This window comes from Sporosarcina sp. USHLN248 (genome assembly GCF_037144575.1).
GTDB lineage: Bacteria > Bacillota > Bacilli > Bacillales_A > Planococcaceae > Sporosarcina > Sporosarcina contaminans.
In genome coordinates, this window is sequence record NZ_JBBCZC010000002.1 from 1 (window position 1) to 115,343 (window position 115,343).

Annotated in this window: 103 protein-coding genes, 2 rRNA genes, 2 pseudogenes and 3 riboswitches (1 of these 110 running past the window's edge); of the genes and pseudogenes, 84 read left to right on the top strand and 23 right to left on the bottom strand. The window is 40.8% G+C overall.

The annotated features are described in order from the left end of the window. The 14 genes and pseudogenes from WFH04_RS01000 to purD all read left to right on the top strand — a co-directional run. Nucleotides 1–87 (top strand): 23S ribosomal RNA (locus WFH04_RS01000); the annotation flags it as partial. A gap of 118 nt (nt 88–205) precedes the next feature. Continuing rightward, nucleotides 206–321 (top strand): 5S ribosomal RNA (rrf, locus tag WFH04_RS01005). A gap of 776 nt (nt 322–1,097) precedes the next feature. Then, a pseudogene (locus WFH04_RS01010) lies at nt 1,098–1,620 on the top strand (DUF2179 domain-containing protein). After that, nucleotides 1,617–1,811, top strand: a complete 195-nt coding sequence (locus WFH04_RS01015; protein WP_336822186.1) for an NETI motif-containing protein — start codon at nt 1,617–1,619, stop codon at nt 1,809–1,811. The pseudogene WFH04_RS01010 and the gene WFH04_RS01015 overlap by 4 nt, the downstream one beginning before the upstream one ends. Nucleotides 1,812–1,887: 76 nt before the next feature. Next, nucleotides 1,888–1,988: riboswitch (purine riboswitch) on the top strand. A gap of 127 nt (nt 1,989–2,115) precedes the next feature. Then, nucleotides 2,116–2,604 (top strand): 5-(carboxyamino)imidazole ribonucleotide mutase, encoded by a 489-nt coding sequence (gene purE / locus WFH04_RS01020; protein ID WP_336822187.1) that lies wholly within the window; start codon nt 2,116–2,118, stop codon nt 2,602–2,604. After that, nucleotides 2,601–3,722, top strand: coding sequence for a 5-(carboxyamino)imidazole ribonucleotide synthase (gene purK, locus WFH04_RS01025; RefSeq protein ID WP_336822188.1), 1,122 nt, complete (start codon nt 2,601–2,603; stop codon nt 3,720–3,722). The genes purE and purK overlap by 4 nt, the downstream gene beginning before the upstream one ends. Nucleotides 3,723–3,777: 55 nt before the next feature. Then, on the top strand, nt 3,778–4,032 hold the full coding sequence (gene purS / locus WFH04_RS01030) for a phosphoribosylformylglycinamidine synthase subunit PurS (RefSeq protein WP_336822189.1): 255 nt from the start codon (nt 3,778–3,780) through the stop codon (nt 4,030–4,032). After that, nucleotides 4,029–4,715, top strand: coding sequence for a phosphoribosylformylglycinamidine synthase subunit PurQ (purQ, locus tag WFH04_RS01035; RefSeq protein ID WP_336822190.1), 687 nt, complete (start codon nt 4,029–4,031; stop codon nt 4,713–4,715). Before purS ends, purQ begins: the two co-directional genes overlap by 4 nt. Further along, nucleotides 4,699–6,930 carry a phosphoribosylformylglycinamidine synthase subunit PurL gene (gene purL / locus WFH04_RS01040; RefSeq protein ID WP_336822191.1) on the top strand — a complete coding sequence of 744 codons (2,232 nt, stop codon included), beginning with the start codon at nt 4,699–4,701 and terminating at the stop codon, nt 6,928–6,930. The genes purQ and purL overlap by 17 nt, the downstream gene beginning before the upstream one ends. Next, a complete protein-coding gene (purF, locus tag WFH04_RS01045) occupies nt 6,906–8,333 on the top strand; it encodes an amidophosphoribosyltransferase (RefSeq protein ID WP_336822192.1) in 1,428 nt (475 codons plus the stop codon). Before purL ends, purF begins: the two co-directional genes overlap by 25 nt. 11 nt (nt 8,334–8,344) lie before the next feature. Continuing rightward, nucleotides 8,345–9,403, top strand: coding sequence for a phosphoribosylformylglycinamidine cyclo-ligase (gene purM, locus WFH04_RS01050; RefSeq protein ID WP_336822193.1), 1,059 nt, complete (start codon nt 8,345–8,347; stop codon nt 9,401–9,403). After that, on the top strand, nt 9,403–9,999 hold the full coding sequence (gene purN, locus WFH04_RS01055; RefSeq protein ID WP_336822194.1) for a phosphoribosylglycinamide formyltransferase: 597 nt from the start codon (nt 9,403–9,405) through the stop codon (nt 9,997–9,999). Before purM ends, purN begins: the two co-directional genes overlap by 1 nt. Before the next feature lie 23 nt (nt 10,000–10,022). Beyond that, entirely contained in the window at nt 10,023–11,558 is a 1,536-nt protein-coding gene (gene purH / locus WFH04_RS01060; RefSeq protein ID WP_336822195.1) for a bifunctional phosphoribosylaminoimidazolecarboxamide formyltransferase/IMP cyclohydrolase, read from the top strand. A 24-nt stretch (nt 11,559–11,582) separates the two neighbouring features. Beyond that, nucleotides 11,583–12,842, top strand: a complete 1,260-nt coding sequence (purD, locus tag WFH04_RS01065) for a phosphoribosylamine--glycine ligase (protein ID WP_336822196.1) — start codon at nt 11,583–11,585, stop codon at nt 12,840–12,842. Between the two features lie 274 nt (nt 12,843–13,116). Here the strand turns inward: purD and WFH04_RS01070 are convergent, their stop codons facing one another. The 5 genes from WFH04_RS01070 to WFH04_RS01090 all read right to left on the bottom strand — a co-directional run bounded on the left by WFH04_RS01070 (nt 13,117) and on the right by WFH04_RS01090 (nt 19,449). Further along, the gene (locus WFH04_RS01070) at nt 13,117–14,238 is read right to left on the bottom strand and encodes a Ger(x)C family spore germination protein (RefSeq protein WP_336822197.1); all 1,122 of its coding nucleotides are present in this window, start codon (nt 14,236–14,238) and stop codon (nt 13,117–13,119) included. After that, nucleotides 14,217–15,338, bottom strand: a complete 1,122-nt coding sequence (locus WFH04_RS01075) for a GerAB/ArcD/ProY family transporter (RefSeq protein WP_336822198.1) — start codon at nt 15,336–15,338, stop codon at nt 14,217–14,219. Before WFH04_RS01075 ends, WFH04_RS01070 begins: the two co-directional genes overlap by 22 nt. Further along, nucleotides 15,335–16,687, bottom strand: a complete 1,353-nt coding sequence (locus tag WFH04_RS01080; RefSeq protein WP_336822199.1) for a spore germination protein — start codon at nt 16,685–16,687, stop codon at nt 15,335–15,337. The genes WFH04_RS01075 and WFH04_RS01080 overlap by 4 nt, the downstream gene beginning before the upstream one ends. 596 nt (nt 16,688–17,283) lie before the next feature. Continuing rightward, the gene (locus WFH04_RS01085; protein WP_336822200.1) at nt 17,284–17,976 is read right to left on the bottom strand and encodes a class I SAM-dependent methyltransferase; all 693 of its coding nucleotides are present in this window, start codon (nt 17,974–17,976) and stop codon (nt 17,284–17,286) included. A gap of 300 nt (nt 17,977–18,276) precedes the next feature. After that, nucleotides 18,277–19,449, bottom strand: a complete 1,173-nt coding sequence (locus WFH04_RS01090) for an MDR family MFS transporter (RefSeq protein WP_336822201.1) — start codon at nt 19,447–19,449, stop codon at nt 18,277–18,279. A 376-nt stretch (nt 19,450–19,825) separates the two neighbouring features. Here WFH04_RS01090 and WFH04_RS01095 point away from each other — a divergent pair, with 376 nt between their 5' ends. The 12 genes from WFH04_RS01095 to WFH04_RS01150 all read left to right on the top strand — a co-directional run bounded on the left by WFH04_RS01095 (nt 19,826) and on the right by WFH04_RS01150 (nt 34,446). Next, nucleotides 19,826–21,544 (top strand): adenine deaminase C-terminal domain-containing protein, encoded by a 1,719-nt coding sequence (locus tag WFH04_RS01095; protein WP_336822202.1) that lies wholly within the window; start codon nt 19,826–19,828, stop codon nt 21,542–21,544. 13 nt (nt 21,545–21,557) lie between these two features. Continuing rightward, on the top strand, nt 21,558–22,634 hold the full coding sequence (locus WFH04_RS01100; protein WP_336822203.1) for a DUF3048 domain-containing protein: 1,077 nt from the start codon (nt 21,558–21,560) through the stop codon (nt 22,632–22,634). Nucleotides 22,635–22,663: 29 nt separating this feature from the next. Continuing rightward, complete coding sequence (locus WFH04_RS01105) at nt 22,664–22,984, top strand: YerC/YecD family TrpR-related protein (RefSeq protein ID WP_336822204.1); 321 nt, start codon at nt 22,664–22,666, stop codon at nt 22,982–22,984. A 239-nt stretch (nt 22,985–23,223) separates the two neighbouring features. Continuing rightward, nucleotides 23,224–23,922: a heptaprenylglyceryl phosphate synthase gene (pcrB, locus tag WFH04_RS01110; protein WP_336822205.1), complete on the top strand. Its 699-nt coding sequence runs from the start codon at nt 23,224–23,226 to the stop codon at nt 23,920–23,922. 54 nt (nt 23,923–23,976) lie between these two features. After that, nucleotides 23,977–26,211: a DNA helicase PcrA gene (pcrA, locus tag WFH04_RS01115; protein ID WP_336822206.1), complete on the top strand. Its 2,235-nt coding sequence runs from the start codon at nt 23,977–23,979 to the stop codon at nt 26,209–26,211. A 12-nt stretch (nt 26,212–26,223) separates the two neighbouring features. Continuing rightward, on the top strand, nt 26,224–28,236 hold the full coding sequence (ligA, locus tag WFH04_RS01120; RefSeq protein WP_336822207.1) for an NAD-dependent DNA ligase LigA: 2,013 nt from the start codon (nt 26,224–26,226) through the stop codon (nt 28,234–28,236). 6 nt (nt 28,237–28,242) lie between these two features. Continuing rightward, complete coding sequence (locus WFH04_RS01125) at nt 28,243–29,355, top strand: CamS family sex pheromone protein (RefSeq protein ID WP_336822208.1); 1,113 nt, start codon at nt 28,243–28,245, stop codon at nt 29,353–29,355. 165 nt (nt 29,356–29,520) lie between these two features. Beyond that, nucleotides 29,521–29,814: an Asp-tRNA(Asn)/Glu-tRNA(Gln) amidotransferase subunit GatC gene (gene gatC, locus WFH04_RS01130; protein WP_336822209.1), complete on the top strand. Its 294-nt coding sequence runs from the start codon at nt 29,521–29,523 to the stop codon at nt 29,812–29,814. A 23-nt stretch (nt 29,815–29,837) separates the two neighbouring features. Next, a complete protein-coding gene (gene gatA, locus WFH04_RS01135; protein ID WP_336822210.1) occupies nt 29,838–31,304 on the top strand; it encodes an Asp-tRNA(Asn)/Glu-tRNA(Gln) amidotransferase subunit GatA in 1,467 nt (488 codons plus the stop codon). Further along, nucleotides 31,304–32,734, top strand: a complete 1,431-nt coding sequence (gene gatB / locus WFH04_RS01140) for an Asp-tRNA(Asn)/Glu-tRNA(Gln) amidotransferase subunit GatB (protein WP_336822211.1) — start codon at nt 31,304–31,306, stop codon at nt 32,732–32,734. Before gatA ends, gatB begins: the two co-directional genes overlap by 1 nt. Nucleotides 32,735–32,863: 129 nt before the next feature. After that, complete coding sequence (locus WFH04_RS01145; RefSeq protein ID WP_336822212.1) at nt 32,864–33,433, top strand: thioredoxin family protein; 570 nt, start codon at nt 32,864–32,866, stop codon at nt 33,431–33,433. Between the two features lie 98 nt (nt 33,434–33,531). Then, a complete protein-coding gene (locus tag WFH04_RS01150; RefSeq protein ID WP_336822213.1) occupies nt 33,532–34,446 on the top strand; it encodes a diacylglycerol kinase in 915 nt (304 codons plus the stop codon). A gap of 115 nt (nt 34,447–34,561) precedes the next feature. On the opposite strand, the gene WFH04_RS01155 is transcribed toward WFH04_RS01150, so the two are convergent. Beyond that, nucleotides 34,562–34,924, bottom strand: coding sequence for an NUDIX hydrolase (locus tag WFH04_RS01155; RefSeq protein ID WP_336822214.1), 363 nt, complete (start codon nt 34,922–34,924; stop codon nt 34,562–34,564). A gap of 270 nt (nt 34,925–35,194) precedes the next feature. Between WFH04_RS01155 and WFH04_RS01160 the strand changes: the two genes are divergently transcribed. The 5 genes from WFH04_RS01160 (at nt 35,195) to WFH04_RS01180 (ending at nt 39,807) form a co-directional block, all read left to right on the top strand. Beyond that, nucleotides 35,195–36,541, top strand: a complete 1,347-nt coding sequence (locus WFH04_RS01160) for a cytochrome ubiquinol oxidase subunit I (RefSeq protein WP_336822215.1) — start codon at nt 35,195–35,197, stop codon at nt 36,539–36,541. Next, nucleotides 36,538–37,563, top strand: coding sequence for a cytochrome d ubiquinol oxidase subunit II (locus WFH04_RS01165; protein WP_336822216.1), 1,026 nt, complete (start codon nt 36,538–36,540; stop codon nt 37,561–37,563). The genes WFH04_RS01160 and WFH04_RS01165 overlap by 4 nt, the downstream gene beginning before the upstream one ends. Before the next feature lie 16 nt (nt 37,564–37,579). Then, nucleotides 37,580–37,705 carry a cytochrome bd oxidase small subunit CydS family protein gene (cydS, locus tag WFH04_RS01170; RefSeq protein WP_336822217.1) on the top strand — a complete coding sequence of 42 codons (126 nt, stop codon included), beginning with the start codon at nt 37,580–37,582 and terminating at the stop codon, nt 37,703–37,705. A 74-nt stretch (nt 37,706–37,779) separates the two neighbouring features. Continuing rightward, nucleotides 37,780–39,144, top strand: a complete 1,365-nt coding sequence (rlmD, locus tag WFH04_RS01175; protein ID WP_336822218.1) for a 23S rRNA (uracil(1939)-C(5))-methyltransferase RlmD — start codon at nt 37,780–37,782, stop codon at nt 39,142–39,144. Between the two features lie 426 nt (nt 39,145–39,570). Then, nucleotides 39,571–39,807 (top strand): glutaredoxin family protein, encoded by a 237-nt coding sequence (locus WFH04_RS01180; RefSeq protein WP_336822219.1) that lies wholly within the window; start codon nt 39,571–39,573, stop codon nt 39,805–39,807. Between the two features lie 137 nt (nt 39,808–39,944). On the opposite strand, the gene WFH04_RS01185 is transcribed toward WFH04_RS01180, so the two are convergent. Next, nucleotides 39,945–40,841, bottom strand: a complete 897-nt coding sequence (locus tag WFH04_RS01185) for a LysR family transcriptional regulator (protein ID WP_336822220.1) — start codon at nt 40,839–40,841, stop codon at nt 39,945–39,947. A 242-nt stretch (nt 40,842–41,083) separates the two neighbouring features. Here WFH04_RS01185 and WFH04_RS01190 point away from each other — a divergent pair, with 242 nt between their 5' ends. Beyond that, nucleotides 41,084–41,479 carry a VOC family protein gene (locus WFH04_RS01190; RefSeq protein WP_336822221.1) on the top strand — a complete coding sequence of 132 codons (396 nt, stop codon included), beginning with the start codon at nt 41,084–41,086 and terminating at the stop codon, nt 41,477–41,479. A gap of 280 nt (nt 41,480–41,759) precedes the next feature. After that, complete coding sequence (locus tag WFH04_RS01195; protein WP_336822222.1) at nt 41,760–42,809, top strand: DUF418 domain-containing protein; 1,050 nt, start codon at nt 41,760–41,762, stop codon at nt 42,807–42,809. Between the two features lie 69 nt (nt 42,810–42,878). On the opposite strand, the pseudogene WFH04_RS01200 reads toward WFH04_RS01195, so the two are convergent. Continuing rightward, a pseudogene (locus tag WFH04_RS01200) lies at nt 42,879–43,915 on the bottom strand (YdcF family protein). Between the two features lie 438 nt (nt 43,916–44,353). Here WFH04_RS01200 and WFH04_RS01205 point away from each other — a divergent pair. Together WFH04_RS01205 and WFH04_RS01210 are read left to right on the top strand one after the other, a co-directional pair. After that, entirely contained in the window at nt 44,354–44,791 is a 438-nt protein-coding gene (locus WFH04_RS01205; protein WP_336822223.1) for a MarR family winged helix-turn-helix transcriptional regulator, read from the top strand. Between the two features lie 234 nt (nt 44,792–45,025). Next, a complete protein-coding gene (locus WFH04_RS01210; protein WP_336822224.1) occupies nt 45,026–45,784 on the top strand; it encodes an SDR family NAD(P)-dependent oxidoreductase in 759 nt (252 codons plus the stop codon). Nucleotides 45,785–46,361: 577 nt separating this feature from the next. Here the strand turns inward: WFH04_RS01210 and WFH04_RS01215 are convergent. Further along, nucleotides 46,362–47,321, bottom strand: coding sequence for an arsenic resistance protein (locus WFH04_RS01215; protein WP_336822225.1), 960 nt, complete (start codon nt 47,319–47,321; stop codon nt 46,362–46,364). Between the two features lie 225 nt (nt 47,322–47,546). Further along, a complete protein-coding gene (locus WFH04_RS01220) occupies nt 47,547–49,616 on the bottom strand; it encodes a S9 family peptidase (protein ID WP_336822226.1) in 2,070 nt (689 codons plus the stop codon). Nucleotides 49,617–50,000: 384 nt separating this feature from the next. Between WFH04_RS01220 and WFH04_RS01225 the strand changes: the two genes are divergently transcribed. Together WFH04_RS01225 and WFH04_RS01230 are read left to right on the top strand one after the other, a co-directional pair. Further along, nucleotides 50,001–51,824, top strand: coding sequence for a S9 family peptidase (locus WFH04_RS01225; RefSeq protein WP_336822227.1), 1,824 nt, complete (start codon nt 50,001–50,003; stop codon nt 51,822–51,824). 518 nt (nt 51,825–52,342) lie between these two features. Further along, nucleotides 52,343–54,607 (top strand): 5'-nucleotidase C-terminal domain-containing protein, encoded by a 2,265-nt coding sequence (locus WFH04_RS01230; protein WP_336822228.1) that lies wholly within the window; start codon nt 52,343–52,345, stop codon nt 54,605–54,607. Nucleotides 54,608–54,696: 89 nt separating this feature from the next. Here the strand turns inward: WFH04_RS01230 and WFH04_RS01235 are convergent, their stop codons facing one another. Beyond that, a complete protein-coding gene (locus WFH04_RS01235; RefSeq protein ID WP_336822229.1) occupies nt 54,697–54,969 on the bottom strand; it encodes a phospholipase in 273 nt (90 codons plus the stop codon). A 311-nt stretch (nt 54,970–55,280) separates the two neighbouring features. Between WFH04_RS01235 and WFH04_RS01240 the strand changes: the two genes are divergently transcribed. The 6 genes from WFH04_RS01240 to WFH04_RS01265 all read left to right on the top strand — a co-directional run bounded on the left by WFH04_RS01240 (nt 55,281) and on the right by WFH04_RS01265 (nt 61,094). Further along, on the top strand, nt 55,281–55,724 hold the full coding sequence (locus WFH04_RS01240; protein WP_336822230.1) for an NUDIX hydrolase: 444 nt from the start codon (nt 55,281–55,283) through the stop codon (nt 55,722–55,724). A 224-nt stretch (nt 55,725–55,948) separates the two neighbouring features. Then, nucleotides 55,949–56,710 (top strand): DeoR/GlpR family DNA-binding transcription regulator, encoded by a 762-nt coding sequence (locus WFH04_RS01245; RefSeq protein ID WP_336822231.1) that lies wholly within the window; start codon nt 55,949–55,951, stop codon nt 56,708–56,710. Between the two features lie 355 nt (nt 56,711–57,065). Next, complete coding sequence (locus WFH04_RS01250) at nt 57,066–58,070, top strand: iron-siderophore ABC transporter substrate-binding protein (RefSeq protein ID WP_336822232.1); 1,005 nt, start codon at nt 57,066–57,068, stop codon at nt 58,068–58,070. 11 nt (nt 58,071–58,081) lie between these two features. Then, on the top strand, nt 58,082–59,128 hold the full coding sequence (locus WFH04_RS01255) for a FecCD family ABC transporter permease (protein WP_336822323.1): 1,047 nt from the start codon (nt 58,082–58,084) through the stop codon (nt 59,126–59,128). Nucleotides 59,129–59,175: 47 nt separating this feature from the next. Next, entirely contained in the window at nt 59,176–60,222 is a 1,047-nt protein-coding gene (locus WFH04_RS01260) for a FecCD family ABC transporter permease (RefSeq protein WP_336822233.1), read from the top strand. 32 nt (nt 60,223–60,254) lie between these two features. Then, a complete protein-coding gene (locus WFH04_RS01265; RefSeq protein WP_336822234.1) occupies nt 60,255–61,094 on the top strand; it encodes an ABC transporter ATP-binding protein in 840 nt (279 codons plus the stop codon). Between the two features lie 110 nt (nt 61,095–61,204). Here the strand turns inward: WFH04_RS01265 and WFH04_RS01270 are convergent, their stop codons facing one another. Further along, nucleotides 61,205–61,384 carry an H-type small acid-soluble spore protein gene (locus tag WFH04_RS01270; protein ID WP_336822235.1) on the bottom strand — a complete coding sequence of 60 codons (180 nt, stop codon included), beginning with the start codon at nt 61,382–61,384 and terminating at the stop codon, nt 61,205–61,207. A gap of 125 nt (nt 61,385–61,509) precedes the next feature. Between WFH04_RS01270 and corA the strand changes: the two genes are divergently transcribed. Next, nucleotides 61,510–62,472 carry a magnesium/cobalt transporter CorA gene (gene corA, locus WFH04_RS01275; RefSeq protein ID WP_336822236.1) on the top strand — a complete coding sequence of 321 codons (963 nt, stop codon included), beginning with the start codon at nt 61,510–61,512 and terminating at the stop codon, nt 62,470–62,472. Nucleotides 62,473–62,718: 246 nt separating this feature from the next. Here the strand turns inward: corA and WFH04_RS01280 are convergent, their stop codons facing one another. Beyond that, nucleotides 62,719–63,912, bottom strand: coding sequence for a DHH family phosphoesterase (locus WFH04_RS01280; protein ID WP_336822237.1), 1,194 nt, complete (start codon nt 63,910–63,912; stop codon nt 62,719–62,721). 232 nt (nt 63,913–64,144) lie between these two features. On the opposite strand from WFH04_RS01280, the gene WFH04_RS01285 reads away from it, so the two are divergent. Together WFH04_RS01285 and WFH04_RS01290 are read left to right on the top strand one after the other, a co-directional pair. Continuing rightward, nucleotides 64,145–65,116: a quinone oxidoreductase family protein gene (locus WFH04_RS01285; protein WP_336822238.1), complete on the top strand. Its 972-nt coding sequence runs from the start codon at nt 64,145–64,147 to the stop codon at nt 65,114–65,116. Between the two features lie 408 nt (nt 65,117–65,524). After that, nucleotides 65,525–65,950: a VOC family protein gene (locus tag WFH04_RS01290; protein WP_336822239.1), complete on the top strand. Its 426-nt coding sequence runs from the start codon at nt 65,525–65,527 to the stop codon at nt 65,948–65,950. A gap of 156 nt (nt 65,951–66,106) precedes the next feature. Here WFH04_RS01290 and WFH04_RS01295 read toward each other — a convergent pair whose 3' ends face one another. Then, entirely contained in the window at nt 66,107–67,285 is a 1,179-nt protein-coding gene (locus WFH04_RS01295) for a chromate transporter (RefSeq protein WP_336822324.1), read from the bottom strand. Nucleotides 67,286–67,634: 349 nt separating this feature from the next. On the opposite strand from WFH04_RS01295, the gene WFH04_RS01300 reads away from it, so the two are divergent. Then, the gene (locus WFH04_RS01300; protein WP_336822240.1) at nt 67,635–68,114 is read left to right on the top strand and encodes a DUF6530 family protein; all 480 of its coding nucleotides are present in this window, start codon (nt 67,635–67,637) and stop codon (nt 68,112–68,114) included. An 85-nt stretch (nt 68,115–68,199) separates the two neighbouring features. Here the strand turns inward: WFH04_RS01300 and WFH04_RS01305 are convergent, their stop codons facing one another. Both WFH04_RS01305 and WFH04_RS01310 read right to left on the bottom strand, forming a co-directional pair. After that, complete coding sequence (locus WFH04_RS01305) at nt 68,200–68,589, bottom strand: group-specific protein (RefSeq protein WP_336822241.1); 390 nt, start codon at nt 68,587–68,589, stop codon at nt 68,200–68,202. Then, the gene (locus WFH04_RS01310; protein WP_336822242.1) at nt 68,586–69,257 is read right to left on the bottom strand and encodes an HAD family hydrolase; all 672 of its coding nucleotides are present in this window, start codon (nt 69,255–69,257) and stop codon (nt 68,586–68,588) included. Before WFH04_RS01310 ends, WFH04_RS01305 begins: the two co-directional genes overlap by 4 nt. Before the next feature lie 144 nt (nt 69,258–69,401). Here WFH04_RS01310 and WFH04_RS01315 point away from each other — a divergent pair, with 144 nt between their 5' ends. Continuing rightward, nucleotides 69,402–70,058: a reverse transcriptase-like protein gene (locus WFH04_RS01315; RefSeq protein ID WP_336822243.1), complete on the top strand. Its 657-nt coding sequence runs from the start codon at nt 69,402–69,404 to the stop codon at nt 70,056–70,058. A 188-nt stretch (nt 70,059–70,246) separates the two neighbouring features. Here the strand turns inward: WFH04_RS01315 and WFH04_RS01320 are convergent, their stop codons facing one another. Beyond that, nucleotides 70,247–70,801, bottom strand: coding sequence for an NADPH-dependent FMN reductase (locus tag WFH04_RS01320; protein WP_336822244.1), 555 nt, complete (start codon nt 70,799–70,801; stop codon nt 70,247–70,249). A 177-nt stretch (nt 70,802–70,978) separates the two neighbouring features. Here WFH04_RS01320 and WFH04_RS01325 point away from each other — a divergent pair, with 177 nt between their 5' ends. Continuing rightward, a complete protein-coding gene (locus WFH04_RS01325; RefSeq protein ID WP_336822245.1) occupies nt 70,979–72,034 on the top strand; it encodes an LLM class flavin-dependent oxidoreductase in 1,056 nt (351 codons plus the stop codon). Nucleotides 72,035–72,832: 798 nt separating this feature from the next. Here the strand turns inward: WFH04_RS01325 and WFH04_RS01330 are convergent. Both WFH04_RS01330 and WFH04_RS01335 read right to left on the bottom strand, forming a co-directional pair. After that, entirely contained in the window at nt 72,833–73,570 is a 738-nt protein-coding gene (locus WFH04_RS01330; protein WP_336822246.1) for a LytR/AlgR family response regulator transcription factor, read from the bottom strand. 1 nt (nt 73,571) lies between these two features. Beyond that, complete coding sequence (locus tag WFH04_RS01335; RefSeq protein WP_336822247.1) at nt 73,572–74,867, bottom strand: GHKL domain-containing protein; 1,296 nt, start codon at nt 74,865–74,867, stop codon at nt 73,572–73,574. 166 nt (nt 74,868–75,033) lie between these two features. On the opposite strand from WFH04_RS01335, the gene ccsB reads away from it, so the two are divergent. Then, a complete protein-coding gene (gene ccsB, locus WFH04_RS01340) occupies nt 75,034–76,206 on the top strand; it encodes a c-type cytochrome biogenesis protein CcsB (protein ID WP_336822248.1) in 1,173 nt (390 codons plus the stop codon). Between the two features lie 411 nt (nt 76,207–76,617). Then, the gene (locus tag WFH04_RS01345) at nt 76,618–77,610 is read left to right on the top strand and encodes a YecA family protein (RefSeq protein ID WP_336822249.1); all 993 of its coding nucleotides are present in this window, start codon (nt 76,618–76,620) and stop codon (nt 77,608–77,610) included. 47 nt (nt 77,611–77,657) lie between these two features. Here WFH04_RS01345 and WFH04_RS01350 read toward each other — a convergent pair whose 3' ends face one another. After that, on the bottom strand, nt 77,658–78,326 hold the full coding sequence (locus tag WFH04_RS01350; RefSeq protein WP_336822250.1) for a DUF3885 domain-containing protein: 669 nt from the start codon (nt 78,324–78,326) through the stop codon (nt 77,658–77,660). Nucleotides 78,327–78,481: 155 nt separating this feature from the next. Further along, nucleotides 78,482–78,590, top strand: a riboswitch (TPP riboswitch). 76 nt (nt 78,591–78,666) lie between these two features. Between WFH04_RS01350 and WFH04_RS01355 the strand changes: the two genes are divergently transcribed. From WFH04_RS01355 to WFH04_RS01370, 4 genes are read left to right on the top strand one after another with little or no spacing between them, the layout of a single operon-like run. Further along, nucleotides 78,667–79,266 (top strand): thiamine phosphate synthase, encoded by a 600-nt coding sequence (locus tag WFH04_RS01355; protein WP_336822251.1) that lies wholly within the window; start codon nt 78,667–78,669, stop codon nt 79,264–79,266. Between the two features lie 29 nt (nt 79,267–79,295). Further along, nucleotides 79,296–79,502, top strand: coding sequence for a sulfur carrier protein ThiS (gene thiS, locus WFH04_RS01360; protein WP_336822252.1), 207 nt, complete (start codon nt 79,296–79,298; stop codon nt 79,500–79,502). A 2-nt stretch (nt 79,503–79,504) separates the two neighbouring features. Beyond that, the gene (locus tag WFH04_RS01365; RefSeq protein ID WP_336822253.1) at nt 79,505–80,275 is read left to right on the top strand and encodes a thiazole synthase; all 771 of its coding nucleotides are present in this window, start codon (nt 79,505–79,507) and stop codon (nt 80,273–80,275) included. Next, nucleotides 80,268–81,284 carry a ThiF family adenylyltransferase gene (locus WFH04_RS01370; RefSeq protein ID WP_336822254.1) on the top strand — a complete coding sequence of 339 codons (1,017 nt, stop codon included), beginning with the start codon at nt 80,268–80,270 and terminating at the stop codon, nt 81,282–81,284. The genes WFH04_RS01365 and WFH04_RS01370 overlap by 8 nt, the downstream gene beginning before the upstream one ends. A gap of 530 nt (nt 81,285–81,814) precedes the next feature. Here WFH04_RS01370 and WFH04_RS01375 read toward each other — a convergent pair. Beyond that, nucleotides 81,815–81,979, bottom strand: a complete 165-nt coding sequence (locus tag WFH04_RS01375) for a hypothetical protein (RefSeq protein WP_336822255.1) — start codon at nt 81,977–81,979, stop codon at nt 81,815–81,817. 132 nt (nt 81,980–82,111) lie between these two features. On the opposite strand from WFH04_RS01375, the gene WFH04_RS01380 reads away from it, so the two are divergent. From WFH04_RS01380 to WFH04_RS01455, 16 genes are all read left to right on the top strand, one after another. Beyond that, a complete protein-coding gene (locus WFH04_RS01380) occupies nt 82,112–83,029 on the top strand; it encodes an SDR family oxidoreductase (RefSeq protein ID WP_336822256.1) in 918 nt (305 codons plus the stop codon). 321 nt (nt 83,030–83,350) lie between these two features. Next, a complete protein-coding gene (locus WFH04_RS01385) occupies nt 83,351–83,584 on the top strand; it encodes an NUDIX domain-containing protein (protein ID WP_336822257.1) in 234 nt (77 codons plus the stop codon). Nucleotides 83,585–83,590: 6 nt separating this feature from the next. Then, entirely contained in the window at nt 83,591–83,779 is a 189-nt protein-coding gene (locus WFH04_RS01390) for an NUDIX hydrolase (RefSeq protein ID WP_336822258.1), read from the top strand. A 313-nt stretch (nt 83,780–84,092) separates the two neighbouring features. Further along, nucleotides 84,093–85,031 (top strand): vWA domain-containing protein, encoded by a 939-nt coding sequence (locus WFH04_RS01395; RefSeq protein ID WP_336822259.1) that lies wholly within the window; start codon nt 84,093–84,095, stop codon nt 85,029–85,031. Beyond that, nucleotides 85,028–85,483 carry a hypothetical protein gene (locus tag WFH04_RS01400; RefSeq protein WP_336822260.1) on the top strand — a complete coding sequence of 152 codons (456 nt, stop codon included), beginning with the start codon at nt 85,028–85,030 and terminating at the stop codon, nt 85,481–85,483. Before WFH04_RS01395 ends, WFH04_RS01400 begins: the two co-directional genes overlap by 4 nt. 280 nt (nt 85,484–85,763) lie before the next feature. Then, nucleotides 85,764–85,868: riboswitch (TPP riboswitch) on the top strand. A gap of 153 nt (nt 85,869–86,021) precedes the next feature. Beyond that, entirely contained in the window at nt 86,022–86,603 is a 582-nt protein-coding gene (locus WFH04_RS01405; RefSeq protein WP_336822261.1) for a YkoF family thiamine/hydroxymethylpyrimidine-binding protein, read from the top strand. 1 nt (nt 86,604) lies between these two features. After that, nucleotides 86,605–87,186, top strand: coding sequence for an ECF transporter S component (locus WFH04_RS01410; protein ID WP_336822262.1), 582 nt, complete (start codon nt 86,605–86,607; stop codon nt 87,184–87,186). Beyond that, nucleotides 87,173–88,549 (top strand): ABC transporter ATP-binding protein, encoded by a 1,377-nt coding sequence (locus tag WFH04_RS01415; RefSeq protein WP_408020153.1) that lies wholly within the window; start codon nt 87,173–87,175, stop codon nt 88,547–88,549. Before WFH04_RS01410 ends, WFH04_RS01415 begins: the two co-directional genes overlap by 14 nt. Then, nucleotides 88,530–89,285, top strand: a complete 756-nt coding sequence (locus tag WFH04_RS01420) for an energy-coupling factor transporter transmembrane component T family protein (RefSeq protein ID WP_336822264.1) — start codon at nt 88,530–88,532, stop codon at nt 89,283–89,285. Before WFH04_RS01415 ends, WFH04_RS01420 begins: the two co-directional genes overlap by 20 nt. A gap of 504 nt (nt 89,286–89,789) precedes the next feature. Continuing rightward, a complete protein-coding gene (locus tag WFH04_RS01425) occupies nt 89,790–90,731 on the top strand; it encodes a diguanylate cyclase domain-containing protein (protein ID WP_336822265.1) in 942 nt (313 codons plus the stop codon). After that, nucleotides 90,728–91,819, top strand: coding sequence for a hypothetical protein (locus WFH04_RS01430; protein ID WP_336822266.1), 1,092 nt, complete (start codon nt 90,728–90,730; stop codon nt 91,817–91,819). The genes WFH04_RS01425 and WFH04_RS01430 overlap by 4 nt, the downstream gene beginning before the upstream one ends. Then, the gene (locus WFH04_RS01435) at nt 91,803–92,666 is read left to right on the top strand and encodes a GGDEF domain-containing protein (RefSeq protein WP_336822267.1); all 864 of its coding nucleotides are present in this window, start codon (nt 91,803–91,805) and stop codon (nt 92,664–92,666) included. Before WFH04_RS01430 ends, WFH04_RS01435 begins: the two co-directional genes overlap by 17 nt. Then, the gene (locus tag WFH04_RS01440) at nt 92,656–94,365 is read left to right on the top strand and encodes a DUF2334 domain-containing protein (RefSeq protein ID WP_336822268.1); all 1,710 of its coding nucleotides are present in this window, start codon (nt 92,656–92,658) and stop codon (nt 94,363–94,365) included. The genes WFH04_RS01435 and WFH04_RS01440 overlap by 11 nt, the downstream gene beginning before the upstream one ends. Continuing rightward, nucleotides 94,358–95,626, top strand: a complete 1,269-nt coding sequence (locus tag WFH04_RS01445; protein ID WP_336822269.1) for a glycosyltransferase family 2 protein — start codon at nt 94,358–94,360, stop codon at nt 95,624–95,626. The genes WFH04_RS01440 and WFH04_RS01445 overlap by 8 nt, the downstream gene beginning before the upstream one ends. Continuing rightward, the gene (locus WFH04_RS01450) at nt 95,623–97,743 is read left to right on the top strand and encodes a cellulose biosynthesis cyclic di-GMP-binding regulatory protein BcsB (protein ID WP_336822270.1); all 2,121 of its coding nucleotides are present in this window, start codon (nt 95,623–95,625) and stop codon (nt 97,741–97,743) included. Before WFH04_RS01445 ends, WFH04_RS01450 begins: the two co-directional genes overlap by 4 nt. Before the next feature lie 119 nt (nt 97,744–97,862). Next, nucleotides 97,863–100,892 carry an ATP-binding protein gene (locus WFH04_RS01455; protein ID WP_336822271.1) on the top strand — a complete coding sequence of 1,010 codons (3,030 nt, stop codon included), beginning with the start codon at nt 97,863–97,865 and terminating at the stop codon, nt 100,890–100,892. Between the two features lie 25 nt (nt 100,893–100,917). On the opposite strand, the gene WFH04_RS01460 is transcribed toward WFH04_RS01455, so the two are convergent. Beyond that, nucleotides 100,918–102,054, bottom strand: coding sequence for a response regulator (locus WFH04_RS01460; protein WP_336822272.1), 1,137 nt, complete (start codon nt 102,052–102,054; stop codon nt 100,918–100,920). Between the two features lie 460 nt (nt 102,055–102,514). Here WFH04_RS01460 and WFH04_RS01465 point away from each other — a divergent pair, with 460 nt between their 5' ends. The 8 genes from WFH04_RS01465 to rsgA all read left to right on the top strand — a co-directional run bounded on the left by WFH04_RS01465 (nt 102,515) and on the right by rsgA (nt 110,198). Next, a complete protein-coding gene (locus WFH04_RS01465; RefSeq protein WP_336822273.1) occupies nt 102,515–102,664 on the top strand; it encodes a hypothetical protein in 150 nt (49 codons plus the stop codon). Between the two features lie 254 nt (nt 102,665–102,918). Beyond that, on the top strand, nt 102,919–103,593 hold the full coding sequence (locus WFH04_RS01470) for an HAD family hydrolase (RefSeq protein ID WP_336822274.1): 675 nt from the start codon (nt 102,919–102,921) through the stop codon (nt 103,591–103,593). Nucleotide 103,594: 1 nt separating this feature from the next. Beyond that, nucleotides 103,595–105,178, top strand: a complete 1,584-nt coding sequence (locus tag WFH04_RS01475; RefSeq protein WP_336822275.1) for a GNAT family N-acetyltransferase — start codon at nt 103,595–103,597, stop codon at nt 105,176–105,178. 139 nt (nt 105,179–105,317) lie between these two features. After that, nucleotides 105,318–106,217: an ABC transporter ATP-binding protein gene (locus WFH04_RS01480; protein WP_336822276.1), complete on the top strand. Its 900-nt coding sequence runs from the start codon at nt 105,318–105,320 to the stop codon at nt 106,215–106,217. Further along, a complete protein-coding gene (locus WFH04_RS01485; protein WP_336822277.1) occupies nt 106,218–106,955 on the top strand; it encodes an ABC transporter permease in 738 nt (245 codons plus the stop codon). Further along, complete coding sequence (locus WFH04_RS01490; RefSeq protein WP_336822278.1) at nt 106,955–108,076, top strand: sensor histidine kinase; 1,122 nt, start codon at nt 106,955–106,957, stop codon at nt 108,074–108,076. The genes WFH04_RS01485 and WFH04_RS01490 overlap by 1 nt, the downstream gene beginning before the upstream one ends. Continuing rightward, nucleotides 108,073–108,675 (top strand): response regulator, encoded by a 603-nt coding sequence (locus tag WFH04_RS01495; RefSeq protein WP_336822279.1) that lies wholly within the window; start codon nt 108,073–108,075, stop codon nt 108,673–108,675. The genes WFH04_RS01490 and WFH04_RS01495 overlap by 4 nt, the downstream gene beginning before the upstream one ends. A 440-nt stretch (nt 108,676–109,115) precedes the next feature. Then, nucleotides 109,116–110,198 (top strand): ribosome small subunit-dependent GTPase A, encoded by a 1,083-nt coding sequence (gene rsgA / locus WFH04_RS01500; protein WP_336822280.1) that lies wholly within the window; start codon nt 109,116–109,118, stop codon nt 110,196–110,198. A 386-nt stretch (nt 110,199–110,584) separates the two neighbouring features. Here the strand turns inward: rsgA and WFH04_RS01505 are convergent, their stop codons facing one another. Then, entirely contained in the window at nt 110,585–110,713 is a 129-nt protein-coding gene (locus WFH04_RS01505; RefSeq protein ID WP_336822281.1) for a hypothetical protein, read from the bottom strand. A gap of 182 nt (nt 110,714–110,895) precedes the next feature. Here WFH04_RS01505 and WFH04_RS01510 point away from each other — a divergent pair, with 182 nt between their 5' ends. The 5 genes from WFH04_RS01510 to WFH04_RS01530 all read left to right on the top strand — a co-directional run. After that, a complete protein-coding gene (locus WFH04_RS01510; RefSeq protein ID WP_336822282.1) occupies nt 110,896–111,729 on the top strand; it encodes a 3D domain-containing protein in 834 nt (277 codons plus the stop codon). Nucleotides 111,730–111,827: 98 nt separating this feature from the next. After that, entirely contained in the window at nt 111,828–112,697 is an 870-nt protein-coding gene (locus WFH04_RS01515) for an STAS domain-containing protein (RefSeq protein ID WP_336822283.1), read from the top strand. Between the two features lie 273 nt (nt 112,698–112,970). Continuing rightward, nucleotides 112,971–113,816: a glycerophosphodiester phosphodiesterase gene (locus WFH04_RS01520; RefSeq protein WP_336822284.1), complete on the top strand. Its 846-nt coding sequence runs from the start codon at nt 112,971–112,973 to the stop codon at nt 113,814–113,816. 356 nt (nt 113,817–114,172) lie between these two features. Further along, on the top strand, nt 114,173–114,865 hold the full coding sequence (locus tag WFH04_RS01525) for an RluA family pseudouridine synthase (RefSeq protein ID WP_336822285.1): 693 nt from the start codon (nt 114,173–114,175) through the stop codon (nt 114,863–114,865). Nucleotides 114,866–114,943: 78 nt separating this feature from the next. Next, nucleotides 114,944–115,343 carry the beginning of a carboxylate--amine ligase gene (locus WFH04_RS01530; protein ID WP_336822286.1) on the top strand. The gene runs 815 nt beyond the window's last position, so the window shows 400 of its 1,215 coding nt (coding positions 1–400); the start codon lies at nt 114,944–114,946; its stop codon lies off the right edge, out of view.

Here is a 115,343-nt window from a genome sequence, read left to right on the forward strand (position 1 = left end):
TCAAAGATGATGAGGTTGATAGGTCCGGGGTGGAAGCGTGGCGACACGTGCAGCTGACGGATACTAATCGATCGAGGACTTAACCTATAAGAAAAGCGGAGACGACCGTTTAACCGCTGAGGCTGGACAAAGAAAAAATTGCACGGTTGATTGATGTACAATGTCTGTTTTATCCGGTTTTGAATGAACAAAATCATTCACATAGTCTGGTGGCGATAGCGAAGAGGTCACACCCGTTCCCATCCCGAACACGGAAGTTAAGCTCTTCAGCGCTGATGGTAGTGGGGGGCTTCCCCCTGTGAGAGTAAGACGTCGCCAGGCAAAGACCATTCCCTACGGGGGATGGTTTTTTTGTGTTCAAAATTCACTTTCCAAATATTGCTGACTTCCAAGGACCGATCTCCTAATTTTCGGGATGGCAGTGTTGTTGATCAAATTTAATTAATAAAGAAAAACATTATCATGAAAGTATTTCGAATGCTTACACGGAGGAGGTATGCCATAGTTATGCCCTTCGTACGTTAAGATACATTTTATACTGTGTTGCTATGAAGTTGTAAATGATGTGAGCTAAATATCGTCATATTATATTGCTCACTATTTTTAGTATGATGTCTGCGGTACAAATGCTGTATTGTGGGATAGATATACTTAATAGTCAGCGCTGTTCATTTATGTCTAATAGAATGAACCATTTTGTAGCAATTAATATTGAGTAAATAATATTATGCGTTTCTGTACCTATTTATGCGCTGTAATTTTGAAATAAGGGTTTTTGTATCCATTTATGCGCTGGAATTTTGAAATAAGGGTTTTTGTATCCATTTATGCGCTGTAATTTTGAAATATGCGTTTTTGTATCCATTTATGCGCTGTAATTTTGAAATATGCGTTTCTGTTCATTTATACGCTGGATGGAACTTTGTCTAATGCGTTTCGGTAGCAATTTATCCACGTGAGAGTTGTTTATGGGGTATTTTAATACTTTGGTATAAAAGGGAATCAGTAAGTCGTAGAAATGATAAAAACACGCATATCTCATGTGGGCGAGGGTAGAGATTGTATAAGAAGCCTAATAGGAGGCGTGTAAATTGAAGATGTTTTTCATTATATTCATCATTAATATTGTATACGTATCGCTTTTTACGGTTCGCATGATCCTTACTTTGAAAGGATATCGCTACATAGCCGCATTTGTCAGTATGGTTGAAGTTGTCATTTATATTGTAGGGTTAGGGCTTGTTTTGGATAATTTGAATGAAATCCAAAATGTTATCGCTTATGCATTGGGATTTGGGTTAGGAATTATTATCGGAACGAAGATAGAAGAGAAGTTGGCGCTTGGATATATTACGGTGAGTGTTATTACTGCAGTTGAAGATAAGGAAATGCCGAAGATTTTAAGAGAAAAAGGTTTTGGTGTGACAGATTGGTCTGCAAATGGGCTTCATGGGAAACGATCAGCGATGCAGATTTTGACTCCTCGGAAAGACGAATGGAAGTTGTATGAGTACAATTAAGGAAATTGATCCGAAAGCATTTGTCGTATCGCATGAACCGAAAACAATTCATGGCGGCTTTTGGGTGAAAACTGTGAGGAAAGGGAAACTGTTCAAATGAGTAAAAAGAAGAAAACGGTTTGGTTTGAAGTGCAGGAAAATGAAACAATAGAAGATTGCTTGAATCGAATGAAAGAAGAAGGATATACGCCGATGGGACGCAAAGAGGAGCCTTTATTTCAGAAAGTGGATGGCGAATACGTTCCAGTCCGGCAATTGATTAAGTTTAAAGGAGTTTTATTAGATAGTTAAATATACGAACGATGTCTGAATGTGCATTTCGCATTGTTCGTATTTTTATTGACGTCATGTAATTCTATTGTTAGAATGTAAGAAGAAAAGAAGCCCACATATATGTTAGGGAATTGGCCCTAACGTCTCTACCAAGACACCGTAAATGTCTGGACTATGCGGGAAAGCGAATTTTAGGATGGCGCCAATCGTTTCGAGAACGATGTTTTTGGCGTAATGTCATAATCCTTGAATGAACTGCTTTCCATGTATATGGAGAATAGTTCATTCAAGGATTTTTTTATTGAAAAGGAGCGGATTACCGGTGGAACTAAAAGTCGGTGTCATTATGGGAAGTACGAGCGATTGGGAAACGATGAGGCATGCTTGTGAAGTATTGGATGAATTGCAAGTGCCATATGAGAAGAAGGTTGTTTCGGCACATAGAACGCCTGATTTAATGTTTGCGTATGCGGAACAGGCGAGTGAGAGAGGCATTGAAGTAATCATTGCAGGAGCAGGTGGAGCAGCGCATTTGCCAGGGATGGTCGCTTCAAAAACGCTATTGCCTGTGATCGGCGTACCTGTTCAATCGAAAGCATTAAATGGCATGGATTCTTTGTTGTCTATCGTGCAAATGCCGGGCGGCGTTCCTGTGGCAACGATGGCGATTGGGAAAGCAGGGGCAGTGAATGCGGGGTTGTTGGCAGCACGTTTTTTAGCTGTGCAGGATCATGCATTGCAAGATCGGCTTGAACAACGGAGAGTGCAAATGAGTGAAGCTTCTATGAAAAGCAGTGGTGATTTGCAATGAAAACAATTTTGCCTGGGCAAACGATCGGAATTATCGGCGGCGGACAGCTTGGCAGGATGATGGCACTTGCTGCGAAAGAAGCGGGGTTGAAGATTGCCGTTTTGGATCCAGTGATGGATTCTCCATGCGGACAGGTGGCGGATATTCGCATCGTTGCTCAATACGATGACGAAGCTGCTTTGGAAGAATTGGGTGAGGTAAGCGATGTCATTACGTATGAATTTGAAAATATCGACTATGAAGGTTTGAAAAGAGTAACGGAAATTGCCTATGTTCCTCAAGGAGCTGAACTTGTCCGAATAACGCAGAACCGTATTCGTGAGAAAGCAGAAATCAATGCTTCGGGCGTGCCGGTTGCCAACTATGTTGCGGCGGAAACATTTGATGAGCTGAAAAACAAAATTGGCGAAGTCGGGTTTCCGTGCATTGTAAAAACAGCATTTGGCGGATATGACGGCAAGGGGCAGATGAAAATCGACTCTGAAAATGAACTGAATAAGGCAGAATCCTTATTTGACCATTCTGCATGCATTGCGGAGGCATTTGTACCTTTTGAAAAAGAGATTTCGGTTATTATTCAGCGGAATCCTTCAGGTCAGTCTTACTGCTTGCCAGTCGCAGAAAACATCCATAAAGACCATATTTTACATGAGTCAATCGTTCCGGCTCGGGTTGGTCGAAATGTATTGGAGGCCGCAGAGGGGGCTGCAAAGAAAATTGCGGATCATCTTAACTTAGTCGGGACATTGGCTGTTGAAATGTTTGTAATGAAAGACGGCTCGATTGTCATCAATGAATTGGCGCCGCGTCCTCATAATTCAGGTCACTACTCAATTGAGGCTTGTAATGTTTCCCAATTTCAGCAGCACATCCGTGCAATTTGCGGCTGGCCGCTTAGGAAGCCGAAATTATGGTCTCCTGCAGTGATGGTTAATGTTTTAGGGGAGCATGTTGCGCCGTTAAAGAAAGTGATCACGAACAAGGCTGATTGGTCCATCCATCTTTATGGAAAGGCGGAAGCGAAAGAAAAAAGAAAAATGGGCCACGTCACGATTTTAGGAGATCAACTTGATAGCGTATTAGAAGAAATTGATTCTATCGGTGTGTGGACGAAGTAACAACTTAAAGCACTGCAATATACTTTATAAATTCCATTTCAGGGGGCAAACGGATATGACAAAAGTAAATGTATATGTAACATTGCGTGAAAGTGTAGTAGATCCACAAGGGATTGCAACAAAGGATGCTTTGAACACATTGGGTTTTGATGAAGTGGAAAACGTAAGGATCGGCAAAATGATCCAGTTGAATATTGCAGGCGATCAACATGAAATTGAATCACGTGTAACAGAAATGTGTGACAAGCTGCTTGTGAATAAAGTAATTGAAAATTACCACTTTGAAATTGAGGAGGCTGCCGGGAAATGAAAATTGCCATTTTAAGTTTTCCTGGTTCGAGCTGTGATGTTGATTTATTGCAAGCGGTGAACAGAGTGGCAGGTGGAACAGCAGAAATCGTTTGGCATCATGATGCGGTGCTGAAAGATTTTGATGCGGTTCTCATTCCAACTGGTGCATCTTATGGCGATTATTTGCGTCCGGGCGCGCTTGCGCAAAGTTCAAGAGCGATTGAAGAGTTAAAGGGATTTGCACAGAACGGAAAAACGGTATTAGGAGTAGGAAATGGTTTTCAAATTTTAGTGGAAGCAGGTTTATTGCCGGGCGCATTTTTGAAAAACAAAAGCTTGAAGTTCAGAAGCGGGAAAACGGAGGTAATCGTTGAAAATGCTTCTACTATATTCACTTCAGAATACGAGATGGGGCAGCAAATTACATTGCCTTTCGCGCATGCATATGGCAATTATTTCGTAGATTTGCAAACTGTCCAAGAGTTGAAGAGAAATCATCGGATCGTGTTTTCATATGTAGATAGCAATACAAATGGCAGTACGGAATCAATTGCGGGCGTGTTAAATGAACGAGGCAATGTGCTTGGTATGATGCCTTTGCCCGAACGCGCGGTGGAAGAAATGATCGGTGGTATAGATGGTTTGCCTTTATTCCAATCAATTTTGAAAAGCGGGAGTGAATCGAATGTCAGTCATGCATGAACCTACAGCACAGCAGATCAAAGATGAGAAATTGTATCGCCAAATGGGTATGACGGATGAAGAGTTCAACCGTGCAGTAGATATGTTGGGCAGGCTGCCGAACTATACAGAAACCGGGCTATTTTCGGCAATGTGGTCTGAGCATTGTTCTTATAAAAGCTCGAAACCTGTGCTGCGCAAATTCCCTACGGAAGGCGAACGCGTTTTGCAAGGGCCTGGGGAAGGCGCCGGGATTGTTGATATTGGGGACAATATGGCTGCCGTATTTAAATTGGAATCGCATAATTCACCTTCTGCAATCGAGCCGTTCATCGGAGCTGCAACAGGAGCAGGCGGCATTATCCGGGATGTATTTTCCATGGGGGCTCGACCAGTCGCATTAGTCAATTCGATGCGCTTTGGAGATCTGTCTGAAGAGAGGGACCGTTATTTATTTGAAGAGGCGGTAGCTGGAATTGCGAGCTATGGCAATGTGATCGGGATTCCTACAATTGCAGGCGAAGTCCAATTCGATCAATGCTATTCGAAGAGGCCACTAGTCAATGCGATGGCGGTTGGCTTATTACGTCACGAAGATATTCAAAAAGGCGTTGCTTCGGGTGTTGGCAATACGGTGATGTATGTCGGGGCAAAAACGGGCCGTGATGGCATTCACGGTGCAACGATGTCTTCTTCGGAAGTAGCTGTCGATAAAGAGGAAGAATTGCCAGTCATGCAGGCGGGCGATCCATATCTCGAAAAGCTGCTAATGGAAGCTTGTCTCGAATTGGTGAAGTCAGATGCGCTTGTCGGCATTCAGGACATGGGCGCAGCGGGGTTAACATCCTCATCTGCTGAAATGGCATCGAAAGCTAACTTTGGCTTGGAAATGAATTTGGATCTTGTTCCGCAGCGTGAAGAGGGTATGACAGCGTACGAAATGATGTTGTCTGAATCTCAGGAACGTATGCTAGTCGTTGTGAAACGAGGCCGCGAGCAAGAGATCATTGATTTATTCACAAAATATGGTCTTGCAGCCGTTGCGATTGGGAAAGTGACGGATGATAAGATGCTCCGTTTATTCCATAAAGGTGAAATGGTAGCGGAAGTTTCAGCTAATGCATTGGCTGAAGATGCTCCGGTGTATTATAAAAAGTCAGAAGAACCGGCTTATTTCAAAGAATTTCAAGCGATTGAGAATGAAGAACCGTCTGTCAACGATTTGAAAGAGACATTGATGGACTTGCTGAAACGCCCGACAATTGCTTCGAAGGAATGGGTCTACAATCAATTCGATTCGCAAGCACGTTCCAATACGGTCGTTGCACCGGGTTCATCTGCAGGCATCATACGTATAAGCGGTACAAATAAAGGGCTAGCGATGACGGCAGATTGCAATTCGAGATATATCTACCTGGATCCGGAGACGGGTGGGAAAATTGCGGTTGCAGAAGCGGCACGCAACCTGGTTTGCTCTGGTGCAGAGCCGATTGCCGCAACGGATTGCTTGAATTTTGGAAGTCCTGACAAGCCGGAAGTATTTTGGCAAATTGAGAAGTCTGCGGACGGCATATCGGAAGCTTGCCGCATGTTAAATTCTCCAATTATCGGTGGAAATGTATCGATGTCTAATGAAGTAAACGGTGTTCCAGTTTACCCAACACCAACGATTGGCTTGGTCGGCATCGTCCATGATTTGTCTCACGTGACGACAACGTCATTCAAGCAAGCTGGAGATATCATTTACTTAATTGGCGAAACAGCTACTGAATTCGGCGGAAGTGAATTGCAGCAAATGATCGAAGGTCGAATTTTCGGCAAGGCGCCTGCGATTGACTTGGAAGTTGAGGTCGATAGACAGAAGTCATTGCTCCTTTCCATACAGAAAGGCTTAATCGCTTCTGCAACAGATCTTTCTGAAGGAGGGCTATCGACAGCGCTTTGTGAAAAAGCTTTCGGTGCAGAAGGCTTAGGAGCAAAAGTACGTATAACTGGTTCTGCTGTTACTGCATTATTTAGCGAAACGCAATCAAGGTTCTTAGTTACTGTCAAAGAAGAGCACGCAGAAGCATTTGAGGACATTACGAAAGATGCAGTGAAAATTGGAATTGTTACGAATGATCATCGGATTATTTTTGAAGGTGATGATGAATCCGTGTTAATTGACGGAACGGTGGAAGAGTTCCGCTCTGCTTGGAAAGGAGCTATTCCATGCTTGCTGAATTGCGAGGCTTAAACGAAGAATGCGGTGTGTTCGGCATTTGGGGGCATGATGAAGCCGCGCAAATTAGCTATTATGGTTTGCATGCCCTACAACATCGCGGTCAAGAGGGTGCAGGGATAGCGACGAAAAATGGAAAAGGCATGCATGTCCTTAAAGGAGAAGGGCTTGTCAACGAAGTGTTTTCCGGAGACGCGTTAAAAGGGTTGACCGGTCATACTGCAATTGGTCAAGTGCGCTATACGACAGAGGCGGGGCGTGGGATAGAAAACGTCCAGCCACTCGTCTTTCGCTCAACGACGGGCAGCATGGCAATTGCACATAATGGCAATTTAATCAATGCAAAAGAACTGAAGGAAAGCTTGGAGCAGCAAGGAAGCATTTTTCAGACGACATCTGATACGGAAGTGTTGGCGCATTTAATTAAGCGAAGCAGCCGTGGCTCGTTGACACAACGGGATCGTGTGAAGAAAGCTTTGTCAATGTTGAAAGGTGCGTTCGCTTTTGTCGTATTGACTGAAGAAGGATTGATGGTTGCACAGGATCCGAATGGATTGCGCCCTCTCTCCCTCGGTAAATTAGGGGATGCGTATGTCGTCTCCTCTGAAACTTGCGCGTTCGATCTTATTGGAGCAGAGACGATCCGGTCCATTGAACCTGGAGAACTGTTGACAATCAATAACAGCGGGCTGCACTCAGAACGTTTTGCACAACCGGGCGAGCGGGCGATCTGCTCTATGGAATACGTCTATTTCTCCCGTCCAGACTCGGATATTGATGGACTGAATATTCATATGGCGAGAAAACGTTGTGGAAAGCAGTTGGCGAGAGAGATAAAAATCGATGCAGATGTCGTAACCGGTGTGCCCGATTCAAGCATATCTGCAGCGATCGGTTTCTCGGAGGAAAGCGGCATTCCGTATGAATTAGGGTTGATTAAAAATAGATATGTCGGCAGAACATTCATTCAGCCGACACAGGCGATGCGTGAGAGAGGCGTGAAGATGAAGCTATCCCCGGTGCACCAAGTCGTCGAAGGAAAAAGAGTTGTCATGGTGGACGATTCAATTGTACGCGGTACGACTTCCAAAAGAATCGTTAAAATGCTGAAAGATGCAGGGGCGACGGAAGTGCATGTCGTGATCGCAGCACCTCCTTTAGTGAGTCCTTGTTTTTACGGGGTGGATATAAGCACGGATTCTGAACTAATTGCGACAGGCAGATCTGTTGATGAAGTGCGAGAATTGATCGGGGCTGATTCACTCACATTTCTTTCTGTTGAAGGGATGCTGCAAGCGATTGGACGGCCGGCAGAAATGAAAAATTGCGGTCAATGTCTGGCGTGTTTTACTGGAGAGTATCCAACTGAAATTTACGCGGACACCGTGTTGCCGCATGAAAAAGAACTTGGTCGATAGGAGGCCTAGACATGTCGAAAGCTTATGAGAAAGCGGGAGTCAATATAGAGGCTGGCTATGCGTCTGTAGAGCGGATGAAATCACATGTAGCAAGAACGGCACGTAAAGGAGTGGCTGGAGCCTTTGGCGGATTCGGAGGTATGTTTGACCTTTCGAGCCTTCATTATAAAGAGCCTGTTCTCATTTCAGGAACGGATGGAGTCGGCACGAAATTGAAATTAGCATTCATGGCGAATCGGCACGATACGATCGGCGTCGACTGTGTTGCGATGTGCGTCAATGATATTGTGGCGCAAGGGGCAGAACCACTCTATTTCTTGGATTATATTGCACTCGGCAAGGCAGTTCCCGAGAAAGTCGAATCAATTGTGAAAGGAATTGCGGATGGTTGCGTACAGGCAGGCGCTGCATTGATTGGCGGGGAAACTGCAGAAATGCCAGGACTGTATGATGTCAACGAATATGACCTTGCAGGATTTGCTGTTGGAGCATGTGAAAAAAGTAAGGTGATCACTGGCGAGAAAACGGTCAATGGTGATGTGTTAATTGGGATTGCTTCAAGTGGCATTCATTCCAATGGATACTCTTTAGTCCGAAAAATTATTTTGGAAGATGCGGGTTATGGGATTGATGATGTGATTGAAGGATTTGAATCGATAGGAACAGTTGGGGAAGTGTTGTTGACGCCAACAAAAATTTATGCGAAGCCTGCTATGCAAATACATGAAGAGCTGAATGTCCATTCGATGGGCCATATTACTGGCGGTGGATTTTACGAAAATTTGCCAAGGATGTTGCCTGAAGGTGTAGGCGTTGAAATCGAATTGCATACATGGCCAGTTTTACCGGTGTTTCACATGTTAAAAGCAATAGGCGAGTTGGCGGACAAAGACTTGTACAGCGTTTTCAATATGGGGATCGGCTTTGTGATCGCATTGCCAGCTGCTGAAGCGGATCGTGCCATACAGATTGTAGAAGAGCATGGAGAGAAAGCATATAAAATCGGTAAGGTCGTTAATGGTGCTGGTGTTCGGTTTGTCGGTGAGCATGATGGGAGCTTGCAGGAGTAATGGGAAAAACGAAGATTGCTGTCTTTGCGTCAGGAAGTGGAAGTAATTTCGAAGCAATTGCACAGGCGTGTCGCAGTGGTGAATTACTCGCTGAAATCGTTGTCGTCATTACAGATCGGCCAGCTGCTTACGTAGTTGAGCGTGCGAAAGAGATGAATATCCCTGTTGCCGCATACGAGGCAAAGGCTTTTCGTTCCAAGGAAGCGTTTGAAAAAGCGATAGTCGAGCGTTTAACAGATGATGGTGTTGAATGGCTTGTTTTGGCAGGATATATGCGATTAATTGGACCGACTTTATTGAACGCATTCCCGTCACGTATTGTGAACATTCACCCATCACTGTTACCGGCATTTCCAGGAAAAGACGCGATTGGCCAAGCAATTGCACACGGCGTGAAAGTGACAGGTGTTACAGTTCACTTAGTGGATGAAGGAATGGATACAGGTCCAATCTTAGCGCAGCAAGCGGTAGCTGTAGTTCATAATGATTTGGAGAAAACAGCACAATCAATACATGAAGTGGAGCATGTTTTGTACAAAGAAACATTACAGCAGTTGTTTAAACCAATTTACACAACGTCAGAGAGTCAAAAGTGAAATGGATATCGGAGGGTTTATTCGTGAAAAAACGTGCATTGTTAAGCGTGTCGGATAAAAATGGGCTTTTGCCGTTCGCACAAGAACTCGAATCATTAGGATATGAAATTTTGTCGACCGGCGGAACGATGAAGCATTTGAAGGAGAATGGGGTCGCTGTTACAGCTGTTGACGAAGTGACAGGCTTTCCTGAGATTATGGAAGGCAGGGTGAAAACATTGAACCCGATGATTCACGGCGGGCTTCTTGCTAAGCAAGATGACCCTGTCCATAAAGCGCAAATGGAAGTGCACGGAATCCAGCCGATTGATATCGTCTGTGTGAACTTATATCCGTTTAAAGAAACAATCTCTAAGCGTGATGTTTCAGAAGAGGAAGCGATTGAAAATATCGACATCGGTGGCCCGGCAATGCTACGTGCCTCTGCCAAAAATTATAACTATGTGACGGTTATTGTAGATGCTACAGATTACGGCTATGTTTTAGGCGAATTAAAAACAGAAGGCCAAACTTCTATAGAGACACGTCGTAAACTTGCAGCAAAGGTGTTTCGTCATACTGCGGCGTATGATGCGTTCGTGTCAGGCTATTTAACGGATTTGGCTGGAGAAGAATTCCCTGAACAGCTGACATTTACATACGAACTGAAACAGCCGTTGCGTTATGGGGAAAACCCTCACCAGCATGCTGCATTTTACAGTCGGCCGCTCAGTTCAGATTTCTCGATTGCCTATGCGGAACAATTGCACGGCAAAGAGCTATCTTACAACAACATTCAAGATGCCAATGCAGCAATCCAAATTGTAAAGGAATTCGAAAAACCAGCAGCAGTTGCTGTGAAACATATGAATCCTTGTGGCGTTGGCATTGGCGAAACGTTGAAGGAAGCATTCGACAAAGCTCATGAAGCAGATCCAGTTTCCATTTTCGGCGGCATTATCGCTTTAAATCGCGAAGTAGATGAAGCAACAGCGGAAAAGCTATCCGAAATTTTCCTGGAAATTATTATTGCTCCCGCGTTTACAGAACAAGCAATAGAGTTGTTGACGAAAAAGAAAAACATTCGTCTATTAACGATTCCTTTCGATCAGCATAAAAAGGATAAATGGAATGTCGTTTCTGTTGAAGGCGGTTTGCTCATTCAAGAGCCGGACACTTACGGATACAAAGATGCAGATATTCGTGTTGTCACAGAACGTCAACCTACAGAACAAGAGTGGGAAGCTTTGAAGTTAGGATGGGCTGTCGTGAAACACGTTAAATCTAACGCGATTGCAGTAACGGACAGTCAAATGACGTTAGGAGTCGGTGCAGGTCAGATGAACCGTGTCGGTGCTGCACGTATAGCTTTATCACAAGCAGGAGAACGTGCAAAGGGAGCAGCGCTGTCTTCGGATGCGTTTTTCCCGATGGATGACACAGTGGAAGCAGCCCATCAGGCAGGCATTACAGCGATTATTCAACCAGGTGGCTCTGTGAAAGATGAGGATTCTATAAAAAAAGCAAATGAATACGGAATTGCCATGGTATTTACAGGCGTCCGCCATTTCAAACATTGAGGTTTTTAGGGGAAGGAGATCGAAATGAAAATACTTGTCATCGGCAGCGGCGGCCGTGAGCATGCAATCGCCCGGCAATTCAAAAACTCGGCATCCGTAACGAAAGTGTTTGTTGCACCTGGCAATGATGGTATGAGAGAGGATGCGGAATGTGTCTCAATTGAAGCTTCGGATTTTGAAAGGCTTGCCAATTTTGCGGTCGAACAATCGATAGACCTAACATTTGTTGGGCCTGAACAGCCGCTATCAGATGGTATAGTTGATTATTTTTCTGAACGAGGCTTGCGAATTTTTGGCCCTACGAAAGCAGCTGCTCGTATAGAAGGCAGCAAGGCATTTGCCAAAGATTTGATGAAAAAATATAGCATCCCGACTGCAGCCTATGGCACGTTCACTGATGCAGAAGAGGCGAAGGCATTTATACGAACGCAAGGTGCACCGATCGTCGTCAAGGCAGACGGATTGGCTGCAGGCAAAGGCGTCGTTGTCGCAATGACGGTAGATGAGGCGCTTAATGCAGTTGATGAACTGATTGGCAATGAAAGATTCGGACAGTCTTCATCCCGCGTTGTCATTGAAGAATTTCTTGATGGGGAAGAATTCTCTTATATGTCGTTCGTCCATGATGGACAAATATATCCTATGGTCATCGCGCAAGATCATAAGCGGGCTTTTGACGGGGATAAAGGGCCAAATACGGGCGGAATGGGCGCCTATTCGCCGGTCCCTCAAATTTCCGATGAAGTTGTGCAGAAGGCTTATGACACAGTCGTTGTCCCAACTGTCCGTGCAATGGAAGCGGAAGATGCACCGTTCACAGGAATCCTTTACGCCGGGCTTATTTTAACCGAAGATGGACCGAAAGTGATTGAATTCAATGCACGCTTCGGTGACCCTGAAACACAAGTTGTTTTACCACGTATGGCATCTGATTTTGGTGAATTCATGATGGCGCTCATGGATAAAAAACCATATGAATTGAAGTGGCATGATGAAGCGATAGTCGGCGTTGTCATCGCTTCAGACGGCTACCCGGGGAATGTGGAGAAAGGTACGCAATTGCCTGATCTTACGCTTATCGATGATCTTGAGATCTTCCATGCAGGAACAAAACTTATAGATGTCTCGGCTCAGCGATATGTTGGCAATGGCGGTCGTATACTGCTATGTTCAGCAAAGGCTGAAACATTGCAAGAAGCGCAAAAAATCGTTTATAGCAAATTGAATAGTATGCAATGGAATGGATTTTTCTATCGGACGGATATCGGTTGGCGAACGCTATAATCGGAAAATTGACCAGACAAAACTGTAGGAATGGTCTCCAAATGTTGAAAAATGCTTGCAAATTTTTTTAACTCTACTGGAAAGGGAGACAGAAGGACTTATAAGCCTTGGTCTGCCTTTCACTTGGCAAGCGTTGTAAGTAAAGCGCAGAAACATTTATCTAATAGCGGTAAACTTTAAAATAATGAGGATGGAACAATTTTAGTATTGCCTTTTTCAATGGTCTGTCCTATCCTCTTTTGAGACTACACGAAACAAAGTGTAGTCTCTTTCATTATTCAATCGCTCCTGTACTTTTCAAATCAACTTTCAATGTAACATTAAATTCTATTTCTGGATAAATTCGATCCCATTCTTCGATCATGCCTTCATATGACAATCTTGTCGCACGATAGCGCAAACCGAATCCGAATGGATCAACGTCATTTTCCTGCAATTTAGTTAACAATTCCATTACTTTCTTTTTCATCTCAATAGCGGAAATTTCATCGTATTTTTTTAAATGTTTTAAGCTTAAACGCTTATTGGACTCTCCGATGACACCGAATTTCGTTATAGTCATATCAATACGTGGGGGAACACCTTCGTCGAGGATAATATTATATTTCATTTTCACTGTGTCGATGTTCAAAATTAAGATCAAACCATCCTCTTTTATTTTATAACTAAAGCCTCTTGCTTTGTTCATAAGTGAGTTGAAATATTTTGTTTCAACCGAGTTCAATTCAACCGGTTGTGTATTACGTTTAAGGATGATCGATTTATGGATTACGAATTCGGTACCATTTTCATCAATTTCGACTATGGGCAATATCGTATCTTTCCCTTTACCAAGAACTTCACGCCTGAATTCGAACAGAAATGTCGTAATCACGTAAGGACTTTCTGTTCCTGTATTATCAAAGTAGTTAGACAAAGCAATCGATGCTGGTGTTTCAGCTACCGGTTCAAAAGTTATTATTTCTTCAGCAGTGGATTCGGCGACGGCAACGTAAGAAATCAACTGAATATCTCCTCGCCGTGTGAAAAAATCCATAAACGTATCTAAATCCTTGGAAAGCAAATCCTTATTTATCATAATAATTCTGTTATGGGCAAAATCCACTACTTTGTCGATATGTGTTTCCATCGATCGTATAGCTTCCGCCACTGACTCGGAATCATGCGACAAATACACATATGTTGGTTCAGTGGCTTCTTTAACGTTGCCGACAGGCTTGGCTAATTTCAATGTCACCTTAAAACCGTTTTCTATCTTTTCAGAGGGATCTATGCCAATTCCAACTACAAACATCCTTTTGTCGATATCTTTAAACGCACATCCTGTTAGTAAAAGCAAGGAAATAATAGTTGAAATAGAAATAAAAGACTTTATTATTTTTGGCTTTTTGGACATTTTGTTGCTGCCCCTCTCCTCTTAGCTAACAGCAGACTGCCGAAAAGTAGAAAAAGTATAATTGGCAATAAGATATCATCAAATAATGCGGCGGACCGAAAAAGATCATTTATTGTAATTCTTCTTGTCAAAATGAATGCGATAATCCAAAAGATAGAGATGAAAATTGGAAAAGTTAAATTAACCGATCTAACTTTGAATCGATTAAAATGAATGACGCTCGACAGTAAGTGAATGGACACATGCCAAATTATTGTTATGTTAATGACACCTAAGGCCAAAAAAGCACCGACGAAAAAAAAGACGATTCTTTCAACAATTCCAAACTTCATACGCATAGAGTCACTTGTCGTTATCCATGGGAACACTACATTCTCAAGAGAGTCAAAGCCTCCAAAGCCGAGTGGCAGGAAATAGGTTGTAAGCAAGATGTATGTGCAAATAAATGATAACAGCACCATGCTTTTACCTGAAGGTTTTTTCAGTTTCGCAAAACAACGATTGAAAATGACTAAGTTAGCCGCCCCTAAAACGATGAAAAGCGATGTGGAAAAAGACGTGTAATTTGGCAAATGGTTAATATGCATGATGGCAACACGTATATAATCCCAGTCTAGGTTCGGACTAAAATAGCCTTTAATTTGAACGAAAAGAATAAATGGGACGACGATTAGAAGAATGATTTCAGACATATATAATATGTTTCGGGAAGCCATGAAAATACCAAACGTAGTGACAAGAACAAAAGCTAAAATAATTGTGTAAATCGACATTTCAGGCGTCAAGAAACGAAAGATGATTGCCGCGTATATAATAAGGATTGAGAGTCCTACAAAATACCATGTTAATGAGAAAAAAAGAAGCAGGGGTGTTGCAATCCATTTTGGTGTATTCTTCTTCAATATTTCAGGCAATCCTTGCTCCGGGAAAAAACTGAATAACCTGACGAGATAATAGGTCAGCACCATCCCGATAATTAGGGCAGGAATGAGTGCAGCCACTGAACCCGTTTTATTTCCAGCTATTAGGAATCTTGGGGTAATGGCAACCATATTCGTGAGCATATTAATCAAAATTAAATAATATAGGAAACGGCTCATCTATTGTCCATCCTTAATTCCTCATTTTTATTCATCCATGGAATTCGTAAATAAGGGACGCCAAAGCTTTCTTTATTTGCTAAAATCATAACGATACCGATTAATCCAATTAATAACCCGACCATCCCAAATAATGTAGTGTAAATAAGCAGGGCGAGCCTAATAATTCGCATTGCAAAACTCATCTCGTTAATTGGAATTACAAATGTGGAAATTGCAACCGCAGATATAACGATAATCATGATCGTTGAGGTAAGAGCAGCCTCTGTTGCCGCTGTTCCTAAAATTAGCCCGCCAACAGTAGTTGCTGTGGCACTAACGGCTTTTGGCAATCGCATACTTGCCTCGGTTAATAATTCCATGAAAAATAGCATAAAAAGAACCTCGATAAAGGACGGGTAAGGTACACCGATCCTTCCTCCAGCGACGGTGAGTGCAAGCTCGATTCTTAGAATGTCAGGATTATAAGAGGTCATGGCAACATATAAACTGGGAAGAAAAATACAAATAAACATCCCGATATATCTTAATAAAATGGTGAAGCTTGTTATACCGAAGACGTGATAATTATCTTCCATCGAAGACATGAAATCGAAAAAAATGGCAGGTGCAATAATGACATTTGGGCTTCCATCAATTGCAATGATGACCTTGCCTCCGTTTAAATTGTAAACAATTCGATCAGGTCGCTCTGTGATCAATGTTGAAGGAAAGAGATTCCTTTTTCCATTATTGATGAGGTGTTGGAGATCACCAGCAGATTGGAATAAAGGGGCGTCAATCTCTTGAATTCGATCTCTCACTCTTTTCACGATGTCTGGGTCAGCTCGATCGTTATCATATAGCAAAGTTACTGCTCTGTTTGTTTGATCAGCCGGGATGATGTCTTCAATTTTTAAAGAAGATTTATGGTAACGCTGCCGAATTAAGTTAATAGTTACTTCAAGATTTTCACTTAATGCTAACTGAGGTCCATGGATAGTAGGTTCCAACATCGTGTCTTGCACATCACTATTTTGTACGAGACGAAGATCCAGTAAAAACATGTTCTCTTCAATTACGATCAATATATATCCAGCGCTTAACATTAAAAGCAATTTATTTTTATAGGGCACATCATATTGATTTGGCAAGGATTGTATATAGGATGTAAAGCTTTCCTCTGAGGACATTTCAAAAAATGGTCTAATAACTGTTTGCTGAAGTTTATCCCCATCGACAACTGATTTCAAATAGAAGAGGAAGGCAAATTGACCTTTAATTTGCAGCTGTGTTTGAACAAGATCATCCGAATGTACAAAATCTTTCTTTAATTCATCGAATAAAGGAGGGGCTTTTTTCTCAGTCATTTGCAACTCTCCCTTCATAAGAAATTTTAAAAATAGTTGCCCATAGCGTTCCCGAATTAAATGTAAAAGATACATGAATAATGTATCCCAGACTGTAGACAAAGTATCATTTTACTTTGTCTGCAGTCTTTTTAAGGTTTTTAGTCATGGAATAAGCGTTTGCCCAGCTTGGCTTGAAAACGCTTGTCACGTGGAAGGCAGTCTAAGTTCGCGACGTCCGCAGTGCCTTAATTTCCGCAAAGGGCGCGTAAATACGGCAAATCGAACCCTTCGCCGTTCGATTGACTGCATGACCTGCATCGTGCAGGCCCGCGCGAAGTCGAGCGAAGACCCGAATAGAACTTAAGGTTCATGAGGGGACGAGCGAAGGAAAGGCAACCTATTTATGCTGTCGTAAAGGTGCCTTAATTTCTGCAAAGGTCGCAGAAATACGGCAAATCGAACCCTTCGCTGTTCGATTCGCAGTATGCGAGCGTTTGTCAACAAGCTGAGATACATGAATAATGTATCCGAAGCATTGTTTATGAATTGATCGAATCAACGCACGGACACATTCAATAGAAAAGCTCCCTACTAAATTTAGCAGGGAGCAATCATTATTCAGCGAAACAAATCCATGCGCCGAACATATTCGTTTGGAAAAACTGTGTAATACGGTGAAATCCCGTTTCCTTCAAAAGTGCCTCAATCTCATTTGCGGGCAAAAATGAAAGAGAGCGAACGCTACTTTCCATTTCTTCTACTTCCGCCTCCGTTAACTTTGTCGAGTCAATCCAATACGCTTTCCATAGATTGAACAAATCTTGAAACGAGGCATCGTTTTCATCTCCATACATCGTAGCCAACACAAATGGAGCTCCTGCAGGCAAAGATGCTCTAATCTTTTTCAGCAAGTCGATTTTCTTACTCTGCTCGGAAATGAAATGGAGGACTAATAAACAAGTCGCACCATCGTATTTGTTTTCTGCTGTCAGGTCGGAAACAGTTCCTGCAATAAATTCTGTGCGCTCAGTAATGCCTAAACGTTCAGCTTTCGATTTTGCAATGCTCAGCATCGCTTCAGAAGGATCTACAATCGTGAACCTCCACTCTAAGTGATTGGCACTGAATGCTGTTAATTCATTGCCTCCGCCACCGCCTACTACTAATAACCTATCATGGTCGGACAAGTGGTTTTGCAAAAAAGCCTTTGTTAAACGGAAAAGACCATCGTATGTCGGCAACGTACGCCGCACGCCTTTGTCGTATTCGGTTGCCATTTCTTCATTAAACGTTAAATCTTCACTCATATCATCACTCCTTTTTTGCTTCATGTTTATGCCATATACATTTTGTCTACAGTCCTTTTGAGGTTTGTAGTCATAAGATAGGTGTTTGCCTATCTTAGCTTGAAAACGCTTGTCAAGGAAGGCAACCTCAGAACGCCACGTCCTATAGAGGTGCCTTAATTTCTGCTAAGAGCGCAATACGGCCAATCGAACCCTTCGCTGCTCGATTCGCAGTATGTGAGCGTTTGTCAACAAGCTGTTTGACGCTATAAAGCTTTATAAATGTAGTAGAGAAAACTGTGTTAGCAATTTTAAATGAAATTACGACTGTTCTGGCATATGGCTTCTTTCTTTCGCTTTCCGAGTCCAACCTTGCAGAAGATGAATGCAAAATGCAGAAGAAATGCCTAACGCAGCGCTAATTCCCCAATTGATATTTGGCATATGCTCATACATCCAGCCGCCTGCCCCTTGACTAATTCCACCGCCAACAGCCATCGCCATTAATGCAACCCCAAAATAGCTAGCGGAAAATTGTGGTGGGGCTATTTCTGCGGTATATTCATACGAAGTCGGTTCTACCAGCATGATACCGATCGCAAACATACAAAAGCCTGTCCAGAATAAAAGGACATTCGTAGAGCTTCCTAACAATAGAATTCCCATTCCCATAATCGTCATCCCTATTTTAATGACCGTTAACCGCTGAAAGCGTTTTGACCATTTTTGCAAAGGATACTGTAGAAACACAACAATGACGCCATATACAATAAATAAACTGGAGATGAATGCCGTGTTATTGAATACATTGACAGCATGGAGAGGAATCGTCAAATAGAGCTGCATGAACATGAACCAAAATCCCGTCATGCTAATCGTAAAGAAGATAAACAGACGATCCGATTTTACTTTATCCCATGAGTCTGCCAAGGATTGCTTCGGAACTTGGACTCTTTCATTCGGCAAATAAAGAAATGTGATGATCCCACTTATAATAAAAATTCCGCCGCATACGAAAGACGCATAGAAAAAGTCGAATTGCAATAAGATGCCGCCCATGATTCCTGCAAAAATAATCCCCGAATGACGAACTATTTTATCCAAGGCGAAAATCTCACCTCTTTTAGCAGGGGGAGCAAAAATGGAAAATGCCGCTTTACTAGTCGGTTCAAACAATGAACCGCCGATTGCAGTTGTAATAGCTGCGATGATTAGCTCAAGCGGGGTTCTGCAAAAAGCGAATAAGACAAAGCCGACTCCGCGCAAAATCATGCCAACACTAATCATAATCCGATAATCAAATCGATCTGCTAATATGCCCGATAAAAAAGACGTTCCTTGCTGCACCAACTGCCGAAGCATTAGGACAACCCCGGCAATTCCGGCAGAAAGTGATAGATTTCCTGTAATATGAGCAGATAAAAAAGGAATAAAAGCAAAAAAACTTACATTCATTAGAAATGAGTTTATTAATAATAGCCGCACAGCCTTCATTTATGTCCCACCTTTTGTGAAATAACAATCATGTTAATTGCATTTGTTATTATTTCGATTAACTCTTTCTACTTCAGAGGCCATCTAGTAAATAGGAATGTTTTGCACTCCAATATTGTATACTATATCTTCTATCTTTTCTTTCATTTTTTCTAAAAGTAGTGTGTATGCCCTAACGTACGATCTTTTGCCTTACTAAGAGCATGAGAAATCTTCCTTTGGCGAATCGAATCGTAAACGATTAACTTTTAGGTATAGGAGATAAATCGTATTGTTTTCATAGAAGTTTTGCACTACCTTTCAGCCGGACGCTATGCTACGATAAAATTATGAACAACAAGGGGATTCGATTATCGTAGCAAAGGAGTTTGGACAGATGTGGGACCAACAAGAGATTGCAAATCAAATAGAGATACTGAATGGCAAGCAAGCACCCGATTTAATTATTACAAATGCGACATATCTTCATTCGATTTATAAAAAATGGGTGGAAGGAAACATTTGGGTTTCAGGAGATCGGATTGTATATGCTGGCAGCAGGATGCCTGCAACAACAGACGGAGCGGAAATTGTTAATGCGGAAAATAAGAAAATTGTACCTGGCTACATAGAACCGCATGTTCATCCATTCCAATTGTACAATCCAGAAACGTTCGCTGAATATGCTGGAAGAGTAGGAACGACAACGTTTTTATCGGACAACTTGACGTTCTTTATTAACCTTGGAAATGAAAAGGCTTTCAAGATTATCAATCAGTTAAACGAGTTGCCGTTTTCATTTTATTGGTGGGCAAGATTTGATTCGCAAACGGTGTTGCGGGAAGAAAAAGAGCTTTTTAACTTGGAATCGATTGCTGAATGGCTGAAACGTGAAGACGTTTTAATGGGAGGGGAATTAACGGGTTGGCCACGGCTATTGAATGGTGATGTTGACATGATGAACGCTCTCATGGCTGCGAAGAAAGCAGGAAAGAAAATCGAAGGACATTTTCCGGGAGCATCCGAACGGACTTTGGCACGGATGAAGCTCATTGGCGCGGATGGAGATCACGAAGCGATGACAGTAGATGAAGTAGAGGCTCGTCTGCTTCAAGGGTATGCAGTGACGCTTCGTCACTCATCTATCCGTCCGGATTTACCTGACTTGCTGAAAGGGATCGTTGATAAGGAATTAAACGTATTCGACCATCTAATGATGACAACAGATGGCTCTACGCCTTCATTTCATACAGATGGTGTGATGGACAAATGCATTCGCGCTGCAATTGAAGCAGGAGTCGATCCGATCGATGCTTATCTGATGGCATCTTATAACGTTGCCCGGTATTACGGTATAGATGATCGACACGGGATGATTGCAACGGGGCGTTTTGCAACGTTTAATTTCATTGAGAATGAGATGAATCCGGTTCCGACTGACGTGCTTTCAAAAGGAAAGTGGCTATTGCGGGACAAGCAGCCAATTAAACCGTTCCAAGCTGTTGACTGGTCGATCATTCCTGCTTTCGAGTTGAACTTTGATTTGGATGAAAAGGATTTTGACTTCCAATATTCTGTTGGCATAAAAATGGTCAATGACGTTATTACAAAACCGTATGAAGTGACGATCGACCGGTCAGCGGAAACTTTATCGGAGGACCATGACGAGTGTTATCTCATGCTCATAGACCGCAATGGGAAATGGCGCGTCAACACATTCATTAAGGGATTCGCAAACCGTATACAAGGATTTGCTTCCTCTTATTCGAATACAGGCGATATCATTCTCCTTGGTAAAGATCGAAAAGAAATGCTTCATGCGTTCAATGAAATGAAACGGATGTCCGGCGGAATGGTTCTTACTGAAAATGGCCGTGTAGTTGAAGCTCTTTCTTTACCAATTGGCGGCGGTCTATCCGAAGAGAAAGTAGATGTGCTGATCGATCAGGAGCGCGCGTTGAAGAAGGCATTGAAAGACCGCGGATATGGGCATGGAGATGCCGTTTACACATTCCTTTTCCTGCAGTCAACCCATTTGCCATACGTACGAGTGACGCAATCGGGATTGTATCAAGTCATGAAAAATGAGTGGATCATACCGGCTAACGAAAGATAAGGGGGACCCGAACATGAAAGGGAATATGAGAGGCTGGCTGCTATTATTAGCCGTAGCAATGTTGCTGTTATCCGCATGCTCAAAAAAAGAAAAAGTAGATGCGGAAGAAGAAGTCAATGAACCTGAAGAAAATGAAAAACCAATAATTGTTGAAGAGGAGGAACCAGAAGAAGAGGGCCGTCTCCTCTTCCAAGATCCATTTACAGGAGTGTGGTCAGAGGAAGAAAAGAAAGATCGACCTGTCCTTGCAACGATTAATAACCATCCATTGGCGCGACCACAGTCTGGCATTAGTCAAGCCGATGTCATTTATGAATTTTTAGCTGAAGGCAATGTGACGAGATTTTTGGCTTTATTCCAAAGTGATCTACCGGAGCAGATCGGGCCTATCCGTAGTGCGAGAGATTATTTTGTTTACATGGCTAAAGGAATGGACGCTTTTTACGTTGCACATGGCTACAGTCCAGACGCCCAAAAGCTGCTATCGAGCCGATATGTCGACAATGTAAACGGTATGCAATACGATGGGACGTTATTCAAGCGATCCAAGGAGCGGAGGGCGCCGCATAACTCTTATATTAGTGGTGAAAATGTCATAGCAGCGATGGAAAAAACAAACTCCTCAACAGTCATGGAAAAAACGCCTCCTTTTTCTTTCCATGAATCTACGGAGGGTGCTAAAATAGGAGATATCGCTTCAAACATTGTCATTAAATTCAGCGCGAATGAAGATTTCATTAGTACGTTCACCTATGATTCAACGAAAGAGACGTATGAGCGGGCTGTTAAAGGCAATGTAACGATAGATAAAGAGAACGATGAGCCGGTGGAAGTTTCAAATATAATTGTGTTAGAAGTGCCGCATCGGACAATTGATAGTGTCGGCAGACAAGCTGTTGATATTGAATCCGGCGGCAAAGCAATGCTTTTCCATGCAGGAATTGCAAAAGAGATTGAATGGAAAAATCTTGACGGCTTTTTAGTTCCTACGGAAAACGGTATTCCGGCAAAATTGGTTCAAGGAAAAACTTGGATCCATATCATACCGACAACTGCGGGAATTGACAAATCGGTCACTTTTACTCCTTAATCAATTCAACAGGAGAGGGAGGTAAGGGCATGCAAATCGATAAAATACGCGGCGAGCAGATGGATCAGCTATTCAAGGCGATTTTGGAATTAAAGGATTTGGATGAATGCTATACATTTTTTGATGACTTATGTACGATGAGTGAGCTACAGTCGATGGCGCAAAGATTGGAAGTAGCGCATGCACTAAGACTGAAAAAGACATATGATCGTATTCAAAACGAAACTGGTGCAAGCACAGCAACGATTTCACGGGTGAGACGCTGTGTCGACTATGGTTCTGGCGGGTATAATACTGTGTTGGATCGCCTGTATCCTGAGTTAATCGCACAAACTGAACAGAATAAGTAAAAATCGGGCGGAGAAGCTATCCGCCCGGTTTTTTTGGTATACTGTACAATGAAACTTCACTTAGCAGGAGCAACGTCTCCGAAGTTTACAAGAAGAATCAAATCATTTCATTAATTGTTTATAACCACTGCCATCCAAGATTTTAGCAAAATCTTAGGGGAAGGGGATTTACAGTTAATGAATGTAGGAGAGCTATGTCAATTACATAGGTAAACAATGAATTATAGGTGGGTTAAACAATGGATTATCAATTTTGGCGCCACGCCTTTAAAGTGGACCCTGCAAAAACAATAACAGACGAACAGTTGGAGTTGCTTGCGGAATCGGGAACAGATGCCATCATAGTTGGCGGAACTGATGGTGTGACGTTGGAAAATGTTCTTGATTTATTGGCAAGAATCCGAAGGTTTTCAGTCCCAGCTGCATTGGAAGTGTCGACTATCGACTCCGTCACGCCTGGGTTTGACTATTTTTTCATCCCTACCGTATTAAACTCGACGGATACGAAATGGATGAACGGTATCCATCATGCTGCATTAAAGGAATATGGCCACATGATGAATTGGGATGAAATCATAACCGAAGGCTATTGCATAATGAATCCGGAATGCAAAGCAGCCGAATTGACTGGTGCACGGACTGTTCCTGATGAAGAAGATGTGATCGCCTACGCAAGAATGGCTGAGCATTTGTTTACTCTTCCAGTTTTCTATTTGGAGTATAGCGGCAAATTTGGCGATGTAGACGTCGTTCGTGCAGCGGGCAGCGTTCTTGAAAATACGAAGCTGTTTTACGGCGGCGGCATCCGCAATGCAGAGCAAGCGAAACAAATGGCTACAATCGCAGATACAGTTATCGTTGGCAATATTATTTACGAAGATTTGAAAGCAGCTTTATCGACAGTTGAAGCAGTGAAATCAGTTTCAGTCTCCCTTTGACACGGATCATCAGTTATAATAAAGAACAAACGTTCCATGGAAGGCGGGATACTTTTGAATAGATTATCGGAAGATTTACTAGCAGGCATGAACCCTGAACAAGCGCGGGCAGTGAAAAAAACGGAAGGCCCTTTGCTCATCATGGCGGGCGCTGGCTCTGGAAAAACGAGGGTGCTGACACATCGGATCGCCTACTTAATCGTAGAGAAAGATGTCTACCCTTCAAAAATATTGGCCATCACATTTACAAATAAAGCAGCACGCGAAATGCGGGAGCGGATCGATGGCTTATTGGGTCTGGGGACTGGTGAACGGATGTGGGTATCGACATTCCACTCAATGTGTGTCCGCATTTTAAGAAGTAATATTGATCGGATCGGCATTTCTAAAAACTTTTCAATTTTGGATGGATCTGATCAGTTAACGGTCATTAAAAATATTTTGAAAGAGAAGAATATTGATCCGAAGCAATATGAACCGCGTTCGTTATTAGGTGCCATCAGCTCTGCGAAAAACGAATGCATCGACGCAGAAACATACAAGGCACAAGCAAATCCGCATAATCCTTACGAAAAGACGATTGCAGAAGTTTATGAAAGCTATTCGAAAAGACTTCGCCAAAACCAATCATTAGATTTTGATGACCTCATTATGATGACGATTAAGCTATTTGAACGAGTACCAGAAGTCCTTGAGTTTTATCAAAATAAATTTCAATACATCCACGTCGATGAGTACCAAGATACGAACCATGCGCAATATCGCCTTGTTAAAATGTTGGCGGCGAAATTCCGCAACCTTTGTGTCGTAGGTGACTCCGACCAATCGATTTACAGATGGAGAGGCGCAGACATCGGCAATATTTTGTCTTTCGAGAAAGATTATCAAGACGCGACAGTCATTTTGTTGGAGCAAAACTATCGTTCAACGAAACGCATCTTGCAGGCGGCAAACGATGTGATTCAGAACAATCGAAGCCGGTACGATAAAAAACTCCGAACAGAAAATGATGAAGGTGAAACAATTACCGTTTACAAAGCATCCGATGAAAAGGATGAATCACAATTTATCGTTCAGAAGATCATTGAGCTAAAAGAGGAGAAGAATCTTTCATTAAATGACTTCGCAATCCTATATCGGACGAACGCCCAGTCGCGTGTCATTGAGGAATATTTAGTTAAATCAAATTTGGATTATACGATCGTAGGAGGCACGAAGTTCTATGACCGCAAGGAAATTAAGGATTTACTCGCTTATTTGCGATTGATTGCGAATAATGATGACGACTTATCGCTCGCACGGATCATTAATGAGCCAAAGCGTAGCATTGGAGCAACTTCATTTGAACGGATGGCCATGTTTGCGCTTGAAAATGACCGTTCTATTTTTGATGCTTTACAGGAAGTCCATTTTATGGGCTTAACTGCGAGAGCTGCAAACGAAGCGACAAAATTCCGGGAGCTGATTGCCGGTTTTACACAGATGCAGGAATACTTGTCAGTCACTGAATTGGTGGAGCAAGTGTTGGAAAAAACAGGCTACCGGGAAATGCTGGAACGGGAAAAGACGATTGAGGCGGAAAGCCGTTTAGAAAACATCGATGAGTTTTTATCCGTCACTGAAGCGTTCGAAAAGAGAGCGGAGGAAGAAGATAGTGACCGTTCTCTGATCGCTTTCTTGACCGATTTGGCACTTATTGCGGATATCGATTCTTTAGATAAAGAGGAGAACCAACAAAGTGAAAAAATCGTCCTAATGACGATGCATGCCGCAAAAGGTCTTGAGTTTCCTGTCGTTTTTGTCATCGGGATGGAAGAGAACATCTTCCCTCATTCAAGATCAATCGGCGACGAAGCAGAAATGGAAGAGGAAAGGCGGTTAGCTTACGTAGCCATTACACGTGCAGAGCAGAAGTTATTTTTAACTTGCGCAGGTTATCGTACGTTATTTGGCCGTTCGAATTTCAATAATCCGTCCAGGTTCATTAATGAAATATCGGAAGACATTACTGAAGTTGTTTCTGTTAATCAGGACTATCCATTTGGTGGCGGTTTTGTTCAACAGAAAACTCCGGTGCGTCCTGCTGTTAAAAAGCCGGTTTTAAAGGCTAGTGGCGGCGAGAAAGTCGGTTGGAAAGCTGGAGATAAAGCCGTTCATAAAAAATGGGGCACAGGCATGGTCGTTAGCGTCAAAGGCAATGCAGATGATGTTGAACTTGACATTGCATTCCCGCAGCCAGTCGGCATTAAGCGGTTGTTGGCCAAATTTGCCCCGATAGAAAAAGCATAGGGAGAGGAAATCATGGATCGAAACGAAATTGAAAAACGTGTCCGGGAACTCAACGATCTGCTCAATGAGTACGGTCATGCGTATTATGTTTTGGATAAGCCGCTTGTTCCCGATTCCGTATACGATCAGCACATGCAAGAGCTGTTATCCCTTGAGAAGCAGTACCCGGATTTGATCTATCCAGACTCTCCGACGCAGCGGGTGGGCGGCGAAATACTATCCGGATTCGGAAAAGTCGTCCATGAATTCCCGATGCTCAGTTTATCCAATGTATTCAATGAAGAAGATATTCGGGATTTTGATAGGCGCGTACGAGCAGGTGTTGGGGGAGAGGTTACGTATATTTGCGAGCTAAAGATTGATGGTTTGGCTGTATCGTTGAAATATGAAAACGGCTTATTTGTCCAAGGTTCGACAAGGGGCGATGGGTCTGTCGGTGAGGATATTACGGCCAATTTGAAAACAATCCACTCCATCCCATTGAAGCTTACGGAGCCAGTGACGATTGAGGCGCGTGGAGAGGCATATATGCCGAAAAAGTCGTTTGTAAAATTAAATGCCCTGCGCGATGAAAATGGTGAAGAGCCATTCGCGAATCCTCGGAACGCAGCTGCGGGCTCTTTAAGGCAGTTGGATCCTAAAATTGCTGCAAGTCGAAACTTATCCATTTTCATTTATGGAATCGGCGGGGACGGCAGCGCTTACGGGCAAGATAGCCACTCGGATTCATTGGACTATTTGCATTCGTTAGGGTTTGAAACGAATAGCAATAGCAAGCGTTGCAAAACGATTGAGGAAGTAATTGAATTTGTAGAAGCTTGGCAGGAAAAGCGTCAGTCTTTGGACTATGAAATCGATGGCATCGTTATAAAAGTTGATGGTTACGAAGATCAGGAGCAATTAGGCTTTACCGCAAAAAGCCCTAAATGGGCGACTGCATACAAGTTTCCAGCGGAAGAAGTGCAAACAAAACTGATTGATATCGAATTGAGCGTCGGCAGGACAGGTGTCGTCACGCCGACAGCTATTTTGGAACCAGTCCGTGTAGCTGGAACGACTGTCGGAAGAGCTTCTTTGCATAACGAGGATTTGATCAAAGAAAAGGATATTCGAATTGGCGATACGGTCATCATCCGTAAAGCAGGTGATATTATTCCTGAAGTCGTCATGCCAATAGTCGACTTACGGACTGGGGATGAACAGCCTTTCGATATGCCGGATCATTGCCCGGTCTGCGACTCCGAGTTGATTCGCATAGAAGGAGAGGTAGCGCTCCGTTGCGTGAATCCGCAATGTCCGTCTCAAATGAAAGAAGCACTCATCCATTTTGTTTCCCGCAATGCTATGAACATTGAAGGAATTGGGGAGCGTGTTATTGAGCAGCTCTATACTTCCGGGCTCGTTCACGATGTATCCGATCTTTACCGTTTAACAAAAGAAGACTTGCTTTCATTGGAACGAATGGGCGAGAAATCGGTCACAAACTTACTGTCTGCGATTGAACAATCGAAAGAGAATTCGTTAGAGCGGTTATTATTTGGTCTTGGCATCCGCCATGTCGGAGCGAGGGCTGCGATGATTTTATCCGAAGAGTTTGGCACGATGGACGCCATTGCAGCAGCGGATGAGGAACGTTTAACGTCCATCCATGAAATTGGTGAAAAAGTTGCCGATTCCATCGTCACGTTTTTTGGCAATGAAGATGTCAGCGCAGTATTAAAGAAGCTGAAGGATTATGGAGTGAATATGGATTATAAAGGCAGAGCCCGAAGTGAGGTTCCATCCGAAGGACCATTTGCCGGAAAAACGGTCGTATTAACAGGGAAACTATCCATTTTGACGCGTAATGAAGCGAAGGAAAAAATCGAAGCATTAGGTGGAAAGGTGAGCGGGAGCGTTAGTAAAAAGACGGATCTTGTCATTGCCGGTGAAGAGGCGGGTTCCAAACTATCCAAAGCAGAAGAACTTGGTATTACCGTTTGGAATGAAACAGAGTTGGTCGAAGCACTCGGCGAAAAGGAGTAATTAGCAATGAAAAGGTTATGGTTTATGTCCAGTTTGTCGGCGGTCCTTCTCTTAGGGGGCTGCCTGCCGTCATTTGGTCCAGATCAAGAAGAAGTTATACAAGAAAACGAAGAGCAATTAGAAGAAACAGTAATGATTCCGGATATGCAATTGAAAGAGGAGTTTTATAATACAGTCCTTCCATTCAAGAAAAGTGCAAGTCGCGGCCTAGTCGTCGACAATATTTACACAAAATACGACATGCAAGAGGCGGAAGAAGGTCTTTTACGGCTTTCCGCACTGCATTTTGATCCGAAAAACTATTATTTCCAAGAAGGTCAATATATTGACAGGAAAACTGCCAATGCATGGCTGGCGAGAAGTTCCGTGAATGATGCAGGGCTCAACCCACCTTCCGGTAAAGAAGGAGAGGATGATGCCCCGATCTATCTCGCACATATTGTGGAGCAGAACTATTTGACGATGACGGATGACAAGAAGCTTCGATTATCAGGCATTTCAATCGGTCTCGCGTTAAATTCGGTCTATTATGGAGCAGATGGCAAGGAGACAGAGCTTTCTGATGAGGAACTGCAAAAGAAAGGGATTGAAATGGCGGACACGATTGTCAGCAGGCTGAGGGCAAAAGAAGGACTAAGTGATATTCCAATTGTTATCGGTTTGTTTAAACAGGAAAAACGAAATTCCATCGTGCCAGGTACTTATTTTGCGACTGCTTATGCGGACAAAGGAAAAAGTTCGGCAAGCGGCTGGAAAGAAGTGAATGAACAATACGTCTTGCTGCCAGCTTCTTCAAGCATTGATAATTATCGTGAGATCAATACAACCTTTAACAATTTTAAACAAGATATCGATGAATATTTTCCGAGCTTCGTTAATGTCATTGGTACCGCATTTTTAAAAGAAGGACAAATGAGATCGCTGAAAATTCAGGTGCCAATTCAGTTTTATGGAACGAGCGAGACGATCGGATTTACTCAATATATGACATCGCTCGTCAATAAATATTTCTCGAAAATTGACATAGAAGTGAGCATTACGTCAGTAAACGGGCCAGAAGCATTAATCGTTAAAAGAGCGAACGAAGAAGAGCCCTTCGTCCATATTTACGGTTATTAATGTAACTTATCATAACAATGGGTTAAAAAGGGAAACATCTTTTTATAGAAATTTATTTTTTAAATGCATAGCGAACATGCCTTTGCCGGGTGGATCGGCGCTTTTCATCCGCCCGTGAAGGTGGTATCATTGATCGTACAATTGTGTTACGGGGAGGAACAAACGATGACAACAAAATTTACAAGTGCCGATGTGCAATATTACGCGAACTTCGCAAGAATTGCCGTTACAGAAGAAGAAGCGGAAATGTATGCGGAACAATTGGCTGAACTGATCGAATTCGCTAATGTGCTACAAGAAGCCGACACGGAAGGCGTAGCACCGATGACACATCCCCTCCAGATTTACAATGTGCTAAGGGAAGATGTGCCGGCGGACATTTTAAACCGTGAAGAAATGCTTTCAAGCGTAAAAGAGCACGAAGCAGGAATGATCAAAGTTCCAAATATCCTGTCATAATCGGGTTTATAGGAGGATTAAAGATGACGTTAACGACAAAAACGGCTACAGAACTTCAAAAGCTTTTACATAATCGGGAAGTGTCTGTCAAAGAAGTAACTGAGGATGCATTGAAGCAAGTTGCAAAATTAGACGGACAAGTGCAAGCATTTCTTACAGTGACAGAAGAAGCTGCACTTTCAAAGGCGGAGCAGTTAGATAATGCGCCGATGGAAAACCGCGGTCCACTTTTCGGGCTACCGATCGGGATTAAAGACAATATCGTCACAAAAGGAGTAACGACCACATGTGCAAGCAAAATGCTCGAAAACTTCGTTCCAGTTTACGACGCGACTGTCGTTGAAAAGATCAATGATGCGGGCATGATCTCAATCGGCAAATTGAATATGGACGAGTTTGCAATGGGATCGACAACAGAGCGTTCTGCTTTCAAAACAACACGCAATCCATGGAATTTGGAAACAGTTCCGGGTGGATCATCCGGCGGCTCGGCTGCTGCAGTTGCAGCTGGAGAAATTCCATTTGCATTAGGCACGGATACTGGCGGCTCTGTACGCCAACCAGCAGCGTTTTGCGGTATCGTCGGGATGAAGCCAACCTACGGCAGAGTTTCTCGTCACGGTCTTGTCGCATTCGCTTCTTCTTTAGACCAAATCGGTCCGCTGACTCGCACTGTAGAAGATAATGCATTGCTATTGCAGGCGATTGCAGGTATTGATCGCCACGACTCTTCTTCTTCCGACAAAGCTGTCGAAAATTATAGCGCGGGATTAACGGGTGACCTAAAAGGCATGAAAATTGCCGTTCCAAAGGAATACCTTGGTGAAGGCGTTGCAGAAGACGTGAAAGCCGCAGTGCGCAAAGCATTGAATGTTATGGAATCTCTTGGCGCAACATGGGAAGAAGTGACGTTGCCGCATTCAAAATACGCATCACCGACATATTATGCGATCGCAACTGCAGAAGCATCTTCGAACCTTGCTAGGTTCGATGGTATCCGCTATGGCTATCGCCCTGAAGGTGTCACGAATTTAGATGAAATCTATACACGCTCCCGTGCGGAAGGTTTCGGTGAAGAAGTGAAAAAGCGTATTCTTTACGGTACGTATGCATTGAGCGCGGATCATCATGAAGATTTGTATGTAAAAGCACAAAAAGTGCGAGCTTTGATTGCACAAGATTTCGCAACATTGTTTGACAAATATGATTTGATTGTTGGACCAACAAGCGCAACGACTGCTTATAAAATCGGCGGTGTAGTTCACGATCCGATTACGCTTTACGCGAATGATCTCCTAACTGTGCCGGTAAACTTAGCGGGTATTCCAGCTCTTTCTGTTCCTTGCGGCTTTGCAGACGGATTGCCGATTGGCCTTCAATTTATTGGCAATCATTTTGACGAAATGACAATTTATAAAGCAGCACATGCATACGAACAGGCGACAGATTTCCATAAACAAACTCCATCTATCGGGGAGGGGAATGAATAATGAATTTCGAAACAATTGTCGGGTTGGAAGTGCACGTTGAACTGAAAACCGATACAAAAATTTTCTCATCTGCACCAGCCCATTTCGGTGCAGAACCGAATATGAACATCAATATTACAGACTTAGCTTATCCGGGGACATTGCCTACGCTGAACAAAAGGGCAATTGACTTTGGAATGAAGGCTTCTATGGCGCTTAATTGCGATATCGCTCCAGTAATGAATTTTGACCGGAAGCATTATTTTTACCCGGATAACCCAAAAGCGTACCAAATTTCTCAAGATGAACGTCCAGTCGGTTCAAATGGCTGGATTGAAATCGAGGTGGAAGGCAAGAAGAAGAAAATCCGAATTGAACGCGTCCATCTTGAAGAAGATGCAGGAAAGCTGACACACTCTGAAAATGGATATTCGCTTGTCGATTTGAATAGACAAGGAACACCACTTATCGAGATTGTTACAGAGGCGGATATCCGCTCTCCTGAAGAAGCGTACGCATTTCTTGAAAAACTGAAAGCGATCATCCAATACACAGGCGTTTCGGATGTCCGAATGGAAGAAGGGTCCCTTCGCTGTGATGCGAATATTTCATTGCGTCCGTATGGCCAAAAGGAATTTGGAACAAAAACGGAACTGAAAAACTTAAACTCCTTTAACTTCGTGCGTAGAGGGATTGCGAATGAAGTGGAGCGCCAAGAGAAAATTCTATTGGCTGGCGGTACGATTCAGCAAGAAACACGAAGATACGATGAAGCGACTGGACAAACAGTCCTTATGCGTGTAAAAGGAAGTGCGAATGACTATCGTTTCATTAACGATCCTGACTTGCCTGAGATCCATATTGACCAAGCTTGGATGGACCGAGTCCGCGCTGAAATTCCTGAACTGCCGGATGCTCGTAAAGAGCGATACGTGTCTGAATTAGGATTGCCTGAATACGATGCGCATGTTTTAACATTGACGAAAGAAATGTCCGATTTCTTTGATGCGACTGTCCAAGCAGGCGCAGATGCTAAATTGGCATCCAACTATTTGATGGGTGAAGTATCTGCATATTTGAATGCAGCGCAAAAGGAATTGCATGAAACAGCATTGACGCCGGAAGGTCTTGCAGGCATGATTAAGCTCATTTCCGATGGCACAATCTCTTCGAAAATCGCAAAGAAGGTGTTTAAAGAATTGGCCGAAAATGGCGGAGATGCAGCCGAAATCGTTAAAGCGAAAGGTCTTGTCCAAATTTCCGATGAAGGTACATTGCGCAAAATCATTACGGAAATATTAGATGCAAACGAGCAATCGATTGAAGATTATAAGAACGGTAAGGACCGTGCTGTCGGTTTCCTTGTTGGTCAAGTAATGAAAGCGACGAAAGGACAAGCGAACCCTCCGTTAGTGAATAAATTACTTCTTGAAGAAATTAACAAACGATAAAGAGTTGCGTCCTATGCGTGAGGAATTGGTCCGCATAGGGCGTTTTATGATGGATTTTCTGCTTGAATCCACTTATTTGATTCGCTGGATCATTAGATTTACACTTAAGAAAAAGGAGTGTGAGTGGGCATGAAGACAGAAAAAGAGTACTTTGAAAGTGGAATTGCCTTATCGGATTATATGGAGCGGATGGAGAAGCATAAAGACAACAGCTTTGGCATTTACGAAAAGTTTGAAGTACCGCAAGACGATGAATTTATTACAATGTTAAAAGACAAGAAGCCAAATGTCCTCATTATTACAGAAGATTGGTGCGGAGACGCAATGATGAACAATGCAATCTTACGCCGAATCGCAGAAGCCGCCGATTTGGATGTCAAAGCTGTTTATCGCGATGAAGATACGGATTTAATTGATCGTTATTTAACGAATGGCGGCAGATCCATCCCGATTTATTTGCTGCTTGATACGAATGGAGAAGTCATTGCAAAATGGGGCCCACGTGCGGCTTCTATCCAAGAAGACGTTTTGGAAAGAAGAAAGCAATTGCCGGCGAAGGACGATGCCAACTATGAAGAAGCGCATAAAAAATTCATTGATGATTTAATGACTGAATATACAACAACACCTGAACTATGGCTCACTGTGTATGAAGATATTCGAAAAACGTTCATGCCTGCACTGCAAGAAATATCTTGATAGAGCTGCAAGCAACTTATAGAGTGGCATTAACGTCCTATTGCCGGACAGAACATGAATCATGCAGCAGAATTAGTATGAATTGAGAGGGACGTAGGATGAAGCGTGCACGCATAATTTACAATCCAACAGCAGGACGAGAAGTATTTAAAAAGCATATAGCTGAAGTCCTCGAGAAATTAGAACAAGCGGGGTATGAAACATCCGCTCACGCGACAACCGGTGAAGGAGATGCAGTGGAAGCTGCAAAACAAGCGGTTGAAAGAGGATTTGATATAGTCATTGCTTCCGGAGGGGATGGTACGCTGAACGAAGTCGTATCCGGTGTCTCCGAATTTGAAAATCGTCCGAAGTTAGGATTGATACCTACTGGAACGACAAATGATTTTGCCCGTGCTTTACGCATTCCACGAGATATAGATGAAGCTTTAGATATTATCATTAAAGGCGATACAATTCCAGTCGATGTCGGCAAGATGAATGATCGTTACTTCATTAACATCGCTGGCGGAGGTAGAATGACCGAGCTGACGTATGAAGTGCCAAGTAGATTGAAAACCCTATTAGGGCAATTAGCATATTATTTAAAAGGAATTGAAATGCTGCCTTCCATCCATTCAAGTGATGTGCGCATTGAATACGATGACGAAGTGTTTGAAGGGGAAGCGATGCTCTTCTTAGTCGGGTTGACGAATTCGGTCGGAGGACTGGAAAAGCTTGCACCCAATTCAAGCATTAATGATGGCAAATTTTCATTATTCATCTTGAAGAAGTGCAATATCGCTGAGTTCATAAGAATCGTTTCACTGGCAATCCGCGGAGAGCATTTAGATGACCCACTTCTTATAGCTACACAGGCTGAAAAAGTGAAGGTCACGTCATCGGAAGAAGTTTTGCTCAACTTGGATGGTGAATATGGTGGGGTACTTCCAGCTACTTTCACAAATCTTTATCGCCATATTGAAATGTTTGCCCCGATCGATCAACTGCGCGAGCAGGATCGGATCGAATAATGATGAAAGCTGCACGGCTCACAACGCCATGCAGCTTTTATATTTAAGTAATAAATTCAATCGCCTCATCCTGTTCAGCGGCAAGCTCAGGCAATTGGTCGACCGGCAGCCATTTTCAGTGGAAAATAAGTCCATCGTCTTTTCCGGTACTATGCACTTCGTTATCCCATTCCTCGATGCCCTCTCCAGTAAATGACAGATGAAAAATGTTTCGTTCGTGTATGACATCTTCCCGATTTTCGGGAAAATAGTTCCTCTTATTCACTTTCCCTTTTAGCTCAAGCTGTTCGCGATGCAAGCCTGTTTCTTCTTCGATTTCTCGATAGAGCGCATCGATGAGCAATTCATCTTCCTCAATCGTTCCACCAGGCACTTGCAATCCCGCTTCCGGATGATCCTTCTGTTCGAACACAAGGATTTTACGGTCATCATTTTCCCCTTTTGTAATGTAAGCCAATACTTTTCGTTTAATTTCCATTGTGTCCACCTCACTTTAATTAATCTATTATACGCAAGATTCATATATTTCTCAAGTGGCTGTTTACGTTGAAAAACTTTCACATGTTTTTGATTTACCCATTGTTATTCCTCTCTGAATTAGGGAAAAGATATATACAGACTTAAAAGGTGGGGTGCTTATGTATAAAAAACAGGAGAAGCGTCTAATCTATCTGTCATTTATCGTGGCCGGCATTATGCTCCTGTCCATATTAGGGCGAATTTTTGGTAGTTAAAGGAGGAACATTAGATGGGGAATGAAGATGCGGTTTTTTATTCGCGCGTGTTAACAGAACTGACATTATCCTTCCATATTATTTACGCGACAATCGGTGTCGGTGTTCCGCTAATGATTATGATTGCGCAATGGGTAGGCATTAAGAAAGATGACGAGCATTATATATTGCTTGCACGTCGTTGGGCGCGTGGTTTTGTAATAACAGTTGCGGTAGGTGTCGTAACGGGTACGGCTATTGGTTTACAGCTGTCATTATTATGGCCGAATTTCATGGAATTGGCGGGGAATGTCATCGCACTTCCGCTCTTCATGGAAACGTTCGCATTCTTTTTCGAAGCAATATTCTTAGGGATTTATTTATATACATGGGACCGGTTTGAAAATCAAAAGAAGCATTTGCTGCTATTAGTGCCGGTCGCTATCGGCGCTTCATTTTCCGCAGTATTCATTACGATTGTGAATGCTTTCATGAATGCACCGCGTGGTTTTGATCTTGTAAACGGAGAATTGGTCAACATCAATCCGATCATTGCGATGTTCAATCCAGCGATGCCGACAAAAGTTGCGCATGTCGTTATAACGGCATACATGACCTCAGCTTTCATATTGGCGGCAATTGCGGCTTTCCGCCTTTTAAAAGGATCCAACCATATATACCATAAAAAGGCACTTCATTTAACGATGAAGCTTGGGTTGGTATTTGCGATAGCATCCGCAATCATCGGTGACTTTTCAGGTAAATACTTAGCGGAATACCAGCCGGAAAAGTTGGCGGCAGCCGAATGGCATTTTGAAACGAAGGAAGGCGCTGAGCTTTTGTTGTTAGGTGTTTTAAAGGACGGCGAGCCGAAATATGCGATTAAGGTGCCGTTCGGATTATCTATTTTGGCTCATAATAATCCGAAAGCAGAAGTGATCGGCTTAGATCAATTTCCGGTTGATGAACAGCCGCCATTGTATATTCATTACCTATTCAACATTATGGTATTCATCGGCATGTGGATGGTATTATTGGCCGCTTGGTATTTAATCGGCATGAGGAGAGGCTGGAAGAACGTCCGGACGAATTGGTTTAGATGGTTGATCGTGTTAGGCGGACCACTTGTTGTGTTGGCAATTGAATCAGGATGGTGGCTTGCTGAAGTTGGTCGCCAGCCTTGGATTTTGAGGCATATTATGCGTGTTGATGAGGCGGCAACGACGAGTGGGCAAGTTGATCTAATGCTAATGTTGTTTGCGCTGCTTTATTTAATATTAGGTATCGGAAGCGTTGTTGTTCTTCGGAGAATGTTTAAACGGAATCCGGTGGAACGTGAATTGGAGGAACGTCACATGGAAAAGGGCGGTGATGTGCAATGAACCTTGAAATCATCGGAATTTCCGTTCTTTGGACATTTTTGTTTGGCTATATTCTTGTCGGCGCAATTGACTTCGGGGCAGGCTTTTTCAATGCCTATAGCCTGTTAACGGGAAAAGAACGCATCTTGACGAAGGTAATTCAACGTTACTTATCCCCAGTCTGGGAAGTGACGAATGTATTTTTAGTGTTTTTCTTCGTTGGCATTATCGGCTTCTTTCCGAAAACTGCATTTTATTATGGCACGACGCTATTAGTGCCGGTTAGTTTCGGAATCATACTATTGGCGATCCGTGGCTCATATTATGCTTTCGAAACGTATGGCGCAAGAAGACATAAAGGCTACTCTTTTATGTATGGGCTCGCAGGCTTGTTGATACCCGCTTCGTTATCAATCGTTCTGACGATATCAGAAGGTGGATTCATTGAAATGGTGGACGGTTTGCCGGTATTGGATTATTGGGAGCTATTTACAAGTCCGCTCACATGGTCGATCGTCGTCTTGAGCTTGTCCGCTACGCTTTATATATCGGCTGTTTTCTTAACATGGTATGCAAATAAAGCAGGGGATCGTGAAGCGACGGACTTGCTGCGCAAATACGCGCTTATTTGGTCATTGCCAACAATTATTACGGCGGGTGGCATCATTTTTGAGCTGCGTAACCATAATTACGAACATTACGCAAATATCCAAACGTTTTGGCCGATGTTTCTTATCTCCTTCATTCTGTTCATCGGAACGGTTTGGCTATTTTGGAGGCGGCGCCATTACGGCTGGGCGTTCGGTATGCTTGCCGGGCAGTTCGCCTTTGCATTCTTCGGCTATGGGGCATCGCATTATCCCTATTTGCTATACCCATATTTGACAATTTACGATAGTTTTACGAATCCCGCAATGGCCATCTCACTGATCGTCGCATTTATATTAGGGCTATGCTTGCTCATCCCTTCACTCATTTTGCTAATGAGGCTATTCCTGTTCAATAAAGCGTACGTCAAAGGAAAAAAGAATTTCCATGCTTAGCATAGGAGGAAAAGACATGTCCACTTTCATTATTTTCTATGCGCCTTTCATTATTTTGATTGCAGCGATTGTCATTGGCTTTATCGTTGCACCGATGGATAGGGCGGTTGGAAAGGAAGAACAAAACGACGGACGTCCTTAAAAGGGGCGTCCTTCTTTATGAATAAGGCGAAAAACATGATAAACTGTGTACATACGAAATTTGGAGGAAAAACTATGTCTTTTATTGTAAATCAACATGACCGCCTTACCGTTCAAGTGGAAGATATGACACATGACGGATCTGGTGTCGCTAAAGTCGAAGGGTATCCGCTATTCATCCCGGGAGCTTTAGTTGGCGAAGAAGTGGAAATTGAAGTCGGAAAAACATTGAAAAATTACGGGTTCGCCCGTCTATTGAATATAAAGAAACGTTCAGAGGACCGAGTTGAGCCCCCATGCCATGTGTTTTGGGAATGCGGAGGCTGTCAGCTCCAACATTTATCATACGAAGGTCAATTGAAGCAAAAGAGGAAGACAGTGCGTGACGTCATTGACCGGATTGCGAAGCTTCCTGACGTGCCTGTCCATCCGGTAAAAGGGATGGAAGACCCTTGGCGCTACCGCAATAAATCGCAAATCCCTTTCAGTGAACAGAAAGGGAAAATTGTTTCCGGCTTTTATAAATCAAGGACGCATCATATTGTCGATACAGATGTATGCATTATCCAAAGCGAAGAAGCAGACGAACTCATGTCAACGCTGAAACACCATATGTTTGAATTGGGCTTATCCGCGTATGACGAGAAAACACATAAAGGGATGCTTCGCCATTTGATCGTCCGAAAAGGGCGGGCAACTGGGGAAGTGATGGTTGTACTTGTGACGACGAAAAAGAAGTTCCCACAAAAAGATGCGGTCATTGATATGATTAAAAAAGTCGTGCCCGAAGTGACATCGATTATGCAAAACATTAACAACGAAAAAACGAATGTCATTTTCGGCAATGAAACGATTAATCTATACGGAAAATCAGTCATCATTGACGAGATTGGAGACACAAAATTCGAAATTTCCGCTCGTTCCTTCTATCAGGTGAATCCGGTGCAAACCGAGGTACTTTACGGACAAGCACTGGACTATGCACAGCTAACCGGAAATGAAGCGGTTATTGACGCTTACTGCGGCATCGGCACAATTTCCCTCTTTTTAGCTCAAAATGCGAAGGAAGTGTACGGTGTCGAAATCGTACCACAAGCAATTGAAGACGCAAAACGCAACGCCGAACTGAACGGCATTTCAAATGCCCACTTCGAAGCAGGAGCGGCGGAGGACGTTATCCCACGTTGGTATGCGGAAGGAAAACGGTTTGACGTATTAGTCGTTGACCCACCTCGGAAAGGCTGCGACGAAAATCTGTTGCAAACGATTTTGAAATACAAACCGAAACGTGTTGTCTATGTATCGTGCAACCCGGGGACGTTAGCAAGGGATTTACGAATTTTGGAAGATGGCGGCTATCGGACGAAAGAAATTCAGCCGGTAGATATGTTTCCGCAGTCGAGTCATGTGGAGTGCGTGGCGTTGATAGAGTTGAAGTAGCTTGGAACCAATAGCTTTATTGGATTTTAGCTGAATAGTGAAGTGTGTTTTATGTTCCCTCGGACGAATGGTTCGGGGGATTTTTTAACTTCGGATTTTACTTTTACTTAAAGGAGCATTTGGGTAATGTGTGTAACTGCCTATTAGCTAATTGCCTTTCCCACTAATGATATGCAGTTGCGGGATATCAAATATTTATTAAAAATAGGGAATAGAATACTGAACAACTACCTTACCGTTTCAGTTGCAATTGATCTGGGTGTGGCAACCAACAGTATAATAAAACATAACTTCACAGGAAACTAAACATTCGATTCGTTTTACCTATTGATACTATAGGTAATTTGATATTGTTAACTTTCATGGCACCTTCTATAGTTTAAATTAAGTAGCAATGCTACAAAAAACGATGGGAGATGATGTGAAATGTCAAAAGCAATTTTTTATCACGCGGGTTGTCCAGTTTGTGTAGATGCGGAGCAAATGGTTCTTGATTATCTTGACAAATCAAAGATTACTGCAGAAGTGGTACATCTTGGCACTGACCAAAATCGTATTGAAGAAGCAGAAAAAGTTGGAGTAAAATCAGTGCCAGCATTGGTAATCGGTGAAAATGTATATCATATCAATTATGGTGCTAGTTTAGATGAAGTTAAAGGATAAATTTTAAAAGAGGGTGCTGTTAAGGCACCTTCTCTCTTTTCGTTGAGACACAAAAGGCAGAGTGACCCTGACATCGAACTCGTTGAAGTTGTACTGATAAAGTATTGAAGAGCATAAAGGATATTTCTGATAAAACCTTAGTTAATGTTTTCATCTTGAACTGTTTGAATCAATTGGTCTATAAATACGCGACTCGCAGCACATAAATGTTTGTTCTTTCGATAGGCAATACCAATCTGTGTGGTAATTACCGGATCTTTGATAGGAACCGTTTTAATATGAAGATGATCAATATAATTTAGGTAAGCTTTTGGTAGTATCGTAACACCGACGCCTTTGCTTACCATTTGAATGATCGATTCCATCGTCGTCATTTCGAGTACTGGTTTGGGTGTGAAATTTAGTGAGCGGCACTGTTCGTTAACAACTTGCCGTAGATAATAGGTTTCAGGTAATAAAATAGATGGTGTCTCTTTTAATATTTGAAGTGATGCCGACGGCTCTTTTGCAATGATGTGATCGATTGGTACAGCAAAAGCAAGTTCTTCTTTATAGAGCGGAATCGCTTTTAGGTCTTCATGTTTCAACGGTAAAAAAACGATACCAAAATCCAATTCATTTTGTAATAGTCCTTTGTAAATATCTCCAGTGCGTAATCCTTGTACGGATAGTTCTACATTGGGATAAGCATTATGAAACCCGATAACTGTTGGGGAAAGCAAATAATTAACAACGGAGAGTAGGGAGCCTATTTTAAGCGTGCCTCTCTCTAATCCTTGAAGCTCGCTAATTGCCGCGCGTGCCTGGGAAATTTCATGAAAAACATTGTAGCTATGATGGAGCAATGCTTTACCTGCATCAGTAAGTATATTTTTTTTGCCAACACGATCAAACAGTGGCATCCCTACTTCATGTTCTAACAAGCTAATTTGTTGACTAAGAGAAGGTTGGGCTATACCTAATTTCTCTGCTGCTCGCGTAAAATGCAGCTCTTGGCATAATACGATAAAGTACTCCAATTGTTTTAGTTCCATCGAATTGCCTCCCAAGTATTTATATGTTCTGATAGGTTTTAACTATCATTGTATTATAATTTATAATATATTTATAGTAGACGGAAAGTGGTTTAGAGTTTATGCATAACCCTTTCAAAAATTATGAGAAGCAGAAATAGAGATCCCAAACATCTTTTTAGTAGAACATTGTTTTCCAAAAAGTGTTCAAAATACTATTGAGATGTAAATAGTAAGGGGAAATAAGAAAGGGAGCAGTTCATATGTCTATGTTTAATGGGGTCTATCAAGTGAATGTCAGAGTAAGGGACATTCAAAAAGCTACAAAGTGGTATGTAGAGGTATTGGGCTTTTCCATTCATAAAGACTTCGGAGATACCGTCGTGCTCAGAACCGATCATGGTGGAGGTACGCCCCTTTGTCTTATTGCAATGCCAGAAGGGGAATTAAGTGATCGTAATGCCGAGAATGGATCGCATCAGGTAATTCAAATTTCTTCTGAAGGAGCCGAACTATGCCAAGAGTATTTGAAGGAGAAGGGTGCTTCTATTATAGATGGCAGCAAAGCACATTTTCGCTTTAAGGATCCGGAAGGAAACTTATTAGAGGCTTATTTACCTGGGTTATATGAAGACGAAAACTATGCTCACTTAAGATAAAATATATCCGTATTTTAAGACGTTCAATTTTATATAGAGCGTCTTTTTTAACGTATCTGTTCTAACCTATCTAAAATAAATGCGACTTCATTTGTTCTACAAATTTTGATCATCGTAATCGGTGCTACTTTATGTTTTTACAATAACGCTCCGAGTACTTATTTTGAGCACTTATCATAGCTTTTTTTGTTTTAAGGTTAATGTAAGGTTTATATAAAGATAGTGTAAGACCGGGTTACTATACTAATTACATCTTAGTAAGTAAAGGAGTAATTATAGTATGATCCCTTCCATTACACAAAAGGAAAGAGTCGTTTCCTTAGATATTATTCGTGGTTTTGCTTTATTTGGGATATTGTTAATTAATGTAGGGGCTTTTAAAATCCTTACTGATGGAGTGGTGATTCCAGAGTATATCGGGTTAAATCGGCTCGTTGAGATAATAATCGATATTCTTGTAGAGAAAAAGTTCTTTTCTATTTTTTCATTTCTATTTGGTGTAGGGTTTTATATTTTTGCATCTCGTGCTGAAAGCCGTGGTGATAAACCTCGATGGCGTTTTGCAAGGCGCTTATTAGCCCTTTTATTCATTGGCATTATACATCTTATCGTATTTTTGGGTTCCATTTTAGCGGTATATGCCATTGCCGGATTTTTCTTGATTCCTTTTTATCATGCAAAGCTGTCTACAATTACAAAGTGGCTTGGCGGAATGATTACGGTGCATATCTTATCGATAGTAGTAGTGATCTTTGCTCCAAATATGGGGATGATCACAAATGTATTTACCTTTCTTGGGAATGATCTCATTACGATCTTCATTATGTTTTTATCAGGATTTTTAGCGGCTAAAGCGGGTTGGATTCGAAAGATAAGTGAATTGACGACTCCAATCAAATGGATCCAAATCGTTACATTTCTATTGTTTATCGGCTTTTCCATTTGGATTTGGTTTGCAGCAACTGGTGACGATCCACGTCTTAATGAGGTAATTGCTTTAGGTACGATACCGACGACCTATTTGTACTTATCGAGCCTGTTTGTAATTTTAGAAAACAAATCCATTGCAAAACGTTTACAACCGATTGCAAATGTAGGGCAAATGGCTTTTACAAATTATTGGGCTCAAAGCTTCATTGGATTGTTTATCATCAATCTAATGGGCCTTGAAACTGTGTCGCCGATCAACATTGTTATCATAGCAATCATCATTTTTACGATTCAAATCATTTATAGTGCCATTTGGTTTAAATTCTTTAAGATGGGGCCACTTGAAAAAGTATGGCGATTTATGACGTATGGCAGGAACGGAAAAGCCTCCGTTAGATAGTAATTACCCTTAATGAATAAAGCAGGCAAAATGCGTAAATCAACGCATTTCGTCTGCTTTTTGTATTGATTAAGAAATTATAACTGAAAGAAGATAAAAAAGGATGAAAAATCCTAAGATAATTCCTGCTACTACGATATGACGTTTACGATGCATCGCAACGATGGCAATATATTCTCGAATCATCGCATTGAGCCAATAGTAAAAAACAGTCTTCGAACCGATCCCTTGGCTCTTTAAACCTGCCTTTTTTGCATATAAGCTGGCCCTGAATAGATGGAAATTGTTTGTCGTAAAAATGCTGTTATAGTTGCCTTCTTTCATTGAATCCATTATTTGCTTTGAATAAAGCATATTCTGGAATGTATTGACTGAACAAGTTTCCGTTAATGTATGCTCAATCGGAATTCCTTTCTCTACCGCATACTTTTGCATCGCTTCTGCTTCAGGTAGGTTTTCATCTGCACCTTGTCCGCCTGAGAAATTATGATAGGCGGGAAAGCTACCGCTGCTTGTTTCCAATAAAAATCAATTGCCTTATTAATTCGACTTGCTAAGAGTGGCGGGACTTCATCGTTTATTAAACCACTGCCAAGCACGATAATAAAGTCTTGGTTATATTTTGGCCTATTAAATTGATACAAAAAGTAAGCAGTTAAAAAATTTGTAACGTGTAAGAAAAAATAAATCATTAGTAAGTATACACTGCTGTATAAAGGTGCAGTAAAATCAGGCAAAAAATGTTTTAGATTCACCAAACGGAATATAATTATTAATAGAAGAAAGATCCCCAAAATAAATGTTAAACTGTTGGCTAAACGCCGGCTTTCTTTTTTTATCAGCACTCGGCCATTTAAAAATAATCCTATAGCTAGAGCCGTTAATCCAAATACTGAGATAAAAAGGAGAAATATCATAGTCGGGATAAGAGCGATTAATTTAAAAATCATAATGTCTGTGCTAAATCCTACGTACCCACAAAATATAAGAAATGAACAGAAAAACACGTTAAATAGAAAACCGTTAATAAGTCGTCTAGGGTCAGTTAAATAAAATAATAAGAAGATAAACAATAAAATAAGTGTTGTGATTCCAATGATAACCATTTCATACCTCAATTGTTATAAGAATGCCCAATGCAATATAAATGATAATAGTATCAGTTTATCATTAGTGTTGAGTTAAGAAGAATTATTATTATTTTTGCCTGTTTTAAAGGTTACATTCAAAAAATCATATGTTTCGCTCTAATTATTGAAGAACAAGGGAACGCTCATTAATAATGAGTATTTTTGATGTATCATGGGCAACTCGACAAAGTAACGAATATTTGTTGCTTCAATTTTAATGTGGATTGCGTGAAGCATTTATTTTTACAAGAAAGTAATACAGGAATATAATAAAAATACCCAGATATTTGTATATACAAATATTTTGGTTCATACTCTTTTGAAAATAGTAAAGGAGGAGTAAGATTCTTTGAAAGAAAAAAAAGATCTGAATTTATCTGTGAAGAATCGTCCCAAAAGGCAGGTTGAGCTATAATGCCAACTCCTAATTCGGATTATTTATTAAGCAACTGTCTCTATTTTACTGCTGCGCGGTTTGCAAGGCATATGGAAAAAATAGCTGCGGAAGTATTTTCATCAATGGATATACCTCCTTCTTATGCTTACTTAATCCTAACAATCAATGATTATCCAGGAATTTCTCAAAAAGAATTGTGTAAAAAACTTTCGATCGCTCCTTCAACTAGTACAAGGCTGATTGATAAATTAATAAAGAAAAATTATGTTGAGCGCAAGCCTGACGGTAAACATATTTTAATTTATTTAACAGAAGAAGGAAAATCCTTGTGCAACGAAATATATGAAAAGTTGAATGAAATTTATTTAAGACACTCAGAAATATTGGATAAAAATCATAGTCAGCAGTTGATTCAATTGCTGCATAAAGCGAGTGAACAGATGGAGCAGAAATAGATGGAATTATTGTGAGTTGGTGTCGGAACTTGTTCGATCCACGGAATTTAATACGGAGGAACCGCCTTGTGGAGAAGGAGAGTTAGCTTCGTTTGTGGATGGAAGTGGGCAATGAGTGGATTTGACGGACGAGCTATAAAAGCTGACCAATAGATCTACATAGTAATAATCGTACATTAGGGAAGTTTATCTAATAAACCGTAAGTATCGCCAATTAAGAGGAGGAGCAAAAACATGGAATTATCAAATAAAATTGCTGTCATTACTGGTGCAGGAAGCGGAATCGGAAGAGCGAGCAGCTTGAAATTGTCTGAAAATGGAGCAAAAGTTGTATTGGTCGATTTCAATCAGGAAACAGGTGAAGAAACGCTAAAACTTGTGAAAGAACAAGGTGGAGAAGGCATCTTCGTTCAAGCCGATGTTTCAAAAACGGAAGATGTAAAAAACTATGTCAATAAAGCGGTCGAAACATATGGACGGATCGATGTGTTTTTTAACAATGCAGGTATTATCCAAAAGTTCTCTCCATTCACTGCAGTTGAGGAATCAGAATTTGATCGGATTATGGCTGTTAATGTGAAAGGGATTTACCTTGGCATGAAGTATGTGTTGAAGGTGATGGAAGAACAAGGTTCCGGCTCTATTATTAACACTGCATCTACTGCTGGAATACGCGCTGAACATAGCGTTGCTGTTTATTCTGCAAGCAAACATGCGGTTGTAGGTTTAACGAAGGGCGCAGCATTGGAATATGCGAAAAAAGGAATTCGAATCAATGCGCTTGCTCCAGGAGGCGTGGAAACAGCGTTAACAGCTAGTGTTGCGGATCAATTTGAACAAGGTACTTACATTCCTGAAGAGTTACCAAATATGAGAATGGGTCGTTATGCTTCTCCAGATGAACTTGCAGAAATGGTTGCGTTTTTGGCGTCAGATAAAGCAAGTTATATGACAGGCTCGGTCGTTCTTGTTGACGGTGGATTAACATTATAAAATTCTAAGAAAAGTACTTATAAATAAGACAGATCGGCTACACTTCATACGGTCTGTCTTTTTGTTTTCATTTCCAAGCAATCCTGTCCCAAATGAATGAAAAGCACTAAAGATCATGTAAAAGACGCAAGCTTCTAAAGAAATAAAAACGCTGTTTGCGTAGACTGTGTTGCGAGAAAAAATGGTACAAACATTACAAATTATTTAAACGAATCTGCTTTTATAAGAAGATGTGTAGATGTGAGATCTAAAAGTCAATGCGATTACGACATTATGTATGTTCCCATTTTACAATAATTTTCCGAACTATATGGAGAGTATAGTAGTGAAAAGGGAGGTATTCATATGCAAAATTGGATGAAGGTCAAGTTGGAAAACCATTGTTTTTCCGGTATCGATGCATCTCTGCTTGGTGCAGTAAAATCAGTCGCAGACTAACTTGAATTGTTGACTATGACAACTAAAAAGTGAAAAAATACCGACATGAATGATAACAAAGACGGATTCGAATGAATTTATCCAATCGAATCCGTCTTTGTTCTTGAGCTTTTAATAAAGCATGCGCCTTTCCCATTCCTCAAGTAATAGCGTTTGGCTTTTTAGAAATTCCGATGAGCATTTGCGTAACGATCGCGAGTAAAGGCAATTCCAATAAAGGACCTACCACTAATGTCAATGGGATAAGAGGCTCGTTTGGAAAAGCGGTCATCGCTATGGCGAGTGCGGTTGGAGAATTTCTTGCTAAAGTAGTCATGCTCAAGCTTTTTCCGTCAGCGATTGGGAATTTTAATAAATGCCCAACTTTTTGACTGACAAAGAAATTAATTATAAAAAATAAGAGTATTGGTATCGTAATCCGCCATAGCAAATCCAAATGAGTAACTAACAATTGTCCTTGTGATGCAAACATGGCCATAATTGCGAGGCCTAAGAAAATGATCGGTAAGTTGTTAATTTTTGATAAGAGACGATCTTTTAGCTGCTGATTATTTCTTACTAGCATTTTTATCAGGAAGGATAGGATGAACGGTATCAATAAAGCAGTAACGATGCTTTCCAAAAGTATTGGGAATTGTATAGCACCAGTTGTTCCGCCGAAAACGAGCAAATAGGCCGGCAATAAAATAACTTGTAAGATTAAATTCACAGGCAATAAGGCAGTTGAAAGCGCAACATTTCCTTTTGCAATGCCGGTAAAAATTAAGTACCAATCAGTACATGGTGTAATCATTAGTATAATAAAGCCAATATATAATGCAGGAGTGTCCCCTAAAAAAAGCAAAGCAAGCAGCCAAGATAGAATAGGTGTCCAAACAAAGTTAATCAGAACGGAAGTGTATGTAAACTTTCTATTTTTGAAAGCTGCTCTTATATCTTCAATAGGCATTTGCAAAAACGTAATCGTTAACATAGCCATTATAAGCGGAACGATCAAACTTTCCGCATTTGATTGGATGAAATCGATTTGACCAATGATCAAGCCAATCATTACAGCTATGAAAATAATGACAGTATATAGTTTTTCAATTAATCCCATACCGAATTCACAACCTCTTAAACAAATACTCAACAGATATTAACCATATCATAATTTCAGGTTTTCTTTATTGAGTATAGAATAAAAAAATGAGAAGGACGGTTGAACGATCGCTTTGAATTCAATTGAAAGCCATAAAAGTTAAAGACACCAATCCGTTCGAATTGGTGTCTTTCCATATTTCGGCGTAACATATCAGATGAAACAGTGTAAGTATCGTGGGCTCTAATTTGTCACTTCTACACTAACGCCAAGCTTATCAAGAACAAAAGCATAGCATTCTGCAGATTCTTTCAGATGGTTGAAACGGCCAGACTTGCCGAAATGACCAGCATCCATATTTGTTTTAAGAACGATGATGTTATCATCCGTTTTCATTGCTCTTAGACGGGCAATCCACTTTGCCGGTTCCCAATAGCCGACCCGGGGATCGTTCAAGCCAGTTGTAATAAACAAATGTGGATAGTCTTTCGCTTCTACATTGTCGTATGGGCTGTAGGACTTCATATAGAAATAGTCTTCACTCTTTCTTGGATCTCCCCATTCGTCCCATTCGAGAGTTGTAAGTGGAATTGTTTCGTCTAACATTGTTGTGACGACATCAACGAACGGCACGGCTGGAACGATCACTTTGAATAACTCACCAGCCAAGTTGGCGACAGCTCCAACTAACAAGCCTCCCGCACTTCCTCCGCGAGCCGCCATTTGGCTTGGTGTTGTGTAGCCTACCTCAATTAAATGATTCGCAGCAGCAATGAAATCGGTAAACGTATTTCGCTTATACTGCATTTTGCCATCTTCGTACCAGCCACGTCCCATTTCGGAACCGCCACGCACTTGCGCTGTAACAAGAATAACACCCTTATCTAACAATGGAATATTATATGGGCTGAAACGAGGATCGCTGTTCGCTCCATACGAACCGTATCCATAAAGGATCAATGGTGCTGGCCCGTGATCGAGTGCATCTTTCCGGTAGACGGCGATCATTGGCACTTTCACTCCGTCTTCGGCAGTTGCCCACAGCTGTTCTTGATAATAGTGGGAAGAGTCATATTCTCCGCTGACGGGTGCGACTTGTAGACATTGTTTATTCCAAGTGAGCAAATTAAGTCCGAAAGTCGTTTTTGGAGTGAGCAGTGATTCGAATTGAATTAACACTTCTGTGGACTCGTAGCTTTGGTTGGAGAGAACCGAAACGGTGTACAAAGGTTCATTCCATTGGAGCTTTTCTAATTCACTTCTGCGATTACGCAAAATATAAATTTGCGTTAAACCGTTTTCACGCCCGAATAGTAGCAATCCATCGCGGAATGGGTACATGCCTTGAAGATAGCGATCTTCACGATGCTCTATAACTTTTTCACGAGATTGGAAATGATCAAGAGGGCAGCTAAGCAACTCAAAGTTCAGTGCTCCTTCATTTGTCAAAATGAGCAGCTCGTCTCCCCAATGCTCGACATCGTACAAAACTCCATTTCGCCGTTCGTCTATTAGCTGCAAAGGTGATAGCGGCGAGTCCGCATCTAACAACCGAATTTCACTCGTCGTTTTCGAATGGGAATAAACAAAAATGAATTTCCCGCTTTGCGATTTGGCAATGAAAAGTGTATACGTTGTGTCTTTTTCTTCATAAATGAGCTCGTCTTCAGCCGATTCAGTTCCTAAACGATGACGCCATAACTGGTATGGCCGTTGGTTTTCGTCAACGGTAATGTAAAAAATATACTCACCGCTTCGGCTCCACTCGACACTGCTGTAAATATAGACATTCGGGATTTGGTCAGGCAAGAGGGCACCCGTTTCGATGTCCTTAATGTGGATGGTGTACCGGTCTGTACCATCCCGATTTTCTAAATAAGCTATGCGCTTATGATCATTGCTTCTCCGTTGTACCGTCACACTTAAATAATCATCTTCGCCAGATAGTTCATTCAAATCAAGGACAATTTCTTCTTTTGCCTCTGAAAGAAATGCTCGACTTGTTGCTTTTTTACGTGCATAAATTGGATATTGCTTGTTTTTTTCCAGGCGGGAGTAGTAGAAAAATGGTCCATGCTGGACAGGTACTTGTTCCTCCATGTCGGGCACACGGTTGACCATGCTTTCATAAATTTGTTCTGTCAGTTTCTCTAAAGGACGCATCACTTCATCATAATATCGATTTTCATCCTCTAAATAGTCGATGACCTCGGGATTATCACGGTCTTTCAGCCAATAATAATCGTCTTCGCGCACATCGCCATGTAATTCGTGGGTGTAAGGAATCCGTTTTGCTATAGGTGGTTGCATCATATAACCTCCTCCTTTTCTAAATATACAGTTCGTGATATTGGCGGGAAATCCTCTATTTATTCTACAAACAGTAGCTGAAAGGCAGGAATTTTAATACGGTTGTCGAAATAAATGATAGGCAGTGTGAGGGTGAATTGATGTATACGGCAAATTACACTGAATTAGGTGAAGCTGATTGTTTTATGCGTGAAATAGCGGTATATATGCGTTTTTATAGTTGTTTATGAGCTACTATTGCTGTTTATGCGTTTACTCACGTAATTATGTGCATCTGAATCCATTTATGCGTTTTGGTAGTTGTTTATGAGGAGGGGATTCGCGGCAAGGGCTTCTTTTCGGGCATTTGTTGTTGGGATTTTTATTAATAGAACGGGGGAATGGCTAATGAATGAAGAAGAAAAGGTATTATTCGATTTTTTGAAGGTGAATTCGGCGTATGAGGCGAAGGTGATTCCGGGGACAGGGACCTTTACATTTCTATCAAAACTAACAGGGATTCCTCAAGTTTGGAAGTTGAACTCAGAAGGGAAGCCGGTGCAATTCATAAGCACGCATGATCGTGTATTGAGTGTGCACCATTCGCCAGCAGGAGATCGGACGGTAGTTGGGGTGGATAATAAAGGGAATGAAAAGCAACAGCTATATATCGTTGGACCAACGGGAGACGATCTAAAAGTTCTTGTAGAATCGAAAGAGCATTTCCATTATGTCGGCGGCTGGTCGAGTGATGGTAACTATCTCTCCTATTCAAGCAACCGGCGTCATCCGGGATATTTCGATGTATTTATTATCGATGTGGAAAATAGGGAAGTAGAACAAGTTTTCACTACTGATGTAAATTGCGTACCTCTAAGTTGGATTGATCATGAATCTCTATTTGTGAGTGTTATGGAAACGAATATTGATCGAGCCATTTATATCGTCAATGTAGGGACGAAAGAGAGCATTCGCCTTGGAAGGGAAGGGACTGCTGTACGAATGGCTTCGCCGATTGTCATCAATGGAAAAGGGTATGTCCTTACGGATGCGGATGAGGATACACTTCATTTATGCACGTTTTCATTGGATGCACCGGAAAAACTTGAAAAGCTGCTGCATTGGGAGAAATGGGATATTGAGGAGATTTCACTTTCACCGGATGGGGAGTCGCTTTCTTTTACTTTAAATGAAGGCGGTATTTATAAATTAGGGATTTATTATCCGAAATCGAACACATATGAAATCGTTGATGAATTGCCTCAAGGGGTCGTAGGATCCATGTCATGGCTGTCGAATGACTCTTTCTTATTTACATTGAAATCTCCAATAAATCCGGGTGATATTTGGAGCTATTCTTTGTCAGCAAAGAAAGTGAAACGTCTGACGTTCATCGGTCAATCAGAAACGGTCGGTGGCTATTGGAAGGAGCCAAAGCTGTATTCCTATCCGTCATTTGATGGCTTGGAAATTCCTTATTTCTTTTATAACAGGGACAGTGATGAGAAGAAGCCAGCTGTCATTTACGTACATGGTGGACCTGAAGGACAATCGAAGGCGGAGTATAATCCGGTTTTACAATATCTTGTCTATAAAGGCTTTGCAGTGGCGGTACCGAATATTCGGGGGAGCAACGGATACGGCAGGGCTTATTTGAAATTGGACGATGCAGACAAGCGGTTGGACGCGGTTGCGGACTTGGCGAGTTTGGCAGAAGAGTTGGTTCATTCCCATCAAGTACTTCCTGACAAGATTGGAATAATGGGAAGGAGCTATGGTGGATTCATGGTGTTATCCGCTTTGGCTCACTACCCTGAATTATGGGCAGCGGGCGTTGATATTGTCGGCATGTCCAATTTGAGGACGTTCTTAACAAATACAGGGGAATGGAGAAGATATTTACGGGAGTTTGAATATGGATCACTTGAAACATATAGTGCTTATTTCGATGAAACGGCGCCAATGAATTTGACGCATAATATGATAGCACCGCTGCTTATCTTTCATGGGAGAAATGATTCCCGCGTTCCGGTAAGTGAAGCGGAGCAGCTTGCCTCGGATTTGAAAAACATGAATCGAGAAGTCGAGTTGGTCATTTTCGAAGACGAAGGTCATCAGACGGAAAAAATTGAAAACCATATTGCGATGCATACGAAGACAGTTGAGTTTTTCAATAAATATTTAAATACAGAGGTTTCCGACCAAAGGCGGAGCGTTAAGGGTTCATCGTAAATTTAGCCGTAGCGAACGATCTGAATGACTATGACATGCTGATGATAGAGTTCTTAGTAAAAGCTAAATAATGATTTTTAGACATAGATTCAACCTTGGATTGAATCTGTGTCTAAAATCTAGTAGAAATAGTTTGTTTGATACAAAATATTGGTACGCCCTTGTTTTTAATATTTTATTTCATCGGATTCACATTCTGAATTCAATATATCTTGCTATGTTTCAAATAAAACAAGCATCAGACTGTAGACAAAGTATCTTTTTACTTTGTCTACAGTCTTTTAAAGGTTTTTAGTTATGGGATAAGTGTTTGCCCAGCTTGGCTTGAAAACGCTTGCCAGACAAGGCGCGAAGTCGAGCGAAGACCCGAATAGAACTTAAGGTTCATGAGGGGACGAGCGAGACGAGCAACGCAGTATGCGAGCGTTTGTCAACAAGCTGTTGCTATGTTTCAAATAAAACAAGCATGTTATAATTTAATAGTTTTAACACAATAAAATTGCAGAGGAGATTACAAGATGAAGAGTTTTTTCAAGCTTATTCTGTCGCTTACTTTAGTTTTAAGCACTGCGGTATTTAGTGCTGGCACTATTGTAAAAGCAGAAGAAAAAGAGGTAAAGGTTACACTTCTATCCACTTCGGATATCCATGGCCGATTTATGCCGTGGGATTATGCAATAGATGGACCGAATCCAAGTGGGAGTTTGACGCAATTAACGACAATTATTAAAGAAGTCCGCAAACAGAATCCAAATACGATTCTTTTAGACAACGGGGATCTCATTCAAGATAATTCTGCTGAATTGTTCAATGACCAACCTGAGTCTCCTTTGATGAAAGCATTAAACGAAATGGAATTCGATGCGTGGTCATATGGCAATCATGAATTCAATTTTGGTTTGGATGTGTTGGAAAAGGTATCTAGTCAATATGATGGCGTTAAGTTGGCTGGAAACGTCTACTGGGAGAATGGTGAACGCTTTTTGCCTGCCTATACGATTTTCGAAAAAGAAGGCGTTAAAATTGCTGTAATTGGAATGGTCACGCCATTGATTGTCGAGTTTGAAAAAGGCACTGATCATTTGGATGGTTTAGTTGTTAAGAACCCAGTTGACGAAACCAAAAAAGTTGTTAAGGAATTGGAAGGCAAAGTGGATGTCATGGTCGGGGTTATGCATATGGGACTGGAAAATGAAAACGGCATTCCGGGTACTGGTGTGCGTGATATTGCAAATGCTGTACCCGAACTTGCAGCAATTTTCGGCGGACATAATCATGTCTTGATTGAAAAGGAAGTTGTAAATGGTGTTTTGATCACCGAGCCGAATAAATACGGAACACACATCTCTCAAATTGACTTAACCTTCGAGCAAAAAGAAGGAGAGTTTGTTTTGAAAGATAAGGATGCGAAAGCAATACCAGTAACGTCTGCTGAAGGCACTGTCGTAGAGTCAGACAAAGAATTAGAAGAGAAATTACATAAATTTCACGAGTTCGCTCGGGCGGATGCAAATGTCGTAGTTGGCCAATTGAAAGGTATGGATCTTGTCCCGAAAGATGAAATAAAAGGGATCCCTGCCGTGCAAATTCAGGAAACGCCACTGTCGGACTTTTTCCACGAAGTCATGCTTCATTATAGTGATGCAGATGTCGTTGCACATCAGATAGACAATGACAAAGCAAAATTGGATATTGGTCCCATTAAGAAAAAAGATATCGCATACAATTATCAATTTGCGGGTGGAGAAGTATCTGTCTATGAAGTGACTGGGAAAGATTTGAAAGACTATATGGAATGGGCAGTTGGTTATTTCAATAGCTCTAAACCTGGTGATGTTACAATTAGCTTTGATTTGAAACGCCGTTCCTCTAAATATAGCACGAATGACTTTTTTGGCAATGTGAAGTATGACATTGATCTTACAGAGCAACCCGGCAATCGCATTAAAAACTTAAGAAGATTAGATGGAACACCTATCCAAATGGATGAGAAACTAAAATTAGGGATGAACTCATACAGAATGGATTTTCTTGTCTCTCCAGGACAAGCATTAGAAGGACGTAAGTTTAACATGATTTGGTCTTCTAAAGACGAAAGCGCTTATGGTGAGACGGGAGGTACGATCCGCAACTTGGCAATCCGCTATTTGAAGGAAGAAATGAAAGGCGAGTATACACCTATCCCTCAGCAAAACTGGAAAATTGTCGGTGTCGATACATCCTCTCCAGCCCATCAAGCAGTAAAAGACTTAGTCAATAGAGGGATTTTGCAAGTCCCTACTACAGAGGATGGAAAATATACGAATATCGCTTCAATCAATGCAAATGAAGCTGTTACAAAAGAAGAAATCAAGGAACTTTCTACCAAAGCGGGAGTAAATGAAAAGCAATTTTCCAATGTGAAGACGACTGGCGAATTATATGTGAAGCTATCGAAAATGCTTTCCGAGCCCAACAATTCTAAGGATGAGGATGCGAAAGATAATGCGTCGCCAAGCAAGCCTGCGCCAAACCCAGGAAAACCTGAAAAACCAGGAAAACCAGGAAAACCAGAATCGAAGCCAGGAAAACCTGCACCGGTTGAGTCAAAAGCGACGATTGGTGTTGTTTCCTCCCATAGTTTGTATGTCCGTTCTCAGCCTTCCAACAATGGGAAAATTGTAGGCGCTGTTTCGAAAAATACAGAAGTGAAGATTCTTGGAAATAAAAAAGGCTGGTACCAAATCGAGTACAAGGGCAAAAAAGCATATGTGTATAGCCGCTATGTAAAAGTTATCAAATAAGGTTTTATACACAGATATAAAACCAAGACATCGACGATTTAAACCCGTTGAATGTCTTGGTTTTTTCTTATATGTTTCTCTCGGTACATTTAAAACTTGCATCGAAAGAAGCTTTGCATTTTCATATATCTGTACATCAATCGAGCATTTCTTCCCTTTTCTGTAAATGGATCGATTTTGGAATGGAGAGCTCGTAGAAATTCCCGATCGCATTCGCACCGATTCCTGCCAGTAGCATAACAAATGTCATGCGCTCTGCAAGCGGCATCTACGTCATTTATAGGTGCACCTGGGCCGCTGCACTTAGGACCGCACCAGTTGTAGCCTGGAAATAGGCAAAAACCTTTTCTCCCCCTGATCATTGCGCACACCTCCCTGAGTGGAATCAAAAAGTTTATATTATATAATATTCTTAATAATCTTCTATAGTTTGTACAAGTAGCCGTTTGTATTACTGTCTTTTTAAAGTTTTAGGTAGGAGATCGGATCGCTGTTTGCCTATCTTAGCTTGAAAACGCTTGCCAAGTAAGGCAACCTAAGAACGTCACGTCCTGTGGCTACGGCTGTATGACCAGTGTCCTGCTGGCCTCAACGCAGTATGCGAGCGTTTGTCAACAAACTGGTCTATTTACGATTTTGATTAGAATAATTATTTTTTAGGGGGCTGTGGAGGATGTTTATAGTCAATGTAGAGGGTGCTATATGCAGAGATGATCAATGGCTAATTATTGAACGTAGCAAACAAGAGGAACATGCGGGTGGTTTGCTTTCTCTTGTCGGAGGAAAAGTTGAGCTTGAAGGCAATTCATCAAATATATTGGAAAGAACGGTCATACGTGAAATTTTTGAAGAAGTGGATGTAAAAGTGAAGGAGCGTTTACAATATATTCATAGTACATCATTCGTGGCAGATACAGGAGAGCATGTCGTTGATGTTGTATTTCTATGTGAATATGAATCAGGAATCGCAAAGGTTAAAAGTACCGATGAAGTGGAAGCGGTAAGTTGGATGACAGCTCAGCAAGTATTTAATCACCCGAATGCACCCGATTATTTGAAAGAAAGCATTCGACTTGCAGAGAAGAAGCGTGAAACTATACGCTTTCAAAGTGTTTAAACGATCAAAATAATCGATTCGCTCTATGCTCGGAGCCTCTACCGTAAATAGTAGAGGCTTTTATTTTTGGATAAAACGGCAAAAACATGAATAAAAAAGAATATTGCAGTTGACAAAACAGAATAAAAATGCAATCATAGGAATATAACCGAATGGAAAAGGAGATGAAACGTAAATAAACAGGAAAAACAGCAAACATAAAAAATATAGGGAGGAAGGGTAAAATGTTTACAGAAGAGCGAAGGGGAAAAATATTGGAATTGCTTGAGCGAGAAGGTCGTGTATTAGCGAAGAATCTTGCAGAAGAGTTTGCATTGTCGATTGATTCGATTCGCCGTGATTTGTCGATTATGGAAGAGCAGGGGCTACTGAAGAGGACGCATGGGGGAGCAATTCCAATTAGCCATGTAAGGGCGATGCCTCAACCGCCTTCTATTCGCTATGGTGATGGCAATCAGTATCAGAATGCGATTGCAAAAGAAGCAATTACGTATATTCAAGAAGGGGAAACGGTGTTTATCGGCGGTGCATCGACTCATTATGTTATGATGAAGTATTTACCGCGTGATATACAATATACAGTTGTGACCAATTCCGTAGAAATAGCGTACCATTTGCGAGGAGTAGAAAATATTCAAACCTACCTCATCGGTGGTTACGTGAAAAATTCAGGCAATATTACGGATGCAATTGCCAAGGAGTTTGCACGCCATTTTACATTTGATGTATGTTTTGCGACTGCTGGCGGCCTATCAGAAAAAGGATTAAGTACAGCAACTCCAGAAGTAGCGCTTTTCCATAGGACGATTTATGACAACTCTAATAAGATTGTGGCCCTAGTGGAGCATTCAAAGTTTGGAACTGATATGTTTAGTAGAATGTATCCTGTTGAAAAGTTAAATATAATTATTACGGATGAAGAAACGCCACAGGACAAAATGGATCCCATCAAGTCACTTGGAGTGGATATTATAATAGCGAAATAAAAAAACGAAGCTGTTTAGAGAATTTGGTTTCAATAGTTCTCTGTACAGCTTTTTCTATTGTGTGGAGAATTGAAAATTTGCAGCTTCTACGTAATGGGGAAAATAGGTTTCTATGCAATCCTCTTTGCTTACAATTCCGATTGACAGCAATTGAAGCATCAATTATAGTAAAAAATGATAATGAGAATCATCCTCAATTAACTTATTACTGCTTTGCTTGAATTGTACTAAATAAAAAAGGGGATCTTTATACCATGAAAGGAAGACAGTGAGGCTTCAAAATTTTAGTTAGGATGTAAAAAAAGACATATTTTCACATGCGCAGAACAGATCATAATAAAAGGAGTAGTCATAAATGAATAAGCGTCTTGGAATATTAAAACGAATAGCAGTGTTAATGACAGCAGTCCTAATATTCATGCTAGTCGGATGCTCGTCAAAACAAGAAGAACAGACGGATGATACGAATAAAGCGAATAATGAGGAACATGAGACCGTAATTGATACAAAATTTGGAGAAGTAATGATTACTGAGCAGCCAAAGCGGGTTGTAGCTCTTGGTTGGGGAGATGCAGAGACTGCGCTGAGTCTTGGGGTGGAGCCTGTTGGAGCAAGTGACTGGCTTGCACTTGGAGGAGACGGCGTCGGACCTTGGTTAAAAGATGCTTATAAGAACTCCCCAACGATGATTGGCACAATGGAATTGGATTATGAGCAAATTGCTGCATTGAAACCGGACTTAATTCTTGATGTGAAATCATCGGGTGATGAAGAACGGTATAAACGTCTTTCGGAAATTGCGACCACAGTTGGCGTTCCCGAAGGTGGAGATAGCTATTTAACTTCTATGGAAGATCAAGTTCGAATGATTGCAAAAGCACTTGGAAAAGTGGAAAAAGGGGAAGAACTACTGAAAGAAGTAGAGACAGCATTTGAAAAAGCGTCAGCAGAAAATCCCGAATTTGCTGACAAGACAATCGTTGTCGGTGCATATGACGCCAATGGGTTCGGTGCATATTTAAAAGGCGATGCACGTGTTGATTTTGCTACCAACTTAGGCTTTAAAACGAAGGATGAAATCGAAACGCTTGATCAAGGCAATTTTTACATTAAAGTTGCCGATGAGCAGCTACAGTTGTTAGATGCGGATTTGACTGTTATTATGCCGATTTGGGTTGATCCGAAAGAGATTGCAAACAATAAATTGTTCCAAAAGGTTCCTTCCGTTGCTGACGGGAGATCAATTATTCTTGATGCTGATACTGCAAATGCATTTTCAATGGGAACCGTGCCAGCTTTACTTTGGACGATTGATAATCTGACACCGAAGCTTAAGGAAGTGTTAAAAGGCGGGGAGTGAACAAATTGATTGTGGGAAAGCGGCCAAATGAAAAAAATTCTAAAAACACAATTGCCGCTACAAGGCTGCGACGTATTATAGGTTTCATCATATTACTCATATTGTTGGCTGCAACGGCGTTTTTTAGCCTAATGATCGGTGCAAAACCGTTACCAATTGAAGCTGTTTGGGAAGCACTGTTAGCCCCGACAGATCGCTATGATCATGCAATCGTTCAAAATTCCCGTATTCCGCGAACTGTGATTGCTCTTGCTGTCGGTCCGGCATTTGGACTGGCGGGTGCGTTAATTCAAGCGTTAACGCGGAATCCTTTGGCTGACCCCGGCATTCTTGGTGTGAATGCTGGGGCTGCTTTTGCTGTTGCATTGGCGGTTGGAGTATTTTCAGTCACAACGATGTCCAGTTATTTATGGTTTGCTCTTGTTGGTGCATTGATTGCAACAATTGCAGTCTATGTCATTAGCGGAGGAGCCGGTAAAAAACCACCGACGCCTGTGCAAATCACACTTGCGGGAGTAGCGATTGGAGCTGCTTTAAGTGGATTTACTACTGCCTTGACGATCATGAATAGCGGAGCTTTTACACGAATGCTCAATTGGAACTTGGGAACTTTAGCAAAGAGAAGTTTGGATGATCTTTGGTCTGTATTGCCGATTCTGATCATTGGAGTGCTGCTATCCTTTGTAGCGGCGCCAGCGTTAAATGCGATCGCTTATGGTGATGACCGTGCTTCATCTTTAGGAGTAAATGTAGGAGTAATCCGAACGATTAGTTTACTCGCTATTACTTTTTTAGCTGGCGGGGCAACTGCTTTGGCTGGGCCTATCGGTTTTATTGGACTGATGGTGCCGCATATCGTGCGATGGTTCATCGGACCCGATCAGCCTTGGATCTTTTTGTATTCTCTTATAGCAGCGCCAATATTGCTCATTCTGTCCGATATCATTGGGAGGGTCATCTTGGCACCTGCAGAGGTTCCTGTCGGAATCATAACGGGATTCATCGGTGCGCCGATATTATTAGTGCTCGTTCGGCGAAAAAAAGTAAGCGGATTATAATGATGACATGTCTTGCGGTATCGGTTTGAAAGGAGGAAGGCATATAAATGATTCGCTCTATTAATTTTGGCAGACGCTATGTGCGGCTTAGACCGCTAAATCTGCGCATTGATGTCAAAAGTTTAATCGTTACAGCAATTATAGTTTTCTTAACAATAGCTGTTGCGCTATTTGCTTTAATGGCAGGAACTATGCAGCTAAGCGTCCAAGAAGTTTTTTCGGCATTATTTGGTCAGGCGACTGGGATGACGCATACTGTTGTAGTAGAATGGCGCCTGCCGCGTATATTGTCTGCTATTATTTTTGGTGCGGGGTTAGCTATAAGCGGAGCAATCTTTCAATCGATTACACGAAATCCATTAGGGTCCCCTGATATTATCGGTTTCACATCGGGCTCTTACACCGGAGCGTTAGTCGCCATGCTCGTCGCAGGATCAACAACGTACATAGGGGTTGCAGCAGGGGCGTTAACTGGTGGTTTTACAACGGCTATCATTATTTATTTGTTTGCCTTTAGAAAAGGTACTCAAGGATTTCGACTCATAATTGTCGGCATTGCGATTTCAGCAATGTTAGGGAGCTTGAATTCAATGTTGCTGTTAAAAAGCGATGCAGAAGTCGCACTTACTGCAGCGGCATGGGGAGTAGGATCGTTAAATGGCATAAGCTTTGAGCAAGCAATTTTACCGATGATAGTGGTCATTTTATTGCTCATGGCTGCATGGATTATGAATCGGACGATGCGTGAAATGCAATTAGGAGAAGATGCTGCTAAATCTCACGGTGTCCGAATGGAGAAAGATCAAGTTTTGCTCATCGTTATAGCGGTCGCATTGACAGCCGCACCAACAGCGGTCATGGGTCCGATTAGTTTCGTTGCACTCGTTGCTCCGCAAATCGCAATCCGGCTTACGAAATCTACAGAAAGTTTATTCCCGACTGCGGCAATGGGGGCTTTTCTTTTATTAGGAGCAGACGTTATGGCACAGCGCATTGTGACAGGCAACATTTTTCCGGTTGGGGTCGTGACGTTATCAGTAGGTGGAGTATATTTAATTTGGTTATTATTCCATCAAGCACGAACAACGCGATAAACGAAATCCTGTTTGAAAGAAGTTGAAAATGTATGACACTGCCCAATTCAGCAAATATAGGCGAGAATAATCCAACGATAGATACTCGTCTATGGACAGAAAATATTACGATAAAATACGATGATCGGATAATATCTGAAAACTTATCTGTCAAAATTCCTCACGGCTCTTTTACAGCGATTGTCGGTCCGAATGCATGTGGAAAATCGACATTGCTTCGTACTTTGTCTAAATTGATTAAGCCTTCAAAAGGTGAAGTGCTTTTAGATGGTAAGAAAATTGCCATATATAAATCTAAGGAAGTCGCGCGTAAACTTGGCTTGCTTCCACAAACTTCAACAGCTCCTGAAGGCATTACAGTAGCGAACTTAATCGCTCATGGGCGTTTCCCCCACCAGAGTTTAATGAGACAATGGAATGATGACGATGAAAAAGCAGTTTTAGATGCAATGGAGCTGACAAATACGAGTGAGCTATCACATCGTTTCGTAGATGAGCTTTCAGGCGGCCAGAGACAGCGAGTTTGGGTTGCGATGGTGTTAGCTCAGCAAACGCCGCTACTATTGCTTGATGAACCGACGACATATCTTGATATCGCCCATCAAATTGAGTTGCTTGAATTATTTACAGACTTGAATGAGCAAGGAAATACAATTGTTGCTGTATTGCATGATCTAAACCATGCAGCGAGGTATGCAACTCATATCATAGCTATGAAAGAAGGGCGTATTATCGCGCAAGGCAATCCGAAGGAAGTGGTTACAGCGCAATTGGTGGAGGAAGTGTTTGGTTTGAAATGCATCGTCATCGAGGACCCGATTTCCCACACTCCACTTGTCATTCCGTTAGGCAAGGAACGGACAAACTTCTGAAGGGGAAATGTGTGATGAGTTTTTAACTTTCATATATCGTCTCAAAGAAAAATTTATAGTGAAAAACAACTGAAGCTGTCCCGAAAATTTCTGGACAGCTTCAAACATCTTTAGTGCTCCTTCAATTCCGCAATTGCAACTTCGGATCTTTCCTCCATAGCCTGTCGAAGATGGACAGTTGCAGTTCGGTCATCATCGTGAATTTTATCAATCCAAACAGAAACTCCATTGTAGGTTACCTTAATCTCATCGGGCGACGATACGATTTGACGAGCACGTTGGCTTTCCATAGCAAACCTCCTACTTCACATTTCGATATTCGCCTTCTTACGGCAAAATGTAGTATGTGAATGGAAAATGGATATGATACTTCATAGGAGTGGCGAACAGAAAGATTAGGCGGGAGAGTGGAAATATGATTCGAACGATGGGGCTAACGACAGAAGATAAATTCATTTGTGACCTTCCGATAGACGGATTTTTTGAGCAAGCTTGGCAATGGTATTGGGTTGATTTCGATCAACCTAATGCGGAAGAGGCGGAATTGCTTTATTCTTTATTTAACTTCCATCCGCTTTCATTGGAAGATTGTTTTGAGCGTATACAGCGTCCCAAATTGGATCATTACGAAGGCTATACCTTCTTTTCATTGCATTCTATTTGCCATGAAGATTTGAATGCAGAAGAGTTGAATCTTTTTTTAGGCGATCATTTTGTCGTTTCCTTTCATTACACGCATTTACAGGAAATCGATAAGGCAAGAGAAATGATTATGCAAACTTCAAATAAATGGGAGCGGGGGCATGTTCATGTCACGTATGAAATCTTAGATCAAATTGTCGATCAATACTTTCCCATTCTCTATAATATTGAAGACCATTTGGATGAAATTGAAGAAAAGTTATCACCGACTACTGTTCAATTATCTATGGATTACGTTTTTGAAGTCCGTGGTGATTTATTGCGACTACGTAGAACGATTTTTCCGATGAGGGAACTTTTATACCGGATGTTAGAGTCGAACAGGTTAAGTTTTACTCCTCATGAACAGATGTATTTTTCGGATATTTACGATCATCTTATCCGATTAAGCGAAATGATTGAATCGAACCGACAGTTGACTTCCGATATCCGGGATAGCCAACTGTCCATCAACTCCAACCAAATGAATAGTGTTATGATGACGTTGACGATCATTTCCTCGATCTTTATTCCATTGACGTTTATCGCAGGTGTATACGGGATGAATTTCGATCGTATGCCTGAACTTCATTTACGGTACGGCTATCCGATCGTTCTTGTCGCAATGCTCATGATTGGGATTGCAATGATCGTTTGGTTTACGTATAAAGGATGGTTTCGGATCAATAAGACGTAATAAAACATTCAGGATCTCTCTTTTAACCGGGTCATGAAAACTTACTTTAAACACGCATATAATCATACAACAACTCATAATCACATCCATCCAACGCATAACGACCGTCAACGACGCATAATCCATTAAAAAATCGCAAACATTGCCCAAAAGACGCATAACAACTTTTAAATGAAGCATAAAAAATCCTTATTTTAACAGAAAAAAGTGCCACATACCAATTGGCTGGCACTTTTCGAATTTGTCCTATCCGTTTGTTTCCTTTAAAGCCTTTATTTGCTCCATTAAATAATTGACGAAAACATCGTCCCGAACGAGCCATGCTTCATAGGTTCTTTTAAGATAACTTTCACCTTCTTCAAAGCTTTTAAAAGTTTTTTCGATTTTCATGTTATTTTCAGTAACTTCCCAAACCTGATCGTTTGCTGGATATAGGAAAAAATGTTGCTCCATTCGATTTTCATACAGCGTTCCGAATGCAGATCGCTTCAAATTATAACGGTTTCGCCGTGCATCTTCCCTTAAAGGCTCTAAGTGGAATGTGTCCGTTACAAACAGCTTAAAGGCTTCCTCGTTTAATGAACAACCAGATGCTTTGGCATGTCCTCCCCCACCAAATTGTCCAGCAACTTCAGATACATCAATATGATCATGGACGGTCCGGAAGCCGATCCGCTTTCCACCAATATTGAGGATTGCAATATAATCAAGATGCGGATATTCTTTTCCAAGTTCATTGCCAAGCTCTGAATGGTAGGATTCCGCATACACGATTCCAGCAAAATAGCCGCCTGCCTGCGTCTGGACGAGTTCACGTCTTTTCCGCCGAATATACCGTTCGATTTTATCCTCTTCCATATCTAAGATTTTCTTTTCAAACTCGTCGAAATCAAAATGTTCAACAGACGTAAGCCGATGGATCATTTTTTCTTCAAACTCTTCAATTGTCAGCAGAAAAAAGAGCGCATTTAGCCGTTGTGCATGATGATTATCATTTTTCTCCCATTCCCAAGTGTCATACTGCCTGACGAGTTCAACAAATTCAGCAACAGGTTTTGACGGTTCCATGAGTTGTCTACTAATAAGATAGTCATAAAAAAGGGAAGTTGCTGAAGTTAAATGTCCTTCATCGTCCTCTACTACAACATGTCCCCAGTCATATTGATTGAAGTGCAACGCTGTCTTATGATGATCAAGCAATTGCACCTTTCCGCCATTTTGATAAAACTGATCAATCCTTTTCTCATTATCCTCATTCACCGATAAATCTGTAATAAACAAAAATGTTTCTTTATCTTCATTCTCTAAAAACCATTCTACTTCTCGATCAAGTGTAGAGATGGAGTTATAGCGCACTTTGACATTCTTTCCGAATGCAATCTTCGCTAAAATGCCACATCCAACCCCATCCAAATCATTATGGGATAGCAATTTATACATAACCTCACTCCTCGAACGACAGTATAGTCAAATTACGTAGGTGACAGTCATCCATATTTAGGTGTAAAAGGGAATGAAAAAAGCATCTATCCCTCTTACTTACGAGAAGTAGGTTAAAACGGTTGCATCTAAGAGTTTGGAAGAACTTATTGAGTTTTATAATTGAAAGCAATTTTCTTTATAAATGGATGAGTGGTAAAGTGAAAGTAAATGCGGGAAAGGAAGATGCGGGATGAAGGCGATTGTCCAACATGAATATGGCAATGCAAATGTTCTTTTGTATTCGGATGTTGAAATGCCGACTATAGGGGAGGGGGAATGCTTAATTCAAGTTGCGTATGCGAGTGTTAATTATGCCGATATTAAAGCGCGGAACGGAAATAAAGGAAAAGGGAATTTTCCGCTTATCTTAGGTTTAGATATGGCAGGAACAATTGTTGAAGCGGGAACAGATTCACGATTTTCGGTGGGAGATCGTGTCATTGCCTTTCCAAAAGAGGGTTCCTATGCCCAATATGTTGTCGCAAATGAACAATTAATTTTCAAAATACCCGACAGCCTTTCATTTGAACGGGCAGCTGCTATACCGACCGTTTCTATACTTTCTTATTTGCTTTTGCATGAAATCGGACAAATCAGAAAAACAGATACGATAGTCATCCATAGTGCTGCTGGCGGAGTTGGTTCGATGCTTATACAATTATCAAAGCTATTTGGTGTTCAAAGGGTAATTGGAACAGTAGGCAATTTGGAGAAAGCGGATTATGTGAAAGGCTTGGGAGCTGATATTGTTTGCACGTATGAAACATTTGTGGAACAAGTTTTCATCCATACAAACGATAAAGGTGCGAATATTATTTTTGACTCTGTTGCTGGGGAGGTGACAGGAAAAAGTCTACAATGTCTTGCTTTGTTTGGAACACTCGTCCAATTCGGCAATAGTAGCGGGAAGGTTGGAACCATAAAAACAAGTGATGTACATAGTAGCTGCAGAAATATAAAAGGATTTAGTTTAGGAACAACGAGAAAGCATGATCCTGCAAGAATCAAGCCTATTGCAGAAAAAGTCATTCAACTTTTTGATGCCAATCAAGTATCTCTGCCGATCGCCAAAGTTTTTGAGTTGAGCGAAGCAGCAGCGGCACATCAATTGATCGAAAGCCGCAGTTATAAAGGGAAAGTGTTATTGAAAGTAGAAGAATAAGCTTTTTTTCAGTTTAAACTTACAGGAATGTCTTGTAAGCGGTTGGGGCATAGCTGAGAAAAGGATGTTCCCTTCAAGGAGCTTTATACAATTTCAATTCTAATTTGAAACAGTTCGTTTAGAATTTTATTGAAGATGCCGTGTTTATTTGCAAGTATTATTGCCGAAGCTGTAATGGTTAAAACGGGTTCCACATATTTGTCACAGTTTCATACTTCATTTCTTTAACCTTTTAAAAGTATACTAACCATGCTTTGTTACAGTAAAAACCTTTTATTATCTTTTTATTGACGAATGTATGTTCGACAGAGTAAAATGAAAATGCAACTTCAAATAGCGGATTTCATCACAGTGAAAGTGTTGACATGAAAATGCAATCAAAAACGAATCACGAAGGAGCTGTTGGAAATGTCATTACGATTGACGCCGTATTTAATGATGAATGGAAATGCAAGTGAGGCAATTGAGTTTTATGAAAAAGCATTGAATGCAAAGCTGCTCTTTAAGCAAACTTTTGGTGAGATGCCAGAAAACCCTGAATTTCCGTTGCCAGAAGAAGCAAAAGGGCTTGTTTCACATGCAATGATTCAAGTCGGAGAAACGGGTATGATGTTTTCAGATAACTTCCCGGGAAGTACCGTGCAAGCAGGAGATCAAGTTACAATTTGCATTACTACAGACGATGCTACACAATCAACTGCTATTTTTGAAGCGTTGCAACAAGATGGCGATGTAAAAATGCCATTGCAAGATACTTTTTTCAGCCCAGCTTACGGCATTGTTAAGGATAAGTTTGGTGTGACCTTCCAAATCTTTACGGAAGGCAAGGAGTAAAACCGAAATAGAAGAGCAAAGATGAATAACTTCTATTCGGAAATGCACGAATGAAAGTATGGCTATAATAAGTTAGTAAACAAGTAAAAACATCCTTCATTGAAATTGAGAAGGATGTTTTTATGATGTATTGAGAACGAAATGAGACAACAGGTCTTACATAAAAAATGACTGTAGAGTACCCCCAATTGCCCCAGCTATTACAATTATCCAAGGCGGCAATTTCCAAAATGCTAGCATGCAAAATAAAATAGAAGCTATGGCAAAATCAATAGGAGCAAATATAGAGCTTGTCCAAACCGGGTTGTAAAATGCTGCAATCAATATCCCGACGACAGCTGCGTTGATCCCCATAAAAATGCTTTTTATTTTTGGATTGCGCCGTAAAGCATCGTAGAAAGGAAGCGTTCCAAAAACGAGCAAGATAGCAGGTAAAAAAACGGCAATCGTTGCAATCAGACCTCCTTGCCAGCCATAGGCAACTGCCCCTATGTAAGCAGCGAATGTAAAGAGAGGTCCGGGTACTGCCTGGGTTGCACCATAACCTGCAAGAAATTGCTCCTCGCTTAACCATCCAGTCGGGACAAATTCCCGTTCTAACAATGGCAAAACAACATGACCACCGCCAAATACGAGTGACCCTGATCGATAGAAACTATCAAACAACGTAATATAGTTGGATGCGGTTAACTCTTTTATGATAGGCAGAACAACAAGTAAACCGAAAAACAAACATAAAGAAATCGTTGCGAATTTCCGTGAAAGAGGGAAGCGTACAGCAGCCTTCAAATCCTCTTGAACGGTTTCTTCTTGCCGATAGATCAAGTAGCCGATTAAACCGGACAGTAAGATGACACCAATTTGTGTATAGGTTGTTTGTAATAATAAAGTGAACACCATTGCGAATACTGCTATCGTTCTACGCTGTAAATCAGGTGTTAAGTTTTTTGCCATCCCCATTATGGCATGGGCAACGATTGCTACGGCTACTAACTTTAAACCGTGTATCCAACCAGCACTGCTTACATCAAAAATATGTAGAAAGGAAGCGAAAAACAGTAACGCAATGACGGAAGGAAACGTAAAACCGATAAATGCTAAAATGCCTCCTATGGCACCTGCACGCATTACCCCTATACCAATACCGACCTGGCTGCTTGCAGGGCCGGGTAAAAATTGGCACAGTGCAACTAAGTCTGCATATGCTTGTTCATCCATCCACTTTCTCCTGCGGACATACTCTTCATGGAAATAGCCTAAATGTGCTACTGGCCCCCCGAAAGAAGTTAGACCAAGCCTTGTTGAAACAACGAATATTTCAAGTAACGTTTTCATTGTACTTACTTTTTGTTTATTCGCATCATTTTCTGTATCCACCATTCTATTCCTTTCATAATAGATTTTTAGAAATAATGGAAGCTTAAACATGAAAGGTACCAAACACGCATAGCATAGTCAATACTCTTTACTGAATTTTAACGAAGTTTACAGAGAGTTAACAAAAATGGAGTTCATCAGCTCTGCTTATTGATGGAGAGTTTTGGGTTTTTTTAGTTCTCTATAGCAGATTAATACTACTCATAATGCTTATTTTTATTTCGTATTGACAAATCAATTACTAAGCAATAAAATTTACGTAGTAATTTACTAAATTACTAATTTAGTAAAAGAAAGGTCGATACAAATGAAAATACCTACAAGTTTAAAGCATAAGCCGGTCATCGTATCGGAAAACTATGAAAATGTTGATGGTAGATATGCGTATAAGACGGATGCGAAAGGCATATCACTAGGATTGGCACAATGGAATGATCGTGGTAAAGTCGATGTATCGGCGAAAGTATGGAGGCATACGGGAGGAAAATGGTCGAGACAATCGGAAGAACTGCCCCTACATCGGGTATTAGATCTTGCCATTATGGTTTGCAGAACGAAGCTGTACTTTCAAGATGCTTATCGCCATGAAAAATTGTATGATCCCGAAAACCCAGTTATTGACAGAGTCGGGCTACAAGGAGATGCAATGACAGTATCTGTTTGTACAGATAATGAAAGAATCGATGAAGATATCCAATTGTTCAACCAAGCGCTAAGTGACGATGGAGAGCTAATTGGCGAACGGCTTCGCACGCTATCGCGAGTGTTGAAAGAAATGGGTTATTAATCAATTTTAAAAGGAACGAAAAAACCTAACATGCAAACAAGCAAATGCTGTATGCATGTTAGGTTTTTGATTGTCGTAAAATATGTCATTTTTCACATTCAATTATGTATTCCTGGAAGGAATCAAGTGTTCCAACGAACTTATCGACACCTTCTACATGATAAAATGTGCTTGTTTTATCAAAATCGAATAGTTCATTTGTAGGCGAGTAGAGATAAATTCTTTTTCCAAGCGATAAGGCCATTCCAAACTCTATATGACTTCCTTTTCCTGCCGGAAGTAAAAGTACAAGAAAATCGGAGTCTTTCACCGCCATTTTTTCTTCTTCTCCAATTTTCGAAAGAAGCTCAAAGGAATATGCCCGACCATTTTTTGTCCAATCGTATGTATGGATATGCCCTTTTGACTTTAGCGCATTGGAAAGCATGGTGACGTTTTCGATGTTTGCAAAACACGAAGCGATATAAAATTTCATGACCGGATCCCCTTACTTCTGGATTTCTTTAATAATGTTTTTAGCTCCAACAAGTCCTTAATAACATAGTCAGCGTGCGCTAGTTCAACTTCTTTTGCAAAGTCAAAATGGCATCCGATCGCTATTAAGCCATTATCTTTTGCAGCGTTAATATCAGAAAGGCGATCTCCTACGACAGCTCCTTTTGTAATGCCGTATTTCTCTATGATCGTTTTCACTAAATCCCCTTTATTTAACGTATCAATCTGCTCAATACTAAACGTTTCTGTTACCCATTGCTCCAAATGATAATGGTCTACAATTGCTTCTAAATAGGCTGTTAAACCATTACTGGCGATGAAGATGGACCATCCATTTCCCTTAAGGTATTCGAATAGTTCCTTTACGTTCGGATACAGTGCACCTCGTCCATGATATATATTTTCAATTAAGCGTTGTAAAAAATAGGCATCTGTTTGTTCCCTTATTGATAGAGAATGATTTGGCAATAAAGCTTCCCACACTTTCGGCAATGGAACGCCCATAATTTCTCGGTATTCCTCAATTGGCGTTGCCCCGTTCCATTGATGTAAAGAACGAAGATTTTCAAATGCATCATGAAGTGAAAGCTCTAAAATCGTATCTGTTTGAAATAAAGTGCCGTCCATATCAAAAATTACTGACTTCATCGGTCCTCTCTCCTTTCAACTACTATCAAAAGTTTAGCATAGAGAAGTAGTGTGAAGGGGATCCTTATGTGGAAAGAGATAAACGAGCCAGTACAGTGCATGTTTGTAACTATGTGAGAGAAGATAGGGTGAGGAGGGTGCAGCATGAAAGGTAAACTTGAATGGATTTATAAATCATCGAAGGCGTTGGAAACGACTTTTCGTTCAGATGAAATGGAAGCAGTGCAAGCAGTCATGATTGCGGAGGATTTAAAAAGGACTGGGCGTTTGAAAGCTGTGACATTCATCGATCAAGTCGGAACTTCGTGGACAGTAAAAGAATTGCAAAGTTATGTAAAGGAAATTGAAACGGAGCCTCATAATATTACTGTTTATTTTGACGGCGGGTTTGATGTATCGTCAAAGACTGCGGGCTTAGGATGCGTCATCTATTATGAGCAAAACGGGAAGTCATACCGTTTGAGGAGAAACGCATTGGTTTCAGAATTGGTGTCAAACAATGAAGCGGAATATGCAGCACTCCATTTGGCTGTGCAGGAGTTAGAGTTTTTGAATGTACATCATCTTCCTGTCATGTTCAAAGGGGATTCAAGAGTTGTCATAAATCATTTAAGCGAAGAGTGGCCTGTGATTGAACAGCATTTGTACTCTTGGGCGGATCGAATCGTAGGAAAGCTGAAAGCTCTTGGCATCAGGCCGGAATATGAGTTGGTGGCGCGCAAAGCGAATATGGAAGCGGATCGTCTTGCTGCACAGGCGCTTAAAGGAATCGACATAATGGCGCTTAGTGAGAGAGAATAAGCTTATAACCATTAGAAGAGAACGGACGAACCGGTCTATTGGCATGTTAGTAAGTTGAAAATATGATATTGCGTCAAGGCTATTCTAAACAGCAAATTGAAAAAACAATCGAGGGTTATATAGGGAATTGTTAATAGAAGGAACAAGATGAAAGTGAAGAGATGTGAGTACATCCCTTCACTTAGTTTTTAGGCTACATATTTTTTAATCAACTCAACAAAAGCATCGACAAAGGATTGTAAAAATTGCACTGTATTGTCGTCGTTAATTTTTCCACTGTCATCTAAGAGATTTCCAACATTACCGATATACGCCTCAGGCTGCTGCAATACTGGCATATTGAGGAATACAAGGGATTGGCGTAAATGGTGGTTCGCACCAAAGGCACTTAATTTACCGGGAGATTGACTAATGATCGCCGCAGGCTTGCCGTCCCAAACACTTTGTCCATAAGGACGAGAACCTACATCCAATGCATTTTTCAGGACGGCCGGAACGGATCGATTGTATTCGGGCGTAACAAATAAGATCGCATCAAGTTGCTTAGCCGCGTCCCTAAAACTGCTGTATTCTGAAGGGGCATCATTTGTATCATCGAAATCTTGGTTATACAAAGGCAAATTTCCGATTTGGACAAATTCTGTTTCAAACCCATTAGGAAATAAGGTAGCGACATTTTTAGCAATTTTTTTGGAAAAGGAATCCTTTCTTAAAGATCCTACGATTATACCGACTTTAACCATCTACCATCACCTGTCCTTTTTAAAATGAATTTTAAATAGTATTTTAAATGAAAAAAATACCGTTTACAAACAAAACATCTTGAATTGAAGATACTTAATGAGCTTCTTGAATTGTATTATGCTAAAATTGGTAGGAATTATACTACGTAGATGTCCTATAAACAGGAGGAGTTATTCGTGGAGATTGGAATTACAACATTCGTTGAGACAACACCTGACGTGGAAACGGGAAAAGTAGTAAGCCATGCTGAACGAATTCGAGAAGTTGTTGAAGAGATCGTTTTAGCAGATCAAATCGGTTTAGATGTATTCGGAGTTGGCGAACATCACCGTGCAGATTACGCCTGTTCATCGCCGGCGGTTTTGCTTGCCGCTGCAGCAGCACGGACAAAACAAATTAAATTGACTAGTGCTGTATCTGTGTTGTCTTCAGATGATCCCGTACGGTTATATGAACAATTTTCAACAGTTGACGCCATATCAAACGGACGGGCAGAAATTATGGCGGGCAGAGGATCATTCATCGAATCATTTCCTTTATTCGGTTATGACTTACAAGATTATGATGAATTATTTGATGAGAAGCTGCAGTTATTGCTTGAAATAAATGTATCTGAAAAAGTGACGTGGAATGGGAAGCACCGGCCGTCCATTCCGAATTTAGGCGTCTATCCTCGGGCCGAACACGGCAAATTGCCAATTTGGATTGCGAGCGGCGGTACACCTCAATCAGCTGTACGCGCAGGAGTTTTAGGCTTGCCGCTTGTGTTAGCGATCATTGGCGGAAGCCCATTACAATTTGCTCCTATTGTTGATTTATATAAGAGGGCAGCAGAGCAAGCGGGCCATGATGTTTCTAAACTGAAAGTCGCTTCTCATTCCCATGGATTTGTTGGTGAAACGACTGCCGAAGCGAAAGATAAATTTTATCCATCGACTGCACAAGCAATGAATGTGTTAGGAAGAGAGCGCGGCTGGGGCCCGTATACACGTGGAACATTTGACGCTGCGAGCAGTTTGGAAGGTGCTCTGTATGTAGGAGATGCAGAAACGGTTGCGGAAAAAATACTATTCCTTCGCAAAAACGTTGGAGTAGAACGCTTCATGCTCCACGTACCAGTCGGTTCGATGCCTCATGATGATGTGATGCGGGCGATTGAACTTTTAGGAACAAAAGTGGCACCGATTGTTCGAAGGGAAGTAGAGCGTTGGGAGCGAGAGAACAAAGAGTAAGTTGTTGCAGGAAAGCTGCGGAAATTAATTAAAATATTTGGGCGGATTTATCCCCCATACGAAAAATGGGTCGCCCGGTACTGTAAATTGACTTGAAATATTGGGTTTGTATAATGAGCTTCACTTTGAAGGAGAGGAGGATTGAAAATGCATTCCTTCAGAATCCGTTGCATAGCTTTGAACAAGTAATTGAATACGTTCAAAGGCTCTGTACTGCAGAAACGGGATAGGTCTGTCTTTTTCAATAGTTTTCTCGACGATTCTTCATGCTGCATGGGAAAAGCGGAACTTCTGCTTTTCTTTTTTTATGCTCATATGGGAAAAAACGATCAATAGCTGCCTCCCTTTATTCGCGATAACAGTTCTGTCGGAAGATGAGGGCTTTTTTAATAAAAGATGCTGTGACTGTATTTGAATGTCCATTCAAAGAGTCGCCTTAATTAATTTTGATAACTTCGGAATTGGGGTAACCCTTTTCCGCCATAATGGAGTTGATTTTTTCTTCTAATGTTTCAGAGTTAATAGCGGATTCATCAATTGTTTGACTTGCTTTTTCAAGGTTAACTTGCGCGGAGCTTTCCGTGTCTTTATCATGATTAGAACAACCAAAAAGAAGTATAGGTTAAAAGCAATCTCCTCATTTTATTGATTCCTCCTTCTAATTCCTTTCATAATTATACGAGTTCAGTTATTGGGGAGACTCACTATTTTGTGTTTTTGATGGGCGTAAGTGTCGAATTAATAGGTTTAGCGTTGTTGTATCATTTTATGCGTGTTTTCGACGTAAGTAGGAATGTTTTAGTAGACAAGACTTATTTTCTTTTTCAAATCCTTCATTCCTCTAAATGAAACTTCACAGACAGCGCCATTTGTCATTTGCACGAATCGCTCTTTTTTATCGAACTCTATGACATGTTGGAGATTGATAAGATAGCTTTTATGGCAACGATAAAAGGAAGCATCCAATTGTTCATATTCTGAAAGTTTTCCATAAAATTCATAAATGCCGTTCTTCTCATACAGAGTAAGTTTATGAGGTGTTGAAGATGTTTCAATATAAAAAACATCATCAATTGCAATGTTTTTAATGCGTTCACCAATTTGGATTTGAATCATAGCTGCTTGTTCTGATTGACCGATCTGTTTGTATTTCGAAAAGGCGGCTTGCAGAGCGTCCCTCAATTGTGAGGAAATTTGCTCTCGTGTATCTTTTACAATGAAATCGAGCGCAGCTAATTTATAGGTGAAGGTCAACTTGAGTCGGTCCGCGTGTGTCGTTATAAAAATGATCGTAGATAGCGGATCGTTTTTACGGATTTCCATCGCCAATTCCATACCGTCCATATCATCATTCAATTCAATATCCAATATATAGCAATCTGCCTTATGTTGTTTCAAATACTTCAACACTTCGTCAGGTTTTTTTGCGCATAGGACAACTTCGATACTCGGTTCATGAAACATGGCGTAGTTATTGATCTCTGTAAACAATGCTTGATTTTGAAGAGAATCGTCTTCACAAATGACAACTTTCATTTTAACGCACCTCCTCAATGATCACTTCATGAACAAACCAATGATTTTCAATGTATGTATTAAGTGAGACGTTTGGATAGTTAGATAAAATAGCTTTTACATTGGATAACCCCAATCCTCGTTCGTTTCCTTTCGTTGAATAATGTTCCTGAAATAAACGACTGATCACTAAGTTATCTTCCATGATGCGATTTTCAAAGACGATAATGATTTCAGTATTCCTTGAAATGAATGCGATATTGATTTGTGGATCATTCATCATGGCACTAACTTCTATGGCATTATCTAAGAATATCCCTATAACTCGTGTCAAATCGATTATATCAATTGCTATCGTATCGATTGTATCAGGAATTTCTATATTTACGGGCACTGAAGCTTCATCCGCCGAAAGCAATTTTGTAGCGAGCAGTCCTTTTAGTTCAATTAGCTTTAGCCGGTCAAGTTGGTTGAACATCTGGTTTTTGTGAAGCGTGCGTTCTTCCACCTTTACAATATGTTCATTGAAATACGTTTGCAATCCTTTCAAATCCTCATTTTCAATGTAGCCGCGCAAAGAAATAAGGATATTGGCATAATCATGCCGGAAAGACTGCATATCACGGTTCACTTGCTCCAACGCATGCATATAGTGTGTGAATTGCTGATGCTCCATCATTTTTCTATGGATTTGATTTTCCTTCAGTATCGTACGCAAAACAATTCCGGTAAGTCCTACCATTACTAAAAAATAAAACAGTAGCAACAGTAAATTGAGTCCGGATAGGTCAACGTCACCTATTTCGGAAGGGATGAAAACAAGTGCATAAAAAACGAAAAAGGTAATACCTACAATGAATAACAATACGATTTTTGATACAGAGGAAAGCTGCACATCCTTTTGATAGCGGGTAATGATTCTTTTATAGATGACGATAAACAAAGTAAACTGAATAAAAATTATTAAAATATATTGGACTACAAGCAAAAGAGTAGCTCTATAAAGGGATGAATGGAAAAAATCAAGGACTAATAATGCTGTGTACTCGGTTAAAATACTCCCGATATGAATGACAAAGAGATGGTGAAAAACAAGATAATCCTTGGAAAATAAATAGAAAAGAACGCCGGCCAATAAAATACTTAAACTCATGGAAATCCAAATGGAATCTTGATAATAGATAGCGAAAAAAGAAATGATTGTGTTGGATATCAAGCTGAGTAAAAAGCGCTTTACTGTTATTTTTAACGATAAAATATAAAATAATGACCCGTAAACAATTATGAAATTAAATAAACTAAAGACTATAAACGTCATCATAGATACTTCCTTTTTCCAATGTCATTGCATTCCAATTAGACGGTTAGGATTGTTTTTTAGACGTTGAAGAGAAACAAAGCTTACATCACCTCAACTCTATGTATAATGGGCTATTGATGTAAACAACTACCTTAGAGACTTATGGAAACTGGAGGTTTATTGAATGAATTCTGAAAGTATGATTGAACTGAGCAGCCAATCATTATTCGTCTCGTTTATCGTATTGCTGCTTGCAATATTGCCGATCGGTATGGCGGTAAAGTCGAAGAGGGTTTGGACAAGCCGAATCGGGATCGGTGTAACCCATTTGGCATTTCTCATGCAGCTTCTTTATTTTTTCGTAAGATGGGCAGCGATCGGGCATGCCCCTGTTAGCAATATGTACGAGTTCATGACCTTTTTTGGCATTATGCTTATTGGAAGCACATTGCTCATCTTTCATCTCTATAAACAAATTGTAGTACTGTTATTTTCTATTCCAATTTCTCTCATCATTATAGGGTATGGGTCAGTTTTTACAAGTGAAGCTTCACCGCTTATTCCAGCGCTGCAAAGCAATTGGCTTTCCGTACATGTAATTACTGTTGCAATCTCAAGCGCGATTCTTTCAATTGCGTTTGTGACAAGTATTATTTATTTAGTAAGTGCGACGGATGTGGATAAAAAGGCGGGCGGTGTACGTGGATTGGAATTCGTCATGTATTGCCTCGTAATCGTCGTTGGTTTTATTATAAGCTCCATCACTTTTTCATTTACATACGATGAACAGATGATTGAATTCGAAAATAAAACTGGTACAGCCGAGAGAGTGATTTATAAAATGCCTGCTCTTTTCGTAAATGACGGAGCAAAGTTGGCTCATGAGCAAACAAGCTTTGGATGGATCGAGCTGACGAATTCGATCGATGCACAGAAGCTAAACACGATCGTCTGGGCATTTCTATACGGGACGGTCATTTATTTGATAGTACGAATCACAGCACGTAAAAACATTAGCCAGCTAATTAAGCCGCTCACACAAAAAGTAAATCCTTTAGTAATGGATGAAATAACGTACCGTGCCGTTGTAATCGGCTTTCCGCTATTTTCATTGGGCGGATTATTGTTTGCAATGATTTGGGCGCATCTCGCATGGGGGAGGTTTTGGGGATGGGACCCGAAAGAAGTATGGGCTTTAATTACATGGCTATTTTACGCGGGTCTTTTGCATTTGCGAACGACAAAGGGCTGGGAAGGCAACCGGACAGCATGGATGGCGATTATCGGGTTTGGCCTGATCGTCTTTAACCAAGTATTCGTCAATTTAGTTATCGCAGGATTGCATTCCTATGCGTAAATAAAAAAAGTCCCCATTCGGGAACTAAATAACTGCGATCTATGCTCTTACTAATTGTTCAATGTATTCGTATAGTCAATTGCATTTCTTGCATGTCTTGCATTCAGTTTTGTTAGCACCACATTTTTTGCATTTTGCCACCCGATCACTCCTTTGCATGGATATATTCAACTTTATTCAGCAGACGTTTGAGATATGCACAATGAAGCTTGGTTAATTGATCATCCTATTCAATGACAATAAAACGTTTGCTATGTGGCTAATTAAGGGAATGAAGCATAGCCTAAAATATGTTAAACTTATAAAGCCGTCCATTTTGAAAATGACTGGATAAATGTGATTTGGCGTAATCGGCAAGTGTTTTGGCTCCAAAGCATGCCGAGGAGTGATTGATAAAAGGAAGTGTTTTTGTTGGTTGGACGTAATGATCCCTGCCCATGCGGCAGTGGTAAAAAGTATAAAAAGTGCTGCGCTAGTAAACAGGCAGTAACAGTTGAGACGGTGCAAATGGAAGAATTGGAACGGGTTTTACAAAATTTTTATGATGAATATCCTACGCGAAAAGACATTTATGAATACATAGAGGCTGCAAACGAATGGAAACAAGAGTTGGGCCAAGCTCTTATGGAAGAAATGATCGAAGCGATCGCCTTGGATGAATTCTTTTTCCATAAACGACCCGATATTTGGGAAGACTATTTGAAGAAGCAGAAGAAAAAGATTGTACGGCCTTCTGTATTGCAAGTATTGGACCGTTGGCAAAGTCCTCGTATGTTCATTGGACAAGTAGAAGCGGTAGAAGATGAGTATATGACGGTGAGCAATATTTTTGAGAACGAATCCATTAAGCTTCGCAGAGAGAGCGACAAGCCGATTCCTGACGGCATACACCTTTTCAGCTTCATTTTGCCTGACAATCGTTTAAAAGAAGATCATTATTTAGCAGTATCGACACTCATTTTCTTCCCCGTTGACCATTCAGCGCAAATTAACGCATTTGCTAATAAGTTTTCAGCACAAAACGATAAGACGGCTGCCGATTTCTTGAAAGAGAATACGTTGGAGTTTTGGCGCATGTTAGTGGCGGATGGCTACGCAGGAGAAGAGTTTAGTAACTTTGAAGCAGGCGTATTACAGCATGTCGTGAAGTTTTTGGAACAACATGATCGCGAATCTGAGAAATTCATTGAAATGCTTGAAGATTATTTAGTTGAACAGCAGCCCAATGCTAGAAAAGAAGTTGCCATAGCTGCTGGCGCAATCCGTTTTGGACAGGAGCAAACTTTCTTCGAGCCACTCTCCATGACACTAAAGGAGATTGCCGAATGGTTTGGCGTGTCCCCTTCTTCCATGAACAAATATTATAAAGAGCTTTCTGAGTATCAAATGGAGAAAATTATATAAAATGATGACAAGCCGGAAACGAGTGGAAAACATAGTTTCCGGCTTTTTTAGGTGAATAAAAGGTCAATTCTTTCACGATCATAATCTAATATCCAATCATTGTATTTTTCATAGAGCTCTCGCAAATCTTCGATATTTACAGCAATAATGTCACAACCTCGATCATCGTATAAATGGTAGATCATTTTTTTCGGTACATTGACGAAGAAAATATCACAGCCATCCTTGATATTGTTTTTTAAGATTCGTATAGGGTGCGCAAAATCATTATGGCTAATCGCCAATAAAAGATCAGCATAAGCGATCCCCTGTTTCGAGCATGCCAATACAAATTGATGGGTCACCATTGTGTCATAATCATCCTCATCGGCATCCCATATGAGGCTTGGCAAAACGCTATGCGTTAATTGCATCCGTCTGTTTTTGTCTTTCACATATTTGCGATAAATATTGGCTGGCCGTTTTTGTAAAAAATGATTCGCTTTTTCACAGTGGATATTGCTGACGAATAATAGTTCATCCTCATCCTCAAAAACAGTATCAAATAACGTCCTGCTTCTCTCTTGAATTTGCTTCATATTTTGTTTGTCTTCATGTTCGGAGCCGGGCTTTGCGATCTCAAATCGAATGCTATAATGCCATGAATAGAAGAGTGGGGGCTTTAAGAGAAGGTTGTCGAAATATTTATACAAGAAATCGTTTAATGTTTCATTCAATAGACACGCCTGCCTTTCATAACTATTTTGCATGTCATTCGTTCGAAAGGCAAATGGGTAATAAAAGTTATTAAAAGAATAGTGGATATACGTTTTATAGTTTCAATCATTCAGATAAAGTGGTAAGCTTTTATTGGATACTAATTTCATAACTTTTTGACCATTAGGGGAATCCTTTTAAAGGACTGAGAGAAGAGTTGAACTCTGATACCCTTATTACCTGAACAGGTTCGAACCTGCGTAGGGAAGTGGTGTCTTTTTTGCTATGCATTTTCATGCTAATTATAAGGCCGCTTCCTTACATAGGGAGTGGTCTTTTTAGTTAATTGGGGGGATGGTAATGGATTTAATTGCTGTGACGAACAGCCGAATGGACAATTCGGAGCTTCTGGACATTCTGCTTCGAATAGAGGCGTCTATTGACGCGGTAATTTTGAGGGAAACGTTAAAGACGGATGCAGAGGTTCTTAGTCTAATAAGGCTTTTGCAAACAGCTAATTTTGATGAAGAAAAAATAATCGTTCATGGTCGCGCTGATATTGCGCTGCTTACAGGAATACGGCGTGTACAACTTCCGGGACATGCGCTGCCTGTTGACAAGCTGCGACAGCATTTTCCTATGTTATCGTTTGGGCGATCCGTCCATTCCATTGCAGAAGCCCAAATGGCATATAAAGCAGGAGCTGATTGGCTACTATATGGGCATGTGTTCGAAACTGCATCTAAAAATGGCCTGCCCCCTCGAGGAAGTGAGGAGCTTTTCAAGCTTTGCCAATCAATCCCTTTGCCAATCTATGCAATCGGTGGCATCCTTCCTGAGCATGTGAACTTACTCCAAAGTGGTGGTGTTTCGGGCGTCGCACTTATGTCTGCTATTTTCACAAGCAGTTCTCCAGAACTAGCTCTATCCAATTACAAGGTTGAAATGAAATTAGATTGAATCATTCTATACAAAGAGGAGGAGTGCAAATGCGAAAAATCATCGAATTGAATGGCAAAAGATATGAAGTGCCACTAAAAATTGAGACGATGCAACAATTGCTCGAACATTTGAAGGTGTCCGAACGTATTGCTGTCGTCGAGGTAAACAATAGCATTTTGTCAAAGAAAGAATACTGCAAACCTATTAATGACCGAGACAAGATTGAAATTGTTCATTTTGTAGGAGGAGGCTAAAAATGTTAACGATCGGAAATAAGACATTTCAATCCAGATTATTGTTAGGGACAGGAAAGTATCCTTCCTATGAAACACAAAAGGAAGCTGTTCGTGTGTCCGAAACAGAAATTCTGACATTTGCAGTAAGACGTATGAATATTTTTGAGAATTCACAACCAAATTTATTGGAACAGCTTGACCTGACGAAATACACATTGCTGCCGAACACTGCAGGGGCTAAAACTGCCGAGGAAGCTCTTCGGATTGCCAAATTAGCAAAGGCATCCGGGCTCTGCGATATGGTGAAAGTAGAAATCATCGGCTGCGACCGATCGTTGCTGCCGGATCCTATTGAAACGCTGCGCGCCTCAGAAATGCTGATGGCTGAAGGTTTTATTGTCTTGCCATATACATCGGATGACGTTGTACTTGCCCGGAAATTATGCGAGTTAGGTGTTCATGCAATCATGCCGGGCGCATCTCCAATCGGTTCGGGACGCGGCATTTTAAATCCGATGAATTTGTCTTTCATTATCGAGCAATCAGATGTGCCGGTAATTATAGACGCTGGTATCGGTTCGCCAAAGGACGCGGCGTATGCAATGGAATTAGGTGCTGACGGGGTACTGCTCAACACCGCAGTATCTGAAGCGAAGGATCCGGTTAAGATGGCACTTGCTATGAAACTTGCCGTTGAGGCGGGAAGACTTGGGTTTGAAGCAGGGCGGATGCCGAAACGTAATTATGCCGTTGCAAGCAGTCCGATGGAAGGGTTCGTTTTAAATGAATGAAAGATACTCACGACAGGAATTATTCGCTCCAATAGGAGAGGAAGGGCAAAAAAAATTAGGTCAAGCGAGTATCTTTATTTTAGGTGCCGGAGCATTAGGTTCTTCGGGAGCTGAAATGCTTGTTCGTGCTGGTGTAGGACAAGTGACAATTGTAGATAGGGATATAATTGAATGGACGAACTTACATCGACAACAGCTATACACTGAGCAGGATGCTGTACATCAAGTGCCAAAAGCTGTGGCTGCCGAGAGGAGATTGTCTACTCTCAACAGTGATGTAAACATTACAGGGATTGTTGCGGATGTGACTCCTGAAAATGTTCTTGATCTATTTACAGGACACGATGTGATTGTGGATGCAACAGACAATATGGAAACAAGAATGCTTGCCAATGACGCGGCAATGAAACTCGGCCTGCCTTTTTTCATGGGGGCATGTGTAGGCAGTTATGGTCTGACGTTTCCAATCGGTGTTAGAAGCGGCCAACCTTGTCTCCACTGTCTCTTGGACACACTTCCAACACTGAATATGACGTGCGATACGGTCGGCGTCATCAGTCCGATTGTCGTCACGACAGCTGCCCGTCAAATTACGGGTGTATTGAAATATTTGACAGGAACAAAGATTGAGCCCAAATTAGAATCCGTTGATGTATGGACTGAAGAGCGGGCGTCAATTCAAGTAGGAGATTTGAAAAAAAGAAACTGCCCGAGCTGTTCCGAAAATGCGATTTTTCCATTCCTGAATGCTCGAAATGCAATGCGGCCGGCAGTGCTTTGTGGAAGGGACACTGTCCAATTGACATGGCCGGAAAAAAGACAAGTTGAACTTTCTCATTTTGCCGAGTCGATCCGGAATTCAGTTGCAAACATGATCCATAATCAGCATTTGGTCGCTTGCGAGTACAATGGGAAACGAGTCGTCTTATTTCGCGACGGTAGAATGCTCATCCACGGCACAAAAGATATTATAACTGCAAAGAAAGTTGCTGCCGAATTATTTGGTTGAACTATTGATGGGCAGTATATGAATTAAGCATATGAAAAGGGAAGCCGGATAGACGTTAATCCGTGAGCCTTCCCTTTTTCAAACTATCTATAGAAGAGAACAAACTGAACTTAGTGAATTGATATCTATAATCGTCGGAGATCGTTTAAACTATTGGGATGTCCTCCCTACTTCCTTGAACATATGTCTTTTTGCTTGCAGGAGAACACGAATCGATGTGAATAGGCGTCATTTCTATTGTTTTACTTATTTTGTCATCGATTCCCTTTCATTCATCCGATAAAACTACCTCTATCCACGCTCCGAAATCATCGGACCTGGTCTCCATACCTATCTCAAGCATGCACTAATAAGTAAAGAAACCACACTAATCAAGTTAGTACAAAGAGTAGAATTACGCTTTTCTCTCATTCCGAAATTCGTTTCATTGTAATCGCTTAAGCCTAACATAAGGATTAGATGGTATCGCTATTCGGATATTGTACTGAAAGCTGGAGGACGAAGATATACTTTTGCTATTGGCTTTATTCTTAAATTTCTGGATAATACGGTTCGCATCTCGGGTTATAATAAAATGGCGGCCTTGGCCCGATTTTAGGCAGCCGAAATGTAGTTTCACCGTAATGAACAGTCACTTTTTCATCCGAATCATCCGTCAGTAAAACATCTGCATTGCATGAATTCGTTGAGTGCATGATCGTAACCTCCTATTGTCAATTGTTCTATCATATTCAACCTTGAATGAATTGTTGTGCGAAATAGTAACGCAACGATTGGGCGTATCATACTATGCCGTTGAAAGGCTTTTGAGAGAGGGGACAAAAATGATGAACGATCATGATGATTTTTCGGCATATCCGATGCAACCGAACTATGGCAAAATCACTCAATACGAAGACGTGCCAATGACCGTTCCAGAACAGCGTCAGTATCGACAGCCCGGTGTAGAAAAGTTAATGAATCCGAGACCGATTATCGAAAATCCATCTTATAAAGGATCCGAAAAGCTAACCAACAAAGTCGCTTTAATTACAGGAGGGGATAGTGGAATTGGAGCAGCCGTCGCCATCGCATTCGCGAAGGAAGGAGCAAATGTTGCAATTGCTTACCTCGATGAACATGAGGATGCGAGCCGGACGAAGGGAAGAATTGAGGAGTTAGGGCAGCGTTGCTTATTGCTTCCGGGAGACGTACGGAACAAACAGCATTGCATTCATATTGTTGAAAAGACAGTGAAGGAATTTGGCGGATTGGATGTGCTTTGCAATCATGTAGGCATTCAATTCCAGCAGTTAAGCTTATTGGATATTACAGATGAACAGTTTGACGACACTTTTAAAGTGAATGTGTACTCGCATTTTTATACGACGAGAGCAGCGCTGCCTCATTTAAAAGCAGGAAGCGCCATTATTAATACAGCATCCGTTGTGGCGTACGATGGCAATGAACAGCTGATCGATTACACGGCGACGAAAGCTGCAATTGTCGGATTTACACGAGCACTCTCGAACAGCTTAGTAAGCAAGGGAATACGAGTGAACGCCGTTGCGCCAGGGCGCATTTGGACGCCATTAATCCCTGCAAGCTTCTCAGCAGATGTTGTTACGCAAGCCGGCAACCCGATGAACCGCCAAGGGCAGCCATTTGAATTAGCCCCTGCATATGTTTATCTTGCCTCAGATGATTCCCGATTTGTCACGGGGCAGACGATCCATGTGAATGGCGGGGAATTTATTACTTCATAAATTCCATTACCTAAAAATAGCTTCCCGAAGTTGCGCGTCCAACTATGGAAGCTCTTTTTGATTGATTCATAAACTTACCACTTCCGAAACGTCCATGAAAATCTACTTCAAACACGCATAAAATCATACAACAACGCATAAACTTATCAATTTGACGCATATCGACAAGTCCACAACTCATATTCCAATTAAAAAACGCATAACTTGCCTACAGAACGCATAACACCTTTGGAATTGCGCATAAACTGCCTATTTTCAAGGGGAATTGATTTGCGGAATGTTGTGGGATTGGTATGATCGATTGATAAGGGGGAATGGGATATGAAAATGCCGACGCATATTATTGCTTGTGGGGGCCTTGTAGAAGATTTGGAAGGCAATTTATTAGTAGTGAAAACCGAGCATGGAGGATGGGTTTTTCCAGGTGGACAAGTTGAAGTAGGAGAAAACTTGATGGATGGTGTAATTCGTGAAGTGAAGGAAGAGAGTAGGATTGACGTTGAAGTGAAACACCTCATTGGCGTGTACTCAAATACAGGGATCTATAAATGGTAGGATAGCATGACGGATGTACCGACAAAGGTGATGTTCGATTTTGCATGTAAGCCGATCGGCGGCGAACTGTGCACATCGGAAGAAACATCGGATTGCCACTGGGTGCCAAAGAACGAGGTGCTTGAAATGGTGACAGAGCCTGCAATCCGAATTAGGTTACAATCGTACTCCGATTTTGAAAACGCTGTGGAGTAGATGGAGTACAAAACACATCCGGAATTTCAATTATTGCTAAGTAGGAAAGTTTAATATAAAGGAAGAACCACCTTCGCTTAAGGGTGGTTCTCACTAAAATCGTATTCCTTCTAACGCTTATACAATTTCTTCTTCTTTTGCATCGCTTGCACTCATAGGTAAGTTAATAATTTGCCTTGAAGACTTCTACTGCTTTCTCTCAAAAATACATATTTAAATTCTCTCTCATTTACTATTAGACTTTCCGACCCTTTGACTTCTGAATAATCTGTACTAATATAAAATACAATATAATTTGTGAGGAGTTGGCGACTTGAGAAGTATTTTGTACGCATCGCTGTTATCCCTTCTATTATTGACAGCATGCTCTGCAAAAGAAAATCCGGAAGTGACAAATGACAATGGCGCGGGTGAAGAAGAGCAGCAAGTTGAAACTGTAGAAGCTGCTGAGAATGAAGAGATTGAGGAAGACAATGGTAGATTGGAGGATGATTTTTATGAGATTGATGCTCCACGAGCACTAACAGAAGTGGAGCAGGAAATGTTGCGTAAACCTGGTATATATAGTGGAGAACATTACGATAAGAATAGAGTAATTGATTATTTGGATCAGCTGCCGAATGATTTAACGGAAGAGGAATTTTTAAAAGAACTTGTTTATTTATTGTCTGAAGACTATCACGAAGAAGTCGATCAGCTTATTCATTTTGATTCAACTGTTGAAGTAAATATTGAACGCCCTGATGATAAAATTGATTCACCTGAATTGCGAACAGCGCATTATGCCATTCTAATCGATGCGAGCGGAAGCATGAGAGCGGCAGTTGGCAATAAAACACGGATGGAAGCAGCGAAAGAAGCTGTTTATGAGTTCGCTAAACAAGTGCCTGAAGGAGCGACAATTTCGTTAAGGGTATACGGCCATAAAGGGACTGGAACGGTGGCAGACAAACAATTGTCGTGCAGTAGCTCAGAAAACTTGTTCCAAGGTCATTTTGATAGCGCAAAGTTCAAGCAGTCTTTGAATTCATTCCAAGCATCGGGATGGACACCGATCGGGCTTGCGCTTGAGACGGTAACGGAGGACATTCCCGAAAATACCGACCATGTTGTCGTATATGTTGTCAGTGACGGCATCGAAACTTGTGATGGCGACCCTGTCCAGGCAGCAAAGGTTTTGTCGCTGCGGACATTGAAACAGTCGTTAATATTATCGGATTTGACGTCGACAACGAAGGGCAAAAACTGTTGAAAGAAGTAGCGGATGCAGGAAATGGAGACTTTACGTATGTGAACTCAGAGCGCGATTTGAAAGCGTATATGAGGGAGCAGTACGAAGAATTACAAAACCGTTGGATGGAATGGAGAAAGGAAGGAACTTCACAAACGACAGCGATTGGAAAAGAGAAAAGGGAATGGGCAAGTGAACTAGGCAAGAGGATTAAAGAGAAAAGTGAACGTGAGAAGGAACGAATGCTTGTTGCGCAGGAGTTTTTGTTAAAAAAACACGGGGAAGATTTATGGCATTTAGAATACGCAGTTACAAGTTATGTTTTTGAAAAATGGAGATACGGTGTAATGGAGGGAAATAAGGCGTGGCTTGATACTCATCAAGAAGAGAGGGAGCAATTTAACGAGTACTTCAAAGAAGGAATGGAAAAGGAGCAGCAGTATAGGGATAAAAAAATCGGGCGTGATGAATAGAAATCGTAAGAGCCTTTGAATTTAAATTAAATCAAAGGCTCAGCTTGTTGACCAACGCTCGCTACTACGTTTGGGCCAGCAGGCTTAGGTTGTCTTCCTTGGCAAGCGTTCTCAAGCCAAGCTGAAGAAACTTCTATCTATTTACTACAGACCCTATAATGACTGTAGACAAAGCGAAAAGATACTTTGTCTATATAAAAGTAGGGAGTCATATGAATCTATTTACAAACATAATCTCTTCGACTATACTGGTGGCATCATAGAATTGAACTACATACCGTTTCTGCACTAGGGGTGCCATTTTGGCTGAGATGTGAGCTGTTGCTCCGATCCCTTATGACCCGATCAGGATAATGCCTGCGTGGGGAAGTGTAGTGACTTTCCTATAAGATCTTTGTTCAGCGGATGGCATCTCGTTATTGACAAGACGAATATGCTTGTATGTTTGCTGAATAGAGACTCACAAAAAATGGACAAGTGGCTACATCTTCTCGGATGTAGTCTCTTTTTTATGAAAAAAATGTAGGGGGTCACAAAAATGGAATGTGGATTCAGTCCAATTGTCGGATTTCGCTTTTCGCTTCATCCGATGGCAGACGATTTTGTAGCAATAATTAAAGGAGCTCTGGAAGAAACGGATACATCAGCTGTTTGGATGCATACAGACGATGTTTCGACGGTTATTCGCGGCAAACAGGTCCATGTATTCAATGTCGCCAAAGCGATTGCATTGAGTGCAGCAAAAACAGGAAAGCATATCGCGTTGTCTGGAACCTTTTCTGCAGGCTGCCCTGGCGATAGCGCAGGCGATGCTTATTTGAATATGGGAGATGCAGTGCTAAATAATGATCGTACGAAGCAATATGTCTCTTCACAATTCGCATTGTATCCGATGAACAATCCTTCGTATATGGATATTATTTATCGTGAAGTGGATCATGCTAAAGAGCGTGGGGTCTTTAATGAATCGATGCATTATGCAAGCGGCATTCACGGAGATATTCATGATGTTTTCGATTTTTATGAAGAAGCTTTTTCAAATGCTCGCTCCGAAGAACATAAACATCTTGTTATGACGGTATCGATGAGCATGAATAGCCCTTCGCATGGAGGACGATAACATGTTGAAATCGTGGAAGTTGAAAGAAGTCGTATTAATGTCTTTGTTTTCGGTCGTATTTGGGATTGTCTATTTGTTGTTTCTTCATGCGGGCAATATATGGGCAGGCTTCATTGGGCCGATTGCTTATGAATGGATATTTGGCATTTGGTTTATCGTCTCGATTATTTGTATGTACATTATCCGCAAGCCTGGAGCGGCAGTCATTTCCGAGACGATTGCGGCAGCTATTGAGGTGTTGTTAGGAAATGCAGTCGGACCAAGACTTATCTTGTCCGGGGTTATACAAGGCTTAGGTGCAGAGGCAGCTTTTGCCGTGACGAGATACAAACGCTTCGACCTTTGGGTGCTCATGTTGGCTGGCGCAGGATCTGCAATATTTAGTTTCGTTTACGGCTATTTCTTAGGTGGCTTTACAGTGTTTAGCACCGGGTATGTACTGCTCATGTTTGGCTTACGAATTGTAAGCGGTGCAGTAATTGCTGGAGTTGGAGGAAAAGCGGTCGCAGACGGACTGCTTGCGACTGGGTCTCTACGTGGATATGCAATTGCCCGTTCTGAAAAAGGTGATGCGCGTGCCTGAAGTGATTCGGTTTGATGCAGTGCATTTTCGATTTCCGGAAGATGAAAAGTGGGTGTTGAAAGATCTTTCATTTTCAATCAAGCAAGGGGAGCGGGTCGTCTTCACTGGTCCCAGCGGCTGTGGAAAGTCCACACTTCTCTATTTGATCAATCGGCTATATCCTTATAATTGCGATGGCATTGTAAAGGGAACGATTACGCTGTTCGGGAAAGATAGCGAAGCTTACAAACCGGGTGAGGTGAATCATCGAATTGCGACTGTATTCCAAGATCCAGATGCTCAGTTTTGCATGCAAACGGTTGAAGAAGAGCTTTCCTTCACATTGGAAAATTTGAATGTCCATAGAGAGGAAATGGATGATCGGATAGCTGAAGTGCTTGCGCTAACTAAGTTGACAGCATTCAGACATGCAGTCATACACAATCTATCCGGAGGACAAAAACAACAGATTGCCGTAGCTTGCGCTTTAATAATGAAACCGGAAGTCCTATTAATGGATGAGCCAATTTCCCATTTGGATCCGTATACGGCAAAACAGTTTATACGTTGGTTGGACCGCCTGCAAAGAAGGTTATCCTTGACGATCGTCGCAATTGAACATCGGCTTGAATTATGGGATGGCTTTTTTGAAAGGCAAATTCCACTTAAGAAAATGCCGACTGCAGCTACTATCGAAAAAAGGAAAAGCAGTAAGCAGAATATCCCTTCACTTATTGTGAATGGTCTGCGAACAGATACCTTTCTACATTCCTCTTCCTTTACGTTAAACCGCGGTGAAGTAGCTGTGTTGGCAGGACCGAATGGCAGCGGGAAATCGACGATGCTGAAGGCACTTTGCGGTATCATAAAGACGGAAGGAAAAGTGCAGCCAAACTCAGTCGGGTATGTTCCGCAATCGCCGGAGTTTTTATTCCTAACGAAAACGGTCCGTGAGGAAATTGCATATGGCGGTGGAGAAGCGGTAAATGAACTGATCGTACGTTTGGATTTAGCTGAAGTTGCAAACACCCATCCGTTTGCGGTCAGCCATGGACAAAAAAGGCGGGTTGCCATTGCTTCGATGCTTTGTGATGGCAGGGAAGTGATTGTAATGGATGAACCGACATCCGGCCAAGATACGGCAGCTTTGGAAGAATTGTTCCGCCTAATCGATGGGCGGGCAGTTGGCGGCACGACTTTTTTAATCGTCACACATGATATGGAATTTGCGTATAGAATAGCCGACTCCGTTTTATTAATGAAAGACGGAAAGCTGACAGGGAAGTACAATGCGGAGACCGTTTGGAATGATCATCAACTGCTTTCTGAACACCATTTGCTTCAGCCGATAGGAGGGAGCCAACGTGAAGTCAGCTTTGCATAATATGAACCCTTCCATAAAGTTCATTTCGATTACAATATGCATGTTGGCGATGGCATTCTTTTTCAATCCGTGGACTCCTCTTGTTTGCTTTGCAGGCGTTATAATGCTCCAAGCGTTTTTTAGTACAATTAGTTGGAAACGATGGATGCTCTTTATGGTTCCGTTTGCCATTATGGCTTTCGGCTATTTTTGGACGACGATTGTATTTGCGGAAGAGCGTACAGGAGAAGTCCTTTGGTCGGTTTGGAATGTAGATATTACAGAAAGCCAATTCAATCATGCGCTATCACTCAGTTTCCGAGTATTGGCATTCGCAGGATTGTCTTTACTATTCGCATTGACAACGAATCCGACCACTTTCATTATGAGCTTGATGCAACAAATGAAGCTGTCGCCGAAAATCGCTTACAGCATATTAGTCGGTTATCAATTTTTGCCAGTCATGAAGGATGAATTCATCCAAATACAGCAAGCGCATAGGTTACGAGGGGCCAATGTAGAGAAAAATGTTATCCGAAGGCTATTCAATCTGCGTAGGGTGCTATTGCCAATGCTTGCAGGTGCAGTACGTAAAGCGGAAAGAGCTGCTTTCGCTATGGAGGCAAGAGGATTCACAGGTGAAAAGAGAAAGTCTTTTTATAAGGTAGTTGTTGTCAGCAGGAAGGATTGGATGATGTGTTCACTTTTCATCACAATTCTATTGATAGGATGTATGTTCACGCTTTGGGATAAATAAAGGAGATTATCCGCTAAGCACTTGTACTTTTGCATCATTATGTGAAGGAATAGGTTGAAATGTTGTTATGGAAAAACAGTGTTCTTTGCGACATCCTCGTCTGGATAGCTGAATAGGATCAAAACCACTCTAATAAGAATAAAAAGCCTTGAAAATTTTGCGTTAAGTAAATTTTTAAGGCTTTTTTTGTGTGTGAATCTCAAACTCTATCTATGACTGAAGCCATGAGAGCTCTTATCGGAATGGAAGGCGACATAATTTCCTACTGAAAAACCAACACAGACTTTTTACTGACTACTATCAAAAAGTTAAGCGGGATAGTCGAGTAACCTTGAAAATTGCACTAATTAGCAAATAGAGGAAAAAGTATGTGTTTTTAGTTGCTTTCTGTGTGTGGGAAAAAGGTAACAAATTGTTAAGTGTTTGATAAGTGTTGAGTAAGCGAATGGTAAGAGTGCCCCTATATGCTTTAAAAGGATTGAAGCGAGTGGGAGGATATGAAAAATGCACCAAAAACATAGCGGCAATGCGCTAACGGTTGATTTTTCAAGTTTAAGCGAAAGTGTTTATGAATTATTAGAAGACGTTTTTATGCTGACTATCTTGGATTTCGAAGGAAAAATAATAAAAGCAAATGAGCGTTTCCAAGAGAGATTTGCGTCTTCTTCTGAATTATATATGCGAGATTTCAAATCATTTCAAGATAAGCGACAATCAACCGCTTTTATACAAAACGCCATAGATATTGCAATGAATGGGGAACGGTGGAAGGGTGAATTATGTTTAGTTTCAAAGAATAGCGTTTCCAATTGGTTTACTTGCTTATTCGTGCCGATTGTACGTAACGAGCATGAACACCAAAATGAAGTCGTATGTCTGCTACTAGAGATTTCTGAGAAAGGCAGCTTAGAACATTGGCAACAATTAGCGACTTGCCATGAAATTACGGGATTGCCAAATCGAAGAATGCTTCAACAGGAGCTCGATGCTCTATCGGAACGGGCAATTCGGACGGATAACCGATTTGCAGTTTTATTCATGGATATTAATCAATTTAAATTAATTAATGATACTTTTGGCCATTCGGTTGGGGATTGGTTTTTAAAAGAGATCGCCGATCGCCTGCAAAAGCTGACTACATTAAGCAACCGGATTTTTCACGTGGGTGGAGATGAGTTTATCTTCTTAATCGAAGAAATCGATCATATTGAATCCAATATAGCAGAAATTATTGAAGTGTTTGATGGCCCATTCACATTGGACTCAATTTACTTTGAAGCCAGTGTCAGTATTGGAATTAGTATTTTCCCAGACCATAGCATACATCCGAAAAGATTAATTGAATATGCGGATACAGCAATGTTTGAGGCTAAATTGGATCGCCGTTTGCCTTATAAAATTTTTGGCAATGAGATCCTTCAACAAAAGAGAGGACGCAACAAATGAAAGGCAGAAATGCAATTGTTGGAATAATTGTGGTGGGCATTGTAACGCTCATACTCTTGAAGCTTTATGTGTTTAAGAAACAGGAAGTCGTCCAAGCGAAAGATCCGTTACCGACAGAGAGTTTTATACAGCAACATTTGATTGCCGATGATGGCCGGATTCGAACAAATATTACAGACCAATCAGAGATTTACCTGTCTGAAACGGTTGGGTTATGGATGGATTACCTGCTGGCAAAGGAAGATTCCGAGCAATTCAATAAGCAAGCAAAAGTACTGAAAAAATACTTTCTAACATCTGATTATTTAGTCGCTTGGGAACTGAAAGGGACAATAAAAGCACCTGCGAATGCATCTATCGATGACTTTCGTATAATGAATGCCTTTTATGAAGCAGGAGAAAAATGGAACAATCGCTCCTATACGAAAATGGCGAGAAAAATGGCGGAAAGTTTATCAAAATACCATTTGCGTCAAGGGTTTCTTGTAGATTATGTCGACTTGGAAACGAAATATCAAGGCACTGAAATAACATTGAGCTACATTATACCTGCAGCGTTTGATCGTTTAAAGGAAGAAGAAGTAATAACGAGTAATACGTATAACTTAACCCAACAACTATTGCTTGAATTACCTAATTCATCTATTGGGTTTTTTCCGAAAACGTATAACGTTCCAACAAAGGAACTGATCTATGACGATCAAGTGAATCTAATTGATCAGTTTTATGTTGGCTATCATCGTGCCCAATGGGGCGGAGATGTCTCGCCTTTGTTAGCATTTGCGAAACAGGCATTCTCGGATGGAGGCGGAATGATCTATGGGAGATACGATGGAGTTACTGGAAGGCCGATCGTTGAATATGAAGCGGTAGCCGTATATGCTCTTGCAATTTTAATGTGTTTAGAAATAGGGGAAGTTGAATTTGCAGAAAAGTTAATCAGTCGCATGAATACATTGCAGGTACGGGACTTTAAACAGCCGTATTATGGAGGATATATCGATCTGCATTCACGCGACACACATACATTCGACAATTTGCTCGCAATGATTGCTGAAAGGAGATGGATCGATGAACAAGCATATTGAGTTGGAAACATATTCTCTTGCTCTTTTTTCTTTACTGCTTGTTGCAGCACAGATGCCAGCGATTTTCCTTTTTAAAGAAGGAGCAATTGGCATCTTTCTTTATTCTTTTTTACTGTTAATCGTTTTAGTATCTCTCTTCAAAGGGACGATTGCAGGACTGCTTTGGTGCTTGCCTTTTTTATTCATAATCGGATCGGTATTAATTTATTCCAATCTGCCTGCAAGCAGTTTGTCAACCAATCTTAATGTTATGCCGTTGCCGTATTTCATGGCATATGGACTTTCTATTGTCATCCTTGTGTTAATTGCTGGCAAGATACATGAACGTGTTACGAGACAGGGGGAAATGGTACACCAGCTGAAAGAAAAAATCCGCCAATTTGTCGCGGTTGATATGGAAACTAATTTTGACAATAAACAAAGGATGGAATTTGAATTGAATGCGGAAATGAAACGGATCAATCGGTATGGTGGTGAATTTACACTTATATTATTGCAAATCGATCATTTTGATTCTTTTCGGAAATTATACGGAGAGAAAGAAAAGGTGCATCTACTCTCCTCTTTATCCAAAGTATTAGGGGAGACGATGAGAGCGACTGATAGGAAATTCCGATATGGTTATGATCGCTTTGCTTTGTTATTGACGAATACGCCGGATGATTCAATCGAAGTGATCTTCAATAAATTAAGCAGCAATCTTAAGACACATAGGCTGCTCAATGAGAATTATATAACACTTTCTTATCGGCTTGGCCATTCTCTTTACAATCAGTCTTCAGCTTTTGAAAGCGTTGAAGATTTCATAGAGAAAGTGGAAAGTGAGATGTTGTCTCATGAACTTTGATAAACGGATTTTCTTTTTTGTACTAATATGTGCATTATTTCTTTTTGGACCTACGATCTATGCAGAAAATGAAGAGATTAGTATATTGATCGTTTATTCGACAGAAGACGATTTGCCAAATAAAGATATTTTGTTATTGGATGCTACGTTTTCCGCATTTGCAACAGAGCAAACCCTCATTTCGACAGCTGATTTTACTGCTGAACAAATCGAGGGGAGACATGTTGTTGTATATGTCGGTGAAGTTGAAAAAACCTTGCCTTTGGAATTGATAGAATCAATCGATGCATTCAAAGGAAAATTGATTTTTTTAGGGCTGAATGTAGACCAATTCAATGTTTTAAATGATTGGCAAATTATTGGTGATGCTGAAGTTAGGGCAATTGAAAATCATTCACTAGCGACACCTTTATACACTACCCATATCCTTCCTCCGAATGAAAGCGAAACGCTTGCGACCGGAAAGTCGATTGATAAGAACATTCCTTTCATCATTAAAAAAGGAAGAATTTCATATATAGCATCCACTAATTTTGGTGTAGAAGAAAATGCAATTTTATCGAAGTCTATTTATGCACTATTAGAACAAGATCCACCTTCCAATCACCCGGCCTATATCCGGTTAGAAGACATTTCTCCTATTTCAGATTACAAGTTAGTTGAAGAGACAGGAATGTACTTGGCAGACCGTGGTATTCCTTTTTACATGGCGATTATTCCAGTTTATGTAAATAATGAAACAGGTGAACATATTCGCCTCTCTTCCAATAAGAAGCTTGTTGATGTGTTATTGAAGTTGCAGGATAGGGGCGGAATCGTAATCGCACATGGTTATACACATTCCTATCGTTATGAGGAAACTGGCGAGGGCTTTGAATTTTGGGATAGCAAATTAAACCAACAAATTACAACTGAGCGTACAGACGAAATCCCTCCTCCAATAAGACAACGTGAATCATTTCTTAATGACGCGTCTTTTGATAAATACACAAAAGAGATGAAACAAATTGAGAGGAATTATGTAGAGCAGAAGCTTCAAAAGTCAATTGAAGATTTATATGAGATCGGATTATATCCTTTAGCGTTTGAAGCGCCTCATTACACGATGAGCTCAAATGGATATGAAGTAGCTTCTCAATCATTTTCGGCGATATTTGGTCAGATCCAATTAAGTGATACGGATTGGGAAGTAATGGATGCTCCTCTATTTATAGGGAAACCAAGCATATTGAATGGAATGACGTTATTTCCAGAAACAATTGGCTATGTTGACCCACTATCTTCAGTAAATCCACTTCAAGATATGGAGCAATCAATCAATCGTTTAAAAACTGTACCGGGGTCAATAATTGGGGGTTTCTACCATCCTTATTTAGGCATTGAATATTTACCGCAAATGCTCGAGTTAATTGAGTCTACGGGAGATATTGAATGGATTGATCTGAGAAATACTGAACAGTTCGCGAAGACGAAATATGTAACAATCCATCAAACAGTTAAAGATGGTCTTACCGTTTCTTCTACCAAAAGTAAATGGGATGACGTTTTAACACAATTTGCAGAGCGCCCTTTTGAAGCGGCACTGTGGATTATGTCTTTCGTTGTTATGGCGTTCATAATGGCTTTTTTCATCCATATAGCCACTTTACGCATGCGATTGAAAAAAAGATTATTCAGGGAGAGGGAATCTATTGGCTAATACGCTCTTTTATACAGCGCTCATTTTAATATGGGGAATGCTGCTTTATCATATGTTTTTAATGCAAGGGGGGTATCGTCATTTCAAAACCTTTGATCGAAAAATCCCTGAATGGAGTAAGAATATGAAGAGCTTGCCGACGGTGAGTGTTTTCATCCCTGCGCATAATGAGGAAGTCGTAATTGAACAGACGTTAAAAGCGATGTCACGCCTGTATTACCCGAAAGACAAATTAGAAGTCATTGTCATTAACGATAATTCATCGGACAGGACGGGAGAGATAGGGCGGTCTTTCAGTGAGAAATTTCCATTCATAAAAGTAATCGAAACGAGGCCGCCGAATCGGGGAAAAGGTAAATCATCTGCTTTGAATGAGGCACTTAGTCAATCGACGGGTGATGTGATTGTTGTTTATGATGCGGACAATACTCCTGAAAAAATGGCAGTTTGGAATCTTGTAATGGGATTGGTTAATGACCCAAAAGCGGCTGCTGTCGTAGGAAAGTTTCGGGTGATCAATGCTAAAAAAACATGGCTCACCCGGTTCATAAATATCGAAACGATCTGTTTTCAGTGGATGGCTCAAGCTGGAAGATGGAAGTTATTTAATATCGCTACAATTCCTGGAACCAATTTTGCGATTCGGAGATCTGTAATGGAACAATTGGGCGGTTGGGACGTGAGGGCGCTTGCTGAAGATACTGAATTGACTGTTCGCGTGTATAACTTAGGCTATCATATCCGCTTTTTCCCAGCTGCGATTACGTGGGAGCAGGAGCCCGAGACGTTAGGTGTTTGGTGGAAACAACGGACGAGGTGGGCAAGGGGGAACCTATACGTCGTCTTGAAGTTTTTAAGTCGAATTTTCAAATTGAAAAGGAAGCGCATCATCTTCGATCTTTTTTATTTCTTTTTCACCTACTTTCTATTCTTCTTTGGGGTTATCGTTTCAAATGCTCTTTTCATCATCAATTTGTTCTACGATTTGAAGTTGTCAATCGGAAACGTAGCAGTCGTGCTTTGGGGTCTCGCATTCCTTCTCTTTTTGGCTGAAGTCATGATTGCATTAAGTATTGAAAAAGATGAAATGAATCGGAGTAATTTTTTTTGTGTCATTTTAATGTATTTTACTTATTCACAAATGTGGATCGTGCTAGTCGTCTATTCATTGTTTTTAGAAATGAAACGTGTCCTTTTCCGACAAGAGGTCCGTTGGTATAAAACAGAGAGATTTTCACAGAAACGAGGAGATGTGCAATGAGAACATTCAAGATGGGAAGCTTTATATTTGCTATTGTTCTAATCATTTGCTGTTTATTTACAAACAGTGTTGCGAAAGCGAATTATGAAATACAGATGGATGATATAAAGGTTGCGAAAGAAGCCGTTTCACCATCTATAAACCGCCATGTCATTACAAACCAACCGTTGGAATTATATGGCCCTGAACAGGAAGCAACATTTTATTATGAAATCCGTTCAACCGTGGATGAGAGCGGTAATGAATTGGTTTTAAAACTAAAACATTCTGAACTATTGATTGAACCTTCTTCTGTATCGGTAAGCATTGACGATGAGAAAGTGAAAACAATTGCATTGAACAATGAACAACTGACAAATCAGCTCACGATACCTTTGACTGGAAACCATCTATCAAAAGGGTTTCATAAAGTAACTGTCTCTTTTCATGGCATTCTAAAAGAAGGCGTTTGTGTAGATCAAGAGACATCTGGAAACTACTTGATGATTGGAATTGATTCCTATATTCAATTGAGTGGAGAAGTGCCAGGAGAAGCATCATTATCAGACTATCCATCTTTATTTACAATGAATGGCAATGCCAATGTTACAATTGTTTTGCCGGATTTGGCTTCATTAGGGACGAGGAATAGCGGAACAGCTTTAGGTGCTTTTTTAGCAGAGCGTGCAAATGTAGAAATTATTCGTGAATCGAAGTTAGAAACTGTTAAAGGCAATCTCATTTTTATAGGAGCACAGGATGAATTTGTTTCAGAGAAAATGAAAAAGTTGCTATCCAAGGCAGAAGTAAAAGCCCCGGCAGAAGGTCTTGTTTTATCCCTTCATCATATTGTCGGCAATGGCGGCACTGTTGAATCATTGATCGTCACGGGCAAGTCGCCAGAACAGATTAAAAAACGTATTGAGATTCTTCTGAATGAACAGTATAGTAAACAATTAATAGGGCAGAAGATGGAAGTAAAATCTGAACCAGCAAAAACTACAAAAGAAAATGGAGAGATTGTTACTTTTAAATCTCTTGGTGTTGGAAATTTAACTTTTGACCGTTTTAACAAAAAAAGTGAAACTTACTTCGGTTATGCTCCTTCCTCGATACCGAATGACAAGAATGCCCAATTGGAACTTCGTCTAAAACGTTCCGAAACACTTGGTCAGATAGATGAAGAGTTGTCTACTAACGTTACGAACCAAGCGCCGGAGTTGGTTATTTTTGTTAATGAGATTCCTCATTCTATAAATTTACAAAATCTTGGTGAGGAAGAGGATGGCATCTATACAGTAACATTGCCCATTGAGAGAAATGTTATAAAAAATAATAGGATGATTTCATTAAGCTTTGAAGCGAACGGGTTGAGGGTGAAAAATCCTTGCTTTAGTTTTGATGATAATCGTTGGGTATACGTGATGGATGACAGTTTTATTTCATTCCCAAACAATGATGCTGCAGACGTGGGAATGCTATCAAGCTTCCCTTTTCCGTTTAGTGAACTATCAAAAAAGGTGATGATCATCTTGCCGGCGGCAGTAGAAGTGGATGATGATGATTTATTAACGTTATACAATTCGCTTGTCGTTAATGGACGTGTCCCACTTGTTGAATTGGCGGATGGAGGGCAACTTAAAGACGATGAGTTAGGCGATCAACATTTGCTGTTTATTGGTGGACTTGCAAATCAGCCAGTGCTTGAAAAGCACGCTGATGACCTAATTGTTTCTCACAAAACTGGTGTGCCTAATTTTCAACCGTTCGGCTTTTTGCAAGAGGCAGTCGATTATTACAGTTGGATGCAAGAAAGCCCATTCAGCAAAGATCATCTAATGATGATGATTGGTCAAATGGGCGAGACCGAAAAAAAGATCAATGATAAACTTCTTGACTCCATTAAAAATTTAGAAGACCCTGCAACAATTGCAGTTCAAACGAAGGACCAGCGCTTCTATACAAATGCCATGCAAGTAAGTAGCATGGCTGGGGAATTGAAAAGCAAACAAACACAGACAGAGGGAAAAGAGTCTGTTGTTTGGTGGTTTGTAGGGTTTGCAAGTCTACTTATTATGATTCTGATTGTACTTATAGTAGTGAAGAGAAATAGGGAAAGGAATCGATTGGAAGTATGAACTATAGGTGATCATTCGAGAACCAGAGAATTGGAAAACTCCACGGGAGAAATGAAGTCACCAATCGTCTTCTTTGAAGATCGTCCGGATTCCATTTCATAAAGAGCGGACAGGTGATTATGAAAAAGCAAAATATCATTGCCATTATCTTGCTGTTTATCATTGCGCTGACGGCATTGCGACTTGGATGGGTTTGGAAATATCAAACTGCACATGACTCGCTGATTGAGAAGGGAATATTGGATCTTCGTCATTCGAATTTCAATGAAGATGAAGTAGTTTTATTGAAAGGAGAATGGCTCTTTTTTCCTTCTGAATTTCTCACTTCTGACGAAATTAGGGAAAAAGCAGAGGGAAATACTGTAATGGTTCCGGGAAATTGGGAGAAGGGATTTCCAAAAGATGAACAATTCCCGAAAGGATTTGGGACATATCATCTTCGTATACTTTTACCGGACGCGGAACAGCAGGCTTTCCGGATGTATGCAAAGCAAATAAAAGTGGCAGCGAATGTCTTCGTGAATGGTGAATTGAAGAGCAGTAGAGGGAAGATAGCTGAAAACGACATACTTGCCATTTCGGACTACCGACCGATGGACATATGGCTTGAGCCTGTGGATGGCGAAATCGATTTAACAATACAAGTGGCGAACTTTTCTTCAAATAAATCCGGGGGCATAACAGAGAATATACTATTTGGCAAGGAAGAAGCGATCGGAACGGCTAAGACGAAAACAGTGGCGACGCAATTTATCGCTGCTGCGATTCTTTTGCTGCATTCAATTTACGCGCTCGGGGTTTATGTCTTATTTTCACGACAGAAAGCATTGCTTTATTTATCATTGGCAACTTTCTTTGGAGGGCTATCCATACTTTTTGATGATGATCGAACGATTATGTATATTATGGAAGTCAATGGATATGAATGGCTCATTAAATTGAACTTAATGATGTATGTAATGGCTCTATTTTTTGCTTTCTATTTTATAAGATCCATCTTTCCGGAAGTTTGGGGTCGAGTGCGTTTTGGTAAAATGATCAATCCAATCATTTGTATGTATATGACAACCCTTCTGCTCTTGATTATATTGGCAGAAAGAAGTGTCTATAAATTTCCAATGGCAATCTTCATGCTCGGCATCCCTATCCTTATCGTAATTATCGTTTTCAAAGCTTTTGGGGACCGACGGGAAAGAGGCTATATATATTTGCTCTTAGGAGCGACAGCAGTCGGGCTAAGTGCTTTGTGGGGAATTATAAAAACCAATTTTTCATTAGTTTATCCATATTATCCTTTTGACATTTTAATAGGTATTGCTATGCTCACAATGTTTTTTGTCAATCAGTTTTTCAGGACCTCAAACGAAAATGAACGATTGGTTATCCGTCTGCAGAAGATGGATAAACAGAAGGATGATTTTCTCTCAAATACATCACATGAGTTAAGGAACCCGCTTCACGGCATCATCCATATTTCGGAAGCCGTATACGAAGCAGAGAAGAAAAGCATATCTGATGAGAGCCGCAGAAACCTAAAAATAGTCCAAACGCTCGGAAGGCGGATGTCTTACATTTTAGATGATTTACTTGATTTAACGAAACTGAAGGAAAATAGAATCGAGCTGCAGTTGAAAGATGTCAGCATTTCTGCAGTCGTCCTAAGCATATTTGATACTTTAAACCATTTGGCAGCTAATAAAAACATTGAGCTTTCCTTATCAATACCTGAACAAACTCCTTATGTGGAGGCAGATGAAAATCGGCTGTTCCAAATTCTATATAACTTAATTCATAATGCATTGAAATTTACAGTAGAAGGTAAAATTACCGTCACTGCTGACTGGGACGGTTCGTTTGTCAATATTCATGTAATCGATACAGGAATTGGCATAGATGAAGAAGTGCAACAATCAATATTTCTTCCTTATTACCAAGCCGATCCAAGCACAACGTCGATTGGTGGCGGCATTGGTTTAGGGTTAAGTATTTGCGACCAACTTGTACAGCTGCATGGAGGCACGATTTCTGTTCAATCAACATTAGGAAAGGGATCTACTTTTACATTTTCGTTGCCTAAAGGAAGCGGGAAAACAGAACAAACACAACAATTCCCTATCATACAGCCAATGCAGGAAATGAAGCAGACTACAAATGCAATCGATCGGAAACGTATTTTAGTCATCGATGACGATCCTTTGAACTTGGAAATTATCGAACGTCTTTTACAGTCAGAAGGCTACTTTGTGAAAACATGCCCGAACGGGAAAGCGGCTTTGGAACAATTGAACGGTACTGTTTGGGATTTGATTTTATCGGATATTATGATGCCGAGCATGTCGGGATATGAATTGACAGAGAAAATACGGAAACGCTACAGCATAACTGAACTCCCGATCTTATTAATAACTGCAAAAAGTCAGATGGAAGATATGCAAATCGGTTTTGCTTGTGGAGCAAATGATTATGTAACAAAACCAGTTGATAAGCGAGAGTTGCTAATGCGTGTGAAACTGTTGATTGATTTAAAAAGCTCCGTTAACGACCAGGTACGATTAGAAGCTGCTTGGCTGCAAGCGCAGATTCAGCCGCATTTTCTATTTAACACATTGAATGCGATCGCCGCCTTAAGTGAAGTAGATCTTCCGAAAATGATGAGGCTTTTGGATGAGTTCGGCAACTATCTGAACTCAAGTTTCATATTTCAAAATGTCAATAAAGAAGTGCCGTTGAAAAAGGAAATCGAACTGGTGAAATCGTACCTGTTCATTGAGCAGGCGAGATTCGATGATCGGTTAATTGCGAACTTTAATATAAATGTTCAATCAAAAGTAAACATCCCACCGCTGTCATTGCAAACGATTGTTGAAAATGCTGTAAGGCATGGTGTTCTCAAACGTCCGGAAGGTGGCACAGTAACGATTACAATTTTGGAGAAAGAGAATTATGTCATTATCGAAGTGGAGGATGACGGTGTTGGAATGTCAGATAAGCAAATTACAAACTTGTTTGTGGAAGAAAAACCTGGCAAAGGAATCGGCCTTATGAACACAAATAAACGTTTGAAGCAACTTTATGGCAAGGGTCTCTTTATTAAAAGTATAGAAGGGATCGGTACTTCCGTATCTTTCGTTATCCCAATAAAAGGATAAAGACGCCATTTTGGGCGTCTTTTCTTCACTCTTCTAATCCGATGGCAGTTTCATATAGTTTTTGAGTTGTCTGATCTGGCGTAATGCCGAGATCCTCTAACAAATTATTTGCGAATGTATGATAAATTGTAATTGCTTTCCCTCGATTGCCCATATCCATATAACAGTTCATTAGTTGCTGGATAATATGCTCAGAGTAAGGACTGTATTGCAATAAACGGTGTAAGTAGGTTATTTTTTTCTGCTCAGTACCTATTTTCATGTCATAGTAGGCAATTATTTTTTGCAGTAATTGCATGTATAGAGTACGGTAGTATTCGACTTTTGGCAATGCCCATTCATAGCCGTTTTGCTCCATATAGTCGCCTTTATAACGATCTACTACATATTCCAAAAATGCTATATTGCCTTCATTGACAGTCGTATGGTCATGAAAAGCTTGCTCCAATTCAATCGCATCACATTGGAATTTATCAAGTTCCATCGCATAGCTTTCATTTAGAAAAGTAAGGGCATCCGGGTAGCCGATTGACTTCAATGTTTTCCGTAAATAGGATATTGATGTATGCAATTGGACTTTCGCCTTGCCGTATTCGATGTCAGGCCAAATTGCATAGATGATCGAGTCTCGATGAATGTAGGTTTGGTGGTTTGCGATAAAAAATGCAAACAGCTCCCTCGCCTTCGCAGTTCTCCATTTCACGGGCGAATCGTCCTCGTATACGACAAATTCTCCGAAGCATTTGACCCGTAGGAGTGAATCTATGTGCTTGTTTTTGGCTTCCGTATTACTACTTGCTGTTAGTTGCCGTTCGAGTCTCGTAATTGTCTTTTGAAGCCGGTCCGTTAAAAGCGGTTTCAGTAAATAATCAATTGAATGAAGCTCGAAAGCCTGGACGGCATAATCTCTAAAAGCAGTGCAAAAGACAATTTGAATATCGGAATTCCAATCATGGATGATTTCAGCCAATTCCAATCCATTCAATCCGGGCATTTCAATGTCTAAGAAGGCAGTATTAAAATCAATGCGCCGCATTTCTTTCAAAACGTCAGTGGCATTTGTGAAAGCTTTTACGACTTCAACATTGTCAAAGTCATTCAATTTCCTTTGCAAATGTTGCAAAGAAAGCTTTTCATCATCAACAATGATCGTTTTAATCATACCATCCCTCCACATTTCCGCCAGAATTAACCTATTTCCATTATCGCAATTATCATTCTTCCAATCAAGATAGGGTTTTATGTTATCTATCTTGACCATGTATGAAAATAGGCCGTTGAAAACCTACTCGTTACGTCAGTAAATTTTCCTGCTTGTCTGAACCAATCCCGTTTGCGATACAATAGCTCCTGCCATGATAAATCCTCCCGTTACGCTAAAAACAGCCTCATAACATCGTCAACTAATCTTCCTTACTGCTGAAAACAGTTCAAGAGAGAATAAACCTTACCGAATAATACCATTATGCATAATCCCAATTTTTAAAGCGCCAAGCACAATAAAAATTCGATACATGGAGGAAATGCATATAGATCGTCATTTTCTCGAAATATAATAGAGTACAACCTTATATTGTGAGGGTGGTTGGTTATCACTTCTTCGTTGGAAGGAGGTGATTTCCATGGAGCTTTTCCTTGATTTTCTAAAAGAAGTTCTGAAAGGGATCATTCGCGTTACGAGCGGGCATTACTTTCAGATGAAATTTTTAGAAGAAAGGAAAACCACCCCCCGCCGTCACAAGCAAAAGGGTGGTTTTCAAAACAAAAAATAATTTTTGACAACCGCCACCCTGATGGTAGAGGTTGTAGGGAGAAGTGTTCAGTCACTTCTCTCTAATATTATATGCCTATCTTAAGAGATGATATACAATTTTTCAAATGAAATGGATGGCTTTTATCAAATATGCAGTCGTTGGAATCATCTATTGTATAGGCGATCTGCAATTCCTATATGGACAGGCAAAAATGCTAACTATATACTTGAAAGAGTTGAAGATTTCTGATTCTTGGTGAGGGGGGAGAGTTCGTGTCGATTCAGGCGATAATTTTCGATTTGGATGGAACGCTATTAGACCGGGATGCTTCGCTACTGCAATTTATTGATTATCAATACGAAGCAAGGAATGCTGCGATTGGCCATATTCCAAAAGAAATATTCACTAAGAAGTATGTTGAGTATGATGCCGGCGGTTATGTATGGAAAGATGAAGTGTACAAGCGATTGATTGATGAATTTACGATTGACTTGCCATTCGACGATTTACTAATAGAGTACACACAAGAATTTTTTCGTTTTTGCATTCCGTTTCCATATATGGAAAAAACATTGAATGAATTGAAAAAGAAAGGTTATAAAATAGGGATGATTACGAATGGCAGAACGGCATTCCAAAACGGCAATATAGATGCTTTGCGTATACGACATTTTTTTGATGAAATCTTAATTTCTGAAGAAGAAGGAATTAAGAAACCGGATAGCGAAATTTTTAAGCGGGCAGCAGAACGATTAGGAGTAGAGCGTGCGAATTGTGTATTCGTTGGGGATCATCTTGAAAATGACGTTCGGGCTTCGATTGCGGCAGGTATGATTGGTGTTTGGAAAAGAAATAAAGATGAAAAGCATAGTGAAGCGGAGTATATAGTAGATTGTTTGTCTGAAATTCCGCTGTTCATTGAAAAGAAATTAAAGGGGTCGGACTAACATGATCGATATTCGACAATTGGATTTGGAGAAAGATAGAAGAATCATTATTACTTCTGATATACATACGAATTTGCCATTATTTAAAAGACTACTTGAAAAAGTGGAGTATTCAACCGAAGATTATTTGTTCATTGTCGGTGACTTATGTGAGAAGGGGCAGGACAGTCTTAGTACCATTGCTTATGTTAGGGAGCTTTCCGCACAGTCGGATCGTGTATTCATTACAAAAGGAAATTGCGATGTTGTCCATGACTATGTCTTTAATAATGTAGAAGGCGTTAAAAATTATATGACGCAACGAAAAGATTCCATTTTGAATGAAATGCTTGCTGCGCAAGGCAAAAGTTTGGAGGAATTTGCCTCATTAGACGAGTTGGGACAGTTTTACCTCACGCATTACCGAGATGAAATCGAATGGTTGAATAGCTTGCCGATTGCTTATGAAACGAATGACTACATACTCATCCATGCTGGCATAGAAAATATACAGAATTGGAAAGAAACGACCTATGAAGTCGCTTTATATACACCCTCATTCTATGAAAAAGGACATCAAGCTGACAAAATAGTTATCGTAGGACATTGGCCAACCGTTAATTATCGAGCAAATACGGTTAGTTCAAACAATCCTGTCATCGATTTAGAAAACAGGATCATTTCGATGGACGGAGGAAATCGAATTAAAAGGGACGGCCAATTAAACGCCATCCTCATAGAAGGCGAAGAAATTTCTTATACATATGTTGATGACTTGAAAGAACAAGTTGTTTATGCAACTCATACTGATAAGACAGGGAGAATCGGCACCGTCACGTATCCGAATTATGAATTGAAAATTATTCGAGAAGAGCCTTTCTTTACGCTTTGTGAAAATAAAACACTCGGCATTGAGCAATGGATTAAGAATGAATTTATTCAGGATGGGGTTTGCAAAGGCGACATAAGCACAACAATGTTGTCTGTTCGTGAAGGAGAAACTGTATCGATTGTCCATGATCAATGCGAAGGCTATGTTTTAGTTAAAAAAGGCGACGGTACGGTCGGATGGATACCGAAAAAATGCTTGTCACCAGAAGTGCAAATACGGAAAGCTGTCGCTGGAGATGAACAGCAAATTGCTGACGTGTGCATCGATGCACAATGGGCAACTTACAGTGAAATATATGACAAGTCTTATATAGAAGGCGTCATTGAGAAGTTCTATACACCAGCGCGGATCCGGCAAGAAATTATGGAGACGAGCGAGGAATGGAACGGGTATTTTGTTGCTGTTCAAAATGGCAAAATTGTCGGTGCAATTGGCGGCGGTATGATTGATGCGAAAGTGGCTGAAGTTTTTGTCCTTTATTTAGACCCAACAATGCGCGGGCAAGGAATTGGCTCGAAACTGCTTTCTTATTTGACAGATATTCAAAAGCAATCTTATGGAGCGGAAGAACAATGGGTTTCCGTCACGAAAGGCAATGGAAAAGGCATACCTTTCTATGAGGCGCGCGGCTTTGTAAAAATGGAAGAGCGTATGAGTTATGAATCACGCCCAGAAGATCAAGCAGTTTCGCTACGAATGAAAAGAAAATTATGATTCATAGGGTACAAGCTATCTGCAAAATGGTAGCTTGTGCTTTTTAAATTACATGACAACTGTCATCTAAGACGATGACATTGCTTACTTAAAATCCATTTACCGTTCTCATATGATGGTTTACAAGGGGAGGGATTTCATGGTATGCACAATTGAAATAAGCAATCTAACAAAAAGTTTTAAAGGAAAGAAAGCTGTTGATGATGTTTCTTTTACGGTCAGCGAAGGGGAAGTTGTAGCGCTCTTAGGTCCGAATGGTGCTGGTAAAAGTACAACGATGCACATGATGTTAGGGCTATTAGAGCCGTCTGCAGGAACAGCGAAATTATTTGGTCTCGTTCCGAACGATCGGCGAGTTCGTGAGCGTATCGGTGTAATGCCGCAACATATCAACCTAATTGACGCGTTAAAAGTGAAAGAGCTCATCTCCTTGTTCAGGAATTATTATGCAAACCCATTATCGTTGGAGGAACTGGTCGGCATTACCGGGCTGACAGGAAATGAGTTAAGTAAACGGACGGATAAACTGTCAGGGGGGCAAAAAAGGCAAGTAGGTTTTATGCTATCGCTTGCTGGAAATCCAGATGTTCTTTTTTTCGATGAACCGACAGTTGGAATGGACAGTACAGTCCGTAAAAAGTTTTGGAAAAAGGTGAAGGAGCTATCGGCAGAAGGGAAAACAATTCTTTTTTCTACACATTATCTTCAAGAAGCGGATGATATTGCAACACGCATCATTTTATTCAACAAAGGGAAGGTCATTGCAGATGGATCGCCGGAAGAAATTAAAGTAAACCATTTACAGCAAACGGTCTCTTTTCGTGCGAAGGAGAGCATTCACGAAGGACAATTGGATAAGTTGCCGAATGTAAAAGCGGTAAATGTCGTGAACGGCTCGTATTCCATATTGACGGATAATGCAGATGCAGTTTTGGCAGAGCTATTTGCAATGAAGATTGGCATTAAGGATATTGGAATTAAAAGAGGTAGTTTAGATGATGTATTTGAACAATTGACGGACAAAGAGGGGGTTTCTTAAATGAAAATGTTAATGAATGAATGCAAAATTGAAGTACTCCGGATTTTTAGAAACCCATATTATGTTTTTTGGTCCTTGTTCATGCCAATATTGTTTTATTTCATTTTTACAAAAGTGTTGAATACAAATATGGATGATCAAGCGTTATGGAACCGCCACTTTCTAATGTCCATCGCTGTTTTCAGTGTGATGGGCAGTTCGATTATGACGTTAGGAATTCGAATGGTGCAGGAAAAAAGTTCAGGCTGGACGACGATGGTGAAAGTGACGCCACTTCCAAGTGTGAGTTATTTTTTTGCGAAAATGATTGGGCAGACATCGGTCCACATATTTTCGATCTTAGTTATTTTTTTAGCCGGTGTCGTCATTAATGGTGTATCGATGCAGATTCATGAATGGTTTTTTTCGGGCGCTTGGATATTAATTGGCTCATTTCCGTTTCTTGCAATTGGTGTGTTGATTGGTACGATGTCGAGAGTAGATACGGCTTCCGGGGTTAGCAATCTACTTTATCTTTCGATGGCGATAACAGGCGGCCTATGGATGCCAATGGAAGCATTGCCGAAAATTGTGCAGCAGATTGGGGAGTACTTGCCGGCTTTTCACTACGGCAGTGGCGCATGGTCCATTATACGCGGGGGCGTTCCCGAAATTAAAAATTTTGTGTTTTTGTTCATTTATCTTGTCCTTTTCATGGTATTATCGGCTTATATTAGAAGGAGACAGGAAGTGGTGTAATGGCGAAGAAAATCAAAGTTTTTCCGAAACGATTCGGCATGGCCCCTTATGTTTTTTTAGTTTATTTATTAATGCCGCTCTATTTTATAATACAGGAAGAAGGAGGAAAGGCAGCAATTGGCTATGCTTTATTGTTGCTTTTTCTACTCTCTTATCGGCAATTATACAATTGGAAAAGTGATGGAAAGTTCTCGTTATGGCTAATTGTGCAGGGTTGCGTGATCGTACTTCTTTCAATATTTTATCATCCCAATAATTTATTTTTAGGATTTTACATATCAAATTTCATTAGTTGGTATGAAAGAGAGAAAAACTTTAAACGGGCAATTGCCGTATTCACACTCGTATACGTAGGAATGATTTCCTATATAACGTATGCATATAACATTCAAAACGTGCTTTTCCAATTACCCTTTATCATTGTAATGCTCATTTCCCCTTTTGCAATCCGGAATATGAATGCGAAAATGGAGTTGGAAAGCCGGTTGGATGAAGCGAATGAACAAATTAGGACGCTCATTAAAAGAGAAGAGCGCATCCGCATCGCACGGGATCTTCACGATACATTAGGACATACTTTATCGTTAATTACATTGCAAAGTCAGGTTATTCAAAGAGTGGCTAATCATCCGGAAAAAGTGAAGACAGAAGCTGAGGGCATTGAAAGAACGTCGAGAACTGCACTTCAGCAAGTACGGGAACTCATTTCGGATATGCGGGTCATTACAGTTGAAGAGGAAATAGCTGAAGCAGAAAAGATTTTGCAAGCGGCGAATATACAGTTGCATCTTCATATGGAGGATGTGTTGCCCAATATTTCATTGTTGCAGCAAAAGATTATTGGGATGTGCATACGAGAAGCCTCCACGAATATTGTGAAACATAGTAAAGCGAATAATTGTTTTTTGCGAATCGAGCAGGATGAAAGCAAGCTGTCGTTGTTCATTCATGATGATGGGGTTGGAATCCGTGATCAGCAGTGGGGGAATGGTCTGAAAGGTATGGAAGAACGGCTTTCTCTAATAGAGGGAGAACTGTGTGTGGATTCTGAAAAGGGGACGATTTTGCGGATTTCGATACCCATTGTCGTCAAAACCGAGGAAGGGGTTGTTGTGCTATGATTCGAATCGTCATTGCGGAAGATCAGCGAATTCTTCGTGGTGCCTTAGGGACGCTATTGGACTTTGAAAAAGATATAGAAGTGATCGGTCAAGCGGAAAATGGAGAGATGGCATTGCAATTAGTGCAATCATTACAACCGGATATTTGTCTTTTGGATATTGAAATGCCTGTGAAAAGCGGTTTGGAAGTGGCGGATGAGTTGCAGAAAAATGGTTCCGCTTGCAAGGTAATCATTTTAACGACGTTTGCTCGCCCGGGCTATTTCGAACGTGCTATGAAGGCAAAGGTTCATGGGTATTTATTGAAGGATGGGTCCATTGACGAATTATCGGCGGCGATTCGCAAAGTAATGGCAGGTGGACGTGAATTTGCACCTGAGCTCATAATGAATACGTACCATTCGGATAATCCATTAACTGACCGGGAAATCGAAGTATTGCAGCTGTCCGTGGATGGGAAAACGTCTAAAGAAATTGGTGAGGAGCTGTTTTTATCAGCAGGAACAGTACGCAACTATATGTCTGAAATCCTTCAAAAAGTAGGGGCGAAAAATAAAATTGAAGCGATAGGCATTTGTCGAGAAAAGGGATGGATCTAGCGGATCTCAAATGTTAAGCAGGGGCAGTAAAAGATTGATTCGCAAACTGAATCGCCCGTTGTAACTCCACAACTGCTCGATCCGCAACTACACCCGCTGTTGCCTCCTACCGACCGCTCGATCCACAGTTACAAGCGCTCATTTCATCCTGCTAATCGCCCGATATGCAAATTCAACCGCCAAATGTAACTTCACAAAAATAAATACATATAAATTCCTTATTGACTCCAAATTTTTTATTTGTTACTCTATATTTATCTTTCAGAAAGTAGGTGATGTTTTATGGTGACAATCAAAATGGCTATTGTAAATAGGATTGGATCCATGCATTCACCTGCCATGCCTGTATAGAAGGCATGTTTATTCTGTTATGCGCGTGAAAGCATGGGATCCGATCGGGACCATGCTTTTTTATTTGCGTATAACAGGAGGAATTACAATTGAATCAGTTGATAGAATATGGTTGGAATGAAGAACGTCAAAAGTATTGGAACGATTACATCGTGTCTGGCGGAGAAAAAAATTACGTAGCCGGCCGTGTTACACTTGAGCATAAAAGGATGTATAGAGTTGCTACAGCAGAGGGAGAATGGCTATCTGTCTGTTCTGGAGCTTTTCAGCATGCGGCGTTTGAGCGGCGGGATTTCCCAGCAGTAGGGGATTGGGTAGCTGTAGAGAAAATGCCGGGCGAGGAGCGAGGGATTATTCATACAGTATTGCCACGAACTTCTCTTTTTTCAAGGAAAGCTGCGGGAACTACGATTGCGGAGCAAATGATCGCAGTGAATGTCGATATCGTTTTTCTTGTTATGTCTATGAATGATGACTTCAATGTACGGCGATTAGAACGTTACTTAGTGGCGGCTTATGATTCCGGCGCATTGCCAGTCATTGTCTTAACGAAAATGGATTTGTGTGACAATCCGGAATTGTATATAGAAGAAGCGCAGCAAACTGCAATTGGTTCAGATGTTGTAGCGGTTAGCGTCGTGACAGGAGATGGAATCGATACTCTATCTAAAATGCTGAAGAACGGAAAAACTGCAGCTCTATTAGGCTCATCGGGTGTCGGTAAATCATCGCTTATTAACGCTTTCTGTGGAGAGGATCGTATGGCGGTACAAGGGATACGGGAAGACGATGCGAAAGGTCGGCATACGACGACGCACCGTGAATTAATTAAAATTCCAACAGGCGGTATTTTAATCGATACGCCGGGCATGAGGGAGTTTCAATTATGGAATGAAAGTGAGAGCCTAGACTCAGGCTTCAAAGATATCGAGTCTTTAGCAGAAACATGCAAGTTCCGGGACTGTGGGCACCATTCAGAACCGGGCTGCGCCATTCAGGCAGCGCTTGAAGAAGGTATTTTGCCGAAGGAACGGTATGATAATTACTTGAAATTGCAAAAAGAACTTGCTTTCTTGGATAGAAAAATGGATCGTCAAGCGCAAATTGCCGAGAAGAATAAGTGGAAACAAGTAACGAAAGGAATGCGGAAGCACCCTTCAAAAAAGAAATGAATTTAAGGCCATCCTTTTTTGGATGGCCTGTTTTATTTTGAGGATATGTGCACGGTGGAAATTTATGAGCTTGTGTAGTGCTTTATGCTTTCTCGAATGAAATGAACAACCCGTGTTCTTTTAGGAACGCGGGTTTTTATGAATTCTTTCCTTTCGAAGATCTTCTTTCATATCATCCAAATTAATTGTATCGACTGTTTGCATATCTTCATGCATGTCGAAGAGGCTAATTTTGTCAGTCGGTATCTTTTCTGGATGTTCTAAACTGCTGAAATGAATTTTTTTATCCTGTTCTTTTCTAATTGAAATCCCCTCCTATCAATCCATTTATAGGATTAGCGGATTGTTGTTTTCTATACGGAGGTTTTTCAAACGATGATTTATATTTACTCTTTTATTTTTTTTCTATATGGCACAGTTGTTTTCTTTTTATTGCTTGCCAGTACTTTTTTGACGACCGGATAGACGACCGGTGCCCATTTGATGGCTGTACGGATGATTTTGCCGATTTTCATGCTGTTCGCCCTCTCAATCTTTTATGAATATTTTGCCCCTTTTTATGCAAAGTAAACCCTTTTCAAACTGTGGAAGTTTACGAAAAAGACAGGAATTCAATCCGTTTTTACAAAAACATGTATTATTTTCAAAGTTTCAGGGCAATACTTTGTGGAAATCGCTTAGAAAGGAGCAATTCAACTTGAAAAGATTACTATTCATGGTGATGGCTTTGCTTATAACTTTTTCCTATAGTATGATAGCTAACGCAGCGGAGGTTGATGTCGGGCTGACGGAAGGGGAAGAGGAAATAGATGAAACTCTTGCCAAAATACTGTATCCGCCAGTCGATGTTAGAGGGAATGACCAAGGCGTCAAAAGCGATGTTTTGGCAATGAACAGCTTGGATCCGTTCCCTCTACTATTTTATCATTCATTGCAAGCGCTTAATAACGAACCGGAGACGTATACTGTTCAAAATGGGGACAACTTATATCGGATTGCATTGAATCATAATATTTCACTATCTGCTTTGATGAGTTGGAACTCTTTAAGTGGAGAATTGATTCACCCAGGAGAAGTACTCATCGTGAGTGGAGATGAATCAGATATAGAAGAGATTCCTATTGTGAAAAATACTGAAACTGTCGTTTCTGCACCCCCGAAGGAAAAGAGCCAAGAACAAGGACAAAAATTGAAAACACCTGCATTTAAGGAAACTGTCAAAACTCCTCCGAGCTCGGAAGGTAAAGAAATGACGGTAACCGCTACTGCATATACAGCTTATTGTAAAGGATGCTCGGGAACAACTGCATATGGCATCGATTTGCGGACGAATCCAGATCAAAAAGTGATTGCAGTTGACCCTTCGATAATTCCTTTAGGAACGAAAGTTTGGGTTGAAGGATATGGAGAAGCAATTGCTGGAGATACTGGAGGAGCAATTAAAGGAAATAAAATTGATGTTTTCATTCCATCGTATGATAGTGCGATGGAGTGGGGAGTAAAAAAGGTAAAGATTAAAGTATTAAATTAAGTACGTAACGAGGCAGGCATTTCTGGAATATTTCCTAAATGCCTGTCTTTTCTATGTTACAATATTGATATACAGTATTTGCAATCAGGAGAGTGGGGATGCAAATGAATACGATGGATGAACAATTATTCAATTTTTTGCAAGAGAATATTGACCAAATAACTGATGAATGGCTTGCGCGCAGAGATAATATGGAAGGTACGATTTACTCATCAAAAGTGGGAGAAGAAGTCGAGAACATTCTTCGACAGCAAAATCAATTAACAAATTTAACGATTGCAAGCAGTCTATTGGATGACAAAAGTATATTTGAAGAGAATAAGCGAAAATGGGCGATTGTCGTTGCTGAAAGTAGAGTGAGCAGCAATACGCCCGTTTTTGAAGTATTGCAAGCATTGATGGAATTACGGAAAACGATTTGGTCCTTTGTAGAGCGATTTGTTGCACTGCACAATGACGAAATCGAGCGCCCGGATATTATAAAATGGGGCATTCATATTCACTCGGCTTTGGATGAGTTAAAGGTTCAATTTTCCAAAATGTACGATGAAATAATGAATAATCGGTTAAAAGCTCAGCAAAGTCTCATAGAGGAGCTGTATGCTCCAGTCATTCAATTGAATGAGTCAATCGGTGTTCTTCCGCTAATCGGTGATATCGATTCAACACGTGTTCAGTCAGTTATCGATGTTGTTCCACAAAAGTGTACGGATTTAGGTGTAGAACATTTGTATATTGACTTGTCCGGAGTTTCAATCATGGACACGATGGTAGCCAATTATATTTATCAGCTAACGCAAATATTGGACCTGTTAGGAATTGAGTCCACGATTACAGGTATTAGACCAGAAATTGCACAAACCTCTGTCCAATTAGGTTTGGATTTTTCTCGAGTTCAAACTTTCGGCTCTTTGCAATTAGCATTAAAAACACAATTCAATTCCTCGATTGAAAACGTAGAAGTATAACGTATAAAACAGTTGGAGAAAAACGAGTCATCTTTCTCCAACTGTTTTATTTTGGGATCCTATTCGATCCTATTTGAAGCTGCCGATGATTGATCTTTTTGCAACTATAACGTATGTATACTAAAAATTTGTTGGTAATCGTTTTTACTGCTTGTAATTCTTTATAACTATATTCAAGAAAAGGGTATTCAAGACTATGGATTTATGTTATTATAATAGAAAGATAATTCAGATTTGACGATAGAAGATTATAGAGATATGGGGTTATGCGGAATGAGACATCTAAGAAAGAGCAAGTTTGGCATCCTTGCCATTGCTGCAGCATGTTTTTTATTGCTTGTTGGGTATAAGGAACAGACGATTCGCGTTCACTATACAAAGGATATGGTAAGTGTGGCACATCGAGGGGCGTCGCACTTCGCTCCGGAAAATACAAGAGCTGCTTTCCAGAAAAGCGTCGAATTGAATGCGGACTTTTTAGAATGCGATGTTCATGTATCAAAAGATGGCGAACTAATTATTATGCATGATGATAAGATCGATAGAACGACTAATGGAAGCGGTTTCATTAAAGAGTTTACGTTAGATGAACTGAAGCAATTAGATGCCGGGGCTTCGTTCAGTAAAGAGTTCAAAGGTGAACAAATCCTTACCTTAAATGAACTAATAGATGAATTTTACGATCAAATCGGTCTGTTGATCGAACTGAAAAATCCGAAGCTCTATCCCGGTATTGAGGAGAAAATAGCATCCTTATTAGGAGAATATGATGATCTAAGCTCTATAATCGTACAGTCATTTGATATTGATTCTATGAAGAAGATGAGTGTTTTGCTACCCAACTTGCAGGTGGCAGTGCTCATTCATCCAAAAGATTCGTTGCTCAGTGCTGCAAAGTTAGATGATCTAGCATCGTTTGCATCTTATATTAATTTTAATGTATCGTTTTTGAATAAAAAAACGGTAGAAAGAGTTCATGATCGCGGTGCAAAAGTATTTGTTTGGTCGAAAAAAGATAAAAACATAATTGCAAAAGCCCATAAATACAATGTGGATGGCATTATAACCGATTTTTCCAATTGGCCATATGAAGAGCTAATCTATTTAGCGCAAGAATAGTTTTAGATTCCCCTATTATTGGGTGACTTTCGGCTGTAGACACTTTGTCTACAGTCTTTTTAGGTTGTAAAGGAATAAAATAGATATTCCCTCTATTTGCCTTGATGGAAGGAAGCTAATTTAAAGTAATGGAAAATCGAACCCTCTGCTGTTTGTTTCGCGTCATCTTTTAAAGGGGGGATGGCAAACATGATGTGTCATCATTTCTCCCCATTTACAATGCGATCTATAGTATGATGGACGGAATGGATCAATTGAACTTGCTTATACGTGTCGAGCTGCCGCAAATTTTACATGACTGGAAAATGAAGTGAAGGCAGCTAGCAGATGATCACAAAACTAAGGAGTAATGATAGATGGATATACATATTTTATATGAGGACAATCACTTATTAGTAGTGGAGAAGCCTGTAAATATACCAGTGCAAGAAGACGATAGCGGGGATTTAGATCTGCTGACAATTTTGAAGCAGGATTTGAAAGAACGGTATCAGAAGCCTGGCAATGTTTACTTGGGACTTGTCCATCGGCTTGATAGGCCGGTAGGGGGAGTGTTAGTATTCGCGAAAACGTCGAAGGCTGCTTCAAGACTGTCAGATGTTTTAAGGAAGCGAGAGATGAAAAGAACGTATGTCGCCGTTGTGCGAGGCATATTACGGGATGAAGGTAGACTGATGCATTATTTATGGAAAGACTCGAAAAAGAATATTGTCCATGCTGTTTCAGAGAAGCATCCGGGAGCTAAGAAAGCGGTGCTTGATTATAAAACAATCATCCGTGAAAAACAGCTTAGCTTATTATCTGTTCGATTGCATACCGGGAGATCCCACCAGATTCGAGTGCAATTATCCGAGTCAGGAGCACCGCTTTTTGGCGATCAAAAGTACGGCAAGCATGTGAATCGACCGGGAGAGCAAATTGCATTATGGGCGCATACCTTGGAATTTCCTCATCCTACTACGAAAGAGCAACTGACATTCGTTTCTTATCCTCCCGAAGAATATCCTTGGACGATATGGAAGAAACGTGAGTCCTATTTATCTGTATAGAAGGGGAACTATTGTCGATTGACAATAAAAACGAGGAAACCTACACTAAATAAGAGAAAATGTAAGTTGGAGGAAAACATGACAAACGATCCTTTTATACCGATTATTATTGGAACTGACATTAATGCATATAATATGGCAATATCTTTCCACGAAGCATATGGCATCCATCCTATACTTGTCGGGAAAGAGCCTCTTTCCTTCACGAGTTTGAGCACAATTCCTGCAGCGATTGAGCTGCATCCGAGACTGGGCGAAAAAGAAGTGTTTGCTAAATTTTTAAATGAAGTCGCAGAAAAATATAAAGAGGCTGGAAAAAAGCTGCTTTTAGTTGGAACGAATGATTTGTATGTACGATCAATTATTGAAAATCGTGATGCTCTACAAGATCATTACGTATTTAATTATATTGACGAGCCGTTGATGAATGATCTTCTTGTGAAAAAGAACTTTTATAGACTTTGTGAAGAGCATGGAA

Coding starts and splice junctions, on each gene's coding strand:
- WFH04_RS01525 (WP_336822285.1), top strand. CDS start 114,173: ATGGATATACATATTTTATATGAGGACAATCACTTATTAGTAGTGGAG.
- WFH04_RS01515 (WP_336822283.1), top strand. CDS start 111,828: ATGCAAATGAATACGATGGATGAACAATTATTCAATTTTTTGCAAGAG.
- gatB (WP_336822211.1), top strand. CDS start 31,304: ATGAATTTCGAAACAATTGTCGGGTTGGAAGTGCACGTTGAACTGAAA.
- corA (WP_336822236.1), top strand. CDS start 61,510: ATGATTCGAACGATGGGGCTAACGACAGAAGATAAATTCATTTGTGAC.
- WFH04_RS01305 (WP_336822241.1), bottom strand. CDS start 68,589: ATGAAATTTTATATCGCTTCGTGTTTTGCAAACATCGAAAACGTCACC.
- WFH04_RS01180 (WP_336822219.1), top strand. CDS start 39,571: ATGTCAAAAGCAATTTTTTATCACGCGGGTTGTCCAGTTTGTGTAGAT.
- cydS (WP_336822217.1), top strand. CDS start 37,580: ATGTCCACTTTCATTATTTTCTATGCGCCTTTCATTATTTTGATTGCA.
- pcrB (WP_336822205.1), top strand. CDS start 23,224: ATGGATTATCAATTTTGGCGCCACGCCTTTAAAGTGGACCCTGCAAAA.
- WFH04_RS01310 (WP_336822242.1), bottom strand. CDS start 69,257: ATGAAGTCAGTAATTTTTGATATGGACGGCACTTTATTTCAAACAGAT.
- WFH04_RS01355 (WP_336822251.1), top strand. CDS start 78,667: ATGGATTTAATTGCTGTGACGAACAGCCGAATGGACAATTCGGAGCTT.
- WFH04_RS01475 (WP_336822275.1), top strand. CDS start 103,595: ATGATCGATATTCGACAATTGGATTTGGAGAAAGATAGAAGAATCATT.
- WFH04_RS01265 (WP_336822234.1), top strand. CDS start 60,255: ATGACACTGCCCAATTCAGCAAATATAGGCGAGAATAATCCAACGATA.
- purK (WP_336822188.1), top strand. CDS start 2,601: ATGAAAACAATTTTGCCTGGGCAAACGATCGGAATTATCGGCGGCGGA.
- gatA (WP_336822210.1), top strand. CDS start 29,838: ATGACGTTAACGACAAAAACGGCTACAGAACTTCAAAAGCTTTTACAT.
- WFH04_RS01375 (WP_336822255.1), bottom strand. CDS start 81,979: ATGCACTCAACGAATTCATGCAATGCAGATGTTTTACTGACGGATGAT.
- WFH04_RS01150 (WP_336822213.1), top strand. CDS start 33,532: ATGAAGCGTGCACGCATAATTTACAATCCAACAGCAGGACGAGAAGTA.
- WFH04_RS01480 (WP_336822276.1), top strand. CDS start 105,318: ATGGTATGCACAATTGAAATAAGCAATCTAACAAAAAGTTTTAAAGGA.
- WFH04_RS01300 (WP_336822240.1), top strand. CDS start 67,635: ATGAAAATACCTACAAGTTTAAAGCATAAGCCGGTCATCGTATCGGAA.
- WFH04_RS01280 (WP_336822237.1), bottom strand. CDS start 63,912: ATGTATAAATTGCTATCCCATAATGATTTGGATGGGGTTGGATGTGGC.
- WFH04_RS01485 (WP_336822277.1), top strand. CDS start 106,218: ATGAAAATGTTAATGAATGAATGCAAAATTGAAGTACTCCGGATTTTT.
- WFH04_RS01465 (WP_336822273.1), top strand. CDS start 102,515: ATGGAGCTTTTCCTTGATTTTCTAAAAGAAGTTCTGAAAGGGATCATT.
- WFH04_RS01335 (WP_336822247.1), bottom strand. CDS start 74,867: ATGACGTTTATAGTCTTTAGTTTATTTAATTTCATAATTGTTTACGGG.
- WFH04_RS01240 (WP_336822230.1), top strand. CDS start 55,281: ATGTTTATAGTCAATGTAGAGGGTGCTATATGCAGAGATGATCAATGG.
- WFH04_RS01095 (WP_336822202.1), top strand. CDS start 19,826: ATGTGGGACCAACAAGAGATTGCAAATCAAATAGAGATACTGAATGGC.
- WFH04_RS01225 (WP_336822227.1), top strand. CDS start 50,001: ATGAATGAAGAAGAAAAGGTATTATTCGATTTTTTGAAGGTGAATTCG.
- WFH04_RS01220 (WP_336822226.1), bottom strand. CDS start 49,616: ATGATGCAACCACCTATAGCAAAACGGATTCCTTACACCCACGAATTA.
- WFH04_RS01210 (WP_336822224.1), top strand. CDS start 45,026: ATGGAATTATCAAATAAAATTGCTGTCATTACTGGTGCAGGAAGCGGA.
- purF (WP_336822192.1), top strand. CDS start 6,906: ATGCTTGCTGAATTGCGAGGCTTAAACGAAGAATGCGGTGTGTTCGGC.
- WFH04_RS01075 (WP_336822198.1), bottom strand. CDS start 15,338: ATGAGCCGTTTCCTATATTATTTAATTTTGATTAATATGCTCACGAAT.
- WFH04_RS01455 (WP_336822271.1), top strand. CDS start 97,863: ATGAAAAAGCAAAATATCATTGCCATTATCTTGCTGTTTATCATTGCG.
- WFH04_RS01160 (WP_336822215.1), top strand. CDS start 35,195: ATGGGGAATGAAGATGCGGTTTTTTATTCGCGCGTGTTAACAGAACTG.
- WFH04_RS01085 (WP_336822200.1), bottom strand. CDS start 17,976: ATGAGTGAAGATTTAACGTTTAATGAAGAAATGGCAACCGAATACGAC.
- WFH04_RS01235 (WP_336822229.1), bottom strand. CDS start 54,969: ATGATCAGGGGGAGAAAAGGTTTTTGCCTATTTCCAGGCTACAACTGG.
- purD (WP_336822196.1), top strand. CDS start 11,583: ATGAAAATACTTGTCATCGGCAGCGGCGGCCGTGAGCATGCAATCGCC.
- WFH04_RS01080 (WP_336822199.1), bottom strand. CDS start 16,687: ATGACTGAGAAAAAAGCCCCTCCTTTATTCGATGAATTAAAGAAAGAT.
- ccsB (WP_336822248.1), top strand. CDS start 75,034: ATGAATTCTGAAAGTATGATTGAACTGAGCAGCCAATCATTATTCGTC.
- WFH04_RS01315 (WP_336822243.1), top strand. CDS start 69,402: ATGAAAGGTAAACTTGAATGGATTTATAAATCATCGAAGGCGTTGGAA.
- WFH04_RS01105 (WP_336822204.1), top strand. CDS start 22,664: ATGCAAATCGATAAAATACGCGGCGAGCAGATGGATCAGCTATTCAAG.
- WFH04_RS01205 (WP_336822223.1), top strand. CDS start 44,354: ATGCCAACTCCTAATTCGGATTATTTATTAAGCAACTGTCTCTATTTT.
- WFH04_RS01430 (WP_336822266.1), top strand. CDS start 90,728: ATGAAAGGCAGAAATGCAATTGTTGGAATAATTGTGGTGGGCATTGTA.
- WFH04_RS01285 (WP_336822238.1), top strand. CDS start 64,145: ATGAAGGCGATTGTCCAACATGAATATGGCAATGCAAATGTTCTTTTG.
- purM (WP_336822193.1), top strand. CDS start 8,345: ATGTCGAAAGCTTATGAGAAAGCGGGAGTCAATATAGAGGCTGGCTAT.
- WFH04_RS01215 (WP_336822225.1), bottom strand. CDS start 47,321: ATGGGATTAATTGAAAAACTATATACTGTCATTATTTTCATAGCTGTA.
- WFH04_RS01495 (WP_336822279.1), top strand. CDS start 108,073: ATGATTCGAATCGTCATTGCGGAAGATCAGCGAATTCTTCGTGGTGCC.
- WFH04_RS01425 (WP_336822265.1), top strand. CDS start 89,790: ATGCACCAAAAACATAGCGGCAATGCGCTAACGGTTGATTTTTCAAGT.
- WFH04_RS01185 (WP_336822220.1), bottom strand. CDS start 40,841: ATGGAACTAAAACAATTGGAGTACTTTATCGTATTATGCCAAGAGCTG.
- WFH04_RS01190 (WP_336822221.1), top strand. CDS start 41,084: ATGTCTATGTTTAATGGGGTCTATCAAGTGAATGTCAGAGTAAGGGAC.
- WFH04_RS01520 (WP_336822284.1), top strand. CDS start 112,971: ATGAGACATCTAAGAAAGAGCAAGTTTGGCATCCTTGCCATTGCTGCA.
- WFH04_RS01390 (WP_336822258.1), top strand. CDS start 83,591: ATGACGGATGTACCGACAAAGGTGATGTTCGATTTTGCATGTAAGCCG.
- rlmD (WP_336822218.1), top strand. CDS start 37,780: ATGTCTTTTATTGTAAATCAACATGACCGCCTTACCGTTCAAGTGGAA.
- WFH04_RS01450 (WP_336822270.1), top strand. CDS start 95,623: ATGAGAACATTCAAGATGGGAAGCTTTATATTTGCTATTGTTCTAATC.
- WFH04_RS01290 (WP_336822239.1), top strand. CDS start 65,525: ATGTCATTACGATTGACGCCGTATTTAATGATGAATGGAAATGCAAGT.
- WFH04_RS01090 (WP_336822201.1), bottom strand. CDS start 19,449: ATGAAGGCTGTGCGGCTATTATTAATAAACTCATTTCTAATGAATGTA.
- thiS (WP_336822252.1), top strand. CDS start 79,296: ATGCGAAAAATCATCGAATTGAATGGCAAAAGATATGAAGTGCCACTA.
- WFH04_RS01260 (WP_336822233.1), top strand. CDS start 59,176: ATGATTCGCTCTATTAATTTTGGCAGACGCTATGTGCGGCTTAGACCG.
- WFH04_RS01165 (WP_336822216.1), top strand. CDS start 36,538: ATGAACCTTGAAATCATCGGAATTTCCGTTCTTTGGACATTTTTGTTT.
- WFH04_RS01250 (WP_336822232.1), top strand. CDS start 57,066: ATGAATAAGCGTCTTGGAATATTAAAACGAATAGCAGTGTTAATGACA.
- gatC (WP_336822209.1), top strand. CDS start 29,521: ATGACAACAAAATTTACAAGTGCCGATGTGCAATATTACGCGAACTTC.
- purS (WP_336822189.1), top strand. CDS start 3,778: ATGACAAAAGTAAATGTATATGTAACATTGCGTGAAAGTGTAGTAGAT.
- WFH04_RS01415 (WP_408020153.1), top strand. CDS start 87,173: ATGCGCGTGCCTGAAGTGATTCGGTTTGATGCAGTGCATTTTCGATTT.
- WFH04_RS01330 (WP_336822246.1), bottom strand. CDS start 73,570: ATGAAAGTTGTCATTTGTGAAGACGATTCTCTTCAAAATCAAGCATTG.
- WFH04_RS01370 (WP_336822254.1), top strand. CDS start 80,268: ATGAATGAAAGATACTCACGACAGGAATTATTCGCTCCAATAGGAGAG.
- WFH04_RS01270 (WP_336822235.1), bottom strand. CDS start 61,384: ATGGAAAGCCAACGTGCTCGTCAAATCGTATCGTCGCCCGATGAGATT.
- purL (WP_336822191.1), top strand. CDS start 4,699: ATGTCAGTCATGCATGAACCTACAGCACAGCAGATCAAAGATGAGAAA.
- purN (WP_336822194.1), top strand. CDS start 9,403: ATGGGAAAAACGAAGATTGCTGTCTTTGCGTCAGGAAGTGGAAGTAAT.
- WFH04_RS01015 (WP_336822186.1), top strand. CDS start 1,617: ATGAGTAAAAAGAAGAAAACGGTTTGGTTTGAAGTGCAGGAAAATGAA.
- WFH04_RS01155 (WP_336822214.1), bottom strand. CDS start 34,924: ATGGAAATTAAACGAAAAGTATTGGCTTACATTACAAAAGGGGAAAAT.
- WFH04_RS01320 (WP_336822244.1), bottom strand. CDS start 70,801: ATGGTTAAAGTCGGTATAATCGTAGGATCTTTAAGAAAGGATTCCTTT.
- WFH04_RS01100 (WP_336822203.1), top strand. CDS start 21,558: ATGAAAGGGAATATGAGAGGCTGGCTGCTATTATTAGCCGTAGCAATG.
- WFH04_RS01145 (WP_336822212.1), top strand. CDS start 32,864: ATGAAGACAGAAAAAGAGTACTTTGAAAGTGGAATTGCCTTATCGGAT.
- WFH04_RS01460 (WP_336822272.1), bottom strand. CDS start 102,054: ATGATTAAAACGATCATTGTTGATGATGAAAAGCTTTCTTTGCAACAT.
- WFH04_RS01440 (WP_336822268.1), top strand. CDS start 92,656: ATGAACTTTGATAAACGGATTTTCTTTTTTGTACTAATATGTGCATTA.
- WFH04_RS01365 (WP_336822253.1), top strand. CDS start 79,505: ATGTTAACGATCGGAAATAAGACATTTCAATCCAGATTATTGTTAGGG.
- WFH04_RS01230 (WP_336822228.1), top strand. CDS start 52,343: ATGAAGAGTTTTTTCAAGCTTATTCTGTCGCTTACTTTAGTTTTAAGC.
- ligA (WP_336822207.1), top strand. CDS start 26,224: ATGGATCGAAACGAAATTGAAAAACGTGTCCGGGAACTCAACGATCTG.
- WFH04_RS01070 (WP_336822197.1), bottom strand. CDS start 14,238: ATGTCCAAAAAGCCAAAAATAATAAAGTCTTTTATTTCTATTTCAACT.
- WFH04_RS01490 (WP_336822278.1), top strand. CDS start 106,955: ATGGCGAAGAAAATCAAAGTTTTTCCGAAACGATTCGGCATGGCCCCT.
- WFH04_RS01125 (WP_336822208.1), top strand. CDS start 28,243: ATGAAAAGGTTATGGTTTATGTCCAGTTTGTCGGCGGTCCTTCTCTTA.
- WFH04_RS01385 (WP_336822257.1), top strand. CDS start 83,351: ATGAAAATGCCGACGCATATTATTGCTTGTGGGGGCCTTGTAGAAGAT.
- WFH04_RS01245 (WP_336822231.1), top strand. CDS start 55,949: ATGTTTACAGAAGAGCGAAGGGGAAAAATATTGGAATTGCTTGAGCGA.
- WFH04_RS01410 (WP_336822262.1), top strand. CDS start 86,605: ATGTTGAAATCGTGGAAGTTGAAAGAAGTCGTATTAATGTCTTTGTTT.
- WFH04_RS01405 (WP_336822261.1), top strand. CDS start 86,022: ATGGAATGTGGATTCAGTCCAATTGTCGGATTTCGCTTTTCGCTTCAT.
- WFH04_RS01505 (WP_336822281.1), bottom strand. CDS start 110,713: ATGAAAATCGGCAAAATCATCCGTACAGCCATCAAATGGGCACCGGTC.
- WFH04_RS01295 (WP_336822324.1), bottom strand. CDS start 67,285: ATGAAAACGTTACTTGAAATATTCGTTGTTTCAACAAGGCTTGGTCTA.
- purQ (WP_336822190.1), top strand. CDS start 4,029: ATGAAAATTGCCATTTTAAGTTTTCCTGGTTCGAGCTGTGATGTTGAT.
- WFH04_RS01195 (WP_336822222.1), top strand. CDS start 41,760: ATGATCCCTTCCATTACACAAAAGGAAAGAGTCGTTTCCTTAGATATT.
- WFH04_RS01435 (WP_336822267.1), top strand. CDS start 91,803: ATGAACAAGCATATTGAGTTGGAAACATATTCTCTTGCTCTTTTTTCT.
- WFH04_RS01380 (WP_336822256.1), top strand. CDS start 82,112: ATGAACGATCATGATGATTTTTCGGCATATCCGATGCAACCGAACTAT.